This is a genomic window from Mailhella sp., assembly GCF_057866825.1.
Map to the genome: position 1 here is coordinate 54107 of NZ_DBMAHT010000001.1, position 82436 is coordinate 136542.

An 82436-nucleotide genomic window follows, 5' to 3' on the forward strand; every position below is an offset into this window, starting at 1 on the left:
ACGCTCTCTACTGGTGCGGAAAATAACTTCGCGCCTGCCAAATATTTCTTTACAATACTCATAGCTTTTTATCGGCGCGCATGGTACCTGTAAACAAAAAGGAGGTTCCATGAGTACTCTTGTCGTCGTTGCCTATCCCAACGAATTTCAGGCTGAAGAAGTACGTCTGAGACTTCTCAAAATGCAGCAGGAATATCTTGTCGATCTGGAAGACGCCGTCATCGCCGTCCGCAAGGAGGATGGCAAGATCAAACTGCTTCAGCTCCACAACCTTACCGGCGCCGGGGCCGTTTCCGGCGGCTTCTGGGGCCTGCTCATAGGTCTGCTTTTCATGAATCCTCTGCTCGGCGCGGCCGTAGGCGCCGGGGCCGGCGCCATTTCCGGCGCGCTGGCGGACGTCGGCATCAACGATGAGTTCATGAAGCAGCTGGGTCAGAATCTGAAACCCGGCGGCTCCATGCTGTTCATTCTCTTCCGCAGCATCACCATGGACAAGGCCCTGCAGGAACTCAAGGGCACGGGCGGCACCATCATTCAGACCTCGCTCTCCCACGAGGACGAACAGCGGCTGCGCGACGCCATGAACGGCGCGCCCTCAGACCATGAATGCGACGCCGCAGAAACGACCATTTCGCGCAATTCCAGCCAGGCGTCCAACCTGCGCTGCAGCGATCCCGTTGAAGAGCCGAAGGACGACGCTGAATGCGACGCCGTGGAAGAAACCATTTCCCGCAATTCCAGCCACGGCTCCAACCTCCGCTGCGGCGAAGCGGCCCCCGCTCCCGCCCCCGCCGACAAGCCCGAAGACGCGGAATGCGACCCTGCCGAAGCCACCATCTCGCGCAACTCCAGCCGCGATTCCAATCTGCGCTGCGGCGAAGCCGAAGAGAAGCCCGCCGAAGAATCCGTCGAATGCGACGCCGCGGAAGAAACCATTTCCCGCAACTCCAGCCAGGGTTCCAACCTCCGCTGCTGATTTTCCTCTGTCTCCGCATGGTTCCAGGCCGGAAAGCACGCTTTCCGGCCTTTTTTGCGTTCCCGCCGCCCCCGTCTCCCGGGCCGGAGTCATGAGAGGGGCGTGATTCCTGCTGTTGACAGGCACATGTCACCTCGATATCCTGACCTATCTTTTTCCGATTTTAATCCAACCCCGGAGGAAACATATGGCCACTGTGCTTGGCAAGGCATTGACATTCGACGATGTCCTTCTGGTTCCCGAATATTCGGAAGTCACGCCGGACATGGTTGACGTGTCGGCATGGCTGACTCCCAGCATCAAGCTCGGCGTACCCTTCATCTCTGCCGCCATGGATACCGTAACGGAAGCCGAAATGGCCATTTCCATGGCCCGTCAGGGCGGCATAGGCATCATCCACAAGAACATGGACGTCGCCCGCCAGCGCCTTGAAGTCGAAAAGGTCAAGAAGTCCGAAAGCGGCATGATTCTCGATCCCGTCACCGTCGCCCCCGACGACACGGTGCAGCACGCTCTGGACCTCATGTCCGACTTCCGCGTTTCCGGCCTGCCCGTGGTGAAGAACAGCGCGCTCGTCGGCATTCTCACCAACCGCGACGTGCGCTTCGTCACCGAACCGCAGACCACTCTCGTCTGCGAAGTGATGACCCGCGAAAACCTCGTGACCGTGCCCGTGGGCACCACTCTCGAAGAAGCCAAGCATCACCTGCACGCCCACCGCATCGAAAAGCTCCTCGTCGTGGATGAAAACCGCCAGCTGCGCGGCCTCATCACCATGAAGGACATCGACAAGGTGCAGCAGTACCCCAACGCCAGCAAGGACGACAAGGGCCGTCTACGCGTGGGCGCCGCCGTGAGCATCAGCAAGGACTGCGAATATCGCGCCTCCGAACTGCTCGCCGCAGGCGTCGACGTGCTCGTGCTCGACTGCGCTCACGGCCATTCCGCCAACGTGCTGCGCAGCGTGGAAATGCTGCGTTCCACCTTCCCGAACTGCCAGCTCATCGCGGGCAACGTGGCCACCTATGAAGGCGCGAAGGCCCTCATCAAGGCCGGCGCCGACACCGTGAAGGTCGGCATCGGACCCGGCTCCATCTGCACCACCCGCGTGGTCGCCGGCGTCGGCGTTCCGCAGGTGACGGCCGTCATGGAAGGCAGCCGCGCCGCCCGTGAAGCCGACCGCTGCTGCATCGCCGACGGCGGCCTCAAGTTCTCCGGCGACATCGTCAAGGCGCTCGCCTGCGGTGCGCACACCGTCATGATCGGCAGCATGCTCGCCGGCACCGACGAAAGCCCGGGCGAAACCATTCTCTATCAGGGCCGCGCCTACAAGACCTATCGCGGCATGGGCTCCATCGACGCCATGCGCGCCGGCAGCGCCGACCGCTATTTCCAGAACCCCACCAAGAAGCTGGTGCCCGAGGGCATCGTGGGCCGCGTGCCTGCCCGCGGTCCTGTTTCCGACACCGTGTTCCAGCTTGTGGGCGGCCTGCGCTCCGGCATGGGCTACCTGGGCGCTTCCACGCTGGACGAGCTCTATCAGAAGGCCCACATGGTGGAAATCTCCGCTTCCGGCCTGCGTGAAAGCCACGTCCACGACGTCATCATCACCAAGGAAGCCCCCAACTACAAGGTCGAAAACTAACCGTCACGGCCCTGCTTCGCCCTACCCGCGGAGCAGGGCCTCAACATCTCTGGAAATCGCATGTCCAAAGTCATCATTCTCGACTTCGGCTCCCAGGTCACCCAGCTCATCGCCCGCCGCGTGCGCGAGGCCGGAGTCTATTCCGAAATTCATCCCTGCGTCACCTCCGCCGAGGCCGTGGCCGCCATGCATCCCGACGCCATCATTCTTTCCGGCGGCCCCGCCAGCGTGGGCGAAAAGGACGCTCCCCGCCTCGACAAGGGCCTGCTTGAACTCGGCGTGCCGGTGCTCGGCATCTGCTACGGCATGCAGCTGCTCGCCCACGAGCTCGGCGGCGTGCTCGCCCAGTCCGAAACCCGCGAATACGGCCCCGCCGACTTTGAAAAGGTGGCCGACTGCCCCCTGTGGGACGGCATTGCCTCCCTCGCCGAAGGCAAAAGCTCCCGCGTGTGGATGTCCCACGGCGACAAGGTGCAGACGCCTCCGCCCGGCTTCATCGTGACCGGCCGCACCGCCACCCTCGACGTGGCCGCCATGAGCTGCGACGAACGCCGCATCTACGCCCTGCAGTTCCACCCCGAAGTGCATCACTCCGAAGACGGCGCGCAGATGATCCGGAACTTCCTCTTCAAGGTGGCGAAGATCACGCCCGACTGGTCCATGAGCTCCTTCGTGGAACGCGTGGTGAAGCAGGTGCGCGAAACCGTGGGCGACAGCCACGTCATCTGCGCGCTCTCCGGCGGCGTGGATTCCACCGTGGTGGCCGTGCTGCTCAACAAGGCCATCGGTCAGCAGCTCCACTGCATCTTCGTGGACAACGGCGTGCTGCGTCAGAACGAAGGCGAAGAGGTCGTGGGATACCTGCGCGAACACTTCAATCTGAACCTCAAGTACGTTCAGGCCTCCGATCTGTTCCTCAACCTGCTGGCCGGCGTGGACGATCCTGAAAAGAAGCGCAAGATCATCGGCCACACCTTCATCGACGTCTTCGACAAGGAAGCCCAGGCCATCAAGGACGCCGGTCACGACGTCAAGTTCCTCGCTCAGGGCACCCTGTATCCCGACGTCATCGAGTCCGTGTCCTACAAGGGACCGAGCGCCGTCATCAAGAGCCACCACAACGTGGGCGGCCTGCCCGAAAAGATGAACATGAAGCTCATCGAGCCCCTGCGCGAACTCTTCAAGGACGAAGTGCGCGCCGTGGGCGCCGAACTCGGCATTCCCGAATCCATCCTGTGGCGTCATCCCTTCCCCGGCCCGGGTCTTGCCATCCGCGTCATCGGCGAAGTGACGAAGCCGCGTCTGGAAATCCTGCGCAAGGCCGACGTCATCGTCATGGAAGAGCTCCGCGCCTCCGGCTGGTACCGCAAGGTCTGGCAGGGCTTCGCCGTGCTTCTGCCGCTCAAGACCGTGGGCGTCATGGGCGACGGCCGCACCTACGAGCACGTCATCGCCCTGCGCATCGTGGAGAGCGTGGACGCCATGACCGCCGACTGGGCGCGCCTGCCCGCCGATCTGCTGGCCAAAATTTCCGGCCGCATCATCAACGAGGTGAAGGGCGTCAACCGCGTAGTGTACGACATCTCCTCCAAACCGCCGTCTACCATCGAGTGGGAATAAGCCATTCCGCCCCGGAAGCCCGCTTCCGGGGCTTTTTTTATCTCCGCATCCGACGAATCTTTCCGATGTTCTCCCCATGACGCGTCCGCGTCGCCCCTGCCCCCTGTTCTTTTTTCTCAATCTGCTCTACTCTGCGGCACGGCGCGCGCATCCGCGCCCTTTCTGTTCCCGCCCACTGCCGGGCAAAGCGGCCCCTTCCGGCCGAACGCTCCAACTCGTCGCTTTGCGGACATTTTCCATGCGCACGCCAAAAAACAGCATGACCGGCGGCTCCATATGGAAGGCCATCACCTTCTTTGCCGTTCCCCTGCTTCTCGGAAACTTCTTTCAGCAGCTCTACAACGCCGCCGATTCCCTCATCGTGGGCAATCTGCTCGGCGACAGGGCCCTTGCCGCCGTCAGCGGCACAAGCAACCTCATTTTCCTGCTTGTAGGCTTCATCAACGGCATCAGCCTCGGCGCAGGCGTGGTCATCGCCCAGCAGTTCGGCGCGGCAAGATTCCGGGACATGCGTCACTCCATCCACACCCTTGCGGCCTTCGGCATCGCCGCAGGGCTCGCGCTCACCATCTTCGGCGTCGTCTTCACTCCGCAGATTCTGCGCTGGATGAACACCCCCGCCGACGTCTTTGCCGAAACCGCCCAGTACCTGCGCGTGTACTTTGCCGGATCTCTCGGCCTTGTCGTGTACAACGTGCTCGCAAGCATTCTGCAGGCCGTGGGCAACAGTCGCTATCCGCTGTATTTCCTCATCTTTTCCTCCGTGGTCAACGTCGTGCTCGACATTGCCTTCATCAGTCTCTGCCACTGGGGCGTGTGGTCGGCCGCCGCGGCCACCGTCATTGCCCAGCTGCTCTCTGCCGTGCTCTGCGGCCTCGTCCTGTGCCGCGCAAACGCCCCCTTTCATCTTTCCCTGCGAAGCATCCGCTTCCACGCTCACTGCCTGCGCCCCCTTGCCGTGTACGGCTTTCCCTCCGGGTTGCAGAACTGCGTCATCGGCCTGTCCAACGTGGTCATCCAGAGCCAGATCAACACCTTCGGCGCGGCAGCCATGGCGGCCTGCGGCGCGTATCAGAAAATAGAAGGCTTCTGCCTCATTCCCGCCATGAGTCTCGCGCTCGCCCTTGCCACCTTCGTGGGGCAGAACACCGGGGCGCATCATCCGCTGCGCGTGCGCGTCGGTTTGCGCTTCGGCCTCGCCTTTTCCATGATTCTGGCGGAACTCATCGGCGCGGGCGTCTTCACGTGGCGCGAAGAGCTCATGTCGCTGTTCAGCAGCGATGCTGAGGTCATCCGTCTCGGCGCAGACTACGCCCGCGTGGCCGCGCCCTTCTATCTGCTGCCCGCCTGCACGCACGGCCTGGCCGCCGCCTTCCGCGGCGCAGGGCGCCCCATGTTCGCCATGGCGGTCATTCTTCTCTGCTGGTGCGCCGTGCGCGTGACCATTCTTCCCCCGCTTCTCACGCTGTGCCCCGTCATCGCCGTCATCTACTGGATCTATCCCGCCACCTGGACGCTGAGTTCCCTGACGTTTCTCTTCTCCTGGTGGAGAATGAGCGCCTCTCTGCGCAGAAAGCACAACCCCGTCGCCTGAAACCGGATTCAAGGCCGCCACGAAAAACATCGTCATGAACTTCTTTGAACTCGCCTATCGCATCGTGCGCGCCGTGCCGCCGGGGCAGGTCGTCAGCTACGGCCAGGTCGCCTTTCTTGCCGGCAATCCGCGCATGGCCCGGCAGGTCGGCTGGGCGCTGCACGTCTGCCCGCCGGACGTGCCCTGGCAGCGGGTGGTGCGGAAGGACGGCAGCCTCGCCCCCATGCCGCCCGACGGCTCCGCGCGTCAGCGCGCCCTGCTGGAGGCCGAAGGCGTAACCTTCGATGCGCGCGGACACGTGCTCCGCAGGCATTTCGGCGACGGTCTTTCCGCCCGCGACGACACGTAAACGCCCCTTCTGCCAAGCCCGCGGAAGACAAGGATGCACTTGAAGGCCCCACAACGATATGCTACCGTCCAAGGCTGACGGAGAGATAACCCGCTTGAGGAGTTTTTATACATGTTCGGCATCGGCAGCACAGAATTGCTGGTCATCCTGGTCGTGGCCCTTCTCGTTCTCGGACCCAAGAATCTGCCCAAGATAGCGCATACGCTCGGCCGCGCCATGGGAGAATTCCGCCGCGTGTCCACGGAGTTTCAGCGCAGCCTCAATACGGAAATAGCCTTTGAGGAAGAAGAGGAAAAAGCCAAGGCGAAAAAGGCGGCAGAACGTGAAAAGACGACTTCCGGTTCGACCGGCAGCTCTGTTTCGGAGACGGAAAACAAGGCCTGAACGGATCACCGGTATGGAAGATAAAGACTATTCCCAGACCCCGATCGACGGGGACGACAAGCAGAACGACGCCAAAGACGCCAAGCCGGATCTTGCCTCCTATTACGCTTCCGCGGCCAGGGCCGCAGCCACCGGTCACGAGTTCCGCCCCGATCAGCCTGCGGGCGACGCTTCCGAAGGCGAATCCGACGCGCCGAAGGCTGCCGACGAACCGCAGGCCGCGTCCGACGCCCCGGCGGAAAAGCACGACGAGCTTTCCGACATTTCCGAGGACGGCAGCCCGCACGGCCCTCTCAATCTTTTCTCGGACGAATCCCGCTCCGATGAGACCGAGAGCGCAGCCGACGATGCGCTGAACCGCGACGACGCCTCCGGCCCCGACGCCGAAGCGACGCCGGATTCCGGCAGTGCTGAAGACGCGGCAGATTCCGACAACGCCGACGTAAAAGCGGAAGACGACAAGACAGAGGAAACTCCGCCGAAGGAACCCGCGCCGCCCTACGAGAACGCGCCCGCCTTCGCCGCGTTTCAGGCTCCGGCAAAAACCGACGACGACAGCGACGACGATGACGAGCCCGAAGGCGCGGAAGACGACGTGCCCATGAGCATTCTCGGGCATCTCAACGAGCTGCGCCGGCGTCTGTTCCGCATCGTCATCATCGTGGTGCTCGGCTTCGTGGCCTTCTACGGCGTGTCCGAACAGCTTTACGCCTTCCTTTCCGCGCCGCTTCAGGCCTGCATGCCCGAAGGCAGCAAGCTCATCTACACCTCGCCCCAGGGAGCCTTCTTCACCTACATGAAGGTGGCGCTTGTAGCGTCGCTGTTCGGCACCAGCCCCTTCAGCTTCTATCAGCTGTGGGCCTTCATCGCGCCGGGCCTCTATCGCGAGGAAAAAAGGGCCGTGCTGCCGCTCGCCTTCTTCTCCTCCATCTTCTTTCTGGCCGGCGCGGCGTTCTGCTTCTTCCTGGTGTTCCCCATCGCCTTCCAGTTCTTCATGGGCTTTGCCACCGACACCATCGTACCCATGATCTCGGTGGAGGAATATCTCAGCTTTGCGCTCAAGCTGCTGCTGGCCTTCGGCCTGGTGTTTGAAATGCCCCTGTTCGCGTATTTCCTTTCGCGCTTCGGCATTCTCACGCCCGATCTCATGCGGCGCTCCCGCCGCTACGCCATTCTGGTCATCTTCATCGTGGCCGCCATACTTACGCCGCCCGACGTGTTCTCCCAGTGCCTGATGGCCCTGCCCATGCTGGTGCTCTATGAGGTCAGCATCTACGTGTCGGCCATGGCCTACAAGAAAAAGGAAGACAAAAAAAGCGACGACGAAGACAAGGAGGAAGCCTGATGTCGCAGAATGACGAACCCCGCAGCGCAACGCTTTCGCGCTCCACGGGAGAAACCTCAGTCAGGCTGGAACTTCGCCTCGACGGCAGGGGAGAGACCACCGTTTCCACGGGCTTCGGCATGCTCGATCACATGCTCACGCTCACGGCCTTCTGGGCCAGATTCGACCTTAGCCTCACCTGTTCCGGCGACATGCACGTCGATGCGCATCACACCACGGAAGACGTGGCGCTGTGCCTCGGCAGGGCCCTGCGCGAGGCCCTCGGCGACAGAAAGGGCATAGCCCGCACGGGCTGGGCCCGCGTGCCCATGGACGAAGCCCTGGCCGACGTCACCGTGGATCTTTCGGGCCGTCCCTGGCTGGAATTCCGCGGCGACGAGCTGCTTCCTCCGGTCATCGCCGGCGAGGAAAAAGACGTGTGGCGGGAATTCTACAAGGCGCTGGCCTCGGCGGCGCAGTGCAATCTTCACATTAGCTTCCAGTACGGCAAAAACGGACATCACCTGCTGGAATCCGCCGCCAAGGGACTGGGCCTTGCGCTGGCGCAGGCTGTACGATGCAGCGACGACCGCATGCCCAGCACCAAGGGGAGTCTCGACTGATGCCTTTCCGTCATTTTCTTCTCGTTCTGTTCAGTCTGTGCCTGCTGGCCGGCTGCCAGAAAGCCGAGGAACAGCAGCGCCTCATCATGCCCGATCTCGTGGTGGCCGTTGCACCCTTCACGCAGCCCACTCAGACCGCGGAACTGCTTTCCGGCTTCATTCCCGAAGACCAGAAGCGCATCTCCGACCAGACGCTGAAAAGTCTGGACGCGCTGTTCCGTGAAAAACTTCATCCCAACCTGCATCCCTACGTGTTCCTGAGCGACGCCGACATCAGCGGCGACATGGCCAAGGATGAACGCGGCCGCCGCAACGCCCTCGTCACCTGGGCCGAGCGCGCCAGAAAGGCGGGCGCGGACATGATCATCGTGCCGCAGGTCATCACCATGCAGGAGCGCGTGGGCGGCAAGGCCGGCGTGGTTTCCGCCGCCGCCGTCAACGAGGACTTCTACCTCATCGACGCGCGCAATCCCGTGACGCTCGTCATGCGCTGCCACTTCGCCGAAGAACAGAAGCCCCTGGCCAGCGACATCACCAAAATAGGAACCTTCTTCAAGCGCGGCGGAAGCTGGGTCACGGCGCAGGAACTCGCGGCCGAAGGCATGGACAAGGCCGTGGAGGCGTTCGGATTATGATCATCTTTCCCGCAGTCGATCTGCAGAACGGCAAGGCCGTGCGTCTGAAGCAGGGCAAGGCCGACGAATCCACCATTTTCAGCGACGATCCCGTGGCCGCCGCCCTGCACTGGCAGGAGCAGGGCGCCGAATGGCTGCATCTCATTGATCTCGACGGCGCGTTTCAGGGCAAAAGCGTCAACGCCGATCTCGTGGCCCGCATCAGCCGCGCGCTCGACATTCCCATCGAGCTCGGCGGCGGCGTGCGCGACGAAGACGCCGCCCGCATGTGGTTCGACGCCGGCGTCGCCAGGCTCATCATCGGCACCATGGCGCTGGAAAAGCCCCGGGAATACGCCAGACTCTGCTCGCTCTTTCCCGGCAAGATCGGCGTCTCCCTCGACGCCGTGGACGGCCGCCTCAAAACCCGCGGCTGGGTGACCGACGCCGGACTCACCGTGGATGAAGTCATGCCCCGCCTCGTGGGCGACGGCACGGCCTTCATCATCTACACCGACATCGCCCGCGACGGCATGCAGAGCGGCGTGAACATGCCCATGCTCTCGCGCCTTGCGCACGCAAGCCCCGTGCCCGTGGTGGCCGCAGGCGGCGTGGCCACGCTGGACGACATCAAGAAGCTCTACCCCCTCAGCGTGGAAGCCAACCTTCAGGGAGCCATCTCCGGGCGTGCCATCTATGAAGGCACACTGAATCTGCCCGATGCCATGGCCTGGATCAAGGCCCAGAAGGCCTGAGCATCTCTCTGCCGCAAAGCCCGCATTCGCAGGAATGCGGGCTTTTTTTTCGGCCACGAGCTCTCAAACCGGCCGAGATTCCGAGGTCAACATGCCGTCGCAGGCGCGATGGAAACAATCAGTCCTTCCGTGCGCCTGTTCACGCCTCTTTTCTCACGTCCGCAACTTGCGGCATCGCTTTTTTTTCTTCCCGCAAACAAGACCGTAAAAACCTTCCCGGGCAACGCGTTTGAGACAAACATGCCTGCAAATTCTCCGCAATTTTCCGGCATGTTCACCCAAAGTGTGATCCTGTACGCTTGACAGGCCGGCGCTTTACGGGCTACTGCTGCCCCATCAACACTATCTTACGCAAGGAAGTCATCATGTCCTCCGACAGTCCCAGTCAACGCTGCTGCACCTTCAACCCCCTGAGCTGACCGACCTTGCGCCCCATCTCCCCGCAGGCCGGACAGCCTGACGAGGAGCTCCCCATGCTTTATCCTTCCCTCTCCCGCCTCTTCCGGCGGGGCCTCCCCTTCGCGTTTCTGCGCTTTTTCACGCCTCCCCATCCTTCCGCACTGCGTTAGTCCCAGGCCGACGCGGTCTTTGCCGTCGCGCTTGTTCGCGCCAGCCTGCCGCAGGCCGTTTCCGCCGCCCCAGGCCCGCCTGCGCTCAAGATCGCCTCAAAGAGCATCGAAGAACCGCGTCCTTCATTCCCAGAACATCATCCCACACTCTCAAAAGGAGACCCTTCATGGAAAACCACAGTAGCTGCTCGACGAACTATTCGTCCGTCGCCGTCCTTCTCTCCCCTTCTTCCGATATTACAGAGGAAAACAGTCATGACCCATAAGGAAATTCTGCGTCTCATCTGCGAACTGTCCCATGCCGGCAACACCCGCGACTTTGCAAGACTCGTCGAAAAGGCACATCCTTCCGACACCGCGGAGGCGCTTGCCGAACTGCCTGTCTCCACGACGCTCACGCTTCTGAAGCAACTGCGCGACGAAGTCGCCGCGGAACTTTTCGGCTACTTTCCCGAAGCCCTCCAGACGCAAATTTTTCACGCCCTGCCCCCCGTCGAGGCGGCGCGGCTCTTTGAACATCTGCCCTCCGACGAACGCGCCGACTTCTACGCGCTGCTCCCGCCGCAGGATCAGCAGTCTCTGCTTGCCGCTCTGAGCGAAGACGTGCGACGCGACCTTATTCGCCTTTCCGCCTTTTCCGAAGAAAGCACCGGCTCCGTCGCCACTTCCGAATATATTTCCGTACTTCCCGAAACGCGCGTGGCCGCGGCACTCAAGACCGTGCGCGCCGTCGCCGGCAGGTGCGAATCCATTTACGTCGTCTATGTGCTCGACAGGGAGCAGCGGCTGCTCGGCGCGGCGTCGCTCCGGGACCTGCTTCTCGCCGACGACGGCGAGCTCATGGAAAACGTCATGCGCCGCCACCCTGTGTGCGCCCGCGCGTCCTGGCCCCGGGAACGCGCCGCAGAAATGATTCGCCGCTACGATCTGCTGGCCCTGCCCGTCACCGACGAACACAACAGGATGCTGGGCGTCATCACCGTGGACGACGCCATGGACGTGGAAAAGGAGCAGGACGCCTCCCAGCTTGCCCGATTCGGCGGCACCGCCACGGCCGGGGACGCGGAACTCGATCTGCTCAAATCCCCTCTGTTCAGCATGTTCAAGGTACGCGCGTTCTGGCTCATCTTTCTTACGGTGTTCGGCGTGGTCACGAGCAACTTCGTGGCCGCGCAGGAAGAAATACTCTCGCGGGTCATCGTGCTCGCGGCCTTCATCGCGCCCATCGTGGACATGGGCGGCAATACGGGAAGTCAGTCCGCCACGCTGGTGATCCGGGCCATGGCCGTGGGCGACGTCACCCTCGGCATGACGGATCTGTGGCGCGTGCTCAGGCGCGAACTGCCCGTGGCCTGCGCGCTCGGACTCACCGTGGCCCTGCTCGAAGGCTCGCTCGCCTGGGTTTCCAAGGGCGTCGATGCGCCCGTGCTGCTCACCGTGGGCCTCAGCATGTTCGTCTGCACGGCCTCCGGCGGCGTCATCGGCCTCGCGCTGCCCTTCCTGGCCCGCCGCATGGGCACGGATCCCGCCACGCTTTCCTCCCCGCTCATCACGTCCGTCATGGATCTGCTCGGGGTGTTCATCTACTTCGGCTTCGCCTACCTCTTCCTCGGCGACGCGCTCGCGGCCGCGCTCCAATAAAAAAACGCCGAAGCGTCTTCCACCTGGGGAGGCGCTTCGGCGTCATCCGGCCCTGCCGGAAAAAGTCACGACCGTTTCATGGTCAGAAGCAGCACGGAGCCGATGACCAGCGCGCAGCCCACCCAGCCGATGAAGGAAAAATTCTCGTTCCAGAGCCACCAGCACAGCAGCGTGCCGACCACCGGTTCCAGATTGCCCAGAATGGCGGCCTGCACCGGCGACAGATAGCGCAGCGACTGGCCGTACCAGAAATAGGAAACGTAGGTCGAGACAAAGCTGAGAATGAACAGCGCTCCCGCCGCATGCATGGATATGGGCCGAAAATGCGCGAAGAAGGAAAGCACCACCGCCGCAGGAAGAAAGGTCATGGCAAACAGAGCCTGCGTGGAATAACGATCCTTGTACCAGGCAAAGAACAGAAACTGGAAGGCGTAGGTGAAGCCGGAAAGCAGGCCGCAGCCTATGCCGATGTACGAGACCTCGCCGCCCAGACTTCCGCCCGAAAGACAGACCAGACTGGTGCCCACCATGGCCAGCGCAAGGGCCGTGATCTTGGCCGAGTTGATGGCTTCATGAAACAGAATGCGCGAAAAAAAAGCCACCCACGCCGGAGCCGTGAACATGAGAATGATGGCGATGGCTCCGCCGCTTTTCTGAATGGAAATCTGCAGGGAAAGAATCACGAGGGAAACGTTGATCGCGCCGAACAGCACCATGCTCACGAGGTCGCGCTTTCCGGCATGCAGCCCGCCCACGAGCATGGCGTGAATGAGAAAGCACACGCCGGAAATGGCCATGCGCCAGAACGCCACGGTGGCAGGCTCCATGCCTTCTGCAAAGCACACGCGGGACACGGGCCCGATGATGGCCCACGCCAGAGCGGCAAGCACGCAGTACACCGTGCCGAGCCAGAAGCCGCGATCACTGAAATTAAGCTTCATTAACTGATTCTCTCCACTATGCCGAACTCAAGATTGCACGCGCCCGCCAGCGTTCCGAATCGGTCGGCGGCCAGCGCAAGCGCCTTTTCCAGTTCCGCCCTCGGGGAAAAGGAATAGATCACCGTCAGCAGGCGACGGCTTTCCGGCGTCACCATGGCCCTCGTGGAATCGCTCGTGGGACTGCCCACAGGGCCTGCTTCGTCGGCCAGAAGAGGCATGCATTCCAGATTCACGGAGTCCTTGCCTATGCCGGGATACGATTCCCCGGGCTTTCCGCGCCGCAGCACGACGCCCCCTTCAAGGCGATCCCTGTCATAGGAGCCGAGAGAAAATCCCGTTTCCAGAGAAACGAGATTGTTCACGTCCACCACGGTATTGATGCGGTACAGGTCCCGCCCCTGGCGGATGCGCCGGTACAGAGCTTCGGACGACACCCTCCAGCGGCCGGGGTCCTTGCCGCAGGCGCGATACGCGCGGCGCGACTCGCCGAGATTCGGCATGTCGGCAAGGGGCGTCGATTCCAGCTGCGCCTTCAATGCGGGCAGCAGCTCCTCCACCGCGTTCCATACGGACGCGTCGGATTCACGAGGTTCCGCGTCATAGATCAGCCAGCCCAGACGGCAGTCCGGGCAGCAGGCATGTATATCGTCGTCAATGCGCAAATCCGGCTTCATAAGGCACGCTCCGGTTCAGATATGAAAAAAGCCGCCTGTGTGTACAGGCGGCTGAAATTCTGGTGGAGATGAAGAGAATTGAACTCTTGGCCTCTTGAATGCCATTCAAGCGCTCTCCCAACTGAGCTACATCCCCGTTGCACATGTACATTTGCCAGATTCGGCAGCATCCGTCAAGAAAAAAAGCGGCATACGCCCCGTTTTTCCTGCCGAAGGCCTATTCCAGCACGTCAAGGGCGTCGAGCACGGGCTGGAGCGTGCCTTCCTCCTGCGCCTCGCGCATGAGACGGCCGATGTACTGAAGCTGACGCCGTTTCGCCTCAAAGCCGGAAAGTCTGTCGTACTCGTCGAGCCCGTCCTTGAGATCGGGCGGGAGCGGCAGACGGGCCCGCTTCACGGCGGGAATTCTGGCCAGCTTTTCCCCCACGGCCTGAAGCGCGGCGCTGTCGCGTTTTTTCTGCGAACGGCTTACGCGTTCTTCTTCCTCCGCGCCGCCTATCTGATACCGGTTCTTGCGGGGCATTACTGCTGCACCTCGGGGCCGCCCTCGTCGGGATTGAAATTGGCGCTCTCTTCCATTTCGAGCGTGTCGATTTTCTCTTCCAGCCACTCCATCAGAGCGCGGGCCGTGTGATAGTTGAAGAGCACCCGCGAATGGATGTGACGCGTAATCACGCGCTCCTCTTCGTCAAAAGGAACCACTTCCGCGCCGAAGGCGCCGTCCGGTTCCACGGCTCTTTCGGAAAACGACGGCAGCTTGTCGCTTTCCACATAGAAATTCACTTCTATTTCACCCTGCGGATTGATGCCGCCCCACACGCCGTGCGTGTACTGCAGACGACAGTCGGGATCCTGAGTGTATTCGTAACGCACCCTGCTGGGATATCTGATCTGACTCATGAGGACCTCTCAAAAATGGGGCCGCCTCTCGGACGAACCCGAATTTCCTTTCATATCCCGCCTTGCCCGGCAAGTAAAGAATATCCTCCCGCCTCCGGGCCGTTTTGACCGGCCGACACTTGACGGAACCGCGGCCTCGCGGCACATTGGAACATTCCTGACGGCTCAGGCGGGAACCCCGGCCGATCCGACATCACTCCGAGAGGATTTTTATGAACAGCTACACCAAGGAAACGCTGCAAGTCCGCCCCATTTTCGACTTTGAACTGCTGCTGAGTCTGCTTTCCGAAAAGCGGCTCGGCGGCAAGGTGCTCGAAGAGCTGGCCGACGCGTGGGAACGCTGGCTGCCCAAGCTGCACGCCATCAAGCTGGAAACCGGCAAAGGCCGCTATCTCGCGCTCTGGCTCGATCAGGACGTGGAAAAGGAAGTGGACGAAGAATGGGCCAAATCCGCCGAATACGGATTCCGCCTGAGCGCCCTTGCCCAGACCATGTGTCAGTGCGCCGTCTATCAGCTCATGCCCGAAGTGGAGGACGCCGGCTGCGCGCCCGCGCCTCAGCCCACGGCCGCGCTCCGCGAAGCGCTGGCCGCCGAAGGCCTGGACTATCAGGACGTCACGCATTCCATGCTGCCCAAGTTCAGCGTGCTCACGCCCTTCCCCTTCCACGGCGCGTGCGACATCTGCTATCTGCGCAAGGAATGCCCCAAGGCCAACGGTCAGTCCAACGAATTCCGCTCCTTTGAAATCGGCGGCGAGCCGCAGCAGCAGGCCTAGTCATGGACCGCGAACGCCTGAAGGAAGGCTTCTTTCACATCTTCAAGGCGGCCGGCTACTCTCTGGCCGGTCTCAGAACGGGCGTGCGCCTCAGTCTTGCCTTCCGGCAGGAATGCGGCGTCTTCATCGCCCTCATCGTGCTGCTCGCCGCGTGCGGCAAGCCCCTCACCACGTGGCTCATCGCGCTCGGGGCGTGGCTGCTCGTCATGATGGCCGAGCTCATCAACACGGCCATCGAAGAGGCCCTCAACCTCATCACGCGCGACTACAACATTGCGGTGAAAAACGCCAAGGACATGGCTTCCGCCGCCGTGTTCCTCATGCTGGCGCTCAACGCCGCGCTCTGGTTCTGCATCTTCATTCTGGGACTGTTCTGATCCGGACGGGCGCGCCTGCCTTCTCCGCAGCGCGCCCCGTTCTGCGCCCGCCCTGCCTCCTGCCGGAACACGGCAGGGCGCAAACGCCACCTCTTCGCGCCCGACTCGCCCAAAATGCCCGACTCGCCGGGCGCAGCGCAGAAAATACGCTCCGCCCCAACGATCAGGTGCCGCGCGCCCGCGACTCCGAACGCCCGCGCCTTCCGATTCCTCTCCGCAGCATTCTCCTGCGGCACTCCTTCAACGCATCGGGGAAACGCCCATGGAAACCGTTTTTCTCAAAAAAGGCGAAGACCGTCGCCTGCGCGTGGGACACCTCTGGGTGTTCAGCAACGAAATAGACGTCAAACGTTCGCCGCTTTCGTCGTTTGCGCCGGGGCAGTCCGTGCTCGTGGCCGACTGCGGCGGACGTCCGCTCGGCACGGGCTACGTCAATCCCGCCTCGCTCATCGCCGTGCGCCTGGTGAGCCGCAAGGCGGATGAAGCGCTCGACGCGGATCTGCTGCGCCGCCGCCTCTCCGACGCTCTGGCCCTGCGCGAACGCATGTTCCATGCGCCCTTCTACCGCCTCTGCCACGGCGAAGGCGACTTTCTGCCGGGACTCATCGCCGACAGGCACGGCGATCACCTCGTCTGCCAGATCACCACGGCGGGCATGGACGCGCACACCAACGAACTCGTTGCCGTGCTCGACGAAATGCTTCACCCCGCCTCCATTCTGCTCGACAACGATGTGGCCTCCCGCGATCTCGAAGGACTCGAACGCTTTCAGCGCGAAGCTCTGGGCTCCGCGCCCGACGAAATTTTTGTGGAAGAAAACGGCATGCGCTACGCCGTCGCGCTGCGCGGAGGCCAGAAAACGGGCTGGTTCTACGATCAGCGCCTGAACCGCGCCGCGCTTACGCCCTTCGTGCAGTCGCAGCCGGGCTGCACCGTGCTGGACGCCTTCTGCTACGCCGGAGGATTCGGCGCGCTGGCGGCCAAAAACGGCGCGGGAAAAGTCACGTTCATGGACGCTTCCGCCCACGCGCTCTCCTACGCCGAACGCAACGCCGGACAGTTCGGCACGGCCACGGAAGCCCTGCAGGGCGACGCCCTCACCCTGCTCGCCGATCTTCGCCGCGAAGGCCGCACCTTCGACATCGTGTGCCTTGATCCGCCCGCCTTCATCAAGCGCAAGAAGGACGCCCGTCAGGGTCTCGAAGCCTATCAGCGCGTCAACGAACTGGGCCTCGATCTCGTGCGCCCCGGCGGCCTGCTCATGACCTGTTCCTGCTCCCATCATCTGGAAGCCGATGTCCTGCGCAATCTGGTCACCCGCGCGGCAGGCAAAAGACGCCGTCACGCCCGGCTGCTGTTCCAGGGCTTTCAGGGGCCGGATCATCCCATTCATCCGGCCATGCCCGAAACGGCCTATCTCAAGACCTTCCTTTGCCATCTGCCGGAATAAGACATCAGGGGCGACCTTTTCAGGCCGCCCTTTTTTTGTGCGCGAGCGCCGCTTCCCACGCCGAAAAACGTGAACGCTTCCTGGACTCGGCGGAAACGGGCAAACGGCGCGTGTCACCACCTCCCCTGCGCGCCCGGCAGACGGCTTTTTCCCGCCGAAGAAGCCGCAACGCATCCGCCCGGTTCGTCGCCGCGCTCTTTTGCCTGCCTTTTTCCGAAAACTCCCCCTCAAGCCCGTCCGAGAGCCCTTCTTCCGTCGCCCCGCGGCGAAACGGTCTTGCCTGAACGACCTTTGCTCCCGGCAGCTTATCTCCGCCGGGCCCGACTTGCGCTTGCTGCGCGCTTCTTTTTTCTATACCGTGAAAAACGCGCATTTTCCGCGCCACCCATTCCGGCGCGCCGCCGGCACAAGAGGTTTTTGTCATGTCATCCATTCAGGCTACCCGTATGCTTACCCCGGGCCCCACGCCCATTCCCGACCGCGTTCGTCTGGTCATGGCCTCCCCCCTGCTTCATCACCGCAAGGACGCCTTCAAGACCATTCTGGCCGAAAACCAGATCATGCTCAAAAAGCTCTTCTGCACGGAATCTCCCGTCATTCCGCTGGCCAGCTCCGGCACCGGCGGCATGACCGCCGCTGCGTTCAATCTCTTTGAACCCGGCGAAAAGGTGCTCGTGGCCACGGCCGGATATTTCGGCAACCGCTGGGTGGACATCGCAACCATGCGCGGCCTCAACCCCGTGATCCTGCGCAAGGACGCCGGAAAATCCTTCGATCCCGAGGAAATCCGCGCCATGCTCGACGCCGATCCCGCCATCCGCGGCGTGTTCATGCAGATTTCCGAAACGTCCACCGGCGTGCTTCATCCCGTGCAGGAAGTGGCGGCCATCACCCGCGAGCGCAACGTGCTCTTCGTGGCCGACGGCATTTCCGCGGTGTCCATCTCGCCCGTGCGCATGGACGAATGGGGCATCGACTGCCTCATCACCGGCTCTCAGAAGGGCCTCATGCTGCCCCCCGGCCTGGCCTTCATCGCCCTCTCGCCCCGCGCCTGGAAACGCGCCGAAGAAGTGCGCCCCCAGTGCTACTACTTCGATCTGATTCAGGAGCGGGCCAGCTGCGCCAAGAATCAGACCCACTACACCTCGCCCATCAGCCTGCTCATGGGCCTGCACGAAGCGCTGACCATGCTGCATGAGTTCGGCATGGACAACGTGTTCAAAAAGCAGTGGGCCCTTACGCAGATGGCCAGAACCGGCCTTGCCGCCATGGGCATGAATCTGTTCGTCAAGGAAGAAGGCCGCTACACCTGGGGCCTCACCAGCGTGCTCATGCCCGAAGACATGCCCGCCGGTCCCATCGTGGCCAAGGCATTCAAGGATTGCGGCGTCATTCTCACCGCCGGTCAGGGCGACCTCAAGGACAAGGTGATACGCCTCGCCCACATGGGCTGGATAGACTGGGCCGATCTCGCCGCCGGTCTGCATGCGCTTGCCTGGAGCCTGCCGGAAAAGCCGAAGGGCGCCTATCTCGAAGCCGCGCTCGACGCCTATCACGCGGCCCTCGGAGAATAACAGGCAGACGCAGATCCCCGAAGGAGCCTCCGACACGCATCCAGACCAGCGCGCCTGAGGCGTCCGACGCCTTTTCAGCAAAAAAGAACCGGCCTGAGCAGTTCAGACCGGTTCTTTCATAGAAAAAGCCAGGAATGCGTCAGCGCAGCAGCATGAACACGCCGGTGAACACGCACAGGCAGGCAATGGCCTTCTTGAGCATCGCCGTGTTCATGTGACTGGCCGCGCGTATGCCCGCCCAGACGCCCACGCTCTGCAGCACCACGGACATCAGCGCAATATTCCAGTTGATCTGGTCGATGATGATGTTGCCGATGCTGCCGGAAAGGCAGGCGAACATCTGGAAGGGCTGTGCCGCCGCCACCGTGGCGAAGGGAGCAAAGCCCATGATGATCATCATGGGCACGGACAGCACCGGGCCGCCCATGCCGGTGAGGCCGGCCATGAATCCGACGAAGGAGCCGACGAAGAGCAGGTAGCGGAAGCGTCCGCGTTCCGTTTCCATGCTCCGCATGGGATGGGGCTGACGCAGCGCGGCCGCGCCGGATATGATGATGAGCACGGCCAGAATGGCGTTGAGCGCCACATCGCCCACCACATGCTTGGTGAGCGCGCCGAAGCAGCTGAACAGCAGCGCGCCGATGCACTGAGGAACCACAATCTCCTTTTTCAGATTGCCGCGCTTCCAGTGAAGAAACGTGCCCACCGCGGCGGTGAAGAAAAAGCTGCACAGCGCCGTGCCCGACGCCAGGGAAAGCGGCATGCCCGTGCCGTACTGTATGGCAGGAATGAGCAGAATGCCGCCGATGCTGGTGGCGCCGCAAAGAAAGCCCACGACTACAAAACTGATGATGAGAGAAATCGTCATACTCCGTCCCCATGACCGGACACCCGACGGTCTTCCCCCGTCGTCAGGGCGCGACGCGCTCCCGCTTCACGCTGTGCATTTTCGCCTATGCCGTATGGCACAACGTTGCGGTCTCCTGCGGATTTTGCCGCCGCACGCCTTGTCCGATCTCACCGGCATATTCAGCAATATGTCGATATCAATAGTAAAAAAGTTTTTCAGCGGCACGCGCCGCTCTGGCATGAAACATGCATTGCATCCCTGATGAAACAAACAGACCTGTGAGATAATCCATGCGACTTTTTCTTGCCACCGCCTTTTGTCTGACGCTTTTTGCTCTCAACTCCATCTTGTGCCGTGCGGCTCTGGTCGTCTGGGGCATGGAGCCGCTCCAGTACACCGCCATCCGCGGCCTTTCCGCCGCGGTCATGCTGGCTCTGCTGTGCGCCCTTCACGTGGTGCGCGGCGCGCCCGGCAAAGGCTCCGTGTGGAAACAGGCATGGAAGGAAAGTTCCTGGGCCGGTTCCCTGTTTCTCTTCCTGTACATGATATGCTTCTCCCTTGCCTACATGACCATGCCTTCGGCCGCAGGCACGCTCATCATCAACATTTCCGTGCAGTTCGGCATGGTGGGATGGGGCCTCGCCCACGGCCTGCGGCTCACCCGCATGCAGGCGGCGGGCCTCGCTCTGGCCTTTGCCGGACTGCTGGCCCTGCTCTCTCCCGGCCTCACCGCTCCGCCTCTGGTCGGCGCCATGCTCATGGTGATTTCCGGTCTCTCCTGGGGCGGATACAGCATCTGCGGCCGCGGCGCGTCTTCCGCCTCGCTGGCCACGGCGGGCAATTTCTTCCGCTGCGCCATTGCGGGCGTCGTCACCGCATGCGCCGCCATGATGCTTGAGGCCCCCGCGCATCCCGCGGCCTGGGCCTGTGCCCTGGCCGCCGGCGCCGTGGCCTCCGCTCCCGGATATGTTCTGTGGTACGTCATCGTTCCGCGCTACAGCCTGACCGGCTCGTCCGTCATTCAGCTCAGCGTGCCGCTCATCACTGCGGTGCTGGCCGTGCTGCTGCTCAATGAGCCCATCACCCTGCGCCTCGCCCTGTGTTCCGTGCCCATTCTCGGCGGCATCTGTCTGGCGCTCGTTTCCAGGCAAAAAGCCTAGAGAGCCGCTACAGAACCTTCAGACCATGTTTCTCAAGATCCTTGATCTTGCGGAACATGGTGCTTCTGTCCATGCGCAGCATTTTGGAAGCCGCCGTCATGTTGCCGGAAAAACGGGCGATGGCCGCGCGCAGCATGCGGCATTCCATTTCCCGCATGATGTCGTGATAGTCCTTGCCCTCGAAGTCGAATTCCGCCGACGCGGGAGCAGGCTCCCGCAGCGAGGACGACGAGCTGATGGGCAGATGATAGGCCCGCACCACGTTCTTCGGGCACGTGACCACGGCTTCCTGCATCATGCTCTTGAGCTCCCGCACGTTGCCCGGCCAGTCGTAGGAGAGCAGCAGCTGCTCCACGTCGTCGCCCAGGGTCATCACTCTGTTGTATCTTCTGGAAAACTGCTGGAGGAAAAAATTGGCCAGCGGCATGATGTCTTCCTTTCGCCTGCGCAGCGGAGGAATGTTCAGCACCGCAATTTTCAGCCGGTAGTAGAGATCGCTGCGGAACTCTCCGCGGGCAACGGCCTTTTCCAGATCCTTGTTGGTGGCGGCCACCACGCGCACATCCACCTTCTTGGGCGTGTTGGCGCCCACCCGGACGATGACGCCGTCCTGCAGAAAGCGCAGCAGTCTTGTCTGCAGCGGCAGGGGAAGTTCGCCTATTTCGTCGAAGAACACCGTGCCCCCGGCCGCGGCTTCAATAAAGCCTATGCGGCCGCTGCGGTTCGCGCCGGAAAAGGCTCCGCCCACGTAGCCGAACAGCTCGGATTCGATGAGGTTCGGGGAAATGCTGCCGCAGTCCACCTTGATGAACGGCTTGTCGGCCCTGCGGCTCATGGCGTGTATGCGCTGGGCCATCACGTCCTTGCCCACGCCGGTTTCGCCGAGTATGAGCACGGAGATGTCCGTCTGCGCCATGATGCGCGCCTTGGCCAGAAAGGATTCCATGGCCGAGCTGAAAATGAAATTGCTTCCGTCCTCCACGGTCTGCAGGCTGGAATTGTTGATCCGCACCATGGTGTTCAAAAGATCGCGCTGATGCGCCAGCTTGTTTTCCATGTTCACGATGGTGCTGATGTCGCGGATGAAGGTGATGCACATGACCACCTTTCCGTTCCTGTCCAGGATGGGAAAACCGTCGAGAGAAAGATGCTTTCCGTTGGAAAGCGTCTGTATTTTTGAGACAGGGCGGCCGGAACTGATGACTTCGGGATTGACGGCCACGTCGAAAATGCCTTCGGCCACAATGCTCGTCGCCTTGCGTCCCATCATCCATTTCTTGGAAAATCCGCTCAGCTCCTCGTACTTTTTATTGACGAAAAGACATGTGGAATCTGCATCGCTTATCCAGATACCGTCCTGGAAAACGTCGAAAGCCTGTTCCATATATTCAAGAAGCACGGAATCCATGGATAACCCGAAATAAGGATAAAAATTTCTACCTGCCCAGTCATTTTGCAATAATTTAATCCTGTTCACAATACTTTCCCAAAAAGGGGAATGCCGTGGCTGGGTACAAAAAAGGCCGCCGCGATAACGCGGCGGCCCCTTATTTACACCGCGTTTTCGTAGCGGCCCCTTGACGGAACATTAATCTTCAGGGATTTCCAGTACTTTGCACGCATTCTTGTACATGATCTTCTCACGCACGTCTTCAGGCAGATCCATGGCGGCATAGTTGGCCAGGCATTCGCCCTGCTCCACGAACGGATGGGCGCTGGCAAACACCACCTTGTCGGCGATCATGGACTTCATGGCGCTGATGTAGGTTTCGCACATGGGCGCCACTTCATATTCCGAAATGTCCATGTACACGTTCTTGTTGCGATAGCAGGCGTAAATGGCCTCATGCACGTACGGATAGCCGCCGTGGCTCATGACTATCTTGAGTTCGGGGAAGTCGCGGGCCACCACGTCCACGTCGCGCGGATCGGTGTAGGTCATCACCGCGCCGGGAACCTGAGGCGGCGGAGCCATGGTGATGAACACCGGCACGTTCAGTTCGCAGCACTTGGCGTAAATGGGATAGTAGCGGGCTTCGCAAGGGCTGATGTGAGCAAGATAGGGATCGGTGGCGATACCCTTCATGCCGTATTCCTTCACCACCTTTTCCACTTCGCGCACGGCGCCCATGCCCTTGTGCGGATCAATGCCCCAGAAGCCGAGGAACATGTCGGGATAGGCGCGGCAGAATTCCAGCACGCTGCCGTTGTTGTCCGGGAAGCCGTAGGTGGTCTGGCAGTCGCGGCCGGTAATGACGCAGCGCGTCACGCCGCGGGCCTTGAGGTCCGCCACGATCTCGTCGAGAGTCTGCGGCTTCCACTTGTCGAAGCCGCTGGCTTCGCAGCTGGCCTTGAACATGGTGCTGTTCTTGATGCCGTTCAGAATGGCCTCGGTGTGAGGCCGAAAACGAAAGTCGATAATCTTCATCACCAGTCCTCCCTGGTTGAAGGATCATGCATAAAAAGGAGCTACTTTGCGCCTCGTTCCTCGTCCACGATGGCCTGAACGCGCGCGGCGACGCCGGCGGGCAGGGAAACTTCGCCCATGGGATACTCTCTTCCCAGGAACATGTATTTCTGCGTTCCCAGGCGATGGTAGGGCAGCGCTTCATAGGAAACGTTGGCGTAGCCCTTGAGCAGCCGGCCTATGGAGCGGGCGGTTTCGTCATCGTCGTTGAAGTCGGGAATGACGGGCGTGCGCACCAGCACGGGCTTGTCGGGGAAGGTTTCCAAAAGCTTCTTCAGGTTGGAAAGAATAAGCTCGTTGCCTCTGCCCGTGGCCCACTTGTGCTTTTCGGAGTCGGTGTGCTTGACGTCGAAAAGGATGTTGTTGAGGAGCGGAGCCGCTTCTTCCATGGTTTCCCACGGCACGCAGCCGCAGGTTTCGATAGCCGTCTTGATGCGGCGTCTGCGGGCCTCGCGAAGAAGCGCCAGGGCGAACTTTTTCTGGAACAGCGGCTCGCCGCCGGAAATGGTCATGCCGCCGCCGGAACGGGAGTAGAAAATGGAATCCTGAGCCACCACGTGAAGCACGTCCTCAACGGTGCGGTTCTTGCCGTACACGATGAGGCTCTGCGCGGGACACGCCGAGGCGCAGGCGATGGTTTCGCAGTCGTTGCAGTGGGTGCAGTCGATGTCGAGAGCGCCGTTGACCGCGCGGATGGAGCCGTAGGGACAGGCGGGAATGCAGAAGTTGCACTTGGCCGGAGAAATGCAGCGGGTGGGGTTGAAGGCCATCTGCGGCTGCGGTTTCTGGGATTCGGGGTTGCTGCACCAGCGGCAGGCCAGAGGGCAGCCCTTGGTGAACACGATGGTGCGGATGCCCGGACCGTCGTGAACGGAATATTTTTGAATGTTGAACACCAGGCCGGTGACTTTTCTGTCCTCAAACGTACTCATGATAACCTCGCGTGCGGCTGCGAAAAGGGGCGGTCTGCCCTCCGGAAACGCCGCGCCCGGAATCGGACGCGTTCCGATAAAAGAAAACCGGCTCCTCCCCGGCAAGGAGGAGAAGCCGGCGGGGCATCAGGCCCCTTGTCTACTACAGATCGTCGTGATCGGTACGGGCGATCAGGTCATTCTGAAGGTCGGGCGACAGGTCCACGAAGTAGGCGCTGTAACCGGCCACACGAACGATGAGGTTGCGGTACTTCTGCGGATCCTTCTGAGCGGCAAGCAGGGTTTCCTGATTGAGCACGTTGAACTGCAGATGCCACAGCTTGAGGTCGCACCAGGTGCGGATGAACTGCACCAGCTTTTCGGTGCCGGCTTCGCCTTCCACGCTCTTGGGAGTGAACTTGATGTTCAGGAGGCGAGCAGCGCGGTTGCGCAGGCCGTAGTTCTTGGTCTTGTAGTTGGAGAGCAGAATGGCGGTAGGACCATTCACGTCCGCGCCGTGGGAGGCGGAAGAACCGTCGGACAGCGGGAACCATTCGGTACGGCCGTTAGGCGTGGCGCTCACCACCTTGCCGAAAGGCACGTGGGAGGTGAAGGGCACGTAGCGCACGTCGTTGTTGATGCCCATTTCGGGGGAGTACTTCTGGGCGAATTCCACGCAGATGCGGTCGATGGCCTTGCCGATTTCGTCGGCATAGGGATCGTCGTTGCCGTAGCAGGGGCAGCTCTTCACGAGCTGCTGGATGTCTTCGTAGCCCACCCAGTTGTGATCCATGGCTTCAAGGAGCTGATCCATGGTGATGCGCTTTTCTTCAAACACCAGCTTCTTGATGGCGGCCAGGGAGTCGATGACCGTGCCGAAGCCCATGAATTCGAAGTAGCCGAAGTTGGCGCCTTCGGGGATGATGCGGGTGTGCAGGTCGAGGCAGTACTTCATGCAGAGATCGTGCAGAGCGGAGCCCATGGGCTGGGCGAAGTGTTCGGCGCGAACCTTGGTGACGATGTACTGCTGGGTGAACGTGGCGCGCAGGAACAGGTCCTGCTGAGCCTTGTAGGCTTCCCACATGTCGTCCCAGGTCTTGAAGGTACGGGGATCGGGAGTCTTCACGCCGAGCTGCTCGTCGCCGTACTTCTTCATCTTGCCCTGACGCAGAGCCATTTCCAGAGCCGCGGCGAAGTTGGTGTACGCACCGCCGGAGGTGTAGGTGTCGCGGTTGGGCATACGGGTTTCGGTGCAGCCGGACACGGCGTAGTCCAGAGCTTCTTCAAAGGTACCGCCCTTGGAGGCGTACAGCGGCACGACTTCTTCGTCGTTGCAGAGCTTGGGGAAGCCGGAGCCGTACTTGATGGTTTCGGCCACGTCCCACAGGTATTCGTCGGGAGAGAGCGAATGCACGCGGGCGGCGAGGTCAGGATAGTGCAGGGGGAATTCACGCTTGGAGCGCAGGAACAGGTGGGTCAGTTCGTTGGTGGCGTCCACGCCGTCCTTGGTCTGTCCTCCGATGGTCACGGCTTCCCAGTGAGCATAGCCTTCGTTGAAGGCGCCGCCCTGAGGAGAAATGTACATGTCGATGAATTCGGCCATGCCGACCCACATGCATTCCAGAAGTTCCATGGCCTTTTCTTCGGTGAGCACGCCGGCTTCCATGTCCTGCTTGTAGTAGGGATAGAAGTACTGGTCCATGCGGCCGTTGGAAATGGTGGTGCCGGTCTTCTGTTCGATGCGGGAGAACATCTGCACGAACCACTGGGACTGCACGGCTTCATAGAAGTTGCTCGCGGGTTCCGCAGGCACCTTTTCAGCGATTTCGGACATTCTCAGAAGTTCGGCCTTGCGCACGGGATCCGTGGTGGTGGCGGCAACTTCGCGGGCCTTGGCGGCGTAGCGGCGGGCCCACAGAACGATGGCGTCGCACACGATGACCACGGCTTCCAGGAAGGGACGCTTGTCGGCCTGATCCACGGGGCTCGCGGGATCAAGGGCGGCCAGCTTGGCTTCGGCTTCGGCCTTGATGCCGTTGAAGCCGCGCTTGAGCACCTTCTCGTAGTCATGCACCCACTGGATGGAGGAACGGAAGGAAGAGGTTTCGTTCACCACGAAGCGGGAGATGAGGCCTTCATCGTCCACGTAGGTGAGCTTGTGCACCCATTCGGGGAGAGCCTTGTTCAGGGCTTCGTGATAGGTCTTGCCCTTCCAGTAAGGAGCGATCTCCTCCATGACGATCTTGGCGTCTTCGGGGCTGATGGTGGCGGGGGACTGCTCACGGGTGGGCAGGTCGCGCACGGCGATGTCGAGGAAGTCGCCGTCGAGTTCAGGATACAGGATGCCGTAACGGCCGATCTTGGAACCGGCGCGGCCGAGCAGCAGCTGACCGTCTTCGACTTCCACGGTCATGTTCTTGGCGATGTGCATGAGCGCCTTGGCCCAGCGGAGCACGAGGGGCTGACCTTCGGTTTCCTTCATGGACTGGGTGAAGTACAGGGCGCGTTCCACGTCGATGACGGGGGTCTGTCCTTCAAACTTGGCAATGAGGTCGAACACGCGGGCATGCGTGTCATAGTACTTGTCCTTTTTGCCCTTCTGTTCGTCAAAGATGCGCTGTTCCTGCGGGGAATGGCATTCACAGGCTTCGGGGTTGAGCATTTCAATGGCACTCATGTGAACTCCTTGAAGGTTCGTTTCGGACCGTGCCTTTCGGGCGCAGGCTCCGGGAGCATAGGGCTCCTGAAATAGGTGAGGAGGGAGACTCCTTCCCGGGATTTTCCCGGGAAGGTCCTTAGGTTGCCGGGTTAGCCGGGACTATCCCGCTCCGCCGACCAGGCAGAGAGGAATGGCCGGGATGTAGGTGATGAGCAGCAGCACGGCGATCATCAGGGCGATCATGGGCAGGCTGGCCTTGGCGATCTGCTCGATGCGGGTTCCGGAGATGCCGCTCGCCACGAAGAGGTTGACGCCCACGGGCGGGGTGAGGAAGCCGATGGCCAGGTTCACCACCATGATGATGCCGAAGTGCAGGGGCGACACGCCCACGCCGGTCACGATGGGCAGGAGGATGGGCACCAGGATGACGATGGCGGCCAGAGCTTCCATGAACACGCCCACGATGAGCAGCAGCACGTTGATGATGAGCAGGATGGCGATCTTGCTGCTGGTGAAGGCAAGAATGGCGCGGGCGATGGTGCCGGGCACGTCTTCAATGGTCATGATGTTGCCGAACAGGGTGGCCATGGCCATGAGCACGATGATGACGGCCGAGGTTTCGCAGGCTTCCACGCAGCAGGCGCACACCTTGCGGAAATCCAGTTCGCGGTAGATGAACACGCCCACGATGAGGCCGTAGAAGGAGGCCACGGCCGCGGCTTCGGTGGGGGTCATGAGGCCGCCGTAGATGCCGCCGAGCACGATGACGGGAACCAGCAGGGCCCACTTGGCGTCCCACACGGCGCGGGTCACGGTGCCCACGGTGCGGGTGCGGGCGGAGCCGCGCCAGTTGTTCTTGCGGGCGGCGTAGTAGGAATAGCCCATGAGCACGGCGCCGGTGAGCACACCGGGAACGATGCCGCCGATGAACAGGTCGCCGATGGAAACCTGCGCGGCAATGCCGTACACCACGAACGGGTTGCTGGGAGGAATCATGACGCCGATGGCGCCTGCGGCCGCCACAATGGCCGCCGCAAAGGTTTTGCTGTAGCCGCGTTCTTCCATGGCGGGAATGGTCAGGGCGCCGATGGCCGCCACGGTGGCGGGGCCGGAGCCGCTGATGGCGCCGAAGAACATGCAGGTGGCCACGGTGGTCAGCGCCATGCCGCCGTACATGCCGCCCACGAGTTCGTCGGCGAGTCCGAGAAGACGCTGGGAAAGTCCGCCCGCGCCCATGAACACGCCGGCGGCGATGAAGAACGGAATGGCCATGGTGGGGAAGCTGTCCAGCGAGGTGAAGGACACCTGGGCCAGATATTCGATGGGCAGCGTGTCGGCACAGAGAATGGTGGTCAGCGCGGACATGCCGAGGCCGATGGCAATGGGAACGCCGGTGACGCAGAAGATGAGGAAGTAGCCAAACAGGGCGGGAACGGGATCAATGTATTCGGCGAGCACACAGGGCGACATGACCGCCACCGCGACGACAGCACCGATGATAGAATCCAGAACGCCCGTGACCTTGATCTGCTTGATCATGGACTGCACGAGCCGCAGGCTCATGAGACCGAAGCCGAGAGGCAGAATGAGATAGGGAATGAGGAACGGAATGCGCATGGCCGCCGTATGCTGGGGGAAGCGCTGGAGACGTTCGATCTGGCCCCATCCGTAATAGGTGATGGTAAGGGTGAGCATGAGGAAGATGAGTTCCACAAAGATCCAGCTGATGCGCTGGAGACGCGGAGGCAGCATCTGATACACGAAGTCGATTCGGATGGAGCTGCGCTTGCGTATGGCCACGCTCACGGCAATGTAGGAGATCCAGATGAAGATGTAGCGGGAAATTTCTTCGGTCCATACCGCAGCGCCGGCACGTTCGACGAGGGGCGTGATGAAATAGCGGTAGATGACCTGCCAGGTGATGAAGAAAATGATGGCAAGAAGGCCTGAAACCAGAAAAATATTTTCAAAGTTCTCGTCAAGCCAGTGCAGAATGCCGGTGGATTTTTCAGTGTTGGTGCTCATGGATTTCAAGCCTCAGATGTAGAAATGAAGCGGGCGGAGCTCTCTCCGCCCGCAGACGGCATTACTTCTGGGTGTCAGCAATGAGCTTCAACAGATTGGGATCGATTTCCTTGGAGAACTTGTCGCGCACGGGCTGAGTACGCTTGTAGAACTCGGCTCTTTCCTCGTCGGTGAGCATGTGGATCTTGATGCCCTTGTCGCGGAAGGCCTGCCAGGCCTTTTCTTCGAGCTTCACGGTTTCGGCGCGTTCCCACACGGTGGCTTCATGGGCGGCTTCCATGATGATCTTCTGCTGTTCGGGGGTCAGGCTGTCCCACTTGGCCTTGTTCATGAGCAGAATGTGCATGGAGTAGTTGTGCTCGGAGTTCATGGCATACTTCAGAACTTCGGTATGCTTGGAGTCGTTGAGCAGGGAGAAGGTGTTGCCTTCGGCGTCCACGGTGCCCTGCTGCAGGGCGGTGTAGGTTTCACCCCAGGCCACGGGGGCGGGGTTCATGCCGAGTTCGGTGGCCACGGCCACTTCCACGGGGGAGTCGGTGGTACGAACCTTGAGGTTCATGAGGCTCTTCACGGAGTCCAGAGGCTTGGTGGAGCTCACGAAGTTGCGGTAGCCGTATTCGCTGAACATGATGGTCTTGAGGCCGCACTTTTCAGCAACCTTGTCCAGAGCCTTGCCGAGTTCGCCTTCGTCAAGAGCCTTGTACAGGTTCTGCTGATACTTGGAGGAGGTCACATACGGCAGGTCGATGGCCATGTAGTCCTTGGAGAAACTGGCCAGGTTGGGGGTGGAGCTCGAAGACATGTCGAGGGTGCCGGCCTGCGCGGCTTCGGTGGTCACGCGGTCGGAACCGAGCTGACAGTTGGGGAATATCTGAATCTTGATCTTGCCGCCCGATTTTTCTTTGACCAGGGCTGCGAACTTTTCGTAACCAACGGTGACGTTGTTGCCCGGGGCCATAGGATGACCGAGGCGCAGGGTGAGGGGACGTGCAGCTTCAGCAGGAGCGTAGGCGCCCATCAGACCGATAACGGCGACACCGCAAAGCAACGTACGAAAAAGTTTCATAGCTTCTCCTTCACTGTTTTATACGATTAGCCGGGCATCCGGCATATTCCCTGGAATGAAGTCTTCAGTTGATACTTTTAGTGCAATCTCATTTCCAAATGTGGTTCGAGCCTGCACACTTTTTCCAATAAGCAAGAATCGTGCCAACGGTCACATTTTTGAGTGTTAAAATTTTTATTATGTAAATACGCATAGTTATCAGTTGTATGAGTATTGTCCACAAAAATGCGGATACCCTTCATTTTTTCACTGAAATTATAAAATATATAAATTTTTCAATGTGTTATCATTATTTGTGATTTTTATAATTTTGCTATTGTATTATTCTGTTTTGCATAATATGCATACTTGCATATTATTTTATGCCTATATCACTTTATTGTCTGATATTATTATATTTTTGCTTGTGCAGTCCTGCATGTGAGCTTTTATTCATTATGCCAAACTGCATATGCAGGCTTTTAACCGCCCCCCGCTTTCGCGTGCGGACGGCGAAACGCGCCTTCCGAAGTATCGGCGACAAGGTCAGGCAAAAAAGAGAATCCTTGAAAAAAGCGCATTTCCCGTCTTCCTTTCTCCCCGCGCGCGGGCCTCTTGCCTTGATTTTCAGGCTTGTATAAAATATAACAAGTCTTTCTTCAAAAGGTTCGCCGGGTTGAAAACACGTTTTTTTCCTCCTCCTCAGCGTCGCTTCCGGCGGACGATCCTCATCGGGGCGTCCGCCGGAAGCTTGCGCGCGTAAACTTTAACAACGTGCCCTTCCGTCGGCATATGAATATTCAACATGCCGTATTTACTGCACTTCGCTTTTAAAATTACGGAATGCACCCAGGAAATCGACTTGTGAAGAGCTCGCGGATCCGCGTAATTATCTTGCAATTACCGACGATATTCTGATAAAGTGTCTGCCGATAGTTTTCTTTCGGCGTCATGAACCTTATTCTCTGGAGGTTTTCCCACCATGGCTCTCAATATCCTCATCATCGGCGGCGTCGCCCTCGGCCCGAAGGCCGCCGCGCGCGCCAAGCGTCTCATGCCCGACAGCAACGTCACCATGATCGATCAGGGCACCTACATTTCCTACGGCGGCTGCGGCATCCCCTACTTCGTGGGCGGCGACGTTCCCCAGATGAACGGTCTGCGCACCACCAATGCCGGCGTCGTCCGCGACGAAGCCTTCTTTAAGGAACTCAAGGGCGTCAACGCGATCTGCCACACGCGTGCCCTTTCCATCAACCGCAAGGAAAAGACCGTCACCGTTGAAAACACCCAGACCGGCGAAAAGCACGACATGCCCTACGACAAGCTGGTCATCGCCACGGGCAGCAGCCCCCGCATTCCTCCCATTCCGGGCGCGGATCTGAAGAACGTCACCTCCGTCACCTGCCTTGAGGCCGCCAAGGCCATTCAGGAACAGTGCGCCGCCCGCAAGATCAATCATGCCGTCATCATCGGCGCTGGCTTCATCGGTCTGGAAATGGCCGTGGCTCTGGCCGACATGTGGGGCATCAAGGTGACCGTCATTGAAATGGTCGATCACGTGCTGCCCGCCCAGCTGTGCTACAACTTCAGCCAGATGGCCAAGCACGACCTCGAAGATCTGGGCATCACCGTGCTCACCGGCGAAGCCGTGAAGGAACTCAAGGGCAAGGACGGCGCCGTGTGCGAAGTGGTGACCAACAAGCGCACCATTGAAGCCGACGAAGTCATCTTCTCCATCGGCGTGACGCCCAACTCCAAGATTGCTTCCGACGCCGGCATCGCCTGCCATCCGCGCGGCGGCATTCTGGTGAACACCCACATGCAGACCTCCGATCCCGACATCTACGCCGGCGGCGACGTGGTGGTGGTCCGCAACCTCATTTCCGGCGATCTCTCCTATCTGCCCCTCGGATCCATGGCCAACAGACAGGGCCGCGTCATCGGCACCAACCTGGCCGGCGGTCAGGCCACCTTTGAAGGCGTGGTCGGCTCCTGGTGCGTGAAGCTGAACAAGATGTACGCTTCCGGCGCCGGTCTCACCCTGCATCAGGCCCGCACGGCCGGCTTCGACGCCATCGAAGTCAGCATGGAAGGCTCCGACAAGGCCCACTTCTATCCCGGCCACACCAACACCAGCATCAACGTGGTGGTGGACAAGCAGACCCGCCGCGTGCTCGGCATTCAGGGCATGAGCACCGACGGTTCCGCCGTGAAGGCCCGCACCGACGCCGTGGCCGCCATGCTTCAGGTCTCCCGTCCCACGCTGAACGATCTCTCCAACCTCGAAGTCTGCTACGCGCCGCCCTTCGCCTCCGCCATGGACGTCATCAACGCCGCGGGCAACGTGGCCGACAACGTGGTGAGCGGCTATCATCACATGATCACCCCCGACGAATTCGTCGATCTGTGGGAGCACCGCGACAAAAACAACTACCTCTTCGTGGACATCCGTCCCGCCAAGGCCGGCAAGCCCATCGAGGAACGTCATCCCGGTCAGTACCTCTCCCTGCCGCTGGAAGAATTCAACGCCCGCGCCAAGAAGGAGATTCCCACCGACCGTCCCGTGGCCCTCGTGTGCAACACCGGCACCCGCGCCTACGAAGCTCAGCTCAAGCTGCGCGAAATGGGCATTGAAACCGTGAACTCCGCCGGCGGCCACACCGCTCTGCGCAAGCGCGGCGACGAAGACAAGTTCTAACCGTTGCGCCGGCATGCGCCGGTCTGCAACGCGCGGGGCGTTCTGAAATCTTGAAAACGCCCCGCCTCGTCCGCCCTTTCGGCGGGAGAGACTGCTCTGCTGCGGTCTCTCCCGCCGTTTTTTTCTTTGCCGCAGGTATCTTGCATGGCCCGTCCGTCTGTAGCATAGTGAAAAAAAGGGGATTTTATGGCAGCAGATCTTTTCTCCCGTCCGTTTTTCCGCGCGTACCGCCTTCTCTGGAAGATGGCGCGGCCGCTGCTCAGGCGCAGCTCACGCCTCTCCGACGGGTGGAAGGAACGGCTGGCCCCGGACGACTGGCTTCCCCCGGAATACGCCTCCGCAGACGGACACGCCGTCGATCTCTGGCTTCAGGCCGCGTCGGGCGGCGAAGCCCGCCTTGCCGTGGCCGTCTGCGAACATTTTTCCCCCTCTTGCCCGCTGCGGGTGCTCATCACCACCTGGACGAGGCAGGGCCGCGACATTGCGGAACGGGCTCTCGAAAATCTGAAACAAAGTCATCCCGCGCTTCGCGTCGTCGTGCGCTTTGCGCCTTTCGACGATCCCGACATCGTGCGCCGCGCGCTGTCCGTCGCTTCGCCGCGCATGGTGGCGCTGCTGGAAACCGAACTGTGGCCCGGGCTTCTGGCCGCCTGCCGGGAAAAACGCATTCCCGTGCAGGTGTTCAACGGACGCATCAACAGTTCCACGGCTCATTTCGGCCGTCTGTTCTCCTCGCTCATGGCGGAAATTTCGCCCGTCGCCGTACACGCCATTTCCCGCTACGACGAAAAGGCCTTCAGCCGCATCTTCCCCTGCGCGGTGGACAGAATGCCCAACATCAAGTTCGATCTTGCCTCCCGCACTCTGGAAGAGCCGCTTCCCGCCCACAATCACTGCTTCAGCGTGAGCGGCCCGGTATTTCTCTTCGCCTCCGTGCGTCAGTGCGAGGAAACGCGCATTCCCGGGCAGCTTGCGCGCCTGTACAAGGCCGTTCCCAACGCGGCCGTGGTCGTCGTGCCCCGGCATCTGCACCGCGTGGCCGCATGGAAAAGCGTGCTGGAAGATCTGGCGCTCATGCCCGTGCTGGTTTCGGAAATGCCCGCAGGCCGCTGCCTGCCGCGCAGGCACGTGCTCGTGTGGGACCGCTTCGGCGATCTGCCCAAGCTCTACGCCGCGGCGCGCGCCGTGTTTGTGGGAGGCAGCTTCGGCCAGGGCGGACAAAACTTTCTGGAAGCCCTCTCCGCCGGACGCATTCCCTGCATCGGCCCTTCGGCGCACAACTTTCTCTGGGCCATGGGCACCGGAGATCCGTCCATGCCGTCGCTGGAGCAGGCGGGACTTCTGCGGGTGGCTCATCATCCGAAGGAAGTCATCGACATCATGCTCGAACAGGCCGCCTCCACCCGCGACAGGATGTCCGTGCGCTCGCGCTTCCGGGAATGGCTTGCGCCTCGCCTCGGCGGCGCGTCGAGCACGGCGCAGAACATAGAAAAAGCGCTGAGCGCCGACTGACCCCGTCAGCGCCCGTTGCGCAAGGCAAGGCAGCGCGTCGGCAAGGGGCAGAAAACGCCGACCTTTCACACCGAAGGCCGCGCCGCTTCTCGCGCCTTTGCGCCAAAACACCTCGAAGGCCGCACCTTCCGCCGGGCGGCAGGCCCCAAACCGCAACTTTTCCTTTTCTTTCGGACCCTCTCACGCTATGCTCCGGGGAACTTGCGAGCCGACCGCGCCGGATTCCGCCGACGCCCGCCGACCGCACGGGTTCGGGATCACGGCCTTTTTCGCCGTCCCGCTTTTCTGGAGACAGGCATGAACATTCTCGTCATCGGCGGCGCCGGATACATCGGCAGCTGCACCAGCAAGGCGCTGGCCGAAGCCGGCCACCGCGTCACCGTGTACGACGATCTTTCCACGGGTCACAGGGATCTCGTCAAATGGGGCCCGCTCATCGAGGGCGACATTCTCGACGGCGAGCGCCTGCGCGCGTGTCTGCGCGAAACGCGTCCCGACGGCATTCTCCATTTCGCCGCCTTCTCCCTGGTGGGGGAATCCGTGCAGAATCCCGGCAAGTATTTCCGCAACAACGTGGGCGGCACGCTGAACATTCTTGAAGCCATGCGCGACACGGGCATCCGCAACATCGTGGTGTCCAGCTCGGCGGCGGTGTACGGCACGCCGAAAACCATGCCCATCACCGAAGACGCGCCCGCTTCGCCCATCAATCCCTACGGGGAAACCAAACTGTTCATGGAACAGATGCTGGCCGACTTTGCCCGCGCCCACGGCCTCTGCTGGACGGCGCTGCGCTACTTCAACGCGGCAGGGGGCGATCCCGACGGCGAGACCGGCGAGCGTCACAGCCCGGAAACCCATCTCATTCCCCGCGCGCTCATGGCCGCGGACGGCATCCTTCCCGACTTCTGCGTCATGGGCGACGACTACCCCACCCCGGACGGCACCTGCATACGAGACTACATTCACGTGAGCGATCTGGCTGCGGCCCACATCAGCGCCGCGGCGCGTCTGCTCCAGGAGGCGGACGGCTCGGGCCTTTCCCTGAACCTCGGCACCGGAACCGGTCTTTCCGTGAAGCAGATTCTCAACGCCGTGGAACAGACGACCGGCCTTCCCCTGCACTATGCCACGGGCCCCCGCCGGGCCGGAGACCCGCCGAGTCTCGTGGCCGACGCCTCGCGCGCGCTCAGCGTTCTCGGATGGAAGCCGGAACACTCCAACGTTCAGGAAATCATCCGCGACGCCTGGAACTGGTACTGCATCGACAAGGCAAAACACTAATCCCGCAGATTCGGGCGGACGCCGGGCAACCGGCGTCCGCCCTTTCGTTTCTGCGTCAGGTTTGCTCTTCCGCGAAAAAATTCCGCTCGTTGCCACATGACCGGATGCTCCGCAGCGCCCGAAAAATTTTCACGACGACGCCGCAAACGGCATCGGACGCAACGGCTTTTTCGTCCGCAGAAAACGACCGCCCCTGCAAAACGCGCCATCTTTCATGCGCCGCTGCAACAAGGCGCATGCCTTTTTTCCCGCACAGCGACCTCTGGACAGGACAAGCCCCCCGGACATATATTATTCCTGCGGACTGATCCGCGGAATTCTTCATAAGGATAGCCCTATGCGAATCTTCCTTGTTCCCGTCGCTCTCTGCCTGCTTCTGAGCGGCTGCTTTGCCAATCCTTTCGGAAAGCCCGACGCTCCCGAAACTCCCATACCCGAAACTCCGCTTTCTCCCGTGCCCCAGTTCATTTCCATGAACAACGCCGGCGCGCAGGCCTCCATCGACGACCCCGCCTTCGGCGGCCTCGTGGACGTCATGGTGGAAGGCTCGTTCACCTCGGCCTCCGGCCGCGACTGCCGCCGCGCCGTGGTCAGCCAGCCTCCGCACGAAGCGGAAATCGTCGTCCTCTGCCGTCAGGGCGAAGGATGGGAGCTCATGCCCCGCGTCTGGGGCAACGGCCTTGACTGAGCAGGTTCCGTCGCCGGACGATCCCCGTTCAGCCGCACTTTCAGCATGAAATTTTCCAGCCTTCGGGCAGGTGACTATGTTGCGTCTTCTTCTTGCTTCTCTCGTCATGATGCTTGCATTCTCCTCGCCGCTTCACGCGGCTGACTCCGCAAGCACCGCCACCGCCACGGCCACGGCTACCGCCACGGCCTCGGCTTCTTCCACCACGCCCTCCACGCAGGAGCCGCATCCCTTCGGCAGCAACCTCTTTCAGGGCAACTTTTCCTCCGGCGGCTCCGCGGCCACCATTCAGAGCGGCGACCGCATCCTCGTCCGCCTGTGGGGCAGCCGCACCCTCGACGACGTGTTCACCGTCTCCCAGAACGGTTCGCTGGATCTGCCCGAAATAGGCAGCATTCCGCTCTTCGGCCTGCCCCGCGGCGACGCCGCCCAGATTCAGCAGTCCATCATCAGCAAGCTGAACGTTTCCGGCATCAACGACGTGCAGGTGTACGTCCGCCCGCTGGACACCCAGAACGTTTCCGTGTTCGTCACGGGATTCGTCAATCATCCCGGCAGCTATCAGGGCACGGCGTCCGACAACATTCTCTCCTTTCTCGACAAGGCGGGGGGCATCGACTCCCGTCGGGGCAGCTATCGCGACATCCGCGTGCTGAGAAATCAGCAGCAGCTCGCCACGGCGGATCTGTATCCCTTCATCTTGCGCGGACAGATTCCTTCCATCCGCTTCAACGACGGTGACACCATCGTGGTGGGCGAAAAAGGCCCCACCGTGTCCGCCAGCGGCGAAGTGCGCAACGCCGCCCGCTTTGAATTTGAAAAGGGAAAAATGACCGGCGAAGCCCTGGTTCAGCTCGCCGATCCCAATTCCAGGGCCTCCCACGTGAGCATTTCCGGCTTCCGCAACGGCGTGCCCTACAATCAGTACCTGTCGATCAAGGAATTCAACAAGCTCAAGCTTGAAAACGACGATCAGGTGCGCTTTCAGGCCGACACCGCCGGCAACACCATCATGGTGGAAGCGCAGGGCGCCATTCTCGGCTCGTCGCGCTTCCCCGTGCGCCGCAACGCCCGCCTCAAGGAAGTGCTGAGCTACATTTCCGTGGATCCCGACCGGGCCAATCTCTCCGGCCTGTACATCAAGCGCCTGAGTACCGCCAAGCAGCAGAAAAAGGCCATTGAAGACGCCCTGAACCGCCTGGAACACAACGCCTACACGGCCACCTCCTCCAGCAACGACGAAGCACAGATACGCGCCAAGGAAGCCGAAATGCTCTCCAGCTTCATCAACCGCGCGCGCAAAGTGGAGCCGGAAGGCATCGTGGTGGTGGGCAGCGGCGGCAAGATTGCCGACATCGCCCTCGAAGACGGCGACGTCATCGTCATTCCCGAAAAGACCGACGTCGTCATGATAAGCGGCGAAGTCATCATGCCGCAGGCCGTGGTGTGGAACGAAGACCGCGACATGGACGACTACATCAAGAGCGCGGGCGGATTCAGCAACCGCGCAGATTCCAAGAACCTTCTCGTGGTGCATCCCGACGGCGAAGTCACGCCGAGAGCCAAGAGCGTGCAGCCCGGCGATCAGATTCTCGTGCTGCCTCGCGTCGATTCCAAGAACATGCAGGCCGTCAAGGAAGTTTCCGAAATCCTCTATCAGGTGGCCGTGGCCTGCAAGGTCATTCTCGATCTGTAGCCTGCACGTTCAGTCAGCAAAAACGCCGTTCATGCCTGCAAACAAAGCATGAACGGCGTTTTTTTATTCGTCTGACCTTCGATCTACCGTGCGCCGCGCAGTCGCGCCAGCCAGCGCAGCGACTCGTGCCTGCGCCATATCCAGAGCAGCACCGGCCATATTCTGTCCTTCGGGTCAAACATGCGCTCCTCGATCATGGGCAGCGCCTCGTCCCGCCACGGCGACTTGATGAAATATTTCCAGTATTCCAGCTGAGCCGGGAAAAACTTCTGCCACGGCTTCAGAGAGGGGAAATGCAGAATCTTCCCTTCCAGTTCCTTCATGCGCAGAAAACGCCGGTCGAACAGGCAGAGCTCATAGTTGAACGAAGCATCCACAAGCTTCAGCTTTTCCCGATCTCCGCTCAGCATGTAGTTGAGCAGATCCTGATCGAAGACGGGAAACTTCAACGTGGAAAAATATTCGGCTCCCCGGCGATACGCCCGCCAGAACACGTTCTCCTCTCGGGACGCCTCCCGGATCGCCTTAAGATTCATAAGAAGAACGCCGCTGTTGAAATAGCGGTCTTCCTCAATGTGCAGCGCTCCGAGGTAGTATTTCTTCTTGCGCGCCGACCACACCCGTTCCGGATCATGCGCGGCTATCATCCAGGCGTCGCCGAGTTCCATGTTCCACAAGTCGGCCACGTCGCGCTCAAAGATGATGTCGCAGTCAACATAAACCACCTTTTCGACATCTTCGGGAAGCTGCTCGTGCAGACACATGCGGAAAAGGCTTGCCCTGGTGTAGTTGCCGACAACGCCCCCGGGGAACAGATTGACGACGTCATCCGGCACCTCGACGTTTTCATAAAACGTCACGGGATTCTGAAACGAGGCGCACAGCTCTTCCAGCCAGTGCTTGTACGGCGCAACGGACTCGTCGATGAGCATGTGAACATGCACATGATCCGAGGCGTGCTCAAAGCAGGACAGCAGCGCGCAATACACCGTTTTGTACATGGAGCCGGAATCGTGAAAGCATACGGCGCAATGAATCATAGAAGTTCTCCCGGAGAGCTTGCTTGAACGTTCGGGCCGCGCGATCCTGCCGCCCGCAGGTTACGAACATAAAAAATATGGGCCACCCTGGCAAGCCGGGTCTGCTCCCAGCCGCGCATGTTGCCGCGCCGAAACGATCGCCCTCCCGCTCGGCTGCCGCGTCCGCCGCCTTTCCCCGGCGCGGGCCGCCCGCAAACGGCGCGTCGGCCCCGCCCCTCAGGCTTTTTCCGCCCCGCCCCCGCCGAACGCCTGCGGCCTTCCGCGCCGGAACGCCCCGTTTCCTTTTTTGACGGAAAGGAATTTTCGGGCTATTTTCCTTCTCTGGGCAACACCCTGTTTCCCTCATTCCGCTACCGAGAGAAAAACACATGTCCTCTTCTCCCCTTTCCCCGAACTTCCCCGGTCAGTCCGTCAGCGAAGACGTGCTTCGCGCGGCTGCCGCCGTGCGCTTTCTCGTGCTCGACGTGGACGGCGTATGCACCGACGGCAAGCTGTACTTTCAGGAAAACGGCCATCCCCTGAAGTGCTTCCACGCGCAGGACGGCATAGGCATCAAGACGGCCCTTCTGGCGGGCATCGGCGTCGGCATCATCACCGGCAGAAACGATCCCTGCGTGCTGGCCAGAATGTCGCAGCTCGGCGTGAAGGACTACTACGCGGGCTTTGAATCCAAACTGCCGAAGCTCGAAGCCATCCGCCGCAAGTACGGCCTCAGGAAGGAAGAAATGGCCTATCTCGGCGACGACTGGATAGACCTTGATCCCATGCGCAGCGTGGGCATGCCCATGGCCGTGGCCAACGCCGTGGCGCAGGTGAAGAAGGAAGCGCTTTACGTCACCGCCGCCCGGGGCGGCGAAGGCGCCGTGCGCGAAGCCGTTGAATTTCTGCTCGCCGCCCGCAGGGACGGAAAAAATCCCGCAGACCTCTGGACGAAGGCCACAGGACCGGCCAAAATATGAACGATTCTCTGCGCAGAACCCTTGTGCTCGTCGTGCTGGGCGCAGTCGTATGGGGCGGCTGGTACGGCTGGCAGAGCTGGAAGACCCGTCAGACGCTGGAAGCCATGGAAAACGTGGTTCGTTCGGCCGATCTGAACAAGCTGCTGTCCGACCCGCCGGAAGAAGTGAAGAACGCCGTGGATCTCGCCGTGCGCGGCATTCTTCTCTCCCAGGGCCACGAAGGCCGCAAGAGCTTTGATCTCAACGCCGACTGGGCCACCCTGAATCAGGATTCCGGAGCCATCACCGTGCGCGATCCCGACATTCACTACATGCTGGAAGGCGCGGAAAATCAGCCGGAACGCGTCATTCACGCCGTGTCCGAAGTAGGACGCGTGGAGGACGGCAATCAGAAAATTTCCATGTCCGGCAGCGTGAAGGCCACCTACGAGGAAAACGTGCTCACCGGCAGTCTGGCCGTGTTTTTGAACACCAACCGCACGCTTACCTTCCCCGAAGGTGCCGTGCTCGACGGGCCCACGCTTTCCGGCACGGCCACCCGTCTTGTCTGGGATCTCAACACCAATATTCTCACGGGCGACCAGGGCGTGCGCATGCGCTGGACGCCTTCCGACTCCGCGCCCGACGACGGAGCCGCCGCGAACGCCGATACTTCATCCGATGCCGCGCCGAAGGCCGCGCAGGAGGAAAGCCATTCATGAAAAAACTTCTTCTCTCCCTTTTTGTCCTCGCGCTCTGCACGACCGGCGCTATGGCCGCGCCCCTGCCCGGAGGCGACAGCAATCTGCCCGTGGACGTCACCGCCGACAACATGGTCTATAACGCGGACAAGAACACCGTCGTCTTTCAGGGACGCGTGGAAGCCGTGCGCGGCGAGTTCAAGATGTGGTCGGAAACCCTGACCCTCTACCTCAAGTCCCGCGGCAACGCCGGTCAGGAAAACAAGAAATCCACCACGTCGGCCATGGAAGGCAGCGATCTCGACCGCATCGTTGCAGAACGCAACGTGCGCTTCCAGAACGGCACACAGACGGGTTCCGCACAGAAGGCCACCTACTATTCCGCCAAGAATCTGCTCGTGCTCGAAGGCAATCCCATTCTGCACGACGGCGACAACTCCATCCGCGGCAACGTCATCCGCTACTTCGTCGATGAGAACCGCAGCGTGGTGGAAGGCAGCCCCAAGCAGCGCGTTCACGCCGTGTTCTCCTCCAACGACAAAAAGGGCAAGTAGCATGAGTTCCACGCTTTCCGCTCAGCACCTGTGCAAGCGCTACGGTCAGAAGGAAGTGGTTCACGAAGTCTCCGTCGCCATGCAGCAGGGAGAAATCGTCGGCCTTCTCGGCCCCAACGGCGCAGGCAAGACCACGTCGTTCTACATGATCACCGGCATCATCAAGCCCACCGCAGGGCAGGTGATGCTCGACGGGCAGGAAATCAGCACCTGGCCGCTGTACCGCCGCGCCCGGGTGGGCCTCTCCTATCTGCCGCAGGAAAGCTCCGTCTTCCGCAGGCTCACGGTGCGGCAGAACCTGCAGATCATTCTCGAACACACCGGCCTTTCCCGCGCCGATCAGAAAAAGCGCGCCGATCAGCTCATGGAGGAATTCGGACTCACCAGACTGGAAAAGTCCTACGCCTCCTATCTTTCCGGCGGCGAACGCCGTCGTCTGGAAATCGCCCGCTGCCTGATCCGCGATCCGCTCTTCGTGCTGCTCGACGAACCCTTTGCCGGCATTGATCCGCTGGCCGTGGGCGACATTCAGGTGCTCATCCGCGGCCTCAAGGAACGCGGCATAGGCGTGCTCATTTCCGACCACAACGTGCGCGAAACCCTTTCCATCTGCGACAGGGCCTATCTCATGTTCCAGGGCAACATCATTCTTTCCGGCACGCCCGACGAAATCGTGAACAACGAACGCGCCAGGGAAGTCTATCTCGGTTCGGACTTCCATCTCGGCTGAGCCGAAGCGCGCGCCGCAGTCATCAAAAGAGCGGAGCGGACAATGTCCGCCCCGCTCTTTTTCTGTTCTCTTCCGCAAGTCTCAAAAAACGGCCTGCGTTTTCCGAAATTCATCGCGCCGAATCGGGCCGCGCTGTCCGCGAATCTTTCTATGTTTTTTCCTTGTCCCCGTCGAAGCAGCGGACGTACGCCTCATAGCAGGCCGCAATGGGAGAATCCGGCGGCAGTTTCAGATGCCCGAGCCGCGGCGGCCGGGGCGGCGGCGGGAGCTTCGGCGGCTGCGTAATGTCCACGCGGCGCAGGGATTCCTTGCCCATGAGCAGATGCAGCTCCACCTTGTGGAAATAGTCCTCGTTCATGAAGGCGTTCACGCGCTCCAGAATTTCCGGCGCGGCGTAGGAGAGTTCCTGCATGGCGCAGGAATCGTCGCCGCCGACAAGCAGTATGCCGTTGCGATGCCCCAGCGGATGCGCCAGCGCGGCGATGTCCGGCCCCATGACGACTTCCCAGTTCTTCCACAGCTGCGTGAGCATGTAGTGCTGCGGCTTCATGCCGTGCGCGGAGAGCCAGCCTTCCAGCCCGTCGCTGAGCGCCGAGGTCTTGCCGCTGCGTCTGGCGAGATCGAATCCCGCAAAACGACCGTGATGCTTTCTCCTTTCCATGCGACAACGCTACCAGACTTCCGAAAAAACGAGAAGCCCCCGCCGCAGTACGCGCACGGGGGCTTCGTCAGAGAGAAATCGGCGTCAGCTTCGCCCTTCATGCATCACGCAAAAGGCGCGATGCTCAGGGCGTTTCCGACAAGCTGCCGAATCAGTTGCCGAGAATGGCCGCCAGATCGGCTTCCGGCGTGGAAATGGGACGAATGCCGAATTCCTTCACCAGAAAGTCCAGCACGGCGGGCGACACGAAGGCCGGCAGCGAGGGGCCGAGATAGATGTTCTTCACGCCCAGGTACAGCAGCGTGAGCAGAATGGCCACGGCCTTCTGTTCGTACCAGGAAAGCACGAGCGTGAGCGGCAGATCGTTCACGCCGCAGTTGAAGGCTCCGGCCAGCGCGAGGGCCACCTGAATGGCTCCATAGGCGTCGTTGCACTGTCCCATGTCCAGAAGACGGGGAATGCCGCCGATGTTGCCGAGATCAAGATCGTTGAAGCGGAACTTGCCGCAGGCCAGGGTAAGCACCACGGTGTCGGCGGGGGTCTGCTTCACGAAATCCGTGTAGTAGTTGCGGCCGGGTCTGGCCCCGTCGCAGCCGCCCACGAGGAAGAAGTGACGGATGGCTCCGGCCTTCACGGCCTCCACGATGGTTCCGGCGTGGGAGAGCACGGCTTCGCTGCCGAAGCCCGTGGTCACGGTTTCGCCGCCGTTGATGCCGGGAAAACACTTGTCTTCCGCGTAGCCGCCGAGCTCAAGCGCCTTGGCGATGACGGGAGAAAAGTCCTTGCTCTCGTCGATGTTCACCATGCCGGGGAAGCGGACCACACCCGTGGTGAACACGCGGTCGGCATAGCCTTCCTTCACGGGCATGATGCAGTTGGTGGTGAAGAGTATGGGCGCGGGAACGCCGTTGAATTCCTTCTGCTGGTTCTGCCAGGCCGTGCCGAAATGTCCCTTGAAGTGCGCGTACTTCTTGAGTTCGGGATAGGCGTGGGCGGGAAGCATTTCGCCGTGGGTGTACACGTTCACGCCCTTGCCCTCGGTCTGACGCAGCAGCAGCGCAAGATCATGCAGATCGTGACCGGTAACGATGATGAAGGGGCCCTTTTCCACCGTGCGGGAAACCGTAACCGGTTCGGGCGTGCCGTAGGTTCTGTTGGCGTCGTTCAGAAGCTCCATGCAGGCAAGATTGACCTTGCCGGCCTCAAGCACGGCGTCGAGCAGGGTTTCCTTGCCGGCGTCGGCCGCAAGCAGCGCAAGGCCGCGGTACAGGAAGCCGGTCACTTCCTCACGGCTTCTGCCGAGCACGCGCGCATGGCTCGCATAGGCCGCAATGCCCTTCATGCCGAAAAGCAGCAGAGACTTCAGACTGCGCACGTCTTCCGACGCCGTCCACAGACTGGTCATGTCCCAGGCGTCGGCCACGCCGCTTTCCTCGCGTATCTTGCGCACCTTCTCCACCAGGGCAGCCAGAGAAAGATCATCGAAATTCACATTGGTGAGCGTGGTGAACAGGGCGTTTTCCACCAGCGTGTCCAGCTCGGGCGTGCGGGTGAATCCCTCCCCGCCGGCAAGCGCCACAAGCTCGCCGACCAGCCTGTCCTGAAGATTGGCGGTTTCGGGCTTCTTGCCGCACACGCCGATTTTGGTGCAGCCCTTGCCGCCCGCCGTCTGCTCACACTGAAAACAGAACATTTCGCTCATAGCCTTCCCTCCACAATATTATTCGTGCAACAACGTGCAGACAGAGTTTCAATTTTCTAGAATATTAAGAATCTTTCCGCTCAAAAACTGTGCTTGCAGTCACACTCTGCCACGTTTTCCCGTCAGGTTCAGCTATTTTTCCGTCCGGCCTTCTCTTCCTGCGTCCAGGCCGTGTACGGCAGACGCGAGAGCTCCACATTGAGATAGCGGGAAACCTTGCTCACCTCCTCGCCCAGCCAGTCCGGCCGGACAAAGGGCTGATCTTCCGACTCCAGCTCAATTTCCGCCACCACGAGCCCCGCATTGGCTCCCAGAAATTCATCCACCTCCCACACGCTGCCTTCGCAGGTGAACGTATGACGCAGCTTTTCAATGATTTCGCCGGGGTCCAGACCATCCAGCAGCGCCTGCGCCTCGTCGAGCGGAATGTCGTACTCGAATTCGTTCCGCGCAATGCCCTTGCCGCGGTACTTGATGGTCAGTATGCCCCGCTCGCCCGCCACGCGCACCCGCACCGTGCGATCCTGCGTGCGGGCAATGTATCCCTGTCTGAACAGTTCCGAGGTGCCCCTGCCGCGCCAGCCGTCGCTCTTCACCAGAAATTTGCGTTCTATTTCCTGCTGTTTCATGGCTCTCCCGCCTTTCGCCGCCGGCGCTCTCAGGCGCCGGCCTGTCCCTTTCTCAGGGAGCTGATAAAAAACGGGGCGGAAAGCTGTGCTTTCCGCCCCGCGTACATTCATACAGAATCAGCGATTAGTCGTTGAACTTCTGCTTGAGCAGGTCGCCGAGGGTCTGGCTGATGCTGTTGTCGCCGGAATGATAATCCTTGGGCTTGCGGCGTTCTTCGTCGTCCTTGATCTGCTTGATGGACAGGCCGAGGCGGCGTTCATCGGCAGACACATGGATGATCTTGGCCTGGACCACGTCGCCTTCCTTGTAGAGTTCGGAAGGAGACTTCACCTTCTTGCCGAGTTCGGTCACGTGGATGAGGCCTTCGATGCCTTCTTCCACTTCAACGAACAGGCCGAAGTCGGTCACGTTGGTCACGGTGCCGGTGATGATGTTGCCCACGGGATAGCGGGCGGGCACGGTGCTCCAGGGATCTTCGGTGAGCTGCTTCATGCCGAGGGTGAACTTTTCGTTCTCCTGATCCACGGTGAGAACCTTGGCCTGCACCACGTCGCCGACCTTGTACAGTTCGCCGGGATGACGGATCTTCTTGGTCCAGGAGATGTCGGACACGTGAATGAGACCGTCGATGCCGTCTTCGATGCCGATGAACATGCCGAATTCGGTGATGTTCTTGATGACGCCTTCAATGACGGTGCCTTCGGGGAAGCGTTCGCCCACGAGTTCCCAGGGATTGGGCTTGACCTGCTTCATGCCGAGGGAGATGCGCTTCTTTTCGCTGTCCACGCCGAGGATGACCACTTCAACCTCGTCGCCCTGATGCACCATCTGGGAAGGATGACGCAGCTTGCGGGTCCAGGACATTTCGGAAATGTGCACGAGGCCTTCGACGCCGGGTTCGAGTTCCACGAACACGCCGTAGTCAACGAGGTTGGTCACCTTGCCGACATGGTGAGAGCCTTCGGGGAAGCGGGCGGTGATGTCCTGCCAGGGATCGGGCACGAGCTGCTTCAGGCCCAGAGAAACCTTCTGGTTTTCCTTGTCGAAGGAAAGAACCTTGAGTTCCAGTTCCTGACCGAGGGAGACCATTTCGCGGGGATGGCGAATGCGCTTCCAGGACATGTCGGTGATGTGCAGCAGACCGTCGAGACCGCCGAGGTCCACGAACACGCCGTATTCGGTGATGTTCTTGGCCTTGCCCTTGACGATCTGGCCTTCGGCCAGGGTCTGGAGCAGAGCGGCGCGCTTGGTGTCGCGTTCTTCTTCGAGCAGCACGCGGCGGGACACGATGACGTTGCTGCGGCGGCGGTTGATCTTGAGAACGCGGAATTCAAACTGCTGGCCGACCAGAGCGTCCATGTCCGGAACAGGACGGAGGTCCACATGAGAACCGGGCAGGAAGGCCTCCACGCCGCCGAGATCGACGGTGTAGCCGCCCTTGATGCGGCGGGTGATGGTGCCGGTGATGGTGCCGTTCTTTTCCAGCACGTCTTCGAGCTGGTCGAACAGCTGCATACGCTTGGCCTTGTCGAACGAAAGGGTGATGGTGCCATCCATTTCGTTCTTGCGGACAACGTACACATCGACGCGGTCGCCCACCTTGACCGTTATATTGCCCTGAGCGTCCCGAAATTCCTCAGCGGGGATCTGGCCTTCGGACTTGAAGTTCACGTCCACCAGCACAGTATCGTCGTCCACGCGCACGACTTCGCCCTTGACGATGGAACCTTCTTCAAGGTCGCCCATGTCGGGGTTGAGATAGTCTTCGAGTGCGCTCGCAAAGCTCATTTCGGAATCGATTTGGTTTTCCATGTTTTCGGCAGTTGCCATACGGATCCTCCAACCTAACAAACAGATTTCTGCCCTCGTCGGGCAGGTTTCTCTACATAGCAGGAATACCCTGGATACACAAGTCGTTTCTTTCGTCCTTTCCGGGAAAACGGGCTTTTTCTTGCTTGTCAGCAATCTGGACGCAAAAAGAAAAAAAATTTATGCTGAATCAAAGTAAAACACGCGACGCGCGTTGCAAAAGGACCGTTCAAAAGCATGGATAACGCAAAGGAAACAAAGGCTCTTTCCGTCAGCAGGGCGGAATCGGGGCAGAAACTCCTTAATTTTCTTCAGCGCCGCGTCAGCGCGCCCGCAGGCGATCTGCACCGCTGGATACGCACCGGGCAGGTGCGCGTCAACGGCGCGCGGTCGAAGGCCTTCGACCGCCTGAACGAAGGCGATCTCGTGCGCGTGCCGCCCTTTGCCGAGCGCCTGCCTGCGGGAGAAGAATCCCGCAAGGAGGCGAGATCCGGAGCCGCACCGTCCAGACTTGCCGTCGTGTTCGAGAACGAGGACATTCTTATCATCGCCAAGCCTGCGGGACTTCCCGTACAGGGCGGCACGGGACACAGGGAGAGCGTGGCCTCCATTCTTGCGGAGGAACGGGCCCGCGCAGATTTCGTGCCTGCGCCCGTCCACCGGCTCGACAAGGACACCTCCGGGCTTCTTGTGGCGGGCAAGACCTACGCCGCCGTGCGTCTGCTTACGGACGCGCTCGCGGGGCGGGGCGAAGAGAGGCCGCACAAGGAATATCTGGCCTGGGTGGAAGGAAGCTGGGAAAAGCGCGGCCCCGAAGAGCTGCGGGACTTTCTCACCCGCGACAGGCGCGAGCAGCGCGTGAAGGCCTCCGCTCATGCGGAAAGCGACGAAGCGAGGGAAGCCCGCTGCGTGGTCACGCCCCTTGAGGAACGCACGATTCGCGGCCGCGCCCACACGCTTCTGCTCATCCGTCTCATCACCGGCCGCACGCATCAGATACGCGTGCAGCTTGCCTCGCGCGGTCATCCCATCGTGGGCGATCCGTGGTACGGCAACACCGAAGCCGCACCGCGCGAAGGCCTGAAACTGCATGCCTTCCGTCTTGTGCTGCCTCTTCCCGGCGGCGAAACGAAGCGTTTCGAGCTCGCGCCCCCGTGGAAGGGGCCGTGGCGCTGCCACCCGAAAGAAAAAAAGGCCTAGACGCGGCCAAGGCCCGCCCGGCGCTGTTCAGGCATCCGACGCCCGGCCAGAGCAGAGCTTTTGTTCGACAGCCCTGCCCCGCCATTTCCAGAAAATCCAAAAATCGGCGCAGCAGAACCGGGCAGCGCAGGCCCGGCGCCTGCTCTCGCCGGGCAGCACGCCGCACGGCAGGGTGTGCCCAACGCGCGCCTTTTCCCGCCGCGCTGGCAAGGGCGTCCAGGCTTTCCGAAAAGCGCGGACTCGCCGCCCTCGCTCACGGCAGCGTGCGCACCGTCACCTTCTGCGACGAGGCGCGGCCCCGATCGTCCACCACCCGCAGTTCATGCACGCCGTCCTCCGGCTGCCAGAGCAGCGTTTCGCCCGGCGCGGCGCGGCCGATGAAGCGCTCCTTCACAAACCAGAACACGGCCCTGGCGTCGGCGTCCGCGCTCGCCGTCAGCGCAATGCCGGTTGTCTTGGGCGACGAAAGACGGCGCTGATAGATCACGCCTTCCTTGGGAGAAATCACCCGCGGCGGCGTTCCCGCAACAGGCGTCTGCCCGCAGCCCGGGCCGAAGGGCGGAGGCGAAGGCTTGACCACGCCGGCGCGCAGAAACTGCGCCCGCAGATCGGAAGGCCAGAATTCCCACACCACTTCCTCCGTGCGTCCCGGCACGGGTTCGCAGGCGCGAAGCCCGGTTTCCCTGTCGATGAGAATGGTGCGGAACACGCCCGAGGAGCGCGTGGGCGACCGGCCGGGAATGTACCAGGTTTCCGTCGTTTCCCGGCACAGGGAGGTGTCGATGTCGCCCGTGGCCGTACACACCTTTTCGCGCGTGATGTTGAGTCCTTCGTGCATGCGCGGCACCAGATCGGCGAAATCGGGCTCGGCAAAGGCCAGCGCCTGGGCGATGTCGGCAAAAAGGGGAGCCGCAACCTCGCCGCCCACCAGCAGCGGATTGGCGCGGTTGTCGAAATTGCCCGCCCACACCACGAGCACGTAGGGGCCGACCACGCCCGCCGTCCACGCGTCGCGAAAGCCGTTGGACGTGCCCGTTTTGAAGCGCAGCGGCACCGGGCCGGAGGAAGTGCGCACGAAATGCGCGCCGTCTTCCAGCATGCGCAGCGTGACGACCGCCGCTTCCGGCGACAGAAGCGCCACGGCAGGACGCGTCTTCTCGCCTTCAAAAAGCCGGCTCTGACGCCACACGCCACGATTCGCCAGCATGGCGTAGAGGCCGCCGAGCTCGCGCATGGTCACTTCCGCGCCGCCGAGCACCAGACTGAGGCCGTAGTGCTCCTCGCTGAAGGCGAACTCCACGCCCGCCCGCTGCAAAAAGGAAAACAGTCCCGGACGCAGCTTTGAGGCCAGCAGAATGGCCGGAATGTTGCGGCTTGAGCGCAGCGCCTCCTCGGCGGGGAGCGGCCCGCGGAACACGCGGTCGAAGTTCTCCGGATCGTAGCCGCCGAAGCTGCGGGGCGAATCCTCAAGAAGGGTGCGGGGATGAATGAGGCCCTGATCGAGGGCCAGAGCGTAGATGAAGGGCTTGAGCGTGGAGCCCGGGGAACGTTTGGCGTTCGTGCCGTCCACCTGCCCGGAAATGGCGCTGCTGAAAAAGTCCGCCGAACCGACCAGCGCGCGGATCTCCATGCTCGGCCAGTGGATGAGCAGCGCGGAGGCGTTGTTCAGCCCGTACCTTCTGCCGCGCGCGGCAAAGCCCTGCACGGCCCGTTCCAGAATCTTCTGAAGACGCCTGTCCACAAAGGAGCGCACGGGCCGCCCTTCCCGGGAAAGGGGCAGAAGTTCGCTCGACGCGTGCGGCGCGTCAAAAGGCAGCGAGGACGGCGCGTACACGCGAAGCGGCGGGAGCTTCCCCTCGCCGGAACCGCGCAGGCCGAGCGCTCCGCCCTTCTCCCCGGCGTCCCGCCCCGGCAGCACAAGACGCACCATGCGGGCGCGGGCGGACTCGAAATCCGGGCCGTTCAGCGGACTGCGCCGCACGGGATTCTGCGGCACGGCGGCAAGCGCCGCGCTCTCGGAAAACGACAGGCGCGACGGCGAAACGTGAAAGTACACCCGAGCGGCCGCGCCGATGCCTTCCACGTTGCCGCCGTAGGGCGCAAGATTGAAGTAGGCTTCGAGAATCTCGCTTTTTTCGTAGTGGTATTCGTACTGAAGCGCGCGGGCCATCTGCTCAAGCTTGCCCGCCACCGGGGTGGTGGAAAGCCCGAGCCGCAGCCTCGCCACCTGCATGGTGATGGTGGAGCCGCCCATGCGCCGCGAGCCGCCCAGCATGGAGAGCCCCGCCCGCAGCATGGAAAACGGATTCACGCCGGGATGCCGGTAGAAATGCCTGTCCTCGTACCGGAGCGCGGCGTTCACGGCTTCGGGCGCAATTTCGTCCAGACGCACGCGCAGCCGGAACTTCTCGTCGCGCGTCAGGCCCATGCGGAGCGGCTCTCCCTCCCTGTCCAGCACCAGCGGCGAAAAATCCACGCCGTCCAGAAGCGGCGGCTTCGGAGCGGCCGCAAGCCAGAGCCAGAAGAGAAACAGCGGCAGCACCATCAGGCCGAAAACGACTTTCCACACCACAAAGCGCATGCCGACTCCCGCCGCAGGGCTTCTCCCTCCCCCAGGGAAGGAAAAGCCCCGCCTGCTATTCCACATTCACCGTTCCGCCCGAGGAGAAGGCCCGAACGTCGCGGCGGTACATGTCTTCCGCCTGCACGGGCGGCAGGGTGAAGGTTCCCCGGCTGACCGCGCGGATGCGGTAGGTGAACACGGAAGGCTCGGACTCAAGCGGCGCAAAGAGAATCATCCGATCCTCCCTGCGATCGACGATCAACCCTTCCGACGAAGCGTCCGACGCGCTCACGGGAGAGGAAAGATCCATTTCAAATCCGCCGGGAAGAAGATCCACAATGACCGCGTCCTTGAGAGGACCGCCGTAGGAGCGCGCCGTCACGTTCACCGTGAGAAGGTCGCCCTGCCGGATCTTCGTTGCGGGAAGCCCTTCGGCGTCAAGATAGGTTCTCGTCACCTCCATGCCTTCGGAAAGCGCGCCTTCCGGCGCCTTGCGGTCGAAGCCCGCATCGGAAACCTCCCAGTACAGAGTCTGTCCGCCTGCGGGAACGTCGAGCGCGTAGGAGGCGCAGCCGGGAGCCGACAGCGTGAGCATGTTTTCCAGCGTCTGCGGCTGCCCGTCGCCCGGAGCGAAGCCGGGCTGCACCTCCGCGCAGCGCAGCGACACGCCCTCCGGCACGGGCGCGGCCTTTTCCATGTCGAACAGCGCCCGCACGGCCAGCGCCGCGGAAAGCGTCACGTACCGGCCGCCGTTCGTCGCGTCGAAAAGTTCCTCCACAATCTCTTCCCGCGCCCTGTCCAGACGGTCGGGGAAATGCCTCGCCAGCACGGACGCGCGCAGACTGAGCGCGGCCAGAGCGTCCAGCCGCGTTGCGCGAAATTCCGTCCCCGGCTTCCGATACAGGTCAAGAAGCGGCAGCACCGCATCTTTCATGCGCATGACGGCGCCGGACGCGGCAATGAGCGAGGACGTCACATCCTGCTGCCAGCCGGGAAAATCTTCCAGACGGAGCAGCAGCTGTTCCAGCGCCTGCGTGGTGATGCGTCCCTCGCGGGTGAGCACCCACAGCGCGTAGGCCAGCTCGCGGCTCTCCTCCAGAGAGGCGGGAACCTTGTCCGCCGCACGCTCCAGCGCGTTGAACACGCTTGTGTGCATGCCGCCGGGCACAGAGAGGCCGCATTCCTGAAGCGTCAGCAGAAAGTCCGCGGCATAGGCCGTCACCAGAAGATCCGGCTCCTCTCCGGGCCACAGGGACACGCCGCGCCAGCTGAGCGAGGATTCCACGGCGCGCAGCGCGTCGTCCACCCTCTCCCGTGCAATCCGGCGCGCCTCATCCGCATTGCCGCTTTCCGCAAACAGCGCGGAACGCTTCAGAAAAAGCGCGTACGGCATGGCCCGGCTGATGCGCTGCTCCACGCAGGGGTAAGGATAGGCGTCGAGATAGCGCACAAGGCCCCGCAGCGCAGGCAGAGGCAGCGCGGAAACCGAGGCCGAACCTTCGGCCCCGTAGGGATAGAGCGTGCGTCCCGTGCTCAGCGTTGTAGACGACGTGGCGACGCCCACCTTTGCGCTTGCGCGCAGCGCCGACGCCGGACGCACGGACAGCGAGCCTGAGCGCGTCACGTTCACGCCGTCGGCCGCCACCGTGAACGCAATTTCCGCGCCGCCCGGACGATCCGCAACCTCCACACGGAACGGCAGCACCGTTTCCGTGCCCGCCGCCACCGTGATTTCGGAAGGCGGCGCGTCGATCAGGCGCAGCGCATCGTCGGTCTTCACCGAAAGCGTCGCGTGAAGCGGCCCGTCTCCGTTGTTGGCCACGGCCACGGCCGCCTCGAATCTGTCTCCGGGCGAGGCCTGCGCCGGAAGCTGCGGCGTCACGACCACCGACCCGCGCACCGTCGCCTCGGCCGAGGCGCTGCCCGCCGCATCCGGCGAGGCCGCCACGGCCATCACCCGCACCGTGCCGCTGTAATAGCCCGGCACAGGAATGTCGAAACGGTTCGTTCCGGCCGCGAGATCCACAAGACCTGACCACCAGCTCACGGGAGGCTCGTTCCGCCGCTTGAAGGGATTGTGGAAGCGGCTTCCGGCCATGCCCATGTCGCCGCCGAACGCCGGCATGCGGAAGGTTCCGTGATCGGGCATGAGCAGATCGAACATCTGACGCGTTTCCACTTCCAGCGCCCTGTCGTTCAGCAGGTAGCGCAGCGGATCGGGCGTGGGGAAGGCGGTCAGCCTGAGCACGCCTTCGTCCACGGCAAAAAGCAGCGCCCGCCCGGCCCGGCCGGATTCCACCGTCACCGGAATGGAGCTTCCGGGCAGCACCGGATCGCGGGGCGTTTCCACGCGAAGGCGCATGTCGCGCCGCTCCACGTTCACGGAAACGGGGGACACGGCAAACACGTAGGGATTCATGAAGGCGTCCGGCGAAGAGAGCGAGCGCACCAGCGACACGCTCACGTAACCGCGTCCCTCGAAGTCGCGCGGAATCTCTATTTCCTGCACGCTGTCCCCGGCAGGCGCACGGAACCAGCGCCACGCCGCCACGCTGTCGCGCTCCAGAGTGATGAGGCCCGCGCCCTCGTAGGGCGAAGAAATAAACGCCCGGATGCGTCCGCCGGAAGCGCCCGAAGTGTTTTCCAGATGCATGCGCAACGAGCCGGAAGGAAGCGCGGAGAGCCCGGCAAGGCGCAAATCGGCGTTGCCGGCCACGGTGAAGGGCACGGAAGCCATGACAAGCCCCCGGCTGTTGCGCACTTCCAGCAGAAATTCGCCGCACGTTCCGGTGGGAACGGTCCAGCGGGCCCGCCCGTCGCTGCCGAAGGCCGCGCGCGATTCGGCAATCACGCTGTCCACGGGCGTGTCCTCGTAGCGGTAGCGGCCGTCCCTGTCCGTGACGAGCGACGTCACGTAGCGCCTCGCCGACACCCGGAACGACACTTCTCCGGGATCAGCCGGGGCAAGATCGGGCCCGAGCGCCACGAATTCCAGCGCGGCCTTGCCGCCCTCGGGAATGAAATCCAGATTACCGGCTGCGCCCGTCGGACGGAAGCCGAGCACGCAGCCGAGCGGCGACACAAGAAATTCCTTCTCTTCCGTCACCGCGCGCCCGCCGCCGGGCTCGAAGCCTTCCACCAGAAGCCGGCAGCGCAGCGTGCCGCCGCGCAGCTTGTCCAGAGGCAGCGGCAGCACGGCGCGGCCTTCGGCGTCGGTGCGCGTCTCGCCCAGTTCCAGCGTGAGCGGCGAGCCCTTGTAGGGCATGGCGTCGTGGAAGGAAAAATCCTCATATCCGGGGAAGGAAAGCGCCGTGGGCCACACCGAAAGCTGCGCGCGCACCCGCCGGTCCGCCGCAGGCATGCCGAAAAGATTGCGGAGCGTCACCGCGGCGCTCGCGCTCGACGCCTCCAGCCAGCCCCGGCCGGGCGCAGGCTGAAGAGAAAGCGAAAGCGCCATGGAGTCGGGCTGAAATTCCTCCAGCCGAACCGCCGCCAAACCAAGCACCACGTCCATGCCGTGGGCGTCCGGCGTGCGCACGTCGAGACGATAGCGGCCCGACGCCGCGCTTTCCGGCGCCTGCCAGCTCACCTCGGCCATGCCGTCGGCCCCCACCTTGAACAGCCGCCGGAACATGGTGCGTTCCGAAGGATCCACAAGCTCGGCAAAAAGCGGCATGTCGGCAGGAAGCGTCTTCCAGTCGCCCCGTCTCACCAGCACGCCGAAACGCAGCGTCTCGCCGGGACGGAACATGCCGCGCTGACTGAACACGTAGGCGTTCACGCCGTCGGCCTCGCTGGTCTGCCCCTGCGTGGAAAAGCGGGACAGATCCACCACGCGGCTCTCGTCGGCCAGAGGCAGCCAGGCCATGTCCTCGCCGCCTGCGCTCTTTTTCCATGCCGTAATCGCGATGGGGCGGCGCTCCCGCTCCAGACCGGACACGGAAGGCAACACGGCGCGACCCTCGGCGTCGGTGACGGCCTCGGCCACGGGCAGACCGTTGACGCCCACAATGCGCACCACGGCCCCGGACACCGGAGAGCCGCCGGAAAGCGAACACACGAACACGTCGCGCCCGCCCGCGGCTCCTTTTTTGACGATGAGCCCCATGTCGGTCAAAAGCAGAAAACGCGAGGCCGAAGCCACTTCCCTGTCGCCGTCCATGCCCGTGAGCTCAATGTAGGCAAGGCCGCGCCCGTTTCTGAACATGGGCGTCGCGTCAAGCGAAGAAAACTGCGGCACGCCGGGCTCGGTGCGCTGCAGGGAAATTTCGCCCGAGGCCGAATCGGAAAGCACGTCGAAGGGAATGCCCGCGGCCGTGAACGGCGCAGGCTGCGCGGCCGCCAGCCCCAGATAGGAGTCGAGCACGCGCGAAGCGCGCCAGCGGATGGCGGTAAGGCCGCTGGAATGAACGTCCAGCCTGCGGCTTCCGCCGAGCGCGAGCACGTTGCCGGGCTGAAGAAAATCGAGTTCCGGCCGGAACGGCGCGGCATGGAACACCTCATGCCACGGCGAAGAGAGCGCGTATTCGCGGGAAGGGCCGAAGCCCTGCGGCAGATAGAAAAGCAGATAGCTCTCCGGCTCCGCCTTCACGCGGAAACTTATTTTGCCGGAAGGCACGTCGGCCTGCTGCAAAGGCTCAAGAGCCACGGGAACGGCGCGGGCGAGCGTTTCTTCGTCGATGACGGGAGCCGCCGTCCACACCGTGGCGGACACGGCATTCTCGTTCAGCGCGCGGGGCAGGCGCAGCGCCTTCATGGAGTGCATGAGCTCGTCGGGACGCACCAGCAGGCTCGTTTCCAGATTCAGCCGGTACTCGCCGGCAAGACGCTCGTCGCGCGAAGATTCCAGCGACGCCTTCTTCACGCAAAAAATCGTGGTCGAGCCGGGTACGGTCACCTGCGCCCGGGCCGTTTCCCGGCCCTTGGGAATCACCCAGCGCGCGCCCTTCGCGCGCACCTCCCCGGCCACGCCGGGAAGAGAAAACGCCGTCACGGCGGGCATGCTTCCCAGCGCAAGCACGCGGGCCCGGACCAGGCAGTTGCCGTCCTCACCCCAGACGAATTCCGGCCTGCCTATTTTCAGCGCCGGGTCGGAAACCTCAAGGCGCATGTCCCGCTCCACCAGCGCGCGATCCGGCGGCGTGGTGAAGCGCATGTCGAAGGTCACGGCCCGCTCGCCGCCGGGATCGGGATCTATCCACACGTCGGCGTTCAGGTCGAGCAGCGCCAGAGGCGGCGTGGCAAAGCTCACGCGGGAGGAAGAGAGCTTCACGCGCGAAGGCAGCGGCACACTTCCGAGAGAAACTTCAAAGTTCCGCCCCGCAGGCCACGGCTTTTTCGGTCGGAAGGAAAGCGTGCGGCCGTCGTCCCAGCGCCATTCGCCGGGCACGTCGGGTGAAATATGCGCGCCGCGCACGATTTCGCCCTCCCTGCCGGGAGAAGCGAAGCAGCGGCCCGCCCACTCTTCTCCGTAGGCTTTTTTGCACAAAGCCTCGTCGGAATCGAGCAGCAGCGTGAGCGGCGCATTTCCTTCCGGCGGAGGCGAAACCACAACGCGGACAAAGGCGGGCGACGACTCCGACGCGCCGAACGCGGCAGTGGCGACGAAACACAAAAGAAGCAGCGGCAGCAGGGTGACCCGATACGACATGGGCATCCTCCAGGGACAGTTTTCATCATACTAGATGACTTCCTTCCTGCCGACAAGAAAAGAAAAATGCCCGACGCGCGCCGATATGGCGGGCAAGGCGCGAAAAGCGTTCCGCGCCGCGGAAAAGCACGTTGAAAAATATCCGAGCGCGGGAACGGGCGGCACGCGACGCGCCCCAGAGGAGAAACGCTCATGCGGCAAACGTTCTGTCTGCGGCGCGCCGGATATGGTGAACGCGCACGCGGCGAAATATGTTGCAGCGGATGCGGCAGGCAGGACGCGTCGACTTTTGCAAAAAACGTCTGCGATTGCCCGCCGCTTCGGATGCGCGTTTAAACGCAGGCGGACGCGGGCAATGCCCGCGTCCGCCGAAAATTGCGCGATGCTGCGCCGACGGCCGAAGCCGCAGCGCGAAAAGCGATTAGAACATGCCCGGCAGATGGATGCCGCCGGAAATGTTGGCCATTTCGCGGTCGAGATTGGCGCGGCCGATGCGCACGGCCTCGTTCACCGCGGTGATGATGAGATCCTGCAGCATGTCCGTGTCGCCGCTTTCCAGCACCGACTTGTCGATGGTGATGGACTTCATTTCCTGACGGCCGTTCATGACCACCTTCACCATGCCGCCGCCGGCGGAAGCTTCCACTTCCTTCTCGGCCATTTCCTGCTGAAGCTTCGCAATCTTGTTCTGCATCACCTGCGCCTGACGCAGCAGGTCGTTCATGTTCTTCATGCCATGTCTCCTTGAAAGGCGGGGGCGCGCAGCCCTTCTGCCGCCGTGTTATCGGTTGATGGGGGTACAGCGTACCAGTCGGGCGTCGTAGGCGTCCTGAAACTTCTTGATGACGGGATGCGACTGAACTTCTTCCTTGAGTTCCGCCTCGGTGCGCACGATCCTCTGCGGAGGACGAAAGGCTATCTGCAAAGGACGTCCCGCCCACGAGGCCGCCAGCGACTCCAGCACGCGGAGCTTTTCCGGCCGCTGAAGCTGCTGCCCGATGACCTGCGAGAGCGCCTGAAGCACGAGCCAGTCGCCCCGCACCTCGCCCGTGACCTGACGGAGCATGGGCAGAGGAATGTCGTGGTTGTCCCGGCAGGCGTCGAGAAAGGTGTCCCAGGTCAGGGAAGTATCCACCGGAACGTCCTTCCACGCCGCGGAAGGACGCCGGAAGGCCGGAGCCCGAGTTTCAGCAGGTTTCGGCGCTTCCGTCAAGTGCGGGGCAGGCTCCGCCGCAGGCTCTGCCGCAGGGGCCGGAGCGGCTTCCCGGGCCGCGGCCGACACGGGAGAAGACGCAGGAGCGGAAGCGGGCGAGGAAACGGATGCGGAGGTCGGCGCGCGGCGGGCGAAGGACGGCGACGGGGCGCTTTGCACCGGCGCGGGAGGCTCCGCAGGTGCAGGAGAAGTCGCGGGCGAGGCGACAGGTTCGACGACCGGACGCGGCGCAGCGCTTTGCGCGGAAGATGCAGACGAGGATGAGGCCGCCGGAGCCGAACCGGTCACGCCTCCAGAGAGCGGCGCGGAACCCTGCGGCGTCACAACGCCGCCGGACGCGGGCGCAGCGATCGGCGCCAGTTCTTCAAGCGGCAGCAGGCGGGGAAGCATGGCGAGATTCAGCAGAAGAAGCTCAAGGCCTGCCGAAGGCTCAAGACTGGTCAGAATGCGGCGCTGCGAATCGAGCGTCATCTGCCACGCGGCGTGAATGTAGGTCAACGAAAAGCGCGACGCCATGGAGAGCAGCCGTTCCTGCTCGCTCTCGGGCATGTCGAGTTCCTTTGCGGCGTCCCGGCCCGCCTGCTTGATGAGAAAAAGATTGCGCCACAGGCTGCACAGTTCCCGCAGGAAAAAGCCCATGTCCGCGCCCTGGGCCAGAAGTTCGCGCACGAGCACGGCGATGGCTGCGGCGTCCTGACCGGCCAGCGCGTCGAGCAGGCGGTCCATGACTTCCTGACCGGCCAGCCCCAGCACTTCGCGGGCCTGCTTTGCCGTAAGCGGTTCGTCCGGCGCGCAGCCGAGCGCCAGCACCTGCCCGAGCAGCGACATGGAGTCGCGCACGCTGCCCGCCGCGCGGCGGGCGATGAGATGCGCGGCCTCCTTTTCAAAGGGACGCCCCTCGCGCTGAAGAATGTCGCAGATATGCGCTTCGAGCGTGGCCTCGGGAATCTGACGGAACACGAAATGCTGACAGCGGCTCACGATGGTCACCGGGAACTTGTGCTGCTCCGTGGTGGCCATGATGAAGGTCACGCGCGCGGGCGGCTCCTCCAGCGTCTTGAGCAGCGCGTTGAAGGCTTCCTTGGTGAGCATGTGCGCTTCGTCGATGATGAAGACCTTGTAGCGGCCTTCCAGCGGCGCGTAGCCCACGGCGTCGCGCAGGCGGCGGATGTCGTCGATGCCGCGGTTGGAGGCTCCGTCTATTTCCACCACGTCCACGAAGTTGCCCTGCGTGATGCGGCGGCAGGCCTCGCACTGATTGCAGGGTTCGCCCGTGGGAGCGTGCTCGCAGTTCAGCGCCTTGGCGAATATGCGGGCTATGGTGGTCTTGCCCACCCCTCGCGTGCCGCTGAGAAGGTAGGCCGGGGCCACGCGGTCTTCGCGGGCGGCGCGGGAAAGAATGGACTTCACCATGTCCTGCCCCACCACCTCGGCAAAGGTCTGCGGCCGGTACAGGGCCGCGAGGGATGCGTTTGCTGCCATAATGTATCCGCTCCGGGCCGCGTTCGTGCAGGAAGAACGCGGCAGATCATGAGGCCCGAAACGGGGCCCGTCAGGTACAGAAAAATTCACGAAAACCTTACGGCCTGCCCGTCCTCCGGTCAAGCGCGGAGAAAAAACGCGCAGGCCCGGCCGCAACCGGAAAAACACTCCCCGGCAGGCCTTTCTTCATCAGAAACGCCCTGCCGTGTCTTCACGCGTTCTTGTACGCGGCTGCCGCAGTCACCTGCTTTTCAGCACCGCCGAGATCGCCCTTGAGCTCGGTGCGTATCTTTTCGATGAGCGCGGCGGCCTGCGGACTCAGATGCTTGTGATGACGCAGCAGAATGCCGTTGTGAACCTGCGGCAGAATGCCGTCCAGCGGATACGAACGCAGCCCCTCGCCGAGATTGCCGTACTTGCTGGCCATGAGACACAGCTCGTCCATGACGGCCACGCCCATGCCCTGCTTCACGTAGCGCAGCATGAGATGATAGTTGTTCACGCTGAGCACGGTCTGCAGCGGCTGGGAAAGCGACGCAAGCGACGTGTCGAAGTACGGATCGCCGCCTTCTTCCATGTTCTCGGCCAGGAAGGAAATGAACGGCAGACGGATGAGATCCTCTTCCGTGGGACGCTCGGGCAGATGGAAATCGTTGTCCTCTCGGGCGATAAGCAGAGGCTGTGACGTGAAAAGCTCCTCAAGAACGCAGTTCGGAGGTTCTCTGGTCACGCCCGTCAGGCCGAAATCCACGCGGGAGCTGACCACGTCGTCCACGGTTTCGTACGGCAGTGCGCGACGAATTTTAATACGAACTTCAGGGTGTTCCCGACGAAACGCGGCAATGATGCGCACCGCTCGTGCAGAAAAGGGCAAATTGCTGGAAATGGTGATCGTTCCGCGCAGGATTCCCGACGGCGAGCTGATGTCGGACTTCATGCTGCGCAAAAGCTCGAAGGTGGAAATAGTCCACGAGAGCAATCTTTCACCTTCTGGAGTAATACGCAGCCTTTTCATGTATCTATCGAACAACACTGTATCTAATTGCTGTTCGAGCTGTCTGATCTGCCAGCTGATGGTGGAAGGATTCCGATTCATGAGCTGAGCCGCCTTGCGTATGCTTCCCGTCTTGGCGGTGAAGTAAAACCCGCGTAAATGTTGGAAAAAATCGCCTCCCAATTCTTCAATCATGGCATCTTCCCCCGGACTTCGAGCGAGTCGTCGTGTTAATGTTTGATTTTATCAAACAATAAAAATTTTTTTTCGATTTGACAATAGAAGTCTTTTTTGTGAAATCATTGACACGACGGGAATGATTCCGGCGCGGCCCCCATTCCGTTGTCCCCGCCCGAAGCCGCGCTCTCTTTCCCATCCGATGTATTTTCAGAATCAGGGAGGAGTCATGAAAAGTTCAACTCATCCGCTTGGCACGCTGATCGAAACGGACGTGCTTGTCATCGGCTCTGGCGCGTCCGGCTGCGGCGCGGCCCTCGGAGCCCGCGAGCAGGGTCTGGATGTCGTGCTGCTGGATAAAGGCAAGCTGGAAAGTTCTGGCTGTATTGGTGGCGGCAACGACCACTACATGGCCGTCCTGAACGAAAAAGGCGCGCCTTTCGACACCGCAGACGATCTCGTGAAGTTCTACTCCAAGCCTCTGACCGGCTATTCCCCCGCCATGATCGTCAACGGCTGGTACAATCACATGTACCACATGCTGAAGCGCCTCGAAGACCGCGGCGTGCAGTTCAGCAAGAACCCCGACGGAACCTACAAGCGTACCCAGGGCTTCGGTCAGCCCGGCACGTGGTGGGTTCACATTGCCAACGGCATGACCATCAAGCGCGTCATGGCACGCATCGTTCGCGACTCCGGCGTCCATGTCCTTGACCGCATCATGGCCATGAAGATCCTTACCGACGGCGGCAAGGCCTGCGGCGTCATCGGCTGGAACGTGTCCACCGGCGAGTACGTCATCATCCGCGCCAAGACCGTGGTGTCCGCTCAGGGCCGCTCTTCCACCCGCGGCTACAACAACTCCACGCACAACCCCTACAACGTGTGGATGTACCCCTACAACACGGGTGCGGGCGTGGTGCTCGGCTATGACGCCGGCGCCGCCGTCACCGAACTCGACACCTATCAGCGCGCCACCATGGAGCCCAAGGGCTACGGCTGCCCCGGCATGAACGGCATCAACAGCTCGGGTGCTCACGAAATCAGCGCCATCGGCGAACGCTTCATGGGCAAGTACGACCCCATGTGGGAAAACGGCGTGCGCAACAACCAGATTCAGGGCACCTACCAGGAACAGCTCGAGGGCAATGGCCCGCCTTTCTACATGGACATGCGTCATGTCGACCCCGAAGTCGTGCATGAACTGCAGTACATCCTCATGCCCGGCGACAAGGCCACCTTCGGCGACTGGGCCGACTGCACCGGCACCGACTTCCAGCACAAGCTGCTGGAAGTGGAAATCGGCGAACTCATCTTCGGCGGCACCATCGCGGTGAACGATCAGTTTGAAACCACCGTGCCCGGCCTGTTCTGCGGCAGCATCTTCCTGTACTGCTCCGGCGCCATGTGCGGCGGCTTCGAGGCTGGTCGTCAGGCCGCCCTGAAGGCTTCCGGCATGTCCGAAGCCGGCAAGATCGACGAAGATCTCGCCGCCAAGGTGAAGTCCAGCATCTTTGCCCCGCTCGGCAACGATCAGGAACTCACCTATCAGGAACTGGAAGAGGCCGCCCGCAACGTCATGATGTACTACATGGGCTTCCGTCGCTCCATGGCCGGCATGGAACGCGCTCTGGAAAAGATCACCTTCCTTGAAGAACAGATTCCTCAGCTCCACGCCGACACCCTGCGCGACCTCATGCGCTGCCATGAATCGTGCGAAGTTCTCAAGGTGTGCGAACTGGCCATCAAGGCCACCATGGAACGCAAGGAAACGGGCCGCTGCGTGTACAAGATTACCGATTACCCCAATCTCAATCCCGACATGGCGAAGCCCCTGCTTCTCCTCAAGGGCAAGAACGGCACCGAGTACCATTGGGGCAAGGCCCCTCTTCTGTAGAGCCCTTTCCGTCTGAAACTGTCCGCCGGGGCGGCAACGCCCCGCGACGGTTTCCCGGCGTCGGCGCAGCGTTCCGACGCCCCCCTCCCGGTTCTCCGGGAGCGGATCAGTCACTCAAGGAGTATTATCATGCCGCCTAGATATAGTCGTGAAATCACCCTGCCCATAGTCATGGGCGACAGCCTCAAGGAGCAGTTCCGCACCTCGCCGTGCGAGCATTTCTGCCCCGCGGGCAATTCCATCCAGAAGATGCAGGCGCTTGTGGAAAAGGGCGAATTCGGTGAAGCCCTGCGCTACCTGCGCGCCAAAAACCCCTTCCCCGGCGTTACCGGCCGCGTGTGCCCGCACTTCTGCCAGTCCAACTGCAACCGCGCCGGCTACGACGCCTGCGTGAACACCCGCGCCCTTGAACGCGCCGTGTTCGACTACGCCCCCTACGGCTCCGCGCTGTTCAAGCGCCGTCCCGCCACGGGCAAGAGCGTCGGCATCATCGGCGGCGGCCCCGCCGGCCTTACCGCCGCGTACTTCCTCGCCCTTCTCGGCCATGACGTCACCGTGTACGAGGCCAACCCCGTGCTCGGCGGCATGACCCGCTACGGCGTGCCGGACTTCCGTCTGCCCCGCGACGTCGTTGACCGCGAAATCGGCTGGATCCTCGAAGTGGGCGTGCGCGCCCGCGTGAACACCATGGTCGGCCGCGACATCTCCTTCGCCGACGTGCGCGCCGCGCATGACGCCGTCATCGTGACCACCGGCACCCCCAAGGAAAACAGCCTGCCCATCCCCGGTTCCGAAACCGCGGTGAAGGCCGTTGAGTTCCTGCGCGCCGCTTCTCTCGGCCTGCGTCCCGAAGTGGGCAAGCGCGTGGTCGTCATGGGCGGCGGCGGCGTCGGCTTCGACGCGGCCTTCGTGGCCCGTCGCCTCGGCGCCGAAGAAGTGCATGTCGTCTGCCTCGAAAAGGCCGGTGAAATGCGCGCTCCCGCGGAAGACCTCGAACAGGCCGCCGAAGAAGGCATCCAGATCCACAATTCCTGCACCATGTCCGCCATCCGCACCAAGGACGGCAAGACCGCCGGTGTGGACTACTTTGAAGTGAAGGAATGCCGCTTCGACGAAAAGGGTCATCTGACCCTGGTTCCCGTGGAAGGCGGCGAACACACCCTCGACTGCGACACCGTGATCTTCGCCGTGGGCATGAAGACCGACCTCGACTTCATGGCTGAAGCCGGCGTCAACCTCACCCCCCGCAACTGGATCGTGGTGGACGGCAAGCAGGCCAGCTCCGTGGAAGGCATCTTTGCCGCCGGCGACGTGGCCTCCGGCCCCGCCTCCATTGCTGCCGCCATCGGCAACGGCCGTCGCGCCGCCTTCGGCGTGCATGCCTATCTGACCGGTGAAAATTCCCGCGTGTACGCCATCGGCGACGACAACACCATCGTTGCCCGCGACGATCTCGCCGGAACCAAGGAACCCTATGTGGTGCCCATGGAAGAGATTTACGGCATTCTCCAGTACGAGAAGACCGAACCTCAGAAACAGGCCTGCACCAACCACATGGACTTCACCGAGAACAACGCCGGCTACACCGCCGAACAGGCCCAGCTCGAAGCCGCCCGCTGCATGCACTGCGGCCACTGCAAGGGCTGCGGCACCTGCGTGGACGACTGCCCCGGCTACGTGCTCGAACTCAAGCACCTCGAGAACGGCCTCGACCGCCCCGAAGTGGCTCACGGCGACGAATGCTGGCACTGCGCCAACTGCCGCACGAGCTGCCCCACCGGCGCCATAGGCTTCCGCTTCCCGCTGCGCATGCAGGTGTAAGAGCCTCGGCGAACTGAACAAGCAAACGGCGCCCTGTCCGACTCCCCCGGACAGGGCGCTTTTTGTCAGATTCTTGTTACAAAGAGAACAATCCGGCCGTATCTTTTGAAAATCCTTCGTTTTTTCATAACTTTTTTCGCTCGCTTGCGCGTTTTTTCTCCGCTCTGAACGCCCTGGTCAGGCCAAGGAAACGCCGGCGCGGCCGCAGGGCACTCTTGCTGATGCTATATTATATCCTATCTATTTTATTGAATAAAACTCCTAGCTCGCAAACATGCTTTGAGATTATCGACATCATTTTTCTCCCGTCGTGCAATGCCGTGCGAAGATGTGTGATTTTATCAAACGAAAATAAAAAATTATCGATTTGACTTCCGATGGTTAAAATGTGATTTTTCTATCAACTTAAGTGCATCTTCTGCGCATCCGGGGCGGCGCAATGCCTTTTCCATGGGGACGGAAGACCCCGGAGACGCAAGGCCAAAGGTTTTTCATCTGGAATATGACGGAATTTCCGGATGTTCTCTTTTTCACCGTGAACTTTCCAGGCGCGCCGCCGGGGGGCGGACGTCTGGCGAGGACGATGGCAATGATACAGCATATCGACGACGCTAAGTGTGTCGGCTGCGGCGTATGCGTGCAAAAGTGCCCTCTGGACACCATTCGTCTCAACGAACAGGGAAAGGCGTTCATCGCGTATCCCGACGACTGCATGACCTGTTTCGTCTGTGAAAGACTTTGCCCCGCCGGAGCCATTTTTGTTCATCCGTTCAAAGAGAAGCTGCCCCCGGTCTTTCCGGGTCCCCGGTACGAAGCCGTGGAAGGCAACGACCTCAGAGACAAGGAGGTCTATCATGCCTAGCAGAACTACTCATGTCGTGGAAAGCGACCTGCTCATCATCGGCGGAGGCTCCGCGGGCCTGTGGGCCGCCAAGCGCTTCACCGAGCTCATGCCTGAAAAAAAGGTCGTCATCGTGGACAAGGGCCCCAAGGAATGGGGCGGACTCATGTCCATGGCCGGCGGCGACTTCGACGCCGTCATGCCCGGCGACGACCTCGATGCCTGGCTCGAAGACTTCATCTACTACTTCGACGGCCTCTGCGATCAGGAGCAGATAGAAGAAATTCTCCGCCGCTCCCATGAACGCCTCGAAGACTATCAGCGTTACGGCTGTGAATTCTTCCGCAAGGAAGACGGCACGCTCAAGAGCATTCCGCAGCGCGGCCTGCCTCACGTCAAGCTGTATCCCGCCAAGCTCGTGGGCCGCGGCGGCGAAGACATGGTGCGCAGCCTCGTGAGAGAGCTCCGCAAGACCAATCTGACCAGCCTCGGCCGCATCGTGGTGACCGATCTTCTGAAGAAGAACGGCCGCGTGGTCGGCGCCGTGGGCTTCGACTCCATAAGCGGCGACTTCTACCGCTTCCGCGCGCAGGCCGTCATTGCGGCCACGGGCGTGGGCGGCTGGAAAACCTCCTACGGCAAGAACACCCCCACCGGCGAAGGCGTGGAAATGGTGTGGAACGCCGGCGCAAGACTCAAGGACTTCGAGTTCAGCCGCGTGTGGAACATGCCCCGCTACTTCGGCTGGGAAGGACAGACCAAGCTCATTCCCCTGGGCGCGCGCTTCGTCAACGCCAAGGGCGAGCCCTTCATGGAAAAGTATTCCCCCGTGCTCGGCGTGAATACCGACCCGCATTTCATCACCATAGCCATGGCCATGGAGATTCGCGCCGGACGCGGCCCCATCTATTTCGACATCAGCCGCATCAATCCCGACGATCTGATCCTGCTCAAGCCCCAGAACGGCTGGCAGCTCATGAACTATGAGAAGCTCTGCAAGCTCGGCATGGATCTGTTCCGCGACAACACCGAATGGCTGCCGCAGATGACCATTTCCTACGGCGGCATGGAAGCCGGCATCAAGGGCAACACCAACCTTGAAGGTCTGTTCGCCGCCGGCACGGCCAGAAGCACCGAACCCGGCGTGTACGCCGGCGGATTCGCTCTCATGAGCACGTCCGTCACCGGTCATCTCGCCGGTGAAGGCGCGGCCGAATTCCTCGCATCCGCCGCCCCCGTGGAAGACGACGCCGTGGATGAAGACATAGACGCCCTCGCCGAAGCCGTCTATGCGCCTCTCGGACGCGAAGGTCTCGCGCCCCATGACGTGCTGAGAAAGATTCAGACCGCCATGTTCCCCTACGACGTTTCCATCCTGAAGACCGAAGCCTCCCTGCAGCGCGCGCTCGACGAAATTACGCGCATCCGCGAAGAGGACGTGCCGAACATGGCCGCCGCCGATCCTCACTACCTGCTCAAGCTGCGCGAAGTGCGCGGCATGGCCCTCGTGAGCGAACTGTATCTGCGCGCCTCGCTGGAACGCCGCGAATCCCGCGCCGGACATTTCCGCGAAGACTATCCCCAACGCGCCGAAGACGGCCTCGCCTGGATTCTCATTCAGCGCGATGACGACGGAAAGATGGCCTTCAGCAGAAAGCGCGTTCCCCTCGAACGCTATCGCCATCCCATCACGCGGTACTATCAGGACAATTTCCGCTTCGTTTCGGAAGAACACTAATACTCCGTTTCCACCAGGAGAACCTTATCATGGCTGCTACCACCGGAACTGCTCCCGCTGCTCCCAAGAAACTGAACGTCATGTACTTCGTACATACCATCATCTGCCTCGTCATCATGTTCGGCGTCGGGCAGCTGTCCCCCATTGAACCGCTCACTCCGCTGGGCATGAACCTCATCGGCATCTTCCTCGGCGTGCTCTACGGCTGGATCTTCATCGACATCATCTGGCCCAGCATCGCCGGTCTGCTCGCGCTCATGCTCATCGGCGGCATGAAGCCCGGCATGCTGCTCAACAAGAGCTTCGGCGACCCCATCGTCGTCATGATGTTCTTCATCTTCGTGTTCTGCGCCACCATCAACTACTACGGCCTCTCCAAGTTCATCTCGCTGTGGTTCATCACCCGCAAGGCCGTGGCCGGCAAACCCTGGCTGTTCACCTACACCTTCCTCGCCTCCATCATGCTGCTCGGCGGCCTCACCAGCGCCTCTCCCGCCGCGGTCATCGGCTGGAGCATCCTGTACGGCGTGTGCGAAGTGTGCGGATACAAGAAGGGCGACGGCTATCCTACCATGATGGTCTTCGGCATCGTGTACGCCGCTCAGGTCGGCATGGCCATCATTCCCTTCAAGCAGGCCGCCCTCACCGTCATGAGCGCCTATGAAACCATGTCCGGCACGCACATCGACTACGCCAAGTACATGATCATAGCCATCATCGCCTGCGCGCTCTGCTCCCTGCTCTTCCTGCTCATCGGCAAGTACATCTTCCGTCCCGACGTGAGCAAGCTCGCCGATCTCGACGCCAGCAAGCTCGACAAGGATCAGAGCCTCACCCTCTCCGGCGTGCAGAAGTCCGTGCTCGGCTTCCTCTTCGCCCTCGTCGCCCTGCTGCTCATTCCCGCCTTCCTGCCTGCGAATCTTGCCGTCGTCAAGTTCCTCAAGAGCATCGGCAACACCGGCATATGCATGTTCCTCGTCGGCCTCATGTGCTTCATCAAGGTCAACGGCAAGCCGCTGCTCCGCTTCAAGGCCATGGTCGATGACGGCGTGGCCTGGGGCATCATCTTCATCCTTGCCATGGTCCAGCCCCTCTCCGGCGCCATGGCCAACCCCGCCAGCGGCATCACTCCTTTCCTGATGTCCATCCTCGAACCCCTGTTCGGTGCAGGTTCTCCGCTGTTCTTCGCCCTGTGCATGGGTCTTCTGGCCACCATCCTCACCCAGTTCATTAACAACGGCGCCGTGGGCGTGGCCCTCATGCCCATCATCTTCAGCTACTGCAGCAACAAGGGTGTCGGTCCTGAAATGGCGGTCATCATGGTGGTCATGGGCGTGCATCTGGCCTTCCTCACCCCTGCCGCAAGCTCCAGCGCCGCACTGCTGCACGGCAACGAATGGGCCAGCACCAAGAGCATCTGGAAGTCCTCTCCCATCGTCATCCTGCTCTCCTGGATACTGATGAGTGCCGTCATCACCATCATGGGCTCGATGCTCTTCTAACGGTCAGCCTCCGCAGGTCTGACCAGGGCCGGGCCCGCGCCCGGCCCCGAAGCCCCTTTTCGCCCCCGCGAAAAGGGGCTTTTTTCCGCCTCTTGCCTTCTTCCCCGCATCCCTGCTAGAGCTTGTTCTCAAGAACGCCGACATCTGCGCCGGCCTGCATCCGTCCCTTTTTCCGCCGGGAGCGCCTTCATGCCCGTCACTTCCTTCTCCGAACGGCATCCGTCCGGGCCCCTGCCCGGCTTCATGCCCTTCGCCGTGCCCGTGGTGCAGGGAGAAACCGACGTCGAATCCCCCGTGTGGAAGGAAATCCGCCGCGAAGGCACGCGCCTCGTGTTTCGCGCCGGTACGTTCATCGATCTTTCCGGCGAGCATCTGCTCGACATGTACTGTCTGGAAAAGGGCAGCGTGCGCATCGTGTTCGACACCCTGGAAGGCAGACAGCGGGCCCTCATGACCTTCGAGCCCGGCGGCATCTTCAACCTCGCCTGCGCGCTCACGCAGAAGGACGCTTCCGGGCAGTACCAGTGCGTGCGCAACAGCGTGATCTGGCGCGTGCCCGGCACCGTGCTCAAGGACGAAGCCGGAGTGACCGCCTGCCCTGCCCTCGCCGCCTACGCCCTGCGGCAGATGGGAACCGTGGCGCTCATCCACAGCACCTTTCTTTCCGACATGCTCATGGATGACTTCGTCATCCGCTTCTGCCGCTATCTGATCTCGCTCGCCACGCGGCACGGCGACGCGGAATTTCCCCTCGGCATCACGCAGGAGCGCTGCGCCGCCATGCTGGGCGTGCATCGCGCCACATTGTGCCGGGCCATCCAGTATCTGAAGAAAAACGGCGTCATTGAATGCTTCCGCCGGGGGCGGGTCCACATTCTCGACCCGGACAGACTGCGCGCTCTTGCGGGCATGTAGCCGAGCAACTTTTTCCCCCAAAAAAAAGTCGCACATCCGTTTTTCTCGCGCGAAGATCCGCCTGCTGCGCCCCGCCGCGCTGAAAGAGCCGATGCCGCCACTATCAGGATGCGTGGAGACTGCCGCCCCCGCCGCACCGAAAGAGCAGAAGCCGGGAGGAGGTCGCAACCTCCGCAGAAAACGCAGGGCCCCTCGTCCGCAAGAAACTCCGAGCCTGCCCCCTTACGCGCTCCGGGACGCTTTTGCAGGCCTCCGGCCCGCCCGCTCCGTTCAACCACACATGTTCCATGCAGCCCCGGCTCAACGACCGCCCTCTGGCCCGCAGCCCGACGAAAAAGACTTTCGCAATTCCCGGTTCAGCGCCACCGCTCCCTCCGGCGTCCGACGGCACATTTCCCGCAGGTTTCTTCCGTGCAGCAGACGCGCCCTCCGCCAGCGCAGCGCCGGAAACAATCGCCTCTTCGGCGCTGCGAACGGGAACAACCGGCTCCGGGCTACGACCGGGAAGAACCGCCTCTCCGTTGCAGCTCCCGAAAAACCCGGTTCCACGTCCGGCTCGGCAGCCGCCCCCGGCACGGCGTCCCCGGCTCAACGTCCGCTCAACGCCCGGATGAACGACCGCCTGAGCGCACGCCCCGCCCCATCTTGCCCCCCCCCTGTTCACCGCCTGGAAACACCTAAAACAGCCCGGGAGCAGCCGGGAGCGCATGCTGTCCCTGCAAAAAGCCGGAACGTCCTGCACCTCTTCCTGATTTAATTTTATTTGTGAAATAATTCCTTTAAAACTTCGGACTGCCGCACGCTCCTTTCTCTGAAATTCCGCGCTGCAAACTCCCAACGCCGCCACTCCTTTCCGTCCCGATTGGCCTTGCAGCTCCCCCTGCCTCCCGGCGCGATACGCCGCAAGTTCACCTTCTCATCTTATTTCCGCAGGAAAACATTAATTTTTTTATTCGCTATCCTGCTGGTATTCCTTTCTCTTTTATCTTTTCTCCCGAAAAATCCTCAAAATGTCGCGTGCGCGATATTTTCTCTTCCCCGCTTGTGAAAACCTGTACGCGTCAACGATGAACAGCGCCCACCACGCGAATTCCATTTTTGCGAAGGAGAAGGAATATGCCCCCGGTAATCGACAAAGAAAAATGCATTGGCTGCGGCGTATGCGCCGACGTGTGCCCCCTCCAGGTGTTCAGCTTCAACAGATCCACAAGCAAGACGCCCGAGGTCAAACATCCCTACGAGTGCTGGCACTGCAACGCCTGCGTGCTGGACTGCCGGGCCCACGCCATTGAACTGCGTCTGCCGCTCACGCACATGCTCCTGTACGTGGACGCCGACACCCTGAAGCCCAAAGACCTGCCCGTGCGCTGAAAAACGCGCTTTTGCGGCGACTTCGTCCCCTTCCGGGACCACCCCTCTCCCCTCAACACACTCGGAGGTACTCCATGATTCCTCTCAAAGAACAGCATGAAGCCGATGTCGCCGTCATCGGCGGCGGCATAGCAGGTCTTATGGCCGCCATTGCGGCGGCGGACAAGGGCGCAAGCGTCGTTCTTCTGGACAAGGCCAACACGAAGCGCAGCGGTGCAGGCGCCACGGGCAACGATCATTTCCTGTGCTGGATTCCCGAAAAGCACGGCGACATCAGCGTGGTGTACAACGAATTCATGGACAGCCAGAACGCCACCAGCAACGACACGCCGCTCGTCATGCGCTTTCTGGAAACCAGCCCCAAAATCGTGAACATGTGGAACGACTGGGGCATCAACATGAAGCCCACGGGCGACTATCACTTTGAAGGACACGCCTATCCCGGCCGTCCGCGCATCTTCCTCAAGTACGACGGCCACAATCAGAAAAAGGTGCTCACCGAACAGGCGAAAAAACGCGGTGTGAAGATTCTCAATCACGCGCCCGTGCTGGAAATGTTCCGCAACGCCGACGGCGTGACCGGCGTGCTGGCCCTCGACGTGTCCGGCGACGAACCTTCCTTCATCATGGTGAAGTCCAAGGCCGTGGTGGCCGCCACCGGCTACGTGAGCCGCCTGTTCACCACCGATCCCACGCCGAGCCAGATGTTCAACACCAACATGTGCCCCTCCGGCACCGGCGACTCCATTGCGCAGGCCTGGCGCATCGGCACCTATCTCGTGAACATGGAAAAGACCTACCGCCACGCCGGGCCCCGCTTCCTCGCCCGCTGCGGCAAGGCCACCTGGATAGGCGTGTACCGCTACCCCGACGGGCGTCCCATCGGCCCGTTCATCACGAAGCCCAACGTGGAAACGGGCGACATGACGAGCGACGTGTGGTCTTCGGCCTTCACCGATCTCAAGCTGAGCGGCCGCGGTCCCGCCTACATGGACTGCTCCGGCGCAAGCAAGGAAGATCTCGAACACATGCGCTGGGCCATGAAGTGCGAAGGTCTCACCGCGCTTCTGGACTACATGGACAAGGAAGGCATCGACCCCGGAAAGCACGCCGTGGAATTCGGCCAGTATGAAGCCAACCTCGTCACCAACGGCATAGAAATCGACATCAACGGCGAGAGCAACGTGCGCGGACTCTTCGCCGCCGGCGACATGATGGGCAACATCAGCGGCGACATCGGCGCCGCGGCCGTGTACGGCTGGATTGCCGGCCATCACGCCGCGGACTACCAGACCCTCGCCCTTGCCGAAGGCACGCCGGACAACGCCGAGGAACGCATGGCGTTCTACAGCGCCATTTACGAACGCAAGGTGGGCGCTTCGTGGCAGGAAGCCAACTTCGCCCTGCAGCAGATCATGACCGAATACGCCGACTGCGGTCCGCACCGCGTGCGCTCCGACACCATGCTCACCGCGGGCATCAAGTATCTCGGCGACCTGCGCAAGAAGATAGAAACGCAGATGTACGCCACCGACGCCCACGAACTCATGCGCGCCGCCGAAGTGGTGAACCTGCTCGATCTCGGTCAGGCCCTCATGATCTCCGCCAGAGAACGCAAGGAAAGCCGCGGCCGCCACATCCGCTCCGACTACACCTTCACCAACCCGCTCCTGCGCGACAAGTTCCTGCGCGTATGGAAGGAAGGCGATGAAGTGAAAACCGCCTGGCGCGACCGCCTCATCTGAGTTTTCCCTCCCCCTCTCCCCGGTTTCCCCCTGCGGAAACCGGGGCATGGCGTTGTTTAACGCCCGCGCCGTCCGCCGTTTCTTTTCTCAACGGAATTTCTTTCTTCCGCTTCTCCGACGCGCTCCGAACGCGTCGGCCCGTCCACGCTCCTCGGCCCGACGCGCTCTCCCTTCGTGAACTTTTTTCCGGCTCAGCCCGGAACATCCGCCACACCCCGGAGGAACCATGAAAGTTCTGCCCATGCTCCGCTGGCCTCTGACCCTCATTCTGCCCTTCATCGTCTATTTCGCCGCGCCCGCCGACATTTCCCCGAAAGCCCCGCTCTTCATGGCCATGACCAGCATGGCCGTGCTGGCCTGGGCCTTCAACGTGTTTCCGGCCATCGGCGTGGCCGCGCTGCTCACCTTCGGCTACGTGCTCGGCAACGTGGCTCCCATGGAAGTCATTTTCGGCCCGTGGGCCACGGTGCTGCCCTGGATTTCCTTTGCCGCCGTGGTCATCGGCGAGGCCATGGACAAAACAGGACTTGCCAGACGCCTTGCGCTGAGCTGCCTCTCCCTCGCGGGCGGCAGCTTCATGGGCCTTGTGTGGGGCTTCTTCATCGGCGGCCTGGCGCTGGCCCTGGTGCTGCCTTCCATTCTGGCCCGCATGGTCGTGCTCTGCGCCATCGCCTCCGGCATCGTGGACACCCTGAAGCTCGATCACAAGTCGCGCATGTCCTCGGCCATCATTCTCATGGCCTTCATGGCCGCGGCCGCGCCGCAGTTTCTGTTCCTGCACACCTCCGAAAGCTTCATCTGGGCCTTCACCATGCTCTTCAAGGACGGCACCACCGTGGACTTCTGGCAGTACGCCTGGCACGGCTCCCTGTTCTCCGTCATCTACACCATGGCGTCCATGGGCGTCGTCTGGCTGGTGAAGGGCAAGGAACAGCTCACCTCCATGGAAAACGCCCGAGTCTTCATTGAAAACTGCAGCAGAGAACTCGGCCCCATCAGCGCCAAGGAAAAAATCCTTCTCGTGCTGGTGCTCGGCATGGTGCTCGCCTTCATGATTCAGCCCTGGACCGGCGTGGACCCCGTGTTCGTGTTCGCCGTGCTGGCCATGATCTGCTACATGCCCGGCATCAACATTCTGCCCAATGAGAGCATCGGCAAGCTGGAAATCATGTTCCTCATCTTCATCACCGGCTGCATGTCCATCGGCTTCGTGGGCGGAGCCGTGGGCTTCAACGCCTGGGCCGTGCAGCAGATTCTGCCCGTGCTCCAGGGCTGGGGCGAAAGCATGTCGGTCATCATCGCCTACGTCTCCGGCGTGGTCGTCAACTTCCTGCTCACGCCCCTTGCCGCCACCGCCGCCTTCACCCCCGCCATCGGCGAACTCGGCCAGGCCCTCAACATGAATCCGCTGCCGCTCTTCTACGCCTTCCAGTACGGCGTGGATCAGTACATTCTGCCCTACGAGGCCGTGTACTTCCTCTATATCTTCATCACCGGACGCGTCACGCTCTCCCACGTCATTCCCGCGCTCGCCGCGCGAACCCTGATCTGCGGCGTGCTGCTCGCCCTGGTGGCCATTCCGTGGTGGAACTTCGTAGGCATCATGTAAATCCTCGAATCCATGCAGGACAAAAGGCCCGACGGACGCGTCCGCCGGGCCTTGCCGCCTCTTGCGCTCACGATTGACGCTCCGCCGCTGTCGGGCTAGACTATTCGTTCCTTTCAAATGCCCGGGCATGACGCCCTACCGCATATCACGCAGATTCGAGGAAATCAGCCATGCTTGATCTCAAACTTCTTCAGAAACATCCCGAAGTGGTGGCCAAGGCCCTGGCCGACCGCCATTCCAACATTTCCGTCGACGACTTCCTCGCCATGGACGAACGTCGCCGCGCCGTGCTCACCGAAGTGGAAACGCTCAAGAGCAAGCGCAATGCCGACTCGGCCGAAGTGGCCCGCAAAAAGCGCGCCGGCGAAGACGCTTCCGAACTTCTGGCCGATCTCGGCAAGCTCTCCGACCGCATCAAGGAACTCGACGCCGAAGCTTCCGAGATCAAGGACAAGGTCTATCAGTGGATGCTCCGCGTGCCGAACATTCCCGACGCCTCCGTGCCGGTCGGCCTCGACGAGAACGACAATCCGGAACTGCACCGCTGGGGCACGCCCCGCGAGTTCACCTTCCCGCCGAAGCAGCACTTTGAAGTGGGCGCGGCCTGCCGCGGTCTCGACTTTGAACGCGGCGCCAAGCTCGCCGGTTCGCGCTTCTGCGTGTCGCACGGCGTGTTCGCCAGAATGGAACGCGCCCTCATGAACTTCTACCTCGACACCCAGACCACCGAATTCGGCGCCACCGAAATTCTGCCTCCCTTCATGGTCAACGCCGCCACCATGCAGGGCACCGGCCAGCTGCCCAAGTTCGAGGAAGATCTCTTCAAAATGCCCGCCTGGGACTACTACCTCATTCCCACCGCCGAAGTGCCCGTCACCAACCTGCACGCCGGCGAAATTCTCGAAGAGGATCAGCTGCCCCTGCGCTACACCGCCGGCACCCCCTGCTTCCGTTCCGAAGCCGGCTCCGCGGGCAAGGACGTGCGCGGTCTCATCCGTCAGCATCAGTTCATCAAGGTGGAAATGGTGCGCTTCGCTCATCCCGACAAGTCCTGGGAAGAACTGGAAAACATGCGCCGCTGCGCCGAAATCCTGCTCGAAAAGCTGGAACTTCCCTATCGCACCATCACCCTGTGCACCGGCGACATGGGCTTCGGTTCCGCCAAGACCTACGACGTGGAAGTCTGGCTGCCCGGCCAGAACACCTACCGCGAAATCTCGTCCTGCTCCAACTGCGTGGACTTCCAGGCCCGCCGCGCCAACATCCGCTTCCGTCCCAAGGGCGGCGGCAAGCCCGAATTCGTGCATACTCTGAACGGCTCCGGTCTGCCCACCGGCCGCTCGCTCGTGGCCATCATCGAGAACAACCAGCAGGAAGACGGCTCCATCGTCATCCCCACCGTGCTGCGTCCCTACATGGGCGGCCTTGAGGTCATTACTCCCGACATGTAGTCGGATTGTTCCCAAAAGCTCCGGCGGGAGACGGCATTGCCGTCTCCCGCTTTTTTATTGCCCTCAGCCTCGAAAAAAATAAACGCCGCCGCGGAGCGCTGCCGAAGCCCCGCGGAACGCGATGCCCCAAAACACCCGCCGCAAGCCGAAATTCCGGCAATGTTCCCCCTTCTTCGCCTGCCCGGGCGGCTCGTGCGGTCGCCGCTTCGCAGGCGCTTCTTTCCCCGCGCGGTCGACTTTTTCGCGCACAACATCAATATTTTTTTCAAGTTGTTGCCTTTCTTAGAACAACAATGTGAAATTTTGAGCTTTATTTTTTGCCGTCTTTTTATTTTCCTGAAAGCCGAATCATCCTCACTCTCCTGGACGGATGTTCGCCCTTTCCATCACCGAATATATCAGGAGCTTCACATGAACAGACGTCAGTTTTTGTATGGAAGCGCGGCCGCATTTCTTGCGGGCGCCGTGCCCTTCCATGCCTTTGCCACCGAAGGCCCCGTGGTCAAAACGGCCAAAGGCAGCGTGCGCGGTCTTGTCATGGACGGCGTGCATGTGTTCAGAGGCGTGCCCTGCGGCATGCCCCCCTATGAAGGAAAATACCGCCTGGCCCTGCCTGAATTCGTTCCGGCCTGGAACGGCGTCGTCGATGCCGTCAAGCCCGGCGACATTCCGCTCCAGCCCGGCGGCAAGGGCAAGGTTCTGGGCGGCGGCGACTGCCTGCGCCTGAATATCTGGACCCCCGCTCCCGGCAAGACCAAATGCCCCGTCATGGTCTATATTCCCGGCGGCGGCAGCATCCGCTGCGACAACAACGACGTGCGCTTCGACGGCACGGCCTTTGCGCAGGACGGCGTGGTGCTCGTCACCATCAACTACCGCGTAAACGTGGACGGTTTCCTTAAAATCAAGGGAGTGCCCTCCAACCTCGGCCTGCGCGACATGCTGTTTGCCCTGCGCTGGGTGCAGGACAACATTGCCGCCTTCGGCGGCGATCCCGACAAGGTCACGGTATTCGGTCAGTCCGCGGGCGCCACGCACATCACCTCCCTCATTTCCTCCGGCAAGGCGAAGGGCCTTTTCCAGCGCGCCATTCTTCAGAGCCCCTCGGCCATTTCGCAGTACACCAGCGAGCAGGCTTCCATTGCCGCCGCCGATCTGCTGGCCTTCTACGGCATTGAAGACAGCCGCGAAGCCGTGGCCGCTCTTTCGCCGGAAAAGCTGCTCACCTTCTCCGCGTTCGCTTCCGCCAAGGCCAAGGATCCCGAATGGGGCCGCATGCTGCAGGGCAACGTTTCCGTGTTCAAGCCCTACGTTGACGGCGACATCCTCATGAAGCGCCCCGTGGACGCCATTGCCGACGGCGCCGCCAAGGATCTGGACATCATGGTCGGCTCCGCCGAACAGGAATGGCGCTACTACACCGTGCCGAGCGGAGCCATTGACAAGATAGGCGAAGACGCGCTCAAGAACTTCGTGTACACCACGGGATTTCCCGCCGACATCGTGGAACGCTACCGCAAGGCCGGTCGCGGCGACAGCACCGGCGATCTGTTCACGGCGCTCCAGTCCGACCTCATCTTCAGAATGCCGGCCAACAAGGTGCTGGAAAGCCAGAAGAAGGCCGGCGGCAAGGCCTGGGCCTATTCCTTCGCCTGGAGGAGCCCCTGCTACAACGGCAGACTCGGCGCGGCCCACAGCGTGGATCTGCCCTTCGTGTTCAAGACGCTGCACAAGGACTCGCAGCGTGTGAAGAACACCCTCGGCGACAATCCGCCGGATGCGCTGGCGAACGCCATGCATCGCGCCTGGGTGAGCTTTGCCTCCACGGGCAAGCCCGGCTGGACGCCTTTCGATCTCGACCGCCGCATGACCATGCGCTTCGACGTGGAAAGCAAGGAAGTCTCCGATCCGTGGAAGACGGAACGCGAGAACATGCCGCTGAAGTAAGCCCCGGCCCGTGCGGACATGGCTGTTGTGCCGTCCGCGCAAAAGCAGCCCTGCAACGGTGCTGAACCAGCCCGGGAAAAATCCGCGAGGGCGGAGCCTTCTGCAAAGGAAGGTTCCGCCCTTCGTTTTCTGCGTCTATCCCTTCCAGGAAGGAAACGTGATGCCCGTTCTTCGCTTCAGTTCCTTCAGAAAGACGCCGATGTCCATGCCGTTCCATACCTTTTCCACCTCACGCAGCAGCACGTCGGCATCTACCGTCCATGAGCCGCCATGCATCAGCGCATGAAACGCCATGCCGAGACAATAGGTAAGAGCCCCGGCCACGGCAGCCCCCGCCAGGGAGCCCGCCACGGGCACGAACTTGCACAGCTGCGAGGCCAGCATTCTGCCTGCCGAACGCGCCAGCAGAGGCCCGAGGAGCCTGACGGCCACATCCCAGGTGAACGGCCTGGCGTACAGCCTGCTCAGCCTGACGAGCATCCCGATCTGTATGGGAACAATGAACAGGGCGTCGGGTATGCCGGGCAGGGGATTCAGCCCGGCCATCGCCGCACTGACGGAGTGTTCAAAAATGATGTCCGCCGCACGCCTGTCGCAAAGTGCGCCGTCAAGCCTGGCGAAATACGTGCGCGCGGCGTCGGGCAGGCTTTCATAGATCCTGTACCGCAGCGCCTCAATGCCGTATCTCTCTTCCGCTCTTTCCCAGCTCTCCCCCGCGCAGCAGGGCAGAAACGGCGTTGCTCCCCCGAACGGCTGACGGATATGCGGCCCCATCGTCCTTTCCACATAGTCCAGCCAGGCGACGATGTTTCTTTCCTTCTCCGAAGCCGGAGACGCGAGGTTCAGCGCGACGGGATTCCAGTCTCTGACGGGAGCTGCGGCGTCTATCTTCGTGCACGCCACGATGCAGGGCAGCGGAAGAGCCGTTCCGAAATGCATCTGCACGGCGCCGACAAGCTCCCGTTCATACGCAAGATCCCGCGATGCACAGGGCACAGTCACAAGCAGAATGTGCGCCCGAACAAGAGATTCGAGCATGTGCTCCAGTCTCTGCACATGTCTTCCCGCCTCGCCTACTCCGGGCAGGTCCACGACGCGAAGCGGCAGCCCGCCTTCCGTAAGCTCATGCTCCACCGGCGTCTGCGTCGTAGGAATCACCCCGGTCTCGCTGACGAAGCGCCCGGCCATCGCGTTCATCAGGCTGGACTTGCCGCTGCCGGTCCGTCCCGCAAGAACAATCGTGGGCACCTCGTCGCAACTGTCGAACTTCGACTTCGCCTCAAGAATGATGTCGGCAATCTGCTGTGCGTTCATGCGTTCTCTCCCCGGCCGGAGCGTCTGCTTGCGGCCATGTTCAGGGCGGAGGCCTGCGCCTCGGCCTTCTTTCTGTTCTTCTCCATGCGCTGCTGAATTTCCTTCCTGGTAGGCCGGAAATTGCCCTCGGCAAAAAAGTCCCGGAAGGAATAGCCGAGCGCGAGCGTCGTGGGACCGGCCACGGCCGCGCCGAGGACGGCGCCGCCCACGGTGCCCAGGCCGGGAATGAATTTGACAATCGCCTGAAAAAGCATGCGGCCTCCCACGGCGCAGCCTGCCGTTCCCACCAGGCCGGCGGCCGTTCCCAGCGTCATGGTGCAGTTGTAGGTATGCGCCAGCGCAACGATCATGCCCGCCTGTATGGTGGTGATGGCCGCCACGTCGGCTATGGGAATCGGCGTGGCGGCCGCCACGGAAGCGGACACCGCCGCGCCCCAGATGATGCCGTCGGCCGTGGAATTCTTGTCCAACTTCACGTTCATGATGCGCGCAAGCATGGCCTTCCGGGCGTCCGGCACGGCATCCACCATGCCCTGCTTCAGAGCCTCAAGCCCGTAACGGCTCTCCGCATCCTCAAAGCCTTCCCCCGAGCACACCGGAAACAGCCTGCGGGCACGAATGCTGCATGAGCGACGCAGCGCTTCGATCCATGCGGCAATGTTCCTTTCCTTCTCGCTGGAGGGATGTTCCAGGTCCATGCTGCGGGGATTCCACTGCCGCACCGGAGCCATGAGGTCAATCTTGTTGGCCACCACGAGGATGGGAAAATCAGGATCGCGCGCAAGCACTTCCTGAATGAACCCGCGCTCCAGCTCCCAGGCCCTGTCGGGGGCTCCCACCACGAGCAGAATGAGATGCGTCGAGGAAAGTCTGTCCAGCATGGCGGCCTGACGCTTCTCATGTCTGCCGTCCTCACCGAAGCCGGGCACGTCGGTGATGACGGTTCTTATGGTCTCCCGTCCGCCGGCGTCCTCCCGGACGACGTCCCAGACATAGTCGCGGATGTCCTGTGTGACAGGCCCCCCGCATCCGACACGGCAGAGCTTCCGCCCGGTCAGCGCATTGATGAGACTTGACTTGCCGCTGCCGGTACGCCCAGTCACCAGCATGTGAAAGCATCCGTCGTCGGTCATGCCGTTCTCGTTCAACAAGGTATCCATGTCCATGTTTCGTTCTCCATGACAGAAAAAATGATGAAACGGGGGCCGCGCTCAGAAACGCTTTCCGAATCTGCCGTAAACCGTGCGGAAAAGAGCGTCGAGCAGAGGATCGGACGAGACGCCTTCACGCGTGCGGGAGCGCTGCGCATGGTCCTTCTGAATGTTCCGCTTCCAGTCGCCGTCGATGACGCCCCTAGCGGCGAACGACGAACAGACACCGGCAAGGGATTCGTAAACCGTATGTATGCCTTTGCCGTCGTTCACGAAATCCACGGCGTTTTCCTCGGACAGGCCGAAGCCTCGCGCCGTGGCCACGGCGTCGATGTTTGCGCCGAGGAAGAGAAATTCCCAACCCTTCTCCCTGGCCTCGGCAATCATGCGCTTCACGTCGCTCTCGGAATAGCGACGGCTGGCGTTTTCCATGCCGTCCGTGGTGATGACGAAAAGCACGTGATCGGGCACATCTTCCGGCCTGATGTAGCGATGGACCTTGCCGACGTGACGCACGGCTCCGCCCACGGCGTCGAAAAGCGCCGTGCAGCCGGAAACCTCGTAGTCCTTTGCGGTAAGCGCGGGAACGTCGAGAACGTTCACCCTGTCATGAAGGACGACGCTCTCCTGATTGAAAAGAATGGTGGAAAGAAGAACCGTTCCCTCCGCCTTCTGCTGCTTTTCCAGCATGGCGTTGAATCCGCCGATGGTGTCGGACTCCAGCCCGAACATGGAACCGCTGCGGTCGAGAATGAAGACAAGTTCGGTCATGCCGTTCATAGTACCTCCTCAAGGCGTTTGATTGTTTAACTGCCTTGTAGAGGAAACGGCACGGATTAAGGTCGCCGGTCCGGCGACAATTGACGGTCGGGATCATAACCGAACAGCGGAAGGTCGAGTTCCTTCAGGTACTCGTTGATTTTCATGATGTCATACAAACCGGCGCGGATGAAAAAATCGACGGCCAGATCAAACCTTTCGTTGGGAGAAAGCGCGTAGCCCGCCCGCGCCAGAAGCTCCCGGGTCTGCTCCACATCCAGCTCAAGAGCCAGGGCAAAGGCCAGCACCGTCTTCTTTGCAGTACGGTAATGTCTGTCGCTCAGAATTTTGGAAAACAGCTTTCTGTCAATCTTCGCCCGATGATAGCATTCGGCATTGGTCATGCCCGCTTCCCGTATCTTGCGCAGAAGCATGTCCGAAAATCCTTCGTCCGGCGAAGAAATGGCCTTTTTCAGTCTGTCCAGCAGGCCTTCCTGTCCGGCACGAAGGCCTTGCCCGAACATATGCTCGCAGAGAACGACGGCAGGCCTCGACAGCCGCCTTGGCACGACGAACCCGGAAGGCAGAGAAAAATCCTGCCCCTGAGAAGCGATGTAGCGAACAAGATGTTCCTTCAGTGCATCATCCGTCATGATGTTCCCTCCTGCTGGGAATGTCGTTTCTGCTTCATGCCGTCGGAAAACCGCCCAAGAAACTCACGCGGGGCAAAAGGCTTCCGTCAGTTTCAGAACTCCGGGCAGAGACGGGCCCGGAAAAGTCCCCTGCAAACGCTGCGGACGCGCCGCGGCAGCCCTGCCTTGCGAAAAGCGCCGTTCCGCTTCCGAAATCATCGACCGGCGTCCTTATTTTTTATGCGGAACATGCGTCTGCCGCAATACCCGTCTCGCTCCCGCAATCTTGTGCGCAAAAGACGAACGAAGATTAAACGAAAAAAGGCTTTCGACGTTTGCCGAAAGCCTTTTCAAATTCTGGTGGAGATGAAGAGAATTGAACTCTTGGCCTCTTGAATGCCATTCCCTCTTTTCGTCTCTTTTTCCATACCGCCTTATTTTGTTTTATATATAATTTCAACATATTACACAATAAGATTTTTCATAACAAATTTACCTTGGATTTGAAAAACTGGCACAAAACTGGCACAACTCTTCTATCTTGGGAACTTGATTAGGGCAAGAGGTTTTAGAAGCATGAGCAAAGATGAAACCTGGATACGACTCGAAAAAGGTATCCGGTGTAAAAAGCATCCGACCAGAAAACATGGGGTCAAACCGGACGCCTACTTTGTCCTCCGTTTTGCCGTAGATGGAAAAATGTATCAGGAAGCTCTCGGTTGGGCCTCGGAAGGAATCACTCTAGCTAAAGCCCGGGTGGAACTGGCTCGACTGAAAGAAGCTAAACGCCTCGGAGAAGGCCCCAGATCCTTACGGGAACGAAGGGATATCGCTGAAGCGGAAAGAAAGGCCAAAGAAGAAGAGGAACTTCAGAAGCAACGGAACCAGATTATTTTTTCTGATTTCTGGGCCAATACCTATCTTCCGTCTCAGCTCCATAAAGCCGACTCCAGTATGGTATCAGAAAAGGCACTCTGGAAAAACTGGATCAAACCAGCTATTGGCCATATCCCGATTGCCAAACTCACGGAGGATGATCTCGAAAGTCTAAAATGCAAAATGATTCAACAGGGAAAAGCACCGGCGACCATCAAATACGCAATGGCCGTTATTTCTCAGGTATGGACGAAAGCAATGGATAAAGGAATCGTCAGTACTCCTTCTCCCACTCAAAAAGTCATACTCCCCAAAAGAGACAATCGAAGGCAACGGTATCTCAGCAAAGAAGAAGCCCATGAACTGCTGAACAGACTGAAAGATCGAAGCCCCACGATACATGACATGGCTATCGTGTCTATGGAGTGTGGGTTACGATTTGGTGAGATTACGGCGCTGACTTGGGCTGATTGCGACTTTGAGAAACGCCAGCTGTTTATCCGAGATCCCAAAGCCAAGGCCAACAGATTTGCGTTTATGACAAAGAACGTCTACAGCGTACTCTCAAAGCGGTATGCGAACAGAACCGGAAACCTTATTTTTCCTGATGAAAATGGCAACAGGATGGCTAAACCTTCACATACCTTCAAACGTATAGCTGATGAACTGTTCAATAAAAACATATCCGATCCAAGACTGAGGGTATGTTTTCATAGTCTTAGACATACCTTTGCTTCATGGCTTGTCGGTGGAGGAGTAAGTCTTTATGAAGTCAAAGAACTCATGGGCCATGCCAGTATTGTCATGACTCAACGCTATAGTCACCTCTCCCCTGAAGGATTACGCGTAGCCATCAAAATATTGGAGGAGTGATTGGTAAAGGACTCTGACTGAATACTCATCTTTGTCATATCGCACAAGAACGAGACATGAGAAGTATCATAGCCTTGTTTTTTACATGATATATTAACATACAACAGTATACATTTATAAAACAATTCGATATTACTTATGTAATTAAATTATAAAATAGTATATC

Annotated in this window: 63 protein-coding genes, 1 tRNA gene and 1 pseudogene; 38 read left to right on the forward strand and 27 right to left on the reverse strand. The window is 61.4% G+C overall.

Annotation, left to right across the window (positions count from 1 at the left end; all coding sequences use genetic code 11):
- Window positions 1–109: 109 nt before the first annotated feature.
- The 11 genes and pseudogenes from ACZM96_RS00330 to mgtE all read left to right on the forward strand — a co-directional run.
- A pseudogene (locus tag ACZM96_RS00330) lies at window positions 110–592 on the forward strand (DUF1269 domain-containing protein); the annotation flags it as partial.
- Window positions 593–1163: 571 nt separating this feature from the next.
- Complete coding sequence (gene guaB / locus ACZM96_RS00335) at window positions 1164–2621, forward strand: IMP dehydrogenase (protein WP_489486627.1); 1458 nt, start codon at window positions 1164–1166, stop codon at window positions 2619–2621.
- Window positions 2622–2681: 60 nt separating this feature from the next.
- Window positions 2682–4241 carry a glutamine-hydrolyzing GMP synthase gene (guaA, locus tag ACZM96_RS00340; RefSeq protein ID WP_489486628.1) on the forward strand — a complete coding sequence of 520 codons (1560 nt, stop codon included), beginning with the start codon at window positions 2682–2684 and terminating at the stop codon, window positions 4239–4241.
- A gap of 238 nt (window positions 4242–4479) precedes the next feature.
- Window positions 4480–5835, forward strand: a complete 1356-nt coding sequence (locus tag ACZM96_RS00345; RefSeq protein WP_489486629.1) for an MATE family efflux transporter — start codon at window positions 4480–4482, stop codon at window positions 5833–5835.
- A 34-nt stretch (window positions 5836–5869) separates the two neighbouring features.
- Window positions 5870–6184, forward strand: coding sequence for an MGMT family protein (locus ACZM96_RS00350; protein WP_489486631.1), 315 nt, complete (start codon window positions 5870–5872; stop codon window positions 6182–6184).
- 111 nt (window positions 6185–6295) lie between these two features.
- Window positions 6296–6568, forward strand: a complete 273-nt coding sequence (gene tatB, locus ACZM96_RS00355; RefSeq protein WP_489486632.1) for a Sec-independent protein translocase protein TatB — start codon at window positions 6296–6298, stop codon at window positions 6566–6568.
- 601 nt (window positions 6569–7169) lie between these two features.
- Window positions 7170–7913 (forward strand): twin-arginine translocase subunit TatC, encoded by a 744-nt coding sequence (tatC, locus tag ACZM96_RS00360; protein WP_489486684.1) that lies wholly within the window; start codon window positions 7170–7172, stop codon window positions 7911–7913.
- A complete protein-coding gene (locus tag ACZM96_RS00365; RefSeq protein ID WP_489486633.1) occupies window positions 7913–8515 on the forward strand; it encodes an imidazoleglycerol-phosphate dehydratase in 603 nt (200 codons plus the stop codon). The genes tatC and ACZM96_RS00365 overlap by 1 nt, the downstream gene beginning before the upstream one ends.
- On the forward strand, window positions 8515–9150 hold the full coding sequence (locus ACZM96_RS00370; protein WP_294489253.1) for a nucleoid-structuring protein H-NS: 636 nt from the start codon (window positions 8515–8517) through the stop codon (window positions 9148–9150). The genes ACZM96_RS00365 and ACZM96_RS00370 overlap by 1 nt, the downstream gene beginning before the upstream one ends.
- On the forward strand, window positions 9147–9884 hold the full coding sequence (gene hisA, locus ACZM96_RS00375; RefSeq protein ID WP_489486634.1) for a 1-(5-phosphoribosyl)-5-[(5-phosphoribosylamino)methylideneamino]imidazole-4-carboxamide isomerase: 738 nt from the start codon (window positions 9147–9149) through the stop codon (window positions 9882–9884). Before ACZM96_RS00370 ends, hisA begins: the two co-directional genes overlap by 4 nt.
- An 824-nt stretch (window positions 9885–10708) precedes the next feature.
- A complete protein-coding gene (mgtE, locus tag ACZM96_RS00380; protein ID WP_489486635.1) occupies window positions 10709–12094 on the forward strand; it encodes a magnesium transporter in 1386 nt (461 codons plus the stop codon).
- 65 nt (window positions 12095–12159) lie between these two features.
- Here the strand turns inward: mgtE and ACZM96_RS00385 are convergent, their stop codons facing one another.
- The 5 genes from ACZM96_RS00385 to ACZM96_RS00405 all read right to left on the reverse strand — a co-directional run bounded on the left by ACZM96_RS00385 (window position 12160) and on the right by ACZM96_RS00405 (window position 14609).
- A complete protein-coding gene (locus ACZM96_RS00385) occupies window positions 12160–13035 on the reverse strand; it encodes a DMT family transporter (protein ID WP_489486636.1) in 876 nt (291 codons plus the stop codon).
- Window positions 13035–13709, reverse strand: coding sequence for a B3/B4 domain-containing protein (locus ACZM96_RS00390; RefSeq protein WP_489486637.1), 675 nt, complete (start codon window positions 13707–13709; stop codon window positions 13035–13037). The genes ACZM96_RS00385 and ACZM96_RS00390 overlap by 1 nt, the downstream gene beginning before the upstream one ends.
- A 60-nt stretch (window positions 13710–13769) precedes the next feature.
- A tRNA-Ala gene (locus ACZM96_RS00395) sits at window positions 13770–13845 on the reverse strand.
- Window positions 13846–13926: 81 nt separating this feature from the next.
- On the reverse strand, window positions 13927–14232 hold the full coding sequence (gene yjgA, locus ACZM96_RS00400) for a ribosome biogenesis factor YjgA (protein ID WP_346665677.1): 306 nt from the start codon (window positions 14230–14232) through the stop codon (window positions 13927–13929).
- Window positions 14232–14609, reverse strand: coding sequence for a hypothetical protein (locus ACZM96_RS00405; RefSeq protein WP_489486638.1), 378 nt, complete (start codon window positions 14607–14609; stop codon window positions 14232–14234). Before ACZM96_RS00405 ends, yjgA begins: the two co-directional genes overlap by 1 nt.
- Before the next feature lie 212 nt (window positions 14610–14821).
- Between ACZM96_RS00405 and ACZM96_RS00410 the strand changes: the two genes are divergently transcribed.
- From ACZM96_RS00410 to ACZM96_RS00420, 3 genes are all read left to right on the forward strand, one after another.
- Complete coding sequence (locus ACZM96_RS00410) at window positions 14822–15385, forward strand: hypothetical protein (RefSeq protein ID WP_489486639.1); 564 nt, start codon at window positions 14822–14824, stop codon at window positions 15383–15385.
- Window positions 15386–15387: 2 nt separating this feature from the next.
- Window positions 15388–15762: a diacylglycerol kinase gene (locus ACZM96_RS00415; protein WP_346665675.1), complete on the forward strand. Its 375-nt coding sequence runs from the start codon at window positions 15388–15390 to the stop codon at window positions 15760–15762.
- 262 nt (window positions 15763–16024) lie between these two features.
- A complete protein-coding gene (locus ACZM96_RS00420) occupies window positions 16025–17212 on the forward strand; it encodes a class I SAM-dependent rRNA methyltransferase (protein WP_489486640.1) in 1188 nt (395 codons plus the stop codon).
- A gap of 19 nt (window positions 17213–17231) precedes the next feature.
- On the opposite strand, the gene ACZM96_RS00425 is transcribed toward ACZM96_RS00420, so the two are convergent.
- Window positions 17232–17636, reverse strand: coding sequence for a hypothetical protein (locus tag ACZM96_RS00425; RefSeq protein ID WP_489486642.1), 405 nt, complete (start codon window positions 17634–17636; stop codon window positions 17232–17234).
- On the opposite strand from ACZM96_RS00425, the gene ACZM96_RS00430 reads away from it, so the two are divergent.
- On the forward strand, window positions 17635–18786 hold the full coding sequence (locus ACZM96_RS00430; RefSeq protein ID WP_489486643.1) for a pyridoxal-phosphate-dependent aminotransferase family protein: 1152 nt from the start codon (window positions 17635–17637) through the stop codon (window positions 18784–18786). The two genes, ACZM96_RS00425 and ACZM96_RS00430, sit on opposite strands and share 2 nt — an antisense overlap.
- A gap of 139 nt (window positions 18787–18925) precedes the next feature.
- Here the strand turns inward: ACZM96_RS00430 and ACZM96_RS00435 are convergent, their stop codons facing one another.
- A complete protein-coding gene (locus ACZM96_RS00435; protein ID WP_489486644.1) occupies window positions 18926–19654 on the reverse strand; it encodes a sulfite exporter TauE/SafE family protein in 729 nt (242 codons plus the stop codon).
- A 272-nt stretch (window positions 19655–19926) separates the two neighbouring features.
- Here ACZM96_RS00435 and ACZM96_RS00440 point away from each other — a divergent pair, with 272 nt between their 5' ends.
- On the forward strand, window positions 19927–20796 hold the full coding sequence (locus tag ACZM96_RS00440) for a DMT family transporter (RefSeq protein ID WP_489486645.1): 870 nt from the start codon (window positions 19927–19929) through the stop codon (window positions 20794–20796).
- Between the two features lie 7 nt (window positions 20797–20803).
- Here ACZM96_RS00440 and ACZM96_RS00445 read toward each other — a convergent pair whose 3' ends face one another.
- The 6 genes from ACZM96_RS00445 to ACZM96_RS00470 all read right to left on the reverse strand — a co-directional run bounded on the left by ACZM96_RS00445 (window position 20804) and on the right by ACZM96_RS00470 (window position 29924).
- Window positions 20804–22195, reverse strand: a complete 1392-nt coding sequence (locus tag ACZM96_RS00445) for a sigma-54 interaction domain-containing protein (protein ID WP_489486647.1) — start codon at window positions 22193–22195, stop codon at window positions 20804–20806.
- A gap of 189 nt (window positions 22196–22384) precedes the next feature.
- Window positions 22385–23224, reverse strand: a complete 840-nt coding sequence (locus tag ACZM96_RS00450; RefSeq protein WP_346665669.1) for an amidohydrolase family protein — start codon at window positions 23222–23224, stop codon at window positions 22385–22387.
- Window positions 23225–23265: 41 nt separating this feature from the next.
- Window positions 23266–24195, reverse strand: coding sequence for a (2S)-3-sulfopropanediol dehydratase activating enzyme (gene hpsH, locus ACZM96_RS00455; protein WP_294489328.1), 930 nt, complete (start codon window positions 24193–24195; stop codon window positions 23266–23268).
- Window positions 24196–24337: 142 nt separating this feature from the next.
- The gene (gene hpsG, locus ACZM96_RS00460; protein ID WP_489486648.1) at window positions 24338–26851 is read right to left on the reverse strand and encodes a (2S)-3-sulfopropanediol dehydratase; all 2514 of its coding nucleotides are present in this window, start codon (window positions 26849–26851) and stop codon (window positions 24338–24340) included.
- 141 nt (window positions 26852–26992) lie between these two features.
- On the reverse strand, window positions 26993–28858 hold the full coding sequence (locus ACZM96_RS00465; protein ID WP_489486650.1) for a TRAP transporter large permease: 1866 nt from the start codon (window positions 28856–28858) through the stop codon (window positions 26993–26995).
- Between the two features lie 61 nt (window positions 28859–28919).
- Window positions 28920–29924: a TRAP transporter substrate-binding protein gene (locus ACZM96_RS00470; protein ID WP_489486651.1), complete on the reverse strand. Its 1005-nt coding sequence runs from the start codon at window positions 29922–29924 to the stop codon at window positions 28920–28922.
- Between the two features lie 961 nt (window positions 29925–30885).
- Between ACZM96_RS00470 and ACZM96_RS00475 the strand changes: the two genes are divergently transcribed.
- The 5 genes from ACZM96_RS00475 (at window position 30886) to ACZM96_RS00495 (ending at window position 37784) form a co-directional block, all read left to right on the forward strand.
- Window positions 30886–32604 (forward strand): FAD-dependent oxidoreductase, encoded by a 1719-nt coding sequence (locus ACZM96_RS00475; protein WP_489486652.1) that lies wholly within the window; start codon window positions 30886–30888, stop codon window positions 32602–32604.
- Between the two features lie 186 nt (window positions 32605–32790).
- Window positions 32791–34116 (forward strand): 3-deoxy-D-manno-octulosonic acid transferase, encoded by a 1326-nt coding sequence (locus ACZM96_RS00480; RefSeq protein ID WP_489486653.1) that lies wholly within the window; start codon window positions 32791–32793, stop codon window positions 34114–34116.
- Window positions 34117–34413: 297 nt separating this feature from the next.
- Window positions 34414–35400, forward strand: coding sequence for a UDP-glucose 4-epimerase GalE (gene galE, locus ACZM96_RS00485; protein WP_489486654.1), 987 nt, complete (start codon window positions 34414–34416; stop codon window positions 35398–35400).
- Between the two features lie 337 nt (window positions 35401–35737).
- Window positions 35738–36088, forward strand: coding sequence for an RT0821/Lpp0805 family surface protein (locus ACZM96_RS00490; RefSeq protein ID WP_489486655.1), 351 nt, complete (start codon window positions 35738–35740; stop codon window positions 36086–36088).
- Between the two features lie 76 nt (window positions 36089–36164).
- Entirely contained in the window at window positions 36165–37784 is a 1620-nt protein-coding gene (locus ACZM96_RS00495) for a polysaccharide biosynthesis/export family protein (RefSeq protein WP_489486656.1), read from the forward strand.
- An 83-nt stretch (window positions 37785–37867) separates the two neighbouring features.
- Here the strand turns inward: ACZM96_RS00495 and ACZM96_RS00500 are convergent, their stop codons facing one another.
- Complete coding sequence (locus tag ACZM96_RS00500) at window positions 37868–38824, reverse strand: glycosyltransferase family 8 protein (RefSeq protein WP_489486657.1); 957 nt, start codon at window positions 38822–38824, stop codon at window positions 37868–37870.
- 368 nt (window positions 38825–39192) lie between these two features.
- On the opposite strand from ACZM96_RS00500, the gene ACZM96_RS00505 reads away from it, so the two are divergent.
- From ACZM96_RS00505 to lptB, 4 genes are read left to right on the forward strand one after another with little or no spacing between them, the layout of a single operon-like run.
- On the forward strand, window positions 39193–39783 hold the full coding sequence (locus ACZM96_RS00505) for a KdsC family phosphatase (protein ID WP_489486658.1): 591 nt from the start codon (window positions 39193–39195) through the stop codon (window positions 39781–39783).
- Window positions 39780–40484 (forward strand): LPS export ABC transporter periplasmic protein LptC, encoded by a 705-nt coding sequence (gene lptC / locus ACZM96_RS00510; protein WP_489486659.1) that lies wholly within the window; start codon window positions 39780–39782, stop codon window positions 40482–40484. Before ACZM96_RS00505 ends, lptC begins: the two co-directional genes overlap by 4 nt.
- Window positions 40481–41017 (forward strand): lipopolysaccharide transport periplasmic protein LptA, encoded by a 537-nt coding sequence (gene lptA / locus ACZM96_RS00515; RefSeq protein ID WP_294485696.1) that lies wholly within the window; start codon window positions 40481–40483, stop codon window positions 41015–41017. The genes lptC and lptA overlap by 4 nt, the downstream gene beginning before the upstream one ends.
- Window position 41018: 1 nt before the next feature.
- Window positions 41019–41747 (forward strand): LPS export ABC transporter ATP-binding protein, encoded by a 729-nt coding sequence (gene lptB, locus ACZM96_RS00520; protein WP_294485694.1) that lies wholly within the window; start codon window positions 41019–41021, stop codon window positions 41745–41747.
- Between the two features lie 148 nt (window positions 41748–41895).
- On the opposite strand, the gene ACZM96_RS00525 is transcribed toward lptB, so the two are convergent.
- From ACZM96_RS00525 to ACZM96_RS00540, 4 genes are all read right to left on the reverse strand, one after another.
- The gene (locus ACZM96_RS00525; RefSeq protein WP_294485692.1) at window positions 41896–42408 is read right to left on the reverse strand and encodes a DciA family protein; all 513 of its coding nucleotides are present in this window, start codon (window positions 42406–42408) and stop codon (window positions 41896–41898) included.
- A 151-nt stretch (window positions 42409–42559) separates the two neighbouring features.
- Window positions 42560–44101: a hydroxylamine reductase gene (hcp, locus tag ACZM96_RS00530; protein WP_489486686.1), complete on the reverse strand. Its 1542-nt coding sequence runs from the start codon at window positions 44099–44101 to the stop codon at window positions 42560–42562.
- 137 nt (window positions 44102–44238) lie between these two features.
- A complete protein-coding gene (locus ACZM96_RS00535) occupies window positions 44239–44739 on the reverse strand; it encodes a CYTH domain-containing protein (RefSeq protein WP_294485691.1) in 501 nt (166 codons plus the stop codon).
- Window positions 44740–44863: 124 nt separating this feature from the next.
- On the reverse strand, window positions 44864–46570 hold the full coding sequence (locus ACZM96_RS00540) for a 30S ribosomal protein S1 (RefSeq protein WP_294485685.1): 1707 nt from the start codon (window positions 46568–46570) through the stop codon (window positions 44864–44866).
- Between the two features lie 216 nt (window positions 46571–46786).
- Between ACZM96_RS00540 and ACZM96_RS00545 the strand changes: the two genes are divergently transcribed.
- A complete protein-coding gene (locus ACZM96_RS00545; RefSeq protein WP_489486661.1) occupies window positions 46787–47749 on the forward strand; it encodes an RluA family pseudouridine synthase in 963 nt (320 codons plus the stop codon).
- Window positions 47750–48002: 253 nt separating this feature from the next.
- Here ACZM96_RS00545 and pbpC read toward each other — a convergent pair whose 3' ends face one another.
- The 5 genes from pbpC to ACZM96_RS00570 form a co-directional block, all read right to left on the reverse strand.
- The gene (gene pbpC / locus ACZM96_RS00550) at window positions 48003–50330 is read right to left on the reverse strand and encodes a penicillin-binding protein 1C (RefSeq protein WP_489486662.1); all 2328 of its coding nucleotides are present in this window, start codon (window positions 50328–50330) and stop codon (window positions 48003–48005) included.
- A gap of 55 nt (window positions 50331–50385) precedes the next feature.
- Window positions 50386–55962 (reverse strand): alpha-2-macroglobulin family protein, encoded by a 5577-nt coding sequence (locus tag ACZM96_RS00555; protein WP_489486663.1) that lies wholly within the window; start codon window positions 55960–55962, stop codon window positions 50386–50388.
- 421 nt (window positions 55963–56383) lie between these two features.
- The gene (locus tag ACZM96_RS00560) at window positions 56384–56695 is read right to left on the reverse strand and encodes a YbaB/EbfC family nucleoid-associated protein (RefSeq protein WP_294485677.1); all 312 of its coding nucleotides are present in this window, start codon (window positions 56693–56695) and stop codon (window positions 56384–56386) included.
- Between the two features lie 48 nt (window positions 56696–56743).
- The gene (gene dnaX, locus ACZM96_RS00565) at window positions 56744–58657 is read right to left on the reverse strand and encodes a DNA polymerase III subunit gamma/tau (protein WP_489486665.1); all 1914 of its coding nucleotides are present in this window, start codon (window positions 58655–58657) and stop codon (window positions 56744–56746) included.
- Window positions 58658–58868: 211 nt separating this feature from the next.
- Complete coding sequence (locus tag ACZM96_RS00570) at window positions 58869–59846, reverse strand: LysR family transcriptional regulator (RefSeq protein ID WP_489486666.1); 978 nt, start codon at window positions 59844–59846, stop codon at window positions 58869–58871.
- Window positions 59847–60057: 211 nt separating this feature from the next.
- Between ACZM96_RS00570 and ACZM96_RS00575 the strand changes: the two genes are divergently transcribed.
- The 11 genes from ACZM96_RS00575 (at window position 60058) to ACZM96_RS00625 (ending at window position 76665) form a co-directional block, all read left to right on the forward strand.
- On the forward strand, window positions 60058–61725 hold the full coding sequence (locus ACZM96_RS00575; protein ID WP_489486667.1) for an FAD-binding protein: 1668 nt from the start codon (window positions 60058–60060) through the stop codon (window positions 61723–61725).
- Between the two features lie 129 nt (window positions 61726–61854).
- Complete coding sequence (locus ACZM96_RS00580) at window positions 61855–63546, forward strand: FAD-dependent oxidoreductase (protein WP_346665647.1); 1692 nt, start codon at window positions 61855–61857, stop codon at window positions 63544–63546.
- A gap of 589 nt (window positions 63547–64135) precedes the next feature.
- Window positions 64136–64408: a 4Fe-4S dicluster domain-containing protein gene (locus ACZM96_RS00585; protein ID WP_294485667.1), complete on the forward strand. Its 273-nt coding sequence runs from the start codon at window positions 64136–64138 to the stop codon at window positions 64406–64408.
- Entirely contained in the window at window positions 64401–66125 is a 1725-nt protein-coding gene (locus tag ACZM96_RS00590) for an FAD-binding protein (protein ID WP_489486668.1), read from the forward strand. The genes ACZM96_RS00585 and ACZM96_RS00590 overlap by 8 nt, the downstream gene beginning before the upstream one ends.
- Before the next feature lie 29 nt (window positions 66126–66154).
- Window positions 66155–67627 carry an SLC13 family permease gene (locus ACZM96_RS00595; protein ID WP_489486669.1) on the forward strand — a complete coding sequence of 491 codons (1473 nt, stop codon included), beginning with the start codon at window positions 66155–66157 and terminating at the stop codon, window positions 67625–67627.
- A gap of 189 nt (window positions 67628–67816) precedes the next feature.
- A complete protein-coding gene (locus tag ACZM96_RS00600; RefSeq protein ID WP_489486671.1) occupies window positions 67817–68542 on the forward strand; it encodes a Crp/Fnr family transcriptional regulator in 726 nt (241 codons plus the stop codon).
- A 1116-nt stretch (window positions 68543–69658) separates the two neighbouring features.
- The gene (locus ACZM96_RS00605; RefSeq protein WP_489486672.1) at window positions 69659–69913 is read left to right on the forward strand and encodes a 4Fe-4S dicluster domain-containing protein; all 255 of its coding nucleotides are present in this window, start codon (window positions 69659–69661) and stop codon (window positions 69911–69913) included.
- A 74-nt stretch (window positions 69914–69987) separates the two neighbouring features.
- Window positions 69988–71658, forward strand: a complete 1671-nt coding sequence (locus tag ACZM96_RS00610) for an FAD-dependent oxidoreductase (protein WP_489486673.1) — start codon at window positions 69988–69990, stop codon at window positions 71656–71658.
- A gap of 226 nt (window positions 71659–71884) precedes the next feature.
- Complete coding sequence (locus ACZM96_RS00615) at window positions 71885–73267, forward strand: SLC13 family permease (protein ID WP_489486675.1); 1383 nt, start codon at window positions 71885–71887, stop codon at window positions 73265–73267.
- 170 nt (window positions 73268–73437) lie between these two features.
- Window positions 73438–74718 carry a serine--tRNA ligase gene (gene serS / locus ACZM96_RS00620; protein WP_489486676.1) on the forward strand — a complete coding sequence of 427 codons (1281 nt, stop codon included), beginning with the start codon at window positions 73438–73440 and terminating at the stop codon, window positions 74716–74718.
- Between the two features lie 411 nt (window positions 74719–75129).
- Window positions 75130–76665 carry a carboxylesterase/lipase family protein gene (locus ACZM96_RS00625; protein WP_489486677.1) on the forward strand — a complete coding sequence of 512 codons (1536 nt, stop codon included), beginning with the start codon at window positions 75130–75132 and terminating at the stop codon, window positions 76663–76665.
- 135 nt (window positions 76666–76800) lie between these two features.
- Here ACZM96_RS00625 and ACZM96_RS00630 read toward each other — a convergent pair whose 3' ends face one another.
- From ACZM96_RS00630 to ACZM96_RS00645, 4 genes are read right to left on the reverse strand one after another with little or no spacing between them, the layout of a single operon-like run.
- Window positions 76801–77979: a GTPase family protein gene (locus ACZM96_RS00630; protein ID WP_489486678.1), complete on the reverse strand. Its 1179-nt coding sequence runs from the start codon at window positions 77977–77979 to the stop codon at window positions 76801–76803.
- Window positions 77976–79145 carry a GTPase gene (locus ACZM96_RS00635; protein ID WP_489486679.1) on the reverse strand — a complete coding sequence of 390 codons (1170 nt, stop codon included), beginning with the start codon at window positions 79143–79145 and terminating at the stop codon, window positions 77976–77978. The genes ACZM96_RS00630 and ACZM96_RS00635 overlap by 4 nt, the downstream gene beginning before the upstream one ends.
- A 45-nt stretch (window positions 79146–79190) precedes the next feature.
- On the reverse strand, window positions 79191–79910 hold the full coding sequence (locus ACZM96_RS00640; RefSeq protein WP_489486680.1) for a vWA domain-containing protein: 720 nt from the start codon (window positions 79908–79910) through the stop codon (window positions 79191–79193).
- A gap of 56 nt (window positions 79911–79966) precedes the next feature.
- Window positions 79967–80542, reverse strand: coding sequence for a hypothetical protein (locus tag ACZM96_RS00645; RefSeq protein ID WP_489486681.1), 576 nt, complete (start codon window positions 80540–80542; stop codon window positions 79967–79969).
- A 555-nt stretch (window positions 80543–81097) separates the two neighbouring features.
- Here ACZM96_RS00645 and ACZM96_RS00650 point away from each other — a divergent pair.
- Window positions 81098–82270, forward strand: a complete 1173-nt coding sequence (locus ACZM96_RS00650; RefSeq protein WP_489486682.1) for a tyrosine-type recombinase/integrase — start codon at window positions 81098–81100, stop codon at window positions 82268–82270.
- The last annotated feature ends 166 nt before the right edge of the window (window positions 82271–82436 follow it).

Coding starts and splice junctions, on each gene's coding strand:
- guaB (WP_489486627.1), top strand. CDS start 1,164: ATGGCCACTGTGCTTGGCAAGGCATTGACATTCGACGATGTCCTTCTG.
- guaA (WP_489486628.1), top strand. CDS start 2,682: ATGTCCAAAGTCATCATTCTCGACTTCGGCTCCCAGGTCACCCAGCTC.
- ACZM96_RS00345 (WP_489486629.1), top strand. CDS start 4,480: ATGCGCACGCCAAAAAACAGCATGACCGGCGGCTCCATATGGAAGGCC.
- ACZM96_RS00350 (WP_489486631.1), top strand. CDS start 5,870: ATGAACTTCTTTGAACTCGCCTATCGCATCGTGCGCGCCGTGCCGCCG.
- tatB (WP_489486632.1), top strand. CDS start 6,296: ATGTTCGGCATCGGCAGCACAGAATTGCTGGTCATCCTGGTCGTGGCC.
- tatC (WP_489486684.1), top strand. CDS start 7,170: ATGAGCATTCTCGGGCATCTCAACGAGCTGCGCCGGCGTCTGTTCCGC.
- ACZM96_RS00365 (WP_489486633.1), top strand. CDS start 7,913: ATGTCGCAGAATGACGAACCCCGCAGCGCAACGCTTTCGCGCTCCACG.
- ACZM96_RS00370 (WP_294489253.1), top strand. CDS start 8,515: ATGCCTTTCCGTCATTTTCTTCTCGTTCTGTTCAGTCTGTGCCTGCTG.
- hisA (WP_489486634.1), top strand. CDS start 9,147: ATGATCATCTTTCCCGCAGTCGATCTGCAGAACGGCAAGGCCGTGCGT.
- mgtE (WP_489486635.1), top strand. CDS start 10,709: ATGACCCATAAGGAAATTCTGCGTCTCATCTGCGAACTGTCCCATGCC.
- ACZM96_RS00385 (WP_489486636.1), bottom strand. CDS start 13,035: ATGAAGCTTAATTTCAGTGATCGCGGCTTCTGGCTCGGCACGGTGTAC.
- ACZM96_RS00390 (WP_489486637.1), bottom strand. CDS start 13,709: ATGAAGCCGGATTTGCGCATTGACGACGATATACATGCCTGCTGCCCG.
- yjgA (WP_346665677.1), bottom strand. CDS start 14,232: ATGCCCCGCAAGAACCGGTATCAGATAGGCGGCGCGGAGGAAGAAGAA.
- ACZM96_RS00405 (WP_489486638.1), bottom strand. CDS start 14,609: ATGAGTCAGATCAGATATCCCAGCAGGGTGCGTTACGAATACACTCAG.
- ACZM96_RS00410 (WP_489486639.1), top strand. CDS start 14,822: ATGAACAGCTACACCAAGGAAACGCTGCAAGTCCGCCCCATTTTCGAC.
- ACZM96_RS00415 (WP_346665675.1), top strand. CDS start 15,388: ATGGACCGCGAACGCCTGAAGGAAGGCTTCTTTCACATCTTCAAGGCG.
- ACZM96_RS00420 (WP_489486640.1), top strand. CDS start 16,025: ATGGAAACCGTTTTTCTCAAAAAAGGCGAAGACCGTCGCCTGCGCGTG.
- ACZM96_RS00430 (WP_489486643.1), top strand. CDS start 17,635: ATGTCATCCATTCAGGCTACCCGTATGCTTACCCCGGGCCCCACGCCC.
- ACZM96_RS00425 (WP_489486642.1), bottom strand. CDS start 17,636: ATGACAAAAACCTCTTGTGCCGGCGGCGCGCCGGAATGGGTGGCGCGG.
- ACZM96_RS00435 (WP_489486644.1), bottom strand. CDS start 19,654: ATGACGATTTCTCTCATCATCAGTTTTGTAGTCGTGGGCTTTCTTTGC.
- ACZM96_RS00440 (WP_489486645.1), top strand. CDS start 19,927: ATGCGACTTTTTCTTGCCACCGCCTTTTGTCTGACGCTTTTTGCTCTC.
- ACZM96_RS00450 (WP_346665669.1), bottom strand. CDS start 23,224: ATGAAGATTATCGACTTTCGTTTTCGGCCTCACACCGAGGCCATTCTG.
- hpsH (WP_294489328.1), bottom strand. CDS start 24,195: ATGAGTACGTTTGAGGACAGAAAAGTCACCGGCCTGGTGTTCAACATT.
- hpsG (WP_489486648.1), bottom strand. CDS start 26,851: ATGAGTGCCATTGAAATGCTCAACCCCGAAGCCTGTGAATGCCATTCC.
- ACZM96_RS00465 (WP_489486650.1), bottom strand. CDS start 28,858: ATGAGCACCAACACTGAAAAATCCACCGGCATTCTGCACTGGCTTGAC.
- ACZM96_RS00470 (WP_489486651.1), bottom strand. CDS start 29,924: ATGAAACTTTTTCGTACGTTGCTTTGCGGTGTCGCCGTTATCGGTCTG.
- ACZM96_RS00475 (WP_489486652.1), top strand. CDS start 30,886: ATGGCTCTCAATATCCTCATCATCGGCGGCGTCGCCCTCGGCCCGAAG.
- ACZM96_RS00480 (WP_489486653.1), top strand. CDS start 32,791: ATGGCAGCAGATCTTTTCTCCCGTCCGTTTTTCCGCGCGTACCGCCTT.
- galE (WP_489486654.1), top strand. CDS start 34,414: ATGAACATTCTCGTCATCGGCGGCGCCGGATACATCGGCAGCTGCACC.
- ACZM96_RS00490 (WP_489486655.1), top strand. CDS start 35,738: ATGCGAATCTTCCTTGTTCCCGTCGCTCTCTGCCTGCTTCTGAGCGGC.
- ACZM96_RS00495 (WP_489486656.1), top strand. CDS start 36,165: ATGTTGCGTCTTCTTCTTGCTTCTCTCGTCATGATGCTTGCATTCTCC.
- ACZM96_RS00500 (WP_489486657.1), bottom strand. CDS start 38,824: ATGATTCATTGCGCCGTATGCTTTCACGATTCCGGCTCCATGTACAAA.
- ACZM96_RS00505 (WP_489486658.1), top strand. CDS start 39,193: ATGTCCTCTTCTCCCCTTTCCCCGAACTTCCCCGGTCAGTCCGTCAGC.
- lptC (WP_489486659.1), top strand. CDS start 39,780: ATGAACGATTCTCTGCGCAGAACCCTTGTGCTCGTCGTGCTGGGCGCA.
- lptA (WP_294485696.1), top strand. CDS start 40,481: ATGAAAAAACTTCTTCTCTCCCTTTTTGTCCTCGCGCTCTGCACGACC.
- lptB (WP_294485694.1), top strand. CDS start 41,019: ATGAGTTCCACGCTTTCCGCTCAGCACCTGTGCAAGCGCTACGGTCAG.
- ACZM96_RS00525 (WP_294485692.1), bottom strand. CDS start 42,408: ATGGAAAGGAGAAAGCATCACGGTCGTTTTGCGGGATTCGATCTCGCC.
- hcp (WP_489486686.1), bottom strand. CDS start 44,101: ATGTTCTGTTTTCAGTGTGAGCAGACGGCGGGCGGCAAGGGCTGCACC.
- ACZM96_RS00535 (WP_294485691.1), bottom strand. CDS start 44,739: ATGAAACAGCAGGAAATAGAACGCAAATTTCTGGTGAAGAGCGACGGC.
- ACZM96_RS00540 (WP_294485685.1), bottom strand. CDS start 46,570: ATGGCAACTGCCGAAAACATGGAAAACCAAATCGATTCCGAAATGAGC.
- ACZM96_RS00545 (WP_489486661.1), top strand. CDS start 46,787: ATGGATAACGCAAAGGAAACAAAGGCTCTTTCCGTCAGCAGGGCGGAA.
- pbpC (WP_489486662.1), bottom strand. CDS start 50,330: ATGCGCTTTGTGGTGTGGAAAGTCGTTTTCGGCCTGATGGTGCTGCCG.
- ACZM96_RS00555 (WP_489486663.1), bottom strand. CDS start 55,962: ATGTCGTATCGGGTCACCCTGCTGCCGCTGCTTCTTTTGTGTTTCGTC.
- ACZM96_RS00560 (WP_294485677.1), bottom strand. CDS start 56,695: ATGAAGAACATGAACGACCTGCTGCGTCAGGCGCAGGTGATGCAGAAC.
- dnaX (WP_489486665.1), bottom strand. CDS start 58,657: ATGGCAGCAAACGCATCCCTCGCGGCCCTGTACCGGCCGCAGACCTTT.
- ACZM96_RS00570 (WP_489486666.1), bottom strand. CDS start 59,846: ATGATTGAAGAATTGGGAGGCGATTTTTTCCAACATTTACGCGGGTTT.
- ACZM96_RS00575 (WP_489486667.1), top strand. CDS start 60,058: ATGAAAAGTTCAACTCATCCGCTTGGCACGCTGATCGAAACGGACGTG.
- ACZM96_RS00580 (WP_346665647.1), top strand. CDS start 61,855: ATGCCGCCTAGATATAGTCGTGAAATCACCCTGCCCATAGTCATGGGC.
- ACZM96_RS00585 (WP_294485667.1), top strand. CDS start 64,136: ATGATACAGCATATCGACGACGCTAAGTGTGTCGGCTGCGGCGTATGC.
- ACZM96_RS00590 (WP_489486668.1), top strand. CDS start 64,401: ATGCCTAGCAGAACTACTCATGTCGTGGAAAGCGACCTGCTCATCATC.
- ACZM96_RS00595 (WP_489486669.1), top strand. CDS start 66,155: ATGGCTGCTACCACCGGAACTGCTCCCGCTGCTCCCAAGAAACTGAAC.
- ACZM96_RS00600 (WP_489486671.1), top strand. CDS start 67,817: ATGCCCGTCACTTCCTTCTCCGAACGGCATCCGTCCGGGCCCCTGCCC.
- ACZM96_RS00605 (WP_489486672.1), top strand. CDS start 69,659: ATGCCCCCGGTAATCGACAAAGAAAAATGCATTGGCTGCGGCGTATGC.
- ACZM96_RS00610 (WP_489486673.1), top strand. CDS start 69,988: ATGATTCCTCTCAAAGAACAGCATGAAGCCGATGTCGCCGTCATCGGC.
- ACZM96_RS00615 (WP_489486675.1), top strand. CDS start 71,885: ATGAAAGTTCTGCCCATGCTCCGCTGGCCTCTGACCCTCATTCTGCCC.
- serS (WP_489486676.1), top strand. CDS start 73,438: ATGCTTGATCTCAAACTTCTTCAGAAACATCCCGAAGTGGTGGCCAAG.
- ACZM96_RS00625 (WP_489486677.1), top strand. CDS start 75,130: ATGAACAGACGTCAGTTTTTGTATGGAAGCGCGGCCGCATTTCTTGCG.
- ACZM96_RS00630 (WP_489486678.1), bottom strand. CDS start 77,979: ATGAACGCACAGCAGATTGCCGACATCATTCTTGAGGCGAAGTCGAAG.
- ACZM96_RS00635 (WP_489486679.1), bottom strand. CDS start 79,145: ATGGACATGGATACCTTGTTGAACGAGAACGGCATGACCGACGACGGA.
- ACZM96_RS00640 (WP_489486680.1), bottom strand. CDS start 79,910: ATGAACGGCATGACCGAACTTGTCTTCATTCTCGACCGCAGCGGTTCC.
- ACZM96_RS00645 (WP_489486681.1), bottom strand. CDS start 80,542: ATGACGGATGATGCACTGAAGGAACATCTTGTTCGCTACATCGCTTCT.
- ACZM96_RS00650 (WP_489486682.1), top strand. CDS start 81,098: ATGAGCAAAGATGAAACCTGGATACGACTCGAAAAAGGTATCCGGTGT.